Source organism: Streptomyces sp. NPDC048270, from assembly GCF_040652335.1.
Classification (GTDB): domain Bacteria; phylum Actinomycetota; class Actinomycetes; order Streptomycetales; family Streptomycetaceae; genus Streptomyces.
The window spans coordinates 284,305-389,742 of sequence record NZ_JBEZLV010000003.1; the positions used below are offsets into that span (position 1 = coordinate 284,305).

92 protein-coding genes, 1 pseudogene and 2 riboswitches (1 of these 95 only partly in view) are annotated in these 105,438 nt (G+C 72.3%); of the genes and pseudogenes, 60 read left to right on the forward strand and 33 right to left on the reverse strand.

Annotation, left to right across the window (positions count from 1 at the left end; translation table 11 throughout):
• From gmd to AB0D66_RS04570, 4 genes are all read left to right on the forward strand, one after another.
• Positions 1-348: the end of a GDP-mannose 4,6-dehydratase gene (gmd, locus tag AB0D66_RS04555; protein WP_362296474.1), read on the forward strand. 666 nt of this gene lie to the left of the window's left edge; the window shows 348 of its 1,014 coding nt (coding positions 667-1,014); its start codon lies beyond the left edge, outside the window; its stop codon occupies positions 346-348.
• A 244-nt stretch (positions 349-592) separates the two neighbouring features.
• Positions 593-3,367, forward strand: a complete 2,775-nt coding sequence (locus AB0D66_RS04560) for a LamG-like jellyroll fold domain-containing protein (RefSeq protein WP_362296477.1) — start codon at positions 593-595, stop codon at positions 3,365-3,367.
• 86 nt (positions 3,368-3,453) lie between these two features.
• Entirely contained in the window at positions 3,454-4,134 is a 681-nt protein-coding gene (locus tag AB0D66_RS04565) for a hypothetical protein (RefSeq protein WP_362296480.1), read from the forward strand.
• A gap of 154 nt (positions 4,135-4,288) precedes the next feature.
• On the forward strand, positions 4,289-4,501 hold the full coding sequence (locus AB0D66_RS04570; protein ID WP_069922018.1) for a hypothetical protein: 213 nt from the start codon (positions 4,289-4,291) through the stop codon (positions 4,499-4,501).
• Positions 4,502-4,519: 18 nt separating this feature from the next.
• Here the strand turns inward: AB0D66_RS04570 and AB0D66_RS04575 are convergent, their stop codons facing one another.
• On the reverse strand, positions 4,520-5,641 hold the full coding sequence (locus AB0D66_RS04575) for a glycosyltransferase (RefSeq protein ID WP_362296484.1): 1,122 nt from the start codon (positions 5,639-5,641) through the stop codon (positions 4,520-4,522).
• Positions 5,638-6,177, reverse strand: coding sequence for a WcaF family extracellular polysaccharide biosynthesis acetyltransferase (locus AB0D66_RS04580; protein ID WP_362296486.1), 540 nt, complete (start codon positions 6,175-6,177; stop codon positions 5,638-5,640). The genes AB0D66_RS04575 and AB0D66_RS04580 overlap by 4 nt, the downstream gene beginning before the upstream one ends.
• A gap of 171 nt (positions 6,178-6,348) precedes the next feature.
• On the opposite strand from AB0D66_RS04580, the gene AB0D66_RS04585 reads away from it, so the two are divergent.
• On the forward strand, positions 6,349-7,797 hold the full coding sequence (locus tag AB0D66_RS04585) for a hypothetical protein (RefSeq protein WP_362296756.1): 1,449 nt from the start codon (positions 6,349-6,351) through the stop codon (positions 7,795-7,797).
• 567 nt (positions 7,798-8,364) lie between these two features.
• Here the strand turns inward: AB0D66_RS04585 and AB0D66_RS04590 are convergent.
• From AB0D66_RS04590 to AB0D66_RS04600, 3 genes are read right to left on the reverse strand one after another with little or no spacing between them, the layout of a single operon-like run.
• A complete protein-coding gene (locus tag AB0D66_RS04590; RefSeq protein ID WP_362296489.1) occupies positions 8,365-9,585 on the reverse strand; it encodes a hypothetical protein in 1,221 nt (406 codons plus the stop codon).
• Positions 9,582-11,315 carry a lipopolysaccharide biosynthesis protein gene (locus AB0D66_RS04595; protein WP_362296492.1) on the reverse strand — a complete coding sequence of 578 codons (1,734 nt, stop codon included), beginning with the start codon at positions 11,313-11,315 and terminating at the stop codon, positions 9,582-9,584. Before AB0D66_RS04595 ends, AB0D66_RS04590 begins: the two co-directional genes overlap by 4 nt.
• Entirely contained in the window at positions 11,312-12,520 is a 1,209-nt protein-coding gene (locus AB0D66_RS04600; RefSeq protein WP_362296759.1) for a glycosyltransferase family 4 protein, read from the reverse strand. The genes AB0D66_RS04595 and AB0D66_RS04600 overlap by 4 nt, the downstream gene beginning before the upstream one ends.
• A 172-nt stretch (positions 12,521-12,692) precedes the next feature.
• On the opposite strand from AB0D66_RS04600, the gene AB0D66_RS04605 reads away from it, so the two are divergent.
• Positions 12,693-13,181, forward strand: a complete 489-nt coding sequence (locus tag AB0D66_RS04605; protein ID WP_362296495.1) for an adenylyltransferase/cytidyltransferase family protein — start codon at positions 12,693-12,695, stop codon at positions 13,179-13,181.
• On the opposite strand, the gene AB0D66_RS04610 is transcribed toward AB0D66_RS04605, so the two are convergent.
• The 3 genes from AB0D66_RS04610 to glgX form a co-directional block, all read right to left on the reverse strand.
• Positions 13,162-13,887, reverse strand: coding sequence for a CDP-alcohol phosphatidyltransferase family protein (locus AB0D66_RS04610; protein ID WP_362296498.1), 726 nt, complete (start codon positions 13,885-13,887; stop codon positions 13,162-13,164). The genes AB0D66_RS04605 and AB0D66_RS04610 overlap by 20 nt on opposite strands.
• 33 nt (positions 13,888-13,920) lie before the next feature.
• Positions 13,921-15,120, reverse strand: coding sequence for an MFS transporter (locus AB0D66_RS04615; protein ID WP_362296501.1), 1,200 nt, complete (start codon positions 15,118-15,120; stop codon positions 13,921-13,923).
• Between the two features lie 243 nt (positions 15,121-15,363).
• Positions 15,364-17,544, reverse strand: a complete 2,181-nt coding sequence (gene glgX / locus AB0D66_RS04620) for a glycogen debranching protein GlgX (RefSeq protein ID WP_362296762.1) — start codon at positions 17,542-17,544, stop codon at positions 15,364-15,366.
• Between the two features lie 321 nt (positions 17,545-17,865).
• Between glgX and AB0D66_RS04625 the strand changes: the two genes are divergently transcribed.
• The 9 genes from AB0D66_RS04625 (at position 17,866) to AB0D66_RS04665 (ending at position 28,045) form a co-directional block, all read left to right on the forward strand.
• Positions 17,866-19,086, forward strand: a complete 1,221-nt coding sequence (locus tag AB0D66_RS04625) for an Ig-like domain-containing protein (protein WP_362296765.1) — start codon at positions 17,866-17,868, stop codon at positions 19,084-19,086.
• Positions 19,087-19,213: 127 nt separating this feature from the next.
• The gene (locus tag AB0D66_RS04630; protein ID WP_362296504.1) at positions 19,214-21,442 is read left to right on the forward strand and encodes a choice-of-anchor A family protein; all 2,229 of its coding nucleotides are present in this window, start codon (positions 19,214-19,216) and stop codon (positions 21,440-21,442) included.
• A gap of 141 nt (positions 21,443-21,583) precedes the next feature.
• Entirely contained in the window at positions 21,584-22,333 is a 750-nt protein-coding gene (locus AB0D66_RS04635; protein WP_362296507.1) for a L,D-transpeptidase, read from the forward strand.
• Between the two features lie 136 nt (positions 22,334-22,469).
• Entirely contained in the window at positions 22,470-23,693 is a 1,224-nt protein-coding gene (locus AB0D66_RS04640) for an Ig-like domain-containing protein (RefSeq protein ID WP_362296768.1), read from the forward strand.
• A gap of 86 nt (positions 23,694-23,779) precedes the next feature.
• A complete protein-coding gene (locus AB0D66_RS04645; RefSeq protein ID WP_362296509.1) occupies positions 23,780-24,547 on the forward strand; it encodes an enoyl-CoA hydratase-related protein in 768 nt (255 codons plus the stop codon).
• Between the two features lie 226 nt (positions 24,548-24,773).
• The gene (locus AB0D66_RS04650) at positions 24,774-25,286 is read left to right on the forward strand and encodes an ATP-binding protein (RefSeq protein WP_362296512.1); all 513 of its coding nucleotides are present in this window, start codon (positions 24,774-24,776) and stop codon (positions 25,284-25,286) included.
• A 363-nt stretch (positions 25,287-25,649) separates the two neighbouring features.
• Complete coding sequence (locus AB0D66_RS04655) at positions 25,650-26,459, forward strand: polysaccharide deacetylase family protein (protein WP_362296514.1); 810 nt, start codon at positions 25,650-25,652, stop codon at positions 26,457-26,459.
• Positions 26,456-27,643 carry a YncE family protein gene (locus AB0D66_RS04660; protein WP_362296517.1) on the forward strand — a complete coding sequence of 396 codons (1,188 nt, stop codon included), beginning with the start codon at positions 26,456-26,458 and terminating at the stop codon, positions 27,641-27,643. Before AB0D66_RS04655 ends, AB0D66_RS04660 begins: the two co-directional genes overlap by 4 nt.
• Positions 27,644-27,832: 189 nt before the next feature.
• Complete coding sequence (locus AB0D66_RS04665; protein WP_069922031.1) at positions 27,833-28,045, forward strand: EF-hand domain-containing protein; 213 nt, start codon at positions 27,833-27,835, stop codon at positions 28,043-28,045.
• Positions 28,046-28,088: 43 nt separating this feature from the next.
• Here the strand turns inward: AB0D66_RS04665 and AB0D66_RS04670 are convergent, their stop codons facing one another.
• From AB0D66_RS04670 to AB0D66_RS04690, 5 genes are read right to left on the reverse strand one after another with little or no spacing between them, the layout of a single operon-like run.
• Positions 28,089-28,649, reverse strand: a complete 561-nt coding sequence (locus AB0D66_RS04670; protein ID WP_362296521.1) for a PadR family transcriptional regulator — start codon at positions 28,647-28,649, stop codon at positions 28,089-28,091.
• Between the two features lie 35 nt (positions 28,650-28,684).
• Positions 28,685-29,506, reverse strand: coding sequence for an ATP-binding cassette domain-containing protein (locus AB0D66_RS04675; RefSeq protein ID WP_362296524.1), 822 nt, complete (start codon positions 29,504-29,506; stop codon positions 28,685-28,687).
• On the reverse strand, positions 29,503-30,252 hold the full coding sequence (gene cbiQ / locus AB0D66_RS04680) for a cobalt ECF transporter T component CbiQ (RefSeq protein ID WP_362296527.1): 750 nt from the start codon (positions 30,250-30,252) through the stop codon (positions 29,503-29,505). The genes AB0D66_RS04675 and cbiQ overlap by 4 nt, the downstream gene beginning before the upstream one ends.
• A 3-nt stretch (positions 30,253-30,255) precedes the next feature.
• Complete coding sequence (locus tag AB0D66_RS04685) at positions 30,256-30,600, reverse strand: energy-coupling factor ABC transporter substrate-binding protein (protein WP_362296530.1); 345 nt, start codon at positions 30,598-30,600, stop codon at positions 30,256-30,258.
• Positions 30,600-31,295, reverse strand: coding sequence for an energy-coupling factor ABC transporter permease (locus tag AB0D66_RS04690; RefSeq protein ID WP_362296533.1), 696 nt, complete (start codon positions 31,293-31,295; stop codon positions 30,600-30,602). Before AB0D66_RS04690 ends, AB0D66_RS04685 begins: the two co-directional genes overlap by 1 nt.
• A 28-nt stretch (positions 31,296-31,323) precedes the next feature.
• Positions 31,324-31,549, reverse strand: a riboswitch (cobalamin riboswitch).
• A 293-nt stretch (positions 31,550-31,842) separates the two neighbouring features.
• On the opposite strand from AB0D66_RS04690, the gene AB0D66_RS04695 reads away from it, so the two are divergent.
• Positions 31,843-32,556 carry a flavodoxin family protein gene (locus AB0D66_RS04695; protein ID WP_362296535.1) on the forward strand — a complete coding sequence of 238 codons (714 nt, stop codon included), beginning with the start codon at positions 31,843-31,845 and terminating at the stop codon, positions 32,554-32,556.
• A gap of 28 nt (positions 32,557-32,584) precedes the next feature.
• Here the strand turns inward: AB0D66_RS04695 and AB0D66_RS04700 are convergent, their stop codons facing one another.
• Positions 32,585-33,115: a hypothetical protein gene (locus AB0D66_RS04700; RefSeq protein ID WP_362296538.1), complete on the reverse strand. Its 531-nt coding sequence runs from the start codon at positions 33,113-33,115 to the stop codon at positions 32,585-32,587.
• A gap of 162 nt (positions 33,116-33,277) precedes the next feature.
• Here AB0D66_RS04700 and AB0D66_RS04705 point away from each other — a divergent pair, with 162 nt between their 5' ends.
• On the forward strand, positions 33,278-33,901 hold the full coding sequence (locus tag AB0D66_RS04705) for a hypothetical protein (protein ID WP_362296541.1): 624 nt from the start codon (positions 33,278-33,280) through the stop codon (positions 33,899-33,901).
• Between the two features lie 116 nt (positions 33,902-34,017).
• Here the strand turns inward: AB0D66_RS04705 and AB0D66_RS04710 are convergent, their stop codons facing one another.
• The 5 genes from AB0D66_RS04710 to gcvT all read right to left on the reverse strand — a co-directional run bounded on the left by AB0D66_RS04710 (position 34,018) and on the right by gcvT (position 40,238).
• Positions 34,018-35,400 (reverse strand): L-serine ammonia-lyase, encoded by a 1,383-nt coding sequence (locus AB0D66_RS04710; RefSeq protein ID WP_362296544.1) that lies wholly within the window; start codon positions 35,398-35,400, stop codon positions 34,018-34,020.
• Positions 35,401-35,560: 160 nt separating this feature from the next.
• On the reverse strand, positions 35,561-37,213 hold the full coding sequence (locus AB0D66_RS04715; RefSeq protein WP_362296547.1) for an APC family permease: 1,653 nt from the start codon (positions 37,211-37,213) through the stop codon (positions 35,561-35,563).
• A gap of 166 nt (positions 37,214-37,379) precedes the next feature.
• A complete protein-coding gene (gene glyA, locus AB0D66_RS04720; protein WP_362296550.1) occupies positions 37,380-38,636 on the reverse strand; it encodes a serine hydroxymethyltransferase in 1,257 nt (418 codons plus the stop codon).
• Positions 38,637-38,650: 14 nt separating this feature from the next.
• The gene (gene gcvH / locus AB0D66_RS04725) at positions 38,651-39,034 is read right to left on the reverse strand and encodes a glycine cleavage system protein GcvH (RefSeq protein ID WP_362296553.1); all 384 of its coding nucleotides are present in this window, start codon (positions 39,032-39,034) and stop codon (positions 38,651-38,653) included.
• Positions 39,035-39,122: 88 nt separating this feature from the next.
• The gene (gene gcvT / locus AB0D66_RS04730) at positions 39,123-40,238 is read right to left on the reverse strand and encodes a glycine cleavage system aminomethyltransferase GcvT (protein ID WP_362296556.1); all 1,116 of its coding nucleotides are present in this window, start codon (positions 40,236-40,238) and stop codon (positions 39,123-39,125) included.
• 161 nt (positions 40,239-40,399) lie between these two features.
• Positions 40,400-40,503, reverse strand: a riboswitch (glycine riboswitch).
• A gap of 224 nt (positions 40,504-40,727) precedes the next feature.
• Between gcvT and AB0D66_RS04735 the strand changes: the two genes are divergently transcribed.
• The 11 genes from AB0D66_RS04735 to AB0D66_RS04785 all read left to right on the forward strand — a co-directional run bounded on the left by AB0D66_RS04735 (position 40,728) and on the right by AB0D66_RS04785 (position 52,667).
• On the forward strand, positions 40,728-41,363 hold the full coding sequence (locus tag AB0D66_RS04735; RefSeq protein ID WP_362296770.1) for an AAA family ATPase: 636 nt from the start codon (positions 40,728-40,730) through the stop codon (positions 41,361-41,363).
• Between the two features lie 215 nt (positions 41,364-41,578).
• Complete coding sequence (locus AB0D66_RS04740) at positions 41,579-42,331, forward strand: enhanced serine sensitivity protein SseB (RefSeq protein ID WP_362296558.1); 753 nt, start codon at positions 41,579-41,581, stop codon at positions 42,329-42,331.
• Between the two features lie 54 nt (positions 42,332-42,385).
• Positions 42,386-43,126 carry an enhanced serine sensitivity protein SseB C-terminal domain-containing protein gene (locus tag AB0D66_RS04745; RefSeq protein WP_362296561.1) on the forward strand — a complete coding sequence of 247 codons (741 nt, stop codon included), beginning with the start codon at positions 42,386-42,388 and terminating at the stop codon, positions 43,124-43,126.
• A gap of 451 nt (positions 43,127-43,577) precedes the next feature.
• Positions 43,578-44,573 carry an ABC transporter permease gene (locus AB0D66_RS04750; protein ID WP_362296564.1) on the forward strand — a complete coding sequence of 332 codons (996 nt, stop codon included), beginning with the start codon at positions 43,578-43,580 and terminating at the stop codon, positions 44,571-44,573.
• 75 nt (positions 44,574-44,648) lie between these two features.
• Positions 44,649-46,424 carry an ABC transporter substrate-binding protein gene (locus tag AB0D66_RS04755; RefSeq protein WP_362296567.1) on the forward strand — a complete coding sequence of 592 codons (1,776 nt, stop codon included), beginning with the start codon at positions 44,649-44,651 and terminating at the stop codon, positions 46,422-46,424.
• 152 nt (positions 46,425-46,576) lie between these two features.
• A complete protein-coding gene (locus AB0D66_RS04760; RefSeq protein ID WP_362296570.1) occupies positions 46,577-47,575 on the forward strand; it encodes an ABC transporter permease in 999 nt (332 codons plus the stop codon).
• Complete coding sequence (locus tag AB0D66_RS04765; protein ID WP_362296573.1) at positions 47,572-48,669, forward strand: ABC transporter ATP-binding protein; 1,098 nt, start codon at positions 47,572-47,574, stop codon at positions 48,667-48,669. Before AB0D66_RS04760 ends, AB0D66_RS04765 begins: the two co-directional genes overlap by 4 nt.
• 29 nt (positions 48,670-48,698) lie before the next feature.
• Positions 48,699-49,784 carry a dipeptide ABC transporter ATP-binding protein gene (locus AB0D66_RS04770; protein WP_362296773.1) on the forward strand — a complete coding sequence of 362 codons (1,086 nt, stop codon included), beginning with the start codon at positions 48,699-48,701 and terminating at the stop codon, positions 49,782-49,784.
• A gap of 113 nt (positions 49,785-49,897) precedes the next feature.
• Positions 49,898-50,554: a trimeric intracellular cation channel family protein gene (locus AB0D66_RS04775; protein ID WP_362296577.1), complete on the forward strand. Its 657-nt coding sequence runs from the start codon at positions 49,898-49,900 to the stop codon at positions 50,552-50,554.
• A gap of 47 nt (positions 50,555-50,601) precedes the next feature.
• Positions 50,602-51,456, forward strand: coding sequence for a thioesterase family protein (locus AB0D66_RS04780; RefSeq protein WP_362296580.1), 855 nt, complete (start codon positions 50,602-50,604; stop codon positions 51,454-51,456).
• 47 nt (positions 51,457-51,503) lie between these two features.
• Positions 51,504-52,667 (forward strand): cysteine desulfurase family protein, encoded by a 1,164-nt coding sequence (locus AB0D66_RS04785; RefSeq protein ID WP_362296582.1) that lies wholly within the window; start codon positions 51,504-51,506, stop codon positions 52,665-52,667.
• A 43-nt stretch (positions 52,668-52,710) separates the two neighbouring features.
• Here the strand turns inward: AB0D66_RS04785 and AB0D66_RS04790 are convergent, their stop codons facing one another.
• The gene (locus AB0D66_RS04790) at positions 52,711-53,382 is read right to left on the reverse strand and encodes an N-acetylmuramoyl-L-alanine amidase (RefSeq protein WP_362296585.1); all 672 of its coding nucleotides are present in this window, start codon (positions 53,380-53,382) and stop codon (positions 52,711-52,713) included.
• A gap of 68 nt (positions 53,383-53,450) precedes the next feature.
• Here AB0D66_RS04790 and mnmA point away from each other — a divergent pair, with 68 nt between their 5' ends.
• Positions 53,451-54,590: a tRNA 2-thiouridine(34) synthase MnmA gene (gene mnmA / locus AB0D66_RS04795; RefSeq protein WP_362296588.1), complete on the forward strand. Its 1,140-nt coding sequence runs from the start codon at positions 53,451-53,453 to the stop codon at positions 54,588-54,590.
• 2 nt (positions 54,591-54,592) lie between these two features.
• On the opposite strand, the gene AB0D66_RS04800 is transcribed toward mnmA, so the two are convergent.
• Entirely contained in the window at positions 54,593-55,522 is a 930-nt protein-coding gene (locus tag AB0D66_RS04800; protein ID WP_362296591.1) for an NADP-dependent oxidoreductase, read from the reverse strand.
• A 127-nt stretch (positions 55,523-55,649) separates the two neighbouring features.
• On the opposite strand from AB0D66_RS04800, the gene AB0D66_RS04805 reads away from it, so the two are divergent.
• From AB0D66_RS04805 to gatB, 10 genes are all read left to right on the forward strand, one after another.
• Positions 55,650-56,675 carry a helix-turn-helix domain-containing protein gene (locus AB0D66_RS04805; protein ID WP_362296594.1) on the forward strand — a complete coding sequence of 342 codons (1,026 nt, stop codon included), beginning with the start codon at positions 55,650-55,652 and terminating at the stop codon, positions 56,673-56,675.
• A gap of 88 nt (positions 56,676-56,763) precedes the next feature.
• A complete protein-coding gene (locus tag AB0D66_RS04810; RefSeq protein ID WP_362296596.1) occupies positions 56,764-57,108 on the forward strand; it encodes a DUF1330 domain-containing protein in 345 nt (114 codons plus the stop codon).
• A 37-nt stretch (positions 57,109-57,145) separates the two neighbouring features.
• On the forward strand, positions 57,146-57,835 hold the full coding sequence (locus AB0D66_RS04815; RefSeq protein WP_362296599.1) for an SDR family oxidoreductase: 690 nt from the start codon (positions 57,146-57,148) through the stop codon (positions 57,833-57,835).
• Positions 57,832-58,827 carry a methionine synthase gene (locus AB0D66_RS04820; RefSeq protein ID WP_362296602.1) on the forward strand — a complete coding sequence of 332 codons (996 nt, stop codon included), beginning with the start codon at positions 57,832-57,834 and terminating at the stop codon, positions 58,825-58,827. Before AB0D66_RS04815 ends, AB0D66_RS04820 begins: the two co-directional genes overlap by 4 nt.
• 30 nt (positions 58,828-58,857) lie before the next feature.
• Positions 58,858-61,080: an NAD-dependent DNA ligase LigA gene (ligA, locus tag AB0D66_RS04825; RefSeq protein ID WP_362296605.1), complete on the forward strand. Its 2,223-nt coding sequence runs from the start codon at positions 58,858-58,860 to the stop codon at positions 61,078-61,080.
• Between the two features lie 398 nt (positions 61,081-61,478).
• Entirely contained in the window at positions 61,479-63,662 is a 2,184-nt protein-coding gene (locus AB0D66_RS04830; protein ID WP_362296608.1) for a bifunctional diguanylate cyclase/phosphodiesterase, read from the forward strand.
• Between the two features lie 393 nt (positions 63,663-64,055).
• A complete protein-coding gene (gatC, locus tag AB0D66_RS04835; protein ID WP_030010586.1) occupies positions 64,056-64,352 on the forward strand; it encodes an Asp-tRNA(Asn)/Glu-tRNA(Gln) amidotransferase subunit GatC in 297 nt (98 codons plus the stop codon).
• Between the two features lie 5 nt (positions 64,353-64,357).
• The gene (gatA, locus tag AB0D66_RS04840) at positions 64,358-65,851 is read left to right on the forward strand and encodes an Asp-tRNA(Asn)/Glu-tRNA(Gln) amidotransferase subunit GatA (RefSeq protein ID WP_362296611.1); all 1,494 of its coding nucleotides are present in this window, start codon (positions 64,358-64,360) and stop codon (positions 65,849-65,851) included.
• Positions 65,848-66,093 (forward strand): hypothetical protein, encoded by a 246-nt coding sequence (locus AB0D66_RS04845; protein ID WP_362296614.1) that lies wholly within the window; start codon positions 65,848-65,850, stop codon positions 66,091-66,093. Before gatA ends, AB0D66_RS04845 begins: the two co-directional genes overlap by 4 nt.
• 37 nt (positions 66,094-66,130) lie before the next feature.
• Complete coding sequence (gatB, locus tag AB0D66_RS04850; protein WP_362296775.1) at positions 66,131-67,624, forward strand: Asp-tRNA(Asn)/Glu-tRNA(Gln) amidotransferase subunit GatB; 1,494 nt, start codon at positions 66,131-66,133, stop codon at positions 67,622-67,624.
• Positions 67,625-67,774: 150 nt separating this feature from the next.
• Here the strand turns inward: gatB and AB0D66_RS04855 are convergent, their stop codons facing one another.
• Together AB0D66_RS04855 and AB0D66_RS04860 are read right to left on the reverse strand one after the other, a co-directional pair.
• Positions 67,775-68,371, reverse strand: coding sequence for a GNAT family N-acetyltransferase (locus AB0D66_RS04855; RefSeq protein ID WP_362296617.1), 597 nt, complete (start codon positions 68,369-68,371; stop codon positions 67,775-67,777).
• The gene (locus tag AB0D66_RS04860; RefSeq protein ID WP_362296778.1) at positions 68,368-70,389 is read right to left on the reverse strand and encodes a penicillin acylase family protein; all 2,022 of its coding nucleotides are present in this window, start codon (positions 70,387-70,389) and stop codon (positions 68,368-68,370) included. Before AB0D66_RS04860 ends, AB0D66_RS04855 begins: the two co-directional genes overlap by 4 nt.
• 171 nt (positions 70,390-70,560) lie before the next feature.
• Between AB0D66_RS04860 and AB0D66_RS04865 the strand changes: the two genes are divergently transcribed.
• On the forward strand, positions 70,561-71,295 hold the full coding sequence (locus AB0D66_RS04865) for a siderophore-interacting protein (protein WP_362296620.1): 735 nt from the start codon (positions 70,561-70,563) through the stop codon (positions 71,293-71,295).
• A 128-nt stretch (positions 71,296-71,423) separates the two neighbouring features.
• Here the strand turns inward: AB0D66_RS04865 and AB0D66_RS04870 are convergent, their stop codons facing one another.
• Together AB0D66_RS04870 and AB0D66_RS04875 are read right to left on the reverse strand one after the other, a co-directional pair.
• Positions 71,424-71,933, reverse strand: a complete 510-nt coding sequence (locus tag AB0D66_RS04870) for a DinB family protein (RefSeq protein ID WP_362296623.1) — start codon at positions 71,931-71,933, stop codon at positions 71,424-71,426.
• 83 nt (positions 71,934-72,016) lie between these two features.
• Positions 72,017-72,811, reverse strand: coding sequence for a GNAT family N-acetyltransferase (locus tag AB0D66_RS04875; protein WP_362296781.1), 795 nt, complete (start codon positions 72,809-72,811; stop codon positions 72,017-72,019).
• A 61-nt stretch (positions 72,812-72,872) separates the two neighbouring features.
• On the opposite strand from AB0D66_RS04875, the gene AB0D66_RS04880 reads away from it, so the two are divergent.
• From AB0D66_RS04880 to AB0D66_RS04905, 6 genes are all read left to right on the forward strand, one after another.
• Positions 72,873-73,307, forward strand: a complete 435-nt coding sequence (locus AB0D66_RS04880) for a signal peptidase I (protein WP_362296626.1) — start codon at positions 72,873-72,875, stop codon at positions 73,305-73,307.
• Between the two features lie 206 nt (positions 73,308-73,513).
• Positions 73,514-75,754: an MMPL family transporter gene (locus tag AB0D66_RS04885; protein ID WP_362296630.1), complete on the forward strand. Its 2,241-nt coding sequence runs from the start codon at positions 73,514-73,516 to the stop codon at positions 75,752-75,754.
• Between the two features lie 21 nt (positions 75,755-75,775).
• The gene (locus tag AB0D66_RS04890) at positions 75,776-76,330 is read left to right on the forward strand and encodes a GNAT family protein (RefSeq protein ID WP_362296633.1); all 555 of its coding nucleotides are present in this window, start codon (positions 75,776-75,778) and stop codon (positions 76,328-76,330) included.
• Between the two features lie 79 nt (positions 76,331-76,409).
• Entirely contained in the window at positions 76,410-76,967 is a 558-nt protein-coding gene (locus AB0D66_RS04895; protein WP_362296636.1) for a hypothetical protein, read from the forward strand.
• Between the two features lie 167 nt (positions 76,968-77,134).
• Positions 77,135-77,302, forward strand: coding sequence for a hypothetical protein (locus AB0D66_RS04900; RefSeq protein ID WP_362296639.1), 168 nt, complete (start codon positions 77,135-77,137; stop codon positions 77,300-77,302).
• An 80-nt stretch (positions 77,303-77,382) separates the two neighbouring features.
• Entirely contained in the window at positions 77,383-80,445 is a 3,063-nt protein-coding gene (locus tag AB0D66_RS04905) for a BREX system ATP-binding domain-containing protein (protein ID WP_362296642.1), read from the forward strand.
• Here the strand turns inward: AB0D66_RS04905 and AB0D66_RS04910 are convergent.
• From AB0D66_RS04910 to AB0D66_RS04920, 3 genes are all read right to left on the reverse strand, one after another.
• Entirely contained in the window at positions 80,408-80,596 is a 189-nt protein-coding gene (locus tag AB0D66_RS04910) for a DUF6191 domain-containing protein (protein WP_362296645.1), read from the reverse strand. The two genes, AB0D66_RS04905 and AB0D66_RS04910, sit on opposite strands and share 38 nt — an antisense overlap.
• Before the next feature lie 36 nt (positions 80,597-80,632).
• Positions 80,633-81,868, reverse strand: a complete 1,236-nt coding sequence (locus AB0D66_RS04915) for a PQQ-dependent sugar dehydrogenase (protein ID WP_362296648.1) — start codon at positions 81,866-81,868, stop codon at positions 80,633-80,635.
• 117 nt (positions 81,869-81,985) lie between these two features.
• A complete protein-coding gene (locus tag AB0D66_RS04920; protein ID WP_362296651.1) occupies positions 81,986-82,993 on the reverse strand; it encodes an aldo/keto reductase in 1,008 nt (335 codons plus the stop codon).
• 75 nt (positions 82,994-83,068) lie between these two features.
• Here AB0D66_RS04920 and AB0D66_RS04925 point away from each other — a divergent pair, with 75 nt between their 5' ends.
• The 7 genes from AB0D66_RS04925 to AB0D66_RS04955 all read left to right on the forward strand — a co-directional run bounded on the left by AB0D66_RS04925 (position 83,069) and on the right by AB0D66_RS04955 (position 93,587).
• Entirely contained in the window at positions 83,069-84,016 is a 948-nt protein-coding gene (locus tag AB0D66_RS04925; protein WP_362296654.1) for a 2-hydroxyacid dehydrogenase, read from the forward strand.
• Positions 84,017-84,366: 350 nt separating this feature from the next.
• On the forward strand, positions 84,367-87,201 hold the full coding sequence (locus tag AB0D66_RS04930; RefSeq protein ID WP_362296784.1) for an EAL domain-containing protein: 2,835 nt from the start codon (positions 84,367-84,369) through the stop codon (positions 87,199-87,201).
• A gap of 204 nt (positions 87,202-87,405) precedes the next feature.
• Entirely contained in the window at positions 87,406-89,292 is a 1,887-nt protein-coding gene (locus tag AB0D66_RS04935) for an acetolactate synthase large subunit (RefSeq protein WP_362296657.1), read from the forward strand.
• A 31-nt stretch (positions 89,293-89,323) separates the two neighbouring features.
• A complete protein-coding gene (gene ilvN / locus AB0D66_RS04940) occupies positions 89,324-89,848 on the forward strand; it encodes an acetolactate synthase small subunit (RefSeq protein ID WP_069922074.1) in 525 nt (174 codons plus the stop codon).
• Positions 89,849-89,933: 85 nt separating this feature from the next.
• Complete coding sequence (gene ilvC, locus AB0D66_RS04945) at positions 89,934-90,935, forward strand: ketol-acid reductoisomerase (protein ID WP_362296661.1); 1,002 nt, start codon at positions 89,934-89,936, stop codon at positions 90,933-90,935.
• Positions 90,936-91,198: 263 nt separating this feature from the next.
• Positions 91,199-92,788, forward strand: coding sequence for a phosphoglycerate dehydrogenase (serA, locus tag AB0D66_RS04950; RefSeq protein WP_362296663.1), 1,590 nt, complete (start codon positions 91,199-91,201; stop codon positions 92,786-92,788).
• A gap of 202 nt (positions 92,789-92,990) precedes the next feature.
• The gene (locus AB0D66_RS04955; protein ID WP_362296665.1) at positions 92,991-93,587 is read left to right on the forward strand and encodes a TetR/AcrR family transcriptional regulator; all 597 of its coding nucleotides are present in this window, start codon (positions 92,991-92,993) and stop codon (positions 93,585-93,587) included.
• 103 nt (positions 93,588-93,690) lie between these two features.
• On the opposite strand, the gene AB0D66_RS04960 is transcribed toward AB0D66_RS04955, so the two are convergent.
• Together AB0D66_RS04960 and AB0D66_RS04965 are read right to left on the reverse strand one after the other, a co-directional pair.
• The gene (locus AB0D66_RS04960; RefSeq protein WP_362296668.1) at positions 93,691-94,668 is read right to left on the reverse strand and encodes an NAD(P)-dependent alcohol dehydrogenase; all 978 of its coding nucleotides are present in this window, start codon (positions 94,666-94,668) and stop codon (positions 93,691-93,693) included.
• Positions 94,669-94,761: 93 nt separating this feature from the next.
• Positions 94,762-95,967, reverse strand: coding sequence for a helix-turn-helix domain-containing protein (locus AB0D66_RS04965; protein ID WP_362296671.1), 1,206 nt, complete (start codon positions 95,965-95,967; stop codon positions 94,762-94,764).
• A 160-nt stretch (positions 95,968-96,127) separates the two neighbouring features.
• On the opposite strand from AB0D66_RS04965, the gene AB0D66_RS04970 reads away from it, so the two are divergent.
• Both AB0D66_RS04970 and pruA read left to right on the forward strand, forming a co-directional pair.
• Positions 96,128-97,054 carry a proline dehydrogenase family protein gene (locus AB0D66_RS04970; protein WP_362296675.1) on the forward strand — a complete coding sequence of 309 codons (927 nt, stop codon included), beginning with the start codon at positions 96,128-96,130 and terminating at the stop codon, positions 97,052-97,054.
• A 31-nt stretch (positions 97,055-97,085) separates the two neighbouring features.
• Positions 97,086-98,717, forward strand: a complete 1,632-nt coding sequence (gene pruA / locus AB0D66_RS04975) for an L-glutamate gamma-semialdehyde dehydrogenase (protein WP_362296678.1) — start codon at positions 97,086-97,088, stop codon at positions 98,715-98,717.
• 72 nt (positions 98,718-98,789) lie between these two features.
• Here pruA and AB0D66_RS04980 read toward each other — a convergent pair whose 3' ends face one another.
• Positions 98,790-99,491, reverse strand: a complete 702-nt coding sequence (locus AB0D66_RS04980; RefSeq protein WP_362296681.1) for a nitroreductase family protein — start codon at positions 99,489-99,491, stop codon at positions 98,790-98,792.
• Positions 99,492-99,601: 110 nt separating this feature from the next.
• Here AB0D66_RS04980 and AB0D66_RS04985 point away from each other — a divergent pair, with 110 nt between their 5' ends.
• Entirely contained in the window at positions 99,602-100,120 is a 519-nt protein-coding gene (locus tag AB0D66_RS04985; protein WP_362296684.1) for an SMI1/KNR4 family protein, read from the forward strand.
• Positions 100,120-100,656 (forward strand): GNAT family N-acetyltransferase, encoded by a 537-nt coding sequence (locus AB0D66_RS04990; protein WP_362296687.1) that lies wholly within the window; start codon positions 100,120-100,122, stop codon positions 100,654-100,656. The genes AB0D66_RS04985 and AB0D66_RS04990 overlap by 1 nt, the downstream gene beginning before the upstream one ends.
• Before the next feature lie 10 nt (positions 100,657-100,666).
• On the opposite strand, the gene AB0D66_RS04995 is transcribed toward AB0D66_RS04990, so the two are convergent.
• Both AB0D66_RS04995 and AB0D66_RS05000 read right to left on the reverse strand, forming a co-directional pair.
• Positions 100,667-102,697 (reverse strand): phosphocholine-specific phospholipase C, encoded by a 2,031-nt coding sequence (locus tag AB0D66_RS04995; protein WP_362296690.1) that lies wholly within the window; start codon positions 102,695-102,697, stop codon positions 100,667-100,669.
• A 119-nt stretch (positions 102,698-102,816) separates the two neighbouring features.
• A complete protein-coding gene (locus AB0D66_RS05000; protein ID WP_362296693.1) occupies positions 102,817-103,830 on the reverse strand; it encodes an NADP-dependent oxidoreductase in 1,014 nt (337 codons plus the stop codon).
• Between the two features lie 99 nt (positions 103,831-103,929).
• On the opposite strand from AB0D66_RS05000, the gene AB0D66_RS05005 reads away from it, so the two are divergent.
• The 3 genes and pseudogenes from AB0D66_RS05005 to AB0D66_RS05015 form a co-directional block, all read left to right on the forward strand.
• Positions 103,930-104,814, forward strand: a complete 885-nt coding sequence (locus AB0D66_RS05005; RefSeq protein ID WP_362296696.1) for a LysR family transcriptional regulator — start codon at positions 103,930-103,932, stop codon at positions 104,812-104,814.
• Between the two features lie 260 nt (positions 104,815-105,074).
• Positions 105,075-105,206 carry a hypothetical protein gene (locus AB0D66_RS05010; protein ID WP_279628693.1) on the forward strand — a complete coding sequence of 44 codons (132 nt, stop codon included), beginning with the start codon at positions 105,075-105,077 and terminating at the stop codon, positions 105,204-105,206.
• Between the two features lie 113 nt (positions 105,207-105,319).
• A pseudogene (locus AB0D66_RS05015) lies at positions 105,320-105,438 on the forward strand (3-isopropylmalate dehydrogenase); the annotation flags it as partial.

Below are 105,438 nucleotides of genomic sequence, written 5' to 3' on the forward strand. Positions count from 1 at the left end.
GACTGGGGCTACGCCCCGGAGTACGTGGACGCCATGTGGCGGATGCTCCAGCAGGACGAGCCCACCGACTACGTCGTCGCCACCGGCGTGGCCGCGACCGTCCGCGAGTTCGTCGAGGCCTCCTTCGGGCACGCGGGTCTCGACTGGAACGAGCACGTTCGCTACGACCCCAAGTACGAGCGCCCCAGCGAGGTCGACGCGCTCATCGGCGACGCCTCCAAGGCCCATGACCTGCTCGGCTGGAAGCCGACGGTCCTGGTGTCCGATCTGGCCAAGATCATGGTCGATGCCGACATCCGCCAGGTCGAGGACCAACTGGCGGGCGTAACGGTCCGCATCGACCGCTGAGGCCTTATATTTCCCCTACGATTTGCCGTGTCACGGTCATACCCACAGGTCTGTGCGGGTGTGGCCGGGGCAAACCTGCCATATGTCCGTAGTGCACCCTCCATGCTGAACCTGTTGATTCCAACTTGGTATGCAATGGGTCAAGGAGGGTGACCGGGCCCTCGCGTGAGCCCTAGTCTGCGCCCGTACATATGGCTGTTCGGATAGTTCCAGCCATCAAACCGGGCGATGCCCTGGGGGGCTCATGCGTAGATCCAGAGGGCTGACTGCTGCCCTCGTCCTGTCACTGGCCGGTGCCGGCACCGGTATAGGCCTGGTGCTGATGCCGCAGGCGTCCGCCATCACGGCGCCAGTGGCCTTCACCGCCGACAGCCTGCCGACCTGGCAGCCTGACGGCATCGTGTTCGCGATGGCCCAGGCGAACGGCACCGTCTTCGCCGGCGGCACCTTCTCGGCCGTCCGCCCGCCCGACGGCGCCGCCGGCACCGAGCAGGAAGCCGTCAACTTCGCCGCCCTCGACGCCGCGACGGGCAACCCCACCTCGTGCAAGCTGGCCTTCACGGTCTCCGACGGCACCGCGACCGTCCGCGCGCTGGAGGTCTCGAAGGACAACAAGACCCTCTACGCGGGCGGCTACTTCGGCGCCGTCAACGGGACCCCGGTCTCCAGCCTCGCCGCGATCGACATCGCGACCTGCACCCCCAAGGCAGCGTTCCACCCGAGCGTCCCCGCCACCGTGCGCGCCCTCGCCGTCACCGGCGACACCGTGTACGTGGGCGGCGACTTCAACGCCGTCGACGGCCAGACCCGCGAGCGGTTCGCCGCGGTCGACGCGGCCACCGGTGCGCTCAAGCCCTTCGTGGCCAACGCCGACGAGCCCGGCCGCGCCATCGAGGTGAGCAACGACGGCAAGAACGTCCTGCTGGGCGGCGACTTCTTCTCGGTCAACAACTCCAACACGCACGCGCTGGCCGTCGTGAACGCCACCACCGGCGCCGTCACCAAGACGTACAGCAACATCCCGTCGAACTCCGTGGTCAAGGACATCTCGGCCGACGCGACGGGCTACTACACCGGCAGCGAGGGCTCCGGCGGCGGCGTCTTCGACGGCCGCATCGGCCTGAACACCGACTTCAGCGAGAAGTGGCGCGACCGCTGCCTCGGCGCCACCCAGTACGTGCTGCCCTACGACGGAGTGCTCTACAGCTCCTCGCACGCGCACGACTGCTCCACCGAGCTGGAGTTCCCCGACGGCAAGCGCCACTTCCTGCTGGCCCAGCCCACCGACCACACCGGCGCCGCCCCCGCGCCCGTGGGCGGCTTCGTGCGCGGCCCCGGCAAGCTCGGCTGGCACCCCACCGCCAACGACGGCCTCGGTGAGGGCATCGGCCCGCGCGTCATGGCCGTCGCCGAGAAGAGCGACACCAAGTACATGTGGGTCGGCGGTGAGTTCACCCTCATCAACGGCAAGCCGCAGCAGGCCCTGACCCGCTTCGCCTCCACCGGCGACGTCGGCGCCCCGACCACCCCGGTGGCCAGCGCGGACAGCGTCAAGCCCGGCGAGGCGCAGGTCCGCTGGCGCACCAGCTACGACGCGGACGACAGCAAGCTGACCTACCGCATCTACCGCAACGGCTCGGCCACGCCCGCCGCCACGGTGAACGCGGACTCCCTGGAGTGGGAGCGCCGGCAGGCCTCCTGGACCGACACCACGGTCAAGGCCGGCCAGTCCTACAGCTACCGCGTGACCGCGACCGACGCGGCCGGCAACACCAGCGCCCTGTCGGCCAGCGTCTCCGTGACGGTCCCGACCGCGGCCCAGTCGTACCCGAACCAGGTCCGCGCCGACGGCGCCCAGCTGTACTGGCGCTTCGACGACACCGTCAGCCCGTACGTCGCCGACTCCTCGGCCGGCGGCAACACCAGCGGTGTCCAGCTGAACGCCCCCGCCCTGCGCCAGACCCCCGGCGCGGTCACCGGCGCCAGCACCGCGATGGGCTTCAACGGCACCAGCCAGCAGGTCTACAGCGACCACCGGCAGACCGTGGGCAGCACGTTCACCATCGAGACCTGGTTCAAGACGGGCACCACGCGCGGCGGCAAGCTGGTCGGCTTCGGCAGCAACACCGAACGCTCCAGCGGCTCGTACGACAAGCACCTGTACATGACCAACACCGGCCGGCTGGTCTTCGGAGTCTCCAACGGCTCCGCCCAGACCGTCTCCACCGGCCTGTTCGACACGTACAACGACAACAAGTGGCACCACGTGGTCGGCACCCAGGGCCCCGGCGGTATCACCCTGTACGTGGACGGCCAGAAGAAGGACTCGTCGAACCGGACCGGCACGCAGACCTACGCGGGCTACTGGCACGTCGGCGGCGACAACCTCACCGGCTGGCCGACCCGCCCGACGAGCAACCTCTTCGCCGGGCAGATCGACGAGACGGCCGTCTACCCGACGGCGCTCACCGAGGCCCAGGTCAAGAACCACTTCACCCTGGCCAAGGCGCCCACCGACTCGGTCTCCAAGGTCAACGCGACCGAGGACACCTACGTCAACCAGGGCGCCCCGGGCACCGCCTACGGCACGTCCACCTCGCTCGCGGTGCGCGGCACCTCGGCGTACGAGACGTACCTGCGCTTCAACGTCCCGGCCGCCCCGGCCGGGCAGGTCCTGAAGTCCGCCGCCCTCCAGTTCAAGACCAACACGCAGGCGGGCGCCGGCACCCCCGACACCGTGTCCGTGGTCCCGGTCACCGGCACCTGGACCGGCGCGGGCACGACCTTCACCAGCAAGCCCGCCCTCGGCACCACCCCGCTCGGCACCATCGCGGGCGTGCCGGACGGCTCGGCGGTCCACTCCGTGCCGCTGGACACCGCCGCGGTCTCCGCGGTGCTGGGCAACAGCTACAGCCTGGGCCTGACGAGCACGGGCACCGACCCGCTGTGGATCTGGTCCTCGGAGGCCACGGCCGCCGACGGCATCCCGCAGCTGGTCCTCACCTTCGGCGCGAAGTAGCGGCGAGCACCTGGCGGGGCCCGGCCGGCAGCACGTGGCCGGGCCCCGCACCCCTGTCCCACCCCAGTAAGCACGGGAGCCATCCGATGTACCGACGCTCCGCAGCGGCCGCTGTCCTGCTGACCGCCGCCCTGACGCTGACCGCCTGCAGTTCCGGCGGGGGCAAGGCCGACTCCGGCGCGGAGGCGAAGGCGAAGCCCCCGGCCTCCTCGTCGGCCCCCGACCCCGCGGACAGCCCGGCGCCCTCGGCGCCGGCGCCCGACGCGAAGCCGACGGGTCCCGTCCTGCCCGACGCGAAGCTCACCCCGAAGACGGGCACCTTCACGGCGCAGGAGAAGAAGTACCTGAGCGGCCGGGTCCCGGAGAAGACGGACCCGGCGGCCGTCCTGCAGTCCGGCCAGGAAGCCTGCCAGCGCGTGCAGTACACCGCCAAGCGCGACAAGGACGCGGCGACCGGGGCCGTCATCACCGGCGAGATCCCGGGCGCCAAGGACGCGATCACCCACCTGTGCCCGGACCAGAAGCCGATCCTCGTGGCGGCGGAGAAGGGCTTCCCCGAAGGCCCCCGCACCTCGCCCGCGGCCGGCTCCTACCGCGCCCTGACGCAGGCCTCCACCTGCACGTGGGAGGCGAAGTCCAAGGACGGCTCGATCCTCGCCTCGGGGCCGGAGACCCCGCCCAACGCGGGCGACAAGATCACGGCCGCGATCCCGTCGGGCACGGCCGAGTTCAACTCCTCCGGCTGCTACGCCTGGATCCCGGCGTAACGGTCCCGCGCCCGCGCACGTAACGGTCCCGCGCACGCGCACGAGAACGCCCCCAGTCGCCAACAGCCCGGCGACTGGGGGCGTTTCCGTCTGCCGGACGGGGGTATTCGCGGGGCCTGAGCACGACGACACCGAGCCTTCGGAGGCGAATCCTATGACCGGCCTTGGTGGCTGCATCGGCCTGATAGTGGTGGGGGCCATCCTGACGTTCGCCACCGACTGGGAGATGGAGAGCGTCAACCTCGACGTGGTCGGGCTGATCATGATGGGCGTGGGCCTCATCGGCCTCGCCGTCTACTCCAGCGTCCTCAAGCGCCGCCGCGCCATGGGCGCCCTCCCGGTCGTGGAACAGCGCCGCGACATCTGAGCCGCGGCGCGCCCGCGCTCAGCCCCGCAGGGCCGCCTCGTACACCGGGACCAGGGTGTCCAGGACCGCGTCCATCGAGAAGGACGCCCCGGCCAGTTCGCGGGCCGCCGACGAGGCGGCGGCGTTGGCCGCGGGGTCCAGCAGGGACAGGACCGCCGAGGCCACGCCCGCCGGCCCCGGGTCGACCGCGCGGCCCGCGCCCGCGGCGGCGATGTCGCGGGCCAGCCCGTTGGAATGGGTCACCACCGGGGGGACGCCCACCGCGAGGGCCTCGAGCACCGACATCGGGAACGGCTCGTCCACCGAGGGCAACACGTAGACGTGGGCCCGGCGCAGCTCCGCCAGCACCTCCGCACTCGACAGGGCCCCCGGGACGGTGAAGCGGTCGGTGAGGCCGAGGGCCGTGACACGGGCCCGTACGGCGGCCAGCTCGCCCTCGTCCGGCCCCGCCACGACGAACCGGGCGTCCGGGTGCGCGGCCAGCACCGCCGGGGCCGCGTCCACGAAGTCCACCGGCCGCTTGCGGGCCTGCAGGCGCGCCGAGTACAGGATGCGCGGGGGACCGCCCGGGGCGGGCCGCTCCTCCTGCGCCGGGGTGCCGTTGACCAGCCGGACCGCGTTCGCCAGCGGTGCGCCGCCGACCACCGCGTCCAGGCCCGCCCGCTCGTGCGGGGTCAGGTACAGCACCGCGTCCGCGCCGCGCAGCAGCCGGCGTACCGCCACCGCGTCCAGCACCTTGGCCAGCAGCTTCCCGCTCGGGTCCACCATCCCGTGGGTCTGGAGCACCAGCGGCTTGCCGGCCCGCAGCGCGGCCAGGGCCACCGGCAGCGTCACCAGGTCCCGGGCCAGGTGGACGTGGACCACGTCCGCGTCCCCGACCAGCCGCCCGGCCGAGGCCAGCAGCGCCGGCGAGGTCATCCCGCTGAAGCCCAGGGGGAGGATCCGGCGCGCCGGGAACAGCTTCGCCGGAACCCCCTCGACGTCCGTCGGCCACGGCTCGGGGAACCCCTCGCCCAGGGCGAGCAGCCGCGCCTCGTGCCCGCGGGCCCGCAGCCCCTTCGCCAGGTTCAGCGCGACCCGCACCGGCCCGCCGAACGCGTGCGAGGGGGAGTGCAGGGTGACGGCGTGCAGGACTCTCACTTGGGCTCCTCCACCGGGCGACGGCGCCCGTCCTGGGTCTGCAGGGTCAGCTCCGGCAGGTCCTTGTGCACGACCGCGCCCGCGCCCGCGACCGCGCAGCGGCCGACGGTCACCCCGGCCAGCACGGTCGCCCGTACCGCCACCCACGCGCCGTCCTCCACGGTGACCGCGGCGTTGCGGTAGCGGAAGTCGGCGGCCCGGTGGTCGTGCGAGCCGGTGCACAGCATGGCCTCCTGCGAGAGGCACACGTGCGAACCGATGGTCACCGGCTCCAGGTTCAGCAGCCAGACGCCCTCGCCGATCCAGGTGTGGTCCCCGACCGTGAGCTTCCACGGCCACAGCACCCGCACCCGGTGCCGGATCAGCACACCCTCGCCGATCTTCGCCCCGAAGGCGCGCAGCAGCGCCACCCGCAGCCGCGCCGGACAGAACCAGCTCATGAAGAGCGTGTTCATCACGGCGAACCAGAGCGCCTGCGTCAGCAGCCCGCGCCCCTTGTCGTACCCGGCCAGCGTGAAGGCAGGAAGGTCACGCAACTGAAGCCCCGATCGTTCCACGCGAACGCGCCTCCCCTGGCGCGGCCCGCTCAGACTAGACTGCGGCCGGACCAGGCACATGGGGTGGGGGCGGCAGTGGCAACGGACATACGCAAGCCCCCCGTCACCCCCGCGGCCTCGCCCTCTCCCTCGCCCTTCGAGGACGAGTCGCTGTGGGGGCGGGTCACCACCCCGCGCACCCTGCTCTCCCGCGCGCTGTCCGTCCCGCTCGCCCTCGGCTTCAGCGTCTTCCTGCCGCTGTTCGTCGCCGTACAGACCGGCGCGGGTGCGCGCGACGCGGCGTTCTGGCTCCAGCTGCTGCTCACCATGTACGCGGGCGCCCGGCTCTCCGCGATGGTGCTCACCAGCCGCCGCAAGCTCCTCCAGGGCTCCTTCTGGCTCTTCGTCTACATGGCCATGGGCGTGGCCCCGCTCGCCCAGGCGGTCCTCGGCCAGGTTCCGACGCCCGTCGTCGGGCCCCGCTCCGACCTCACCGCCGCCATCGGGCTGGTGCTGCTCGGCTGCACCGCCTTCGACGTGGGCGTCCTGCTCGCCCGGCACCGGCCCGCCGGCCGCGCGGGCGGCTCCCAGAAGCAGGCGCGGCCGGTCATGACGCACCGGCGCCGGCTCCAGCTGCTGACCGTCCTGTCCTTCCTGTGCAGCGCCGCCTTCGTGATGAAGCTGGGCGGCCCGGCGGTGTTCTTCTCCAGCCGCCAGGAGATCATCGCGGGCATCGAGGAGGCGGGCGTCTCCAACGGCGACGGGCAGGCGGGCCAGGCCCTGCTGCGCGGCTTCGGCACCGTGCCGGCGCTGCTGTCGCTGCTGCTGTACACGCGCTGGCTGATCACCTCGAAGTACGCGCGGCGCAAGGTCTCCATCATCGTCACCTGGGCGGCGCTCGCCCTGCTGAACCTGGTGGTCAACAACCCGATCTCGAACCCGCGCTACTGGTTCCTGACGGTCATGTTCGCGCTGCTCTTCACGGCCTTCCCGGTCAGCGCGGCGATGTACCGGGTGGCCCTGTCGATGGCCGTGGTCGTCGCCCTCCTCGTCTTCCCGTTCGCGGACCGCTTCCGGTACGACGAGAAGAACTACAAGCCGGTGGAGACCACGTCCTTCCTGGAGCCGATGGCCCTGAAGGACTACGACCAGATCGGCATGTTCGCGAACACCATCACCTTCTCGGAGTCGGGCCCCGGGCACTTCTACGGCCGGCAGCTGGCCGGGTCGGTCTTCTTCGCCGTGCCCCGCTCGGTCTGGGAGGGCAAGCCGCGGGACACGGGCGTGATGGTCGGCCAGTGGATGGGCACGGTCAACACCAACCTCTCCTCGCCGATCTGGGCGGAGCTGTGGCTGGACTTCGGCCCGCTGGGGATGGGGGCCGGGCTGCTGGGCATGGGCTACGCCTCGGCCCGCGTGGACCGGCGCTATGCGAAGCGGGCCACGCGGAGGGCTCCGCCGGGGAGCCTGATCTCGGTGGTGGTCCCGCTGGTCGCGGGCTACTCCTTCATCCTGCTGCGGGGGCCGCTGCTGCAGGCGTCGGGGCGGGTGGCGATCGCGGCCCTGTGCCTGGCGCTGGTCGCCACGTACCGCCAGGACCGCACCACGACGCTCCGCTAGGCCGGCCGGGGCCCCGGCCCGGGGCTCCGCCCCCGGCCCCGCGCCTCAAGCGCCGGCGGGGCTGGAGTGGGCTGAGGTGCGCCGGCATCTGCGGGCACAGGATCGGGGCTCCGCCCCGGACCCCGCGCCTCAAACGCCGGCGGGGCTGGATACTGGCCGCCTCCGTTCACCTCTCCGAGCCCGCGCCTCAATCGCCGGCGGGGCTGGAGGTTGGGCTGGCGGGCGTCGGCATCTGCGGGCACAGGATCGGGGCTCCGCCCCGGGCCCCGCGCCTCAAACGCCGGCGGGGCTGGATATTGGCCCGCCTCCGTTACCTCCCAGGGCCCCGCGCCTCGAGCGCCGGCGGGGCTGGATATTGGCCGCCTCCGTTCACCTCCCTGGGCCCCGCGCCTCGAGCGCCGGCGGACTTGGACCAACCCAGCCCCGCCGGCGTTTGAGGCGCGGGGCGGAGCCCCGTTGTTGTGACCGTGCCTGCGGACTTGGGTGGGGCCCATCCAGCCTCGCCGGCGTTTGAGGCGCGGGGTGCGGGGCGGAGCCCCGGTTTTGATGCCGCGGCGGCGGGGTGGGTCAGGGGGTCGGGACCGGGACCGGGACCGGGGCCGGGGTCCTGGATACGCGGTGCCAGGCGGCCGTGGCCTTGAGGGCCGAGCCGGCCGCCAGGCCCCAGGCCGCGCCGAGCGGGCCCCACACCGCGTACCCGCCGAGCAGCAGCACCACGGACAGCAGCGAGAAGACCACCTGCACCGACAGCGTGGCCTTCGGCGCCAGCACGCGCAGCGTCAGCAGGCCGGCCGTGCCCAGGCCCATCACCGCGTACTGGGCCCCCGTCGCCGGCAGCAGCGCGGCCGCCGACGTCCAGGTGTCGCCCAGCAGCTCCCGGCCCAGCCGGTCCGGCAGCAGGTACAGGACCGTCGCCCAGCCCGCGCCGACCCCGGCCAGCAGCAGGCCCAGCGCCGCCGTCGCCCGCACCACCGCCGGCCGCCCGCCGCCGAGCCGCGACAGCACCGGCGGCGCGAACGAGTTCGCCGAGTTGAACAGCACGTTCAGCGGCCCGAAGAGGGTCGACGCACCCCGCAGCGCGCCCACGGCCAGCGGCGTCGCGAAGACGCCGAGGCCCAGCACCGCGAGCTGGCTGGACCCGTTGCCCACCGCGAACTCGACCACGAACCGCTGCCCCAGGTGCCCCCGCCGCAGGTACGGCCGCAGATCCGCCCGCGCGCCCCGTACGTACGGCCTCAGCAGCCACAGCCCCAGCCCCAGCGCGGGCAGCGCGGACAGCCCCCACACGAGCACCAGCCGCCCCGCCGAAGCCCCGGACGGCTGCACCGCCAGCGCCGCGACCACGCACACCAGCCGCAGCGCGTCGGCGGCCAGCGCCCGCTCGGGGGCGCGCAGCGCCGAGAAGCAGTACCGCAGCCCGTCCTGCACGAGGACCAGCGGCAGGACGAGGCCCAGCGCGAGGAAGGCCCGCCCGCCGGCCCCGCCGAGCAGCAGGCCCACCGCCGCGAGCACCGCGCCCACCGCGCCCGACGCGGCGGCGGTGAAGCCCACGGCCGACCGGCAGGCCGGGCCCAGCCGTTCGCCGGCCTTCTCCAGGACGAGGTGCTGGCCGACGTAGGCCATGCTCAGCCCCAGCAGCACGGTGAACGTCACGTACACCATCGAGAAGGCGGCGAACCCGGCCGCCGACGACAGCCGGGCGGCCAGCACCAGCACCAGGATGTTGGTGGCGCTGGAGGCGGCCTGGTCCAGGACCGAGGAGACGGCGGCGAGTCTGCCCCGGCTCATCTCCGGCCCATGCGGACGGTACGCAGCGCGACCGTGTCGGTGCCGTCGCCCGGGATGTGCTGCTCCGGCTCGGCCATCTCGCGCGTCAGCGGCTGCGGCGCGGCCGGTGCGGGAGCGGGCGCCGGCGCCGGAGCGGCGGCACCCTTGTCCTTGCCGCGCTTCTCGCCGGGCAGCGGGGCGTGCAGCACCGCGCCGAGCACCGTTCCCCCGGCCCCGCTGATCAGTTCGCGGATCCGGGACAGGTCGGAGCGGTGCACGGCCCGCGGGTCGCAGACGACCAGGACGCCGTCGACGCGGTCGACGAGCGCGAGGGCGTCGGCGTACGAGAGCACCGGCGGCGCGAGCACGACGACGGTGGAGTTGGGGGAGTCGGCCTCGGAGATCAGCCGGGTGGCGCGGGCGGAGGTCAGCGCGCGCGGCACGTTGCGCGCGCGCTCGCCCGGGATCAGGTCGAAGGAGCCGGACTCGCCGGCGTCCACGACGAGCTGGCGCCCGTCGGGCCACTCGGAGTCCGCGTGGCGCCCGCCGCCCGCGCCGCTGCCGGGGGTCTGGCTCCAGCGCGGCCGGCCGCCCGCGTCGGTCGGCAGCTGGCTGGCCAGCACGGGGGTGCGCAGGTCGGCCTCGATGAGCAGGACGTCCTTGCCTGTCTCGGCGAAGGAGGCGCCGAGGTTCACGGCAACCGCGGCGGCGGTCTCGCTGCTGCCGCGCGGGGCGACGACCAGCAGCCGGCGCCGGTCGGCGAAGCGGGAGTCGTAGGCGAGCCGGAAGGCCACCGACCGGTACTCCTCGGCGAGTCTCGGATCGGCCTCGCCGGCGGCGAGCAGCGGCCCGCCGCCCGTCCGGTCGCGGGGCAGGTAGCCGAGGACGGGGGCGCGCAGGGCGCGGGCCACGTCGCCCTCGGAGCGCGGCGCGGGGTCGAACACGAGCCGGACCCAGGCGGCCAGCAGGCCGAGCGCGAGGCCCACGGCGGCGCCGAGCGCGAGCGACATCACGATGCCGGGGCCGTCGGCTCCGGGCGGGGCGGTCGCGGCGCTGGTGACGCGGCCCGGGGACATGTCCAGGGCCTGGAGCTTGGCGATGTTGCTGTTGAGCGTGTTGACCTTGCTCTGCAGGTCGGTCTTGGAGGAGTAGGCCGCGTCGCGTCCGGTGCCCGCCGGCATCGAGTTGATCTGCTTGACGAGCTCGTCGAGCTGCTTGGCCACGGGGTCGCGCTGGTCCTGGTAGCCCTTGACCATCTTGTCGCGGGTGACGTCGAGGGCTTCCTGCCGCTTGAGCAGGTAGGCCTCGGTCATCGCGTTGGCGCGCTTGGCGGCCTCCTTGGGGGAGGACGCGGTGTAGGTGAAGCGGAGCACCATCGTCTGCGGCGGGTTGGTCACCTGGAGGCCGCTGCGCAGGGCCGCGAAGCCGGAGGCGGAGACGCCGAGCTTCTTCGCGGCCTCGTTGGCTATGGAGGAGCTGAGCGCGACCTGGCGCTCCGAGCCGATGTTGATCGCCTTGTCGGGCGCGAGGCTCGGGTTGAAGGGGTCGTCGGTGGGTGCGCGCAGCACCACGTCGGCCGTCGCGACGTAGGTGTCGGCGGTGGAGACGCCGAGGTAGACGCCGCCCAGCAGGCCTATCCCGATGCCCGCACCGAGCAGCCGGCGGTAGCGCAGGAGCTGCCGGAACTGGTCCCGGAGCAGATCGGGTTCGTCCTCGGCCGGTGCCGCTGCCGGGCGGTTCGTCTCGATCACGGCCGGGGACCCCCAAGTGCTTCGTCCATCAGTGCGTCGATGCGGGCCAGGCCCGCTTCGCGGCTCAGGTGCGCCGCCACGTGGCGGGGCCCGGCCGCTCCCAGTGCGTCCGCGCCCTCGGGGTCCTCGGCCAGGACCCGTACGGCCTTCAGCAGGGCTTCGGGGTCCTCCGGCTGTACGAGCACCCCTGCTCCCGAGCGCTCCACCTCCTGGGCAGTCCCGCCTTCCGCCGCCACGGAGGCGACGACGGGCCGGCCGGCCTGGAAATAGGAGGTGAGCTTCGACGGAACGCTCATGTCCAGCACGGCGGCGTGCTGTGTGACCGCGAGTACGTCCGCCGCCGCGAGGATATCCGGGAACTCGCCGTCAGCGGCAGGGGGGATGATGTCCAGATTGGGTACATCGGCCGACAGTTCGGCGAGGGCCGCGCGCTGGCTGCCGTCACCCATCAGGACGAAACGGACGCCCGGGTCCAGCCGGGCGGCGGCCACGAGCACCTCGAGGCCCTGCTTGAGGCCCATGTTCCCGGAGTGCAGGACGACCGTCTGGTCGGGGGCCCAGCCGAGGTGGCGGCGGGTCTCGCCGCGCGGCTTGGTGGGCACGGCCACGTGGGACCAGTTCGGGACGAGGCGGATCCGGTCCGGGTCCACGCCCATGCCGACGACCCGGTCCACGAAGGTCTCGTGGATGACGCCGACCAGGGTGGCCCGCTTCAGCGCGTACGCCTCGGCGCGGCCGGCGATCGCGGCCGCCTTGTCGCCGCCGCTGATCCCGCTCTGCGCGGCGGCGGCGCCCATCAGGTCCTGGACGACCGGGACGTACGGGACCTTCCAGCGGGCCGCGAGCCGGGCGGCGAGCACCCCGCCGGCCAGGCTGGGCATCTGGGCCATGACCGCGTCCGGCTTGGGCATCCGGGGCGGGGCCGCGGCGCCGTGCAGCAGAATCGATCCTTCGAACAGGGCCCGCTTCACGGCGGTCTGGCGCTGAGGCACGGTGTGCGCACGCCGGTGCACGATGACGCCCGCGCGCCGTTCCGTGCGCCGGAGCGCCCCCTTGTACTCCGGCTCGAGCGACCACGCCGGGTAGTGCGGCATGCCCGCGAGAACGTGGGTCTCGTGGCCGAGATCTTCCGCCCAGTGTTCCGCGATCTGGGTGGCGTACGGCCCGATTCCCGCGTGTTCGGGTGCGTAGTTGGTGGAGACCAGCAGCAGGCGCCGGTGACCGGATCTGGACACTGAGCGTCCCCTTCTCCCCTGGATGATGCGCACGTCACCCTATTCGTTCACCCGCGTGCTGCGGAACGTGCACGCTATTGTCTGCTAATCCGCCACACCGGGGGGTGTGGCCTCTGGGGGGTAACAGATGACGGAGCGGGATATGTCCGAACTTGGCGCGCCCGCGCGCAGACCGTATCGAGTCGGCTATGCGCCGGGTGCATACGATCTGTTCCATATCGGACATCTCAATATCCTTCGGCACGCCCGGAGTCAGTGCGACTACCTGGTGGCCGGAGTGGTCTCCGACGAGATGGCCGAACTCGCGAAGGGGCGTCGCCCGATGATCCCGCTCGTCGAGCGGCTGGAGATCGTCCGCAGCGTGAAGTACGTGGACGCCGCGTTCGTCGAGACGGTGCCGGACAAGGTCGAGACCTGGCGGCAGGTCCGCTTCGACGTGATCTTCAAGGGCGACGACTGGCGCGGCACCCCCAAGGGCGACAAGCTCGAGAAGGACTTCGCCGTCCACGGCGTCGACGTCGTGTACTTCCCGTACACCGTCCACACCTCCAGCACCCAGCTGCGCCGGGCGCTGGACGCGCTCGCCGAACCCCTCGCGGCGGCGGAGCCCTTCACCGCCGAACGGCGCTGAGCTCCCGGAACCACTTCGCGAGGAACGCCACCAGGAACAGCCCGGCGACCACCCCGAAGGCCGCGTACGCGCGGACGAACAGCTCCCCGCCGCCGAGCAGCAGGAACACCAGGCAGAACACCCCGTAGTCCACGGGCAGCAACGCCACCGCGCGCAGGGTCGACGGCGCGGCGGCGGGGCTCCCCGGCGCCGGCCGGGGCTTGAGCTTCTCGGTCAGCAGCCCGCCGAAGAAGGTCACGATCGCGGCGAACTGGAAGCCCAGCGGCACCAGCAGCCAGCCGTCCGCGCCCGTTCCGTAGGCCTCCGGGAAGCGGTAGAAGGCGATCAGCACGCACGAGTGCAGCGCGGTGAGCTTGGCGCAGTCCACGACGTGGTCGAGCCACTCGCCCGCGGCGCTGCCGTTCCCGCGCAGCCGGGCCAGCTGGCCGTCGGCGGAGTCGAAGGCGAACCCCACGGCGAGCGCGGCCCAGACGGCGATCCCCAGCCCCCAGGAGGGCGCGCACAGCGCGACCGCGGCCGCCGCCGCGAAGCTGAAGGCGGCGCTCACCAGCGTCACCTGGTTCGGGGTGAGTCCGAGCGCGTACGACCCGGCGGCCAGGTACCGCCCGGTCGGCCGGTTCACGAACCGTGAGTAGAGCGACACCCCCTTCGCCGACTTCTGCGCCCCGCGCAGCTCATGCAGCGCGAATCCGACTCTGCTGCCCATGCACGGACCCCCTCAGTGACGATGTCGAACACATCATCGCAGGGCGAAAGCGGACTCCCGCTCGGGGCGTTCGCGCACGTCCGGGAGCAGCAGGACGGACAGGTTCGCGGCGGCGGTCAGCACGGCGGCGGCCAGCAGCGGGGCCGTGGTCCCGGTGGCGGCGGCGAGCGGGGCGGCCGCCGCCAGGCCCAGCGGGCGGGCGGCGAAGGAGATCAGGGTGTCGAAGGACCCGACCCGGCCCAGGGCCTCCAGCGGGATGCGGCGCTGCATCTCCGTCTCCCACAGCGGACTCAGCACCCCCAGCCCGAACATCGCGCAGCAGAACGCGGCCGCGGTCACCGGGAGCGGCAGCCGCAGGGCGAACGCGGTGAGCGGCAGCGCCTGGGCGGCGGCTCCGAAGGCCACCGCGAACAGGGGCCGGCGGACGGGCAGCCGCCCGGCCGCCCAGACGCCCGCCAGCATCCCGACCGTGCCGAGCTGGGCGATGACCACCCAGGAGGTCTCCCCGCCGAGGCTCTCCACGGCGATCAGCGGACCCAGGGTGAGCAGCAGCCCGGCCGCCAGGTGCCACGCCCCGTGGGCCAGGACGTTGGCGAGGAACCACGGATGGCGCCGGGTCTCGGTCCAGCCCCCGCGCAGTTCGGCGAGGAAGGAGGAGCGCGGCGCGGCGCGCGGGACCGGGGCCACGGGCAGGCGGCCGAGGGTCAGCGCGGAGAGCAGGAAGAGCGCGCCGGTGAGCATCGAGGACCAGCCCGCGCCGATGACCAGCATCAGCACGCCGGCGACGGCCGGAGCCGCGATCTGCGCGAGTCCGGTGGCCACCCCGAGCCGGGTGTTGACGCGCAGCCGTCCGTCCTCGGGGACCGCGGCGGCGACGAGCGTGCGCGCGGAGGGGGTGCCGAAGGCCACCGCGGCCCCGGTCACGGCCGCGAGCGCGGCCAGGCCGGGGACGTCGGCCGGACCGGCCATCAGCACGCACCCGGTCGCCACCTGGGCGGCCGCCCGGACGAGGTCGGCCACCAGGACCACCCGGCGGGCGGGGAACCGGTCGGCGGCCACCCCCGCGACCGGCAGCAGGAGCAGCATCGGCAGCAGCTCGCAGGCCAGCACGAGGCCGAGGTCCCCGGCGGACCCGGTCCGGACGAGCGCCAGCGTCAGGGTGGTGGGGATGAGGGCGGTGGCGAAGGCCGCGAAGGTGCGGCCCGCCAGCAGCCGCCAGATGATCGGGGTCATGACAGGCGACTCTATTTCCGGCCGGACCCACCGCGTACGGCCGGACCCACCGCGTACGGCCGGGGCGGCCGCGGACGGTCGGGCCCACCGCGAACGGCCGGGGCGGCCGCGGACGGTCGGGCCCACCGCGAACGGCCGGGGCGGCCGCGGACGGTCGGGGCGGCCGCGAACGCCCGGCGCCGTCGCGGACGGCCGGGCCCGCAGCGAGCGTTCGGGGGCGGCCGGGGGGCGCCCGGCCCGCCGCTACCCCGCCACCCGCAGCAGCAGCACCGAGCGGGCCGGGACCATCAGGGTCTCGCCGCCGCGGTGGCGGGTCAGCGGGGCCTGGGCCTGCGCCTCGCGCGAGGTGTCCAGGACCAGCTCGTACACCTCCGCCCACGGCGCCCCCGGCAGCACCCACCCCACCGGCCGGTCCCCGGTGTGCAGCAGGGCCAGGAAACTGTCGTCCGTCACCTGGCGGCCCCGCTCGTCACGGCCCGGGATGTCCCGCCCCGACAGGTACATCCCCAGCGCGGCGGCCGGTGCGTACCAGTCCCGCTCCGTCATCTCCGACCCCGCCGGCGTGAACCAGGCCAAGTCCCGCAGCCCGTCCACCCCTTGCGGCCGCCCCGAGAAGAACGCCCGCCTCCGCAGCACCGGATGGGCCTGGCGCAGCGAGATCAGCCGCGCGGTCAGCGCGAACAGCTCCCGCCACGCGGGATCCTCCAGCAGGGACCAGTCCACCCAGCCCGTCTCGTTGTCCTGGCAGTAGGCGTTGTTGTTGCCGCCCTGGGTGCGCCCGAACTCGTCCCCCGCGACGAGCATCGGCACCCCCGTCGACAGCAGCAGGGTGGTGAGGAGGTTGCGCAGCTGCCGCCGCCGCAGCGCGGCGATCCGGGCGTCCGTGCCCTCCGGCGGATCGCCCTCCACCCCGCAGTTCCACGACCGGTTGTCGTTCGTCCCGTCCCGGCCCGCCTCCCCGTTCGCCTCGTTGTGCTTGCGCTCGTAGGACACCAGGTCCCGCAGGGTGAAACCGTCGTGCGCGGTCACGAAGTTCACCGAGGCGTACGGCCGCCGCCCGCCCCACGCGTAGAGGTCGCTCGACCCCGACAGCCGGTACCCGAGGTCCCGTACGTCGGGCAGCGCGCCCCGCCAGAAGTCCCGTACGGCGTCCCGGTAGCGGTCGTTCCACTCCGTCCACAGCGGGGGGAAGGCCCCCACCTGGTAGCCCCCGGCCCCCACGTCCCAGGGCTCCGCGATCAGCTTGACCCGCCGCAGCACCGGATCCTGGGCGATCACCGCCAGGAACGGCGACAGCATGTCCACGTCGTGCATCGAGCGGGCCAGCGCCGCCGCCAGGTCGAAGCGGAAGCCGTCCACCCCCATCTCCGTCACCCAGTACCGCAGGGAGTCCGTGATCAGGCGCAGCACGTGCGGGCGCCCCGCGTGCAGGGTGTTCCCGCAGCCCGTGTAGTCGGCGTACCGACGCTGGTCGGACTGGAGCCGGTAGTAGCCGCGGTTGTCGATCCCGCGCAGCGACAGGGTCGGACCGAGCTCGCCCGCCTCGGCCGTGTGGTTGTAGACCACGTCGAGGATGACCTCGATCCCCGCCGCGTGCAGGGCCCGCACCATCCGCTTGAACTCCCCGACCTGCTGGCCCGCCGTACCGCTCGACGAGTAGCCCGCGTGCGGGGCGAAGTAGCCGACCGAGTTGTAGCCCCAGTAGTTGCGCAGCCCCCGGCGCAACAGGTGGTCCTCGTGCGCGAACTGGTGCACCGGCAGCAGCTCGACCGCCGTCACGCCCAGCTTCACCAGGTGTTCGACGGCCGCCGGGTGGGCGAGGCCCGCGTACGTGCCGCGCAGTTCCGGGGGGATCCCCGGATGGCGCATCGTGAAGCCGCGCACGTGCAGCTCGTAGATCACCGAATCGGCCCAGGGGGTCTTCGGCCGGACGTCGTCCGCCCAGTCGTCGTCATCGTGGACCACCACCCCCTTGGGGACGAACGGCGCCGAGTCGCGGTCGTCGCGCACCGTGTCGGCGATGTACTGCTGCGGCCAGTCCCGGACGTGCCCGTACACCTCCGGCGGCAGGCCGAACTCGCCGTCCACGGCCCGGGCGTACGGGTCCAGGAGCAGCTTCGACGGGTTGTACCGGGCGCCCGTCCACGGGTCCCAGCGCCCGTGCACCCTGAACCCGTAGCGCTGCCCGGGGCGCACGCCGGGCACGAAGCCGTGCCAGATCTCGTGCGTGAGCTCGGTCAGGGCGCAGCGGGTCTCGGCCCCGCCCGCGTCGAACAGGCACACCTCCACCGCCTCCGCGCCCTGCGCCCACAGTGCGAAGTTGGTGCCCGCCGTCCCGTCCGGGCCGTGGTGGAACCGGGCCCCCAGCGGATGCGAGGACCCTGGCCAGACCTGGGGTCCGGGGCGCCCGGACGTCCTCGACACCTGGCTCCTGACCTGGCCGTTCGGCACGGGCGCGGTCAAACCGCCGCCCCGGACCGCGCTCTCGGTGCCCACCGCGTTCGCGGTGTCCACCGCGTTCCCGACGGCTTCCACCGCCTCTTCCTGCTCGGCTGCGCTCGACACTGCCCGCCTCCACGGCTCCTGGGTACCTGCGGGGGAGGGGAGTGCGGCCCCGGCGTCCCGGCCCGGGCCCGTCCCCGTCTGGTCCTTCACACTGTTCTGCCCGGACTGTTGTGCCCGGAACGTCCGCGCCGCTCACGTTTCCCCCGGAGCCCCCCGGTCGTTGGAGGGGGCGTGACACTTCTGACGAGGCGGGCAGGGGCGGGCTTGGCCGCCGTGGCGGCATGGGCGGGCCTGCTCGGCGGCCTGGCCGGATGCACCCAGGACGGCCGCTCCCCGGTCGAGATCGGGCTGCCCGGGAAACCCCGCTCGCCGGACGAGGCCATCCGGATCACCCCCGACGACAACGCCAAGGGGGTGCCCGCCGACGGACGCCTCGGCGTGACCGTTCCCGAGGGCAGGCTGGAACGGGTCGTGGTCACCAAGGTCGAGGACGCGCAGGAGGAGCGGGTGCCGGGCACGATCGCCGCCGACGGGCTCAGCTGGAGCCCCGAACCGGAGTCCGCCCGGCTCTCGCTCGCGGCCAAGTACACCGTGGACGTCGTCGCGCTCGACGGGCACGACCGCCGCCAGGCCCGGCACACCACCTTCACCACCTACGTTCCCGAGGAGCGGTTCATCGGCTACTTCAAGCCGGAGAACCGCTCCACCGTCGGCACCGGCATGATCGTCTCGTTCAACTTCAGCCGGGCCATCACACGACGCGCCGAGGTGGAGCGCGCCATCACCGTCACCTCGAACCCGCCCGTGGAGGTCGTCGGCCACTGGTTCGGCAAGGAGCGGCTCGACTTCCGGCCCAAGTCGTACTGGAAGGCCGGCACCGAGGTCACCGTGAAGATGGGCCTGCGCGACATCGAGGGCGCCCCCGGCTCCTACGGCATCCAGGACAAGACGATCACCTTCACCGTGGGCCGCTCCCAGATCTCCACCGTGGACGCGGCCGCGCACACCATGGAGGTCCGCCGCGACGGGAGCCTGCTGCAGACCCTGCCGATCACCGCCGGAGCACCCAAGACCACCACCTACAACGGGAAGATGGTGGTGATGGAGCTCTTCGACGTCACCCGCATGAACGGCCAGACCGTCGGCTTCGGCGGAGAGTACGACATCCCCGACGTCCCGCACGCGATGCGGCTGACCTCCTCCGGGACCTTCCTGCACGGCAACTACTGGGTCAGCCCGGACACCTTCGGGACGGCCAACCTGAGCCACGGGTGCGTGGGCCTGCGCGACGACAAGGGCGGCGGCTCGGACACCCCGGCCGGCTGGTTCTTCGACCGGACCCTCGTCGGGGACGTGGTGGAGGTCGTCAACTCACAGGACAAGACGGTGGCCCCGAACAACGGCCTGGGCGGCTGGAACATGTCCTGGGCCGACTGGGTCGCCGGCTCCGCCATCGCCTGACCCCTGCCCGGAAGAGTGATTCGTGTGACCGGGATGCCGTAGCGGGGAGTGTCCCCGCGGCGCCCCCCCGGCGCCTGCCCCCAGCCTGTCAGGGCACATCGGGGCAGCGCGCAACGGACGGAGCGTCATGTCAGCTAGGAATTGGACCCTCGGGCTCGCGATCGGGGCCGTACTGGCCTCGGCCGCGCCCACGGCCCTCGCGGCGGGTCCCGCCGGCGATCGGCCGGCGGCCGCGGCGGCCGTCAGAGCGCCGCTGCCCGACGGTCTGGGTCCCTGCGTCCCGGGGCGCTGCCCCGACCCCTACCCGCCCATCGGCAGCGACGGGGTCCCGGTGGGCCGGGACAACGGCATCAACATCTTCGTGGGCGGCGACTTCAGGGTCCGGCAGCGGGCCTCCGAGGCCGAGGGCCGCCTCGTCGTCCTCGGCGACTTCGACCAGGACAAGCGGGCCGACGGGGACAGCCGGTACAACGTCGGGATCGTCGGCGCCGGCTCCCTCGTGCCGCCGCCCGACGGCGCCGACTTCCTGACCACCGGCGGCGGGATCACCGTCGCGGAGGGGGAGCGGCTGCTCGCCGACCGGGGCGTGGTCCGGCACGCCGGCCCCGTCAGGGGGTCCGTGTCCGGCCGGCTGGTCCCCGACGCGGCCGCCGTCACCCCGTACGCGGGTCTGCGCGACCGGCTCAGCGCCGCCAGCCAGTGCTACGCCAGGGTCGACGGGCAGCCGCGGCAGGCCACCGGCACCGTCGTCAACAGCGGCTTCGAGACGCTGTTCACCGGCGACGGCTCCGCCGCGCTCCAGGTCTTCAACGTCGACGCGAACCTGGCCCACGCCACCACGGGCGGCCAGCAGGGCATCCGGTTCGCCCGGATCCCCGCCGGGGCCACCATCCTGGTGAACGTGCTGGGCGCCGACCGCACGATCAACACCTGGAGCGGCGGCATCCAGGACACCGACCCGCTCAACGCCCACCGCGACCGGCTGCTGTGGAACTTCCCGGACGCCACCACGGTGAACCTGATCGGCACGGGCCAGTTCCAGGGCAGCTTCCTGATCGGGCAGCAGGCCTCGGAGACCACCGTCACGCTGCCCGGCATCAACGGCCGCTTCTTCACCACCGGCTCGGTCACCCACACCAGCTCGGCGAGCGGGGGCGGCGGCCAGGAGTTCCACGCCTATCCCTTCAACGGCGACCTGCCCGACTGCGGCGGCCCGGCCCCGGTCACCGGCTCGGTCTCCGTGCTCAAGCGGGACGCGCAGACGGGCGCGGCGCTCGCCGGCGCGCAGTTCGAACTGTGGCGGGAGAGCAACGGCACGCCGGGGCTGCAGCCGACCGCTCCGAACGCCGACACCCTCGTCGCCGAGTGCACCACCCCGGCGAGCGGCGTCTGCGAGCGGACCGCGGAGCTCGGCACGTACTACTGGCGCGAGACGCAGCCGCCCCTCGGCTACGACCTGCCGGCCGAGACCGTCCACGAGCTGATCCTGACGGCGGAGAACGCCGGGGCCGGGGTCCGGGTCCAGGCGGACAACCGGCGCACCCCCGAGCCGCCGGACGGCGCCCGGGTGGAACTGCGCAAGACCGACGCGGCCACCGGCCTCCCGCTGGCCGGAGCCGAGTTCGAGCTGTGGCGGGAGAGCAACGGCACCGACGGGCTGCAGACCGCCGCACCCGGCGGGGACACCCGGCTCGACGGGGTCTGCGTGACCGGCCCGGCCGGCACCTGCACGGTGGAGCTGGCGACCGGGCAGACCTACTACTGGCGCGAGACCGCGAGCCCGGCGGGGTACGAGCCGCCGGCGAACCCGGTCACCCGCTTCGACCTCGACGGGGGCGACGTGGCGGACGGCATCGTCGTCACCGTCCCCAACGCCCGCGAGCGCGAGGAGTACGAGGGCTCGATCCGGATCGTGAAGCAGGACGCCAAGACCGGGCGCCCGCTGCGCGGCGCGGTCTTCGAGGTCTGGCAGGAGGTCAACGGCACCGAGGGGCTCCAGACGATCGGCATCAACCCGGACCGGCGGGCCGCGTCCGGCTGCGCCACCGACCGGGTCGGCGTCTGCGACTTCGGCCCGCTCCCCGAGGGCCGGTACTACCTGCTGGAGACGGCGGTCCCCGAGGGCTACGTGCTGCCCGCCGACCGGGTGACCGGACCGCTGCTGCTGGACGCCACGGCCCCGGACCGGCGCCTGGTGGTCACGCTCCGGAACGAGCGCGACGGCCACGGCAAGGGCGACCACGGCAAGGGTGACCACGGCAAGGGCGACCACGGCAAGGGCGGGCACGGGAAGGACAAGCCCAAGCACCCGAAGCACCCGCAGTACGCCAAGGACGCCAAGAGCCCCCGCGCCTGACCCCGCCACAGGCCGCCGGGGCCGCCCCGGTGCGCCGGCGGAGTGACCTCCTCACTCCGCCGGCGCACCCGCCGGGCCGAGCCCGCGCGGGCCGGGTTGGCTGGCCCCAGCGGCCCGGCCGGCGGGCGCGAGGAGGTCGCCATGACGGCAGGGAACGCGGCGGGTGCGAGGGCGAAGGGGGCCGGCGCCGCAGCAGCCGCACTGGCCGCGGCGGCGCTGCTCACCCTGGCGGGCCCGGTCCCGCCGCACGCGGCGGCGGCGCAGCCGCGCAGCACCGCGGCCGACGGCCCGGGGGCGCCCTGCGCGGCCGGCACCGGCCCCTACCAGCGGGAGCTGGAAGAGCACCTCGGCCGGCCCGTCGACGGGGTCCAGTCCCCGGCCGACTGCGAGGCGATCGGCGCCTTCCAGCGGGGCCGCGGCATCCGGCCCGCCGACGGCTACGCGGGCCTCGCCACCTACCGCACCATGGTCGCGGTGGCGGCCGCACCGAACCCCAACGCGGCGGGCGGCTGTCCCGTCCGCACGTACCGGGTGACCTGTGTGGACCTCGACCGGCAACTGCTCTGGGTGCAGCGCGACCGGCGCGTGGTGTTCGCGCCCGTGCCCATCCGCACCGGCCGCGACGACCAGGAGACCCGCCCCGGCTGGCACGAGGTGTACTGGCGCAGCAAGGACCACGTCTCGACGCTGTACGACGACGCCCCCATGCCCTACGCCCAGTTCTTCGACGGGGGCCAGGCCCTGCACGGCCGCCCGGGGGACCTCTACGCCCACGGCGGCTCGGCCGGTTGCGTCAACCTCTCCGTGCCCGATGCCGCACGGCTGTGGGATCTGCTCACCGAAGGGGACGCCGTCTACGTCTGGGGCACCAAGCCCGGCACCGACGACTAGGAGGCCGCTGCCCGCCCCCGCACTTGGGACGGAACGGTGACAAGACCGATGCTTTTCGTGTTCTCCCCATGTGATTACCTGTCGACAAGCGCGCGACTGCCCGCGCGCGGGGGACATGGGGAGAACACGAGTGAACCTGCAGCCGATACGCGGCCGAGTCCGCACCGGCCTGCCGGCCCTTCTGCTGGGGGCCGCCCTGCTGCTGACCACCGCGTGCAGCGGCGGCGGCGGAGGCAACAACGGCAGCGGCAGCGGTAGTGACAACGCCGGGGGCGGTGGCAAGACCGGTACCGAGGCGTCCAAGGCCGTCGTCAGCGTGAAGCCCGACGACGGGTCCAAGGAGGTCGCCACCAGTGGCGTCCTGAAGATAACGAGCACCGGCGGCAAGCTCACCACGGTGAACGTCGCCGACACCAAGGGCAACGCGGTCGAGGGCAAGCTGGCCGACGACGGCTCGAGCTGGGAGCCCTCCCGCCACCTGGCCTCGGCCACCGAGTACAAGGTGCACGCGGTCGCCAAGGACGAGGCCGGCCGGGAGTCCGCCAAGGACACCACCTTCACCACCCTGACCCCGACGAACACCTTCATCGGGCACTACACGCCCGAGGACGGCGCCACCGTCGGCGTGGGCATGCCGGTGTCGATCAACTTCACCCGGGGGATCACCAACCCGGAGGCCGTCGAGAAGGCCATCACCGTGACGGCGGAGCCGGCCGTGCCGGTCGAGGGCCACTGGTTCGGCAACGACCGCCTCGACTTCCGCCCCGAGAAGTACTGGGCCGCGGGCACCAAGGTCACCGTGAAGCTCGCCCTCGACGGCGTCGAGGGCCGCCCGGGCGTCTACGGCAAGCAGACCCGTACGGTCACCTTCACCATCGGCCGCTCGCAGGTCTCCACGGTCGACGCGAGCAGCAAGCAGATGCAGGTGGTCCGCGACGGCCAGGTGCTCAAGAACATCCCGATCACCGCGGGCGCCCCCTCGACGACCACGTACAACGGGCAGATGGTCATCAGCGAGAAGTACAAGGTCACGCGGATGAACGGCGCGACGGTGGGCTTCGGCGGCGAGTACGACATCCCCGACGTCCCGCACGCGATGCGCCTGTCGAACTCGGGCACCTTCGTGCACGGCAACTACTGGGCCTCCTCGGGCACGTTCGGCTCGGAGAACGTCAGCCACGGCTGCGTCGGCCTGCGCGACGTGCGCGGCGGGGGCAACGGCGACGTACCGGCGGCCTGGTTCTACAACGAGTCGCTGATCGGCGACGTGGTCATCGTGAAGAACTCCAAGGACAAGCAGATCGCCCCGGACAACGGCCTCAACGGCTGGAACATGGACTGGGCGGAGTGGATCAAGTAAACGCCCCTGCGTAGTACTCCGGTGGCCCGGTGCTGTGACACACAGCACCGGGCCACCCCTCGTTAACCACCGCTAACCTTCCCCGTATGACCATCTCTCTCGAAGTCTCCGAAGGCGTCGGCACCATCCGCCTGGACCGGCCGCCCATGAACGCCCTGGACATCGCCACCCAGGACCGGCTGCGCGAGCTCGCGGTGGAGGCGACCGACCGGGCCGACGTCCGCGCGGTGATCATCTACGGTGGCGAGAAGGTGTTCGCGGCGGGCGCGGACATCAAGGAGATGCAGGCGATGGACCACGCGGCGATGGTCGCCCGGTCCCGCGCGCTGCAGGACTCCTTCACCGCGGTGGCCCGCATCCCCAAGCCCGTGGTGGCGGCCGTCACCGGCTACGCGCTGGGTGGCGGTTGCGAGCTCGCGCTCTGCGCCGACTACCGGATCGCCGCCGACAACGCGAAGCTCGGCCAGCCCGAGATCCTGCTCGGCCTGATCCCGGGCGCCGGCGGCACCCAGCGGCTGTCCCGGCTCATCGGCCCCTCCAGGGCCAAGGACCTCATCTTCACCGGACGCATGGTCAAGGCCGACGAGGCGCTCACGCTGGGCCTCGTCGACCGGGTGGTCCCCGCGGCCGAGGTGTACGAGCAGGCGCACGCCTGGGCCGCCAAGCTGGCCCAGGGGCCGGCGATCGCGCTGCGCGCCGCCAAGGAGTGCGTGGACGCGGGCCTCGAGGCCGACATCGACACGGGGCTCACCATCGAACGCAACTGGTTCGCGGGCCTGTTCGCCACCGAGGACCGCGAGCGGGGCATGCGCAGCTTCGTCGAAGAGGGGCCGGGCAAGGCGAAGTTCGCATGACCCCTGCGGGTGGATTAGCCAGGCCTTAAGGGAACCTTAAGCAGATCTGGTGATCCACTCACGGTGATCACTTCCAAGCGCAGCGTCACCGCTGGTCAACAGTGGTGCGCGGGCCCTCCGCTTGCCTCTCGCATATGACAGGAAGCCCCTGCGGAATAGTTGATTCCGCAGGGGCTTTTCCCGCGGAACGGCCCGGAGGGGCAGGTCGGCACTCCATGATGGGTGCATGGCGGGCCTGGAGGGTGTGGAACAGCCGCGGCAGCGCAGCAGCGCTTCGGCCGTGCGGCTCACGGCGGCACTTGAGGACGAACAGGGCCTCAAGGCACTGGAGTTGTACGGTAATCCGGCTGAGGCGGAAGTGACCCTGCCGTCCATGCCGGAATCGGCCGGCACCGCCCGCAGGCTCACCCAGTGCGTGGTGATACGGCTCTGGGGGCTCTCGCCGCAGATCTCCGAGCACGCCGTCCTGCTGGTCTCGGAACTCGTCGGCAATGCCGTCCGGCACACCGGGGCCCGCTCCTTCGGCTTACGCATGCTCCGGCGGCGCGGCTGGATCCGGGTGGAGGTGCGCGACCCCTCGCGCGGGCTGCCCTGCCTGATGCCGGTCCACGATCTGGACACGACCGGGCGGGGGCTCTTCCTCGTCGACAAGCTGTCCGACCGCTGGGGCGCCGACCTGCTGCCGCGCGGGAAGACCACCTGGTTCGAGATGCGCGTGGCCGACCGCCAGAACGCCTGAAGCCCCCTGGTCGCCGTGGTGGGCGGGGCGGGGGCTTCATGGGTGCGCCGAGGATCGATTGGGGTGTGATCCTCGGCGTAGAGGCTTCGCTCGGGTCAATGGGAAGCCGTGGTTCCGACTATGGCAGACGCGGCCTCAAACGCCAAAAGTCCCTACTCGGACATAAGTGTGCAAATAGTGAGAGTTTCGCACTAAATCCTAGGTGAGGTGGGCCACTCACCTCGTATTCGATGAATAACTATCGACCGCTCTGTGTGAATCGTTGATCACATAGCGGACAGACCCCCGGTTGGGCGACTTCGACGAAAGTCCCGAATTGGGTCAATCATTACCTTCCAGGCCATCCGCCCCTTAAATGGGCAGGTGCTCTCACATCCAGGCCGCCGCGCGGTCCTGCGCGCGGGCGGTCTCGCCACGGCCGGCGCCGCCGTGGCCGGCCTCACCGCCGCCTGCGGACCGGGCTCCCCCGCCGCCGCACCCACCGCCGCACCCACCGCCCCGCCCCCCGGCCCGGCCAGACCGGCCCGGCCGGCCGCGCCGGTTCCCGCCCTCCCCCGCCGGTACCCCGGCCGGCCCGTCGAGATCGCCCACGGCCCGCGCGACCGCCCCCGGGTCGCCCTGACCTTCCACGGCAACGGGGATCCCGCCACGGCCCGGGCGGTGCTGGCCGCGGCCGAGAAGGGGGGCGCCCGGGTGACCGTACTGGCGATCGGCAGCTGGCTCGACGCCCATCCCGACCTGGCCCGCAGGATCCTCGACGGCGGCCACGAACTCGGCAACCACACCCAGCGCCACCTCGCGATCAACGACCTGCCCGAGGCGGAGGCCTACGCCGAGATCACCGGCTGCGCCCAGCGGCTCAAGCGGCTCACCGGCTCCATCGGCACCTGGTTCCGGCCCTCCCAGACCCAGTACGCCACCCCGCTGGTCCAAAAGCTGGCCCAGCGGGCCGGCTATCCGCACGTCCTGTCGTACGACGTGGACTCCCTCGACTTCACCTCGCCCGGCGCCGCGGCCGTCATCCGCACCGTCACCGGGACGATCCGGCCCGGATCGGTGGTGAGCCTGCACTTCGGCTACGCGGACACGGTCGACGCGATGCCGCCCCTCCTCGAAGAACTCGCGCGCCGCAAGCTGCGCGCGGTGACCACCACGGAGCTGCTGACGCCATGAAGACCACCTGCCTTCCCCGGAAGGCCGCCGTGCTGCTGGCCGGTCTGGTCCTCGCCGCCCTGGCCGGCTGCGGATCGGCCGACAAGGGACCCGCCGAGGCGCTCGGCACCAAGGGTGCCGCCCGGCCCCCCAAGGCCGTCCCGGCCGCCCCGCCGGGCCTGCCCGGAATGCCCCCGCTGCTCGATCCGAACGACGTGTACGCGGCGGACCGGCCGAACAAACTCTCCCCGGTGGTCAAGGACTTCCCGTCCCGCGTCTACGTGCCGAACACCAACTCCAACACGGTGTCCGTCATCGACCCGGCCACCTACCAGGTCATCGACACCATCCCCGTCGGCGTGCAGCCCCAGCACGTGGTGCCCTCCTGGGACATGAAGACCCTGTGGGTCAACAACAACCGCGGCCACACGCTCACCCCGATCAACCCGGCCACCGGGGAGGCCGGGAAGCCGGTCGAGGTGCACGACCCGTACAACCTGTACTTCACGCCGAACGGCAAGTACGCGATCGTCATGGCCTCGATGGACAAGGAGCTGGTCTTCCGCGACCCGCACACCATGGACCGGGTCAAGACCGTCCCGGTGACCTGCTACGGCGTCAACCACGCGGACTTCTCCGCCGACGGCCGCTACTTCATCGTGAGCTGCGAGTTCTCCGGCGAACTCCTCAAGGTCGACACCGAGAAGATGGAGGTCGTCGGCCAGCAGAAGCTGCCGTTCGAGGGCGCCATGCCCCAGGACGTCAAGGTCTCCCCGGACGGGAAGACCTTCTACGTCGCGGACATGATGGCTCACGGCATGTGGGTGCTCAGCGGTGACAAGTTCGAGGTGCCGAAGCTGCTGCCGACCGGCAAGGGCTGCCACGGGCTGTACGTGAGCCGCGACTCCAAGGAGATGTACGTCTCCAACCGCGGGGAGGGGACGATCTCGGTCTTCGACTTCCCGCAGAACAAGCTCACCAAGAAGTGGACGCTGCCCGACGGCGGCAGCCCGGACATGGGCGGCGTCTCCGCCGACGGCAAGGTGCTGTGGCTCTCGGGACGCTACAACTCCGAGGTCTACGCCATCGACACGGTCAGCGGCAAGCAGATCGCCCGGATCCCGGTCGGCGGCGGCCCGCACGGCCTCGCCGTGTACCCGCAGCCCGGCCGCTACTCGCTCGGCCACACCGGCATCTTCCGGTAGCGCACGCGGAGGTGCCCCGGGAGCTCGCACAGCTCCCGGGACACCGCCCCTACCCGGTGCGCCCAGCAGGCGACGGGAGCCGTTGCGGCAGCCGCTCCTCCTGCCGCCCGAACCGGACCCGCAGCGGGGGCCGGGGCGGGGGGCGGCTACCCTGAGCCGGTCAACAAGCACCAAGAAGGGGTGGACCCAGTGGCGAGCATCGAGAGCGCGCGGGCGACGTTCGACAAGTTCGACGTGAACGGTGACGGCTTCATCACGGCCGACGAGTACAGCGCGGCCATGAAGGCCATGGGTGACGCCTACGTCACCGGCGCGGTCGCGGACGCGGTGCTCGCGGCCAAGGACGCCAACGGCGACGGCCTGCTGAGCTTCGACGAGTTCTGGGCCGCCCTCAACAAGTAGGCCCCGCGCCGCCCCCGTTCCGCACGCCGGGACGGGGGCGCGGTCATGTCCCGGAGCCGGGCCCGTCGGCGGCCATGTCCTCGACCTCGCCCAGCGCCTCCTCCAGCCAGTGCAGCCAGAACGTCTCCAGGGCGATCCCCCCGTGCAGGACCAGGCGCCGCAGCCGGTCCTCCACCGCGTCGCGCCGCGGCGGGAAGTCCCGCTCCTCGATCGCCTCGTACTGCGCCAGCTGCCGCCGGTGCAGATCCAGATGGCGCCGCAGCTCGGGTCCGAGCCCCTGCGGCCCCACCACGCCCGCCGCCCGGATGCGCAGCAGCAGCGGATCGCGCATCGGCTTGGGGTCCTGGCTCTCGCCGACCCAGCGCGCCAGTTCCGCGCTGCCAGCCGCCAGGACCTCGTACTCCTTCCTCTGCCCCCGCACCGGCACCTCGCTCGGCAGCTCCCGGATCAGGCCGGACTCCTCCAGCCTGCCGAGCTCGCGGTAGATCTGCTGGTGCGTCGCCGACCAGAAGTACCCGATCGACTTGTCGAACCGCCGGGTCAGCTCCAGCCCGGACGAGGGCTTCTCGAGCAGGGCGGTGAGGATGGCGTGCGGGAGCGACATGACGCCATCCTAGGGAGGCCGGCCGCCGGGGCCGGCTACCGCCAGTCGGACAGCGCCTCCGGGGTGCGCGGGCCCGGCAGGCCGGCGGCCAGCAGGCCGTGGGCGCGCAGCAGGGCCGTCACCGCCGGGGACCAGGCCTGGCGCAGGCCCGCCTCGGCCAGCAGCGCCGGATCGGACAGCAGCTCCTGGGCCGGTCCCACCCGGATTCCCGCCGGGGTCAGCACCGCGGCGTCGTCGGCCCACCGCACCGCCAGGTCCACGTCGTGCGTGGCCATCACCACCGTGGTCCCCGAGGCGCGCAGCCCCGCCAGGACCTCCAGCAGCCGCTCCTGGCCGTCCGGGTCCAGGCCCGCCGTCGGCTCGTCCAGGATCAGCACCCGCGGAGCCATGGCCACCGCGCCCGCGATGGCCGCGCGCTTGCGCTGCCCGTACGACAGCAGGTGCGTCGGGCGGTCCCGCAGCGCCGTGATGTCCAGCGCGGCGAGCGCGGAATCGACCCGCTCGCGGACCTCCGCGACCGGCAGGCCCAGGTTCATCGGCCCGAACGAGACGTCCTGTTCCACCGAGGCCGCGAACAGCTGGTCGTCCGGGTCCTGCACGACCAGCTGGACCGCCGTGCGCAGCCGGGTCAGCCCGGCCCGGTCGTGTGCCACCGCCGTGCCGTCGAGGTGCAGCGCGCCCCGGTCCGGCTTCAGGCCGCCGCTCAGCAGCCGCATCAGCGTGGTCTTGCCGCTGCCGTTGCGGCCGAGCAGGACCAGGGCCCGGCCCTCGGCGATCCCGAAGTCCACCCCGCAGAGCACGGCCGGCCCGTCCTCGTACGCGTAGCCCGCGCCCACCAGTTCCACCAACGGCCTCACAGGTACAGCTCCTTCAGCGCGAGAGTTACGGCGACCAGCGCGGCCAGCAGCGCGCCGGACCAGGCCAGGAACCGCCAGGACAGCGAGGACTCGGGGACCAGCACCCGCAGCGCGCCGTCGTAGCCCCGCCCGGCGAGGCCCGCCTGGAGCCGCGCCGCGCGGTCGAAGGCCCGGACGAACGAGGTCGCGGCGAGCCCGGCCACCGAACGCCACGCCGCCGCCCGGCCGGTGGTGCCCAGGCGGGCGGCCTGGGCCTGGCGGATCCGGGCCAGGGAGTCGAGCAGCAGGAACCCGATCCGGTACATGACCAGGGCCACGTCCACCACCGGGGCCGGCACCCCGGCCCGCACCAGCCGCGGCAGCACGTCCGAGACCGGGGTGGTGAAGGCGAACAGCAGCACCCCGAGCGAGGCCGCCGAGGTGCGCAGCAGCAGATCGGCGGCCTGCCGGGGGCCGTCGGGGGCCATCGAGACCAGCCCGTCCGGCCCGCCCACCGCCACCAGCAGCGGCAGCGCACCGGTGAAGCAGAAGCCGAGCGGGATCCGGAAGGCCCGCCACAGCTGCCGTCCGGCCACCCCGGCGGGGCCGAGCAGCACGCACAGGGTGGCCGCCCCGACGAGCGGCCCGCCCGGCCAGGGGGGAAGGCACACCGCGGTGACCGTCAGCCCGATCCCCAGCAGCGCCTTCTCCAGGGGGTGGCGATGGCGCCAGCGGCTGCTGTGCGCCGCCGCGTCGATCGGCAGCACCGCCTACGACTCCGTGGCGGGGGCCTCGGAGGGCGTCGTGGCCGCCGCGGCCGCAGCGCCCTGGCGGCGGCCCTTGCGGACCCCGAAGTAGTACGCGAGCACGCCCGCGCCCAGCGCCGCCTGGAGGGCGAACAGCGCCGACTCGATCTCCCCGGAGGGGGGTTCGTACAGCGGCGAGAACCACGGCTCGTAGTCGGGCCTCAGCTCGGTGATGGCCGCCTCCGCCTGCGCGTCGGCGCCCGCGAACGGCTCCTCCTTGCCGTCCCCCAGCCCGAGGGCGAGGGGCAGCACGGCCAGCGCCGCCACCAGGAGCAGCAGCAGGGTGTTGATCTTCGCGTTCCTGGTCATCAGACCGCCGCCTCCCGCTGCTTCTTCGAACCGGTGAGCTTGGCGACGCCGAGCCGGATCAGGTCCGACTTGCTGGACTGCATCAGCAGGCGCATCACGAGCACGGTCAGCAGGCCCTCGCTCACCGCGAGCGGGATCTGGGTGAGCGCGAAGATCTCCGCGAACTTCACCAGCGCGCCGGTGAAGCCGGTCGCCGCGTCGGGGAAGGCCAGCGCCAGCTGGACGGAGGTCACGCAGTAGGTGACCAGGTCGGCGAAGAACGCGCCGAAGAACACCGCCACCATCAGCGGCAGGTCGAACTTCCGCAGCAGGCGGTAGACGGCGTAGCCCGCCCAGGGCCCGGCTACCGCCATCGAGAAGACGTTGGCGCCGAGCGTGGTGAGCCCGCCGTGCGCGAGCAGCAGCGCCTGGAAGAGCAGGGTGATCGTGCCGAGCACCGCCATGATCGGCGGCCTGAACAGGATGGCCCCGAGCCCGGTGCCGGTGGGGTGGGAGCAACTTCCCGTCACCGAGGGGATCTTCAGGGCAGACAGGACGAAAGTGAACGCTCCGGACGCACCGAGCAGGAGCGTGCTCTCGGGATTGGCCTTCACCTCGCGGGTGAGGGCCCGGACGCCGTGGACGACGAACGGAGCGGACGCGGCGCCCCAGGCGACCGCGTGCAACGGGGGTAGGAACCCCTCGGCAATATGCATGAGTGGGGAGACCTCTCCAGCACCTCGTGGATGGACAACGCGCCCCGGCCGGTCTCCTGGCTCACGGGTGCTGATGCCCGGGCTCCGCCTTCCCGGGGCCGTGCGGAATCCCGCACGGTGTCCCAGTGGCTTCCCGCTGGGGGTCCCCCCGACGGAGGCAGGGGGAGAGTGGAGCCGGACTTCCCCGATCACAGTGGCGAGGGCCGCACCGGTTTCCCACCGGTTTCCCGAACACCAAGGCCCGCTGACCCTAGTCGGCCGCGCGGGCCGGTAACAACCCGTCTCGAACGGGCCACGAGGTCTCCGGATTCCGCTTGTCGGTGACCCTGGGCGACCGAGTCGGCACAGTCCCGCCAACAGCCGCGCCTGACAGGGGAGTTCCCGGTTCCGGTCCGGCTCGGCGCGGTCCGCCCGGGCCGCCGCGCCGTTCCGGACCGCCGCGGGCCGGCCGGGGCCGCTCCCGAACCGTTCCGCACCCGTGATCCGGGCGGCCCCGTACGGGCGCGGCCCGGTGGCGGCCCCGGCCGGTCCCGCACAGGCTGGGACCGTGGCTGCCGACTACGACTACTCAGACCTGACCGCCGTCTACGTGAACTGCACGCTCAAGCGCTCGCCCGAGGCCAGCAACACCGAAGGGCTGATCGACAAGAGCCGCGCGGTCATGGCGGCGGCGGGCGTCCGGACCTCGCTGATCCGCGCCGTCGACCACGACATCGCGACCGGCGTCTGGCCGGACATGACCGAGCACGGCTGGGAGAGCGACCAGTGGCCGGTCCTCTACAGCCAGATCATGGACGCCGACATCCTCGTCCTGTGCGGCCCGATCTGGCTCGGCGACAACAGCTCCGTGATGAAGCAGGTCATCGAACGGCTCTACGCCTGCTCCTCCCTGCTGAACGAGCGGGGCCAGTACGCCTACTACGGACGCGTCGGCGGCGCGCTGGTCACCGGCAACGAGGACGGCGTCAAACACTGCGCCATGAACATCCTCTACAGCCTCCAGCACCTCGGCTACACGATCCCGCCGCAGGCCGACGCCGGCTGGATCGGCGAGGCGGGCCCCGGGCCCTCCTACCTCGACCCGGGCTCGGGCGGCCCCGAGAACGACTTCACCAACCGGAACACTGCCTTCATGTCGTGGAACCTGATGCACCTGGCCGCCCTGCTCAAGCGCACGGGCGGCATCCCGGCCCACGGCAACCAGCGCTCGCTGTGGGACGCGGGCTGCCGCTTCGACTTCCCGAACCCCGAGCACCGCTAGGCCGGCGCCCGGGACCCGGCCCGTCATCTCACCGCGTCGTGTGGGAGATGTCCACGACGAGCCGTTCGGGTGAGTGCAGGGTGTAGGCGCGGTAGTAGGGCACGGTGTCGAAGGCGGCTCCGAAGGTGACGTACCCCTCGTAGTCGCCGGTCATGGCGATGCCCTTGAGCTTGGTGAGCCCGATCTTCTGCAGCTTGGGGCCGCGGTAGACGCTCTCCCCGGCGTCGTTGTGCGCGGCGGCGGGGTTGAGGCGGATCTCCAGGAAGTGCTTCCCGGCGAGCGGCACGGGCTTGCCGGACCCGTCGTAGATCAGCTGCGCGACGGGGGTGACGGTGACCCCGGGGACGTACCCCTGCAGGTCGATGACGATCCGGTCGTACGTGGCGTGCCCGCCCCAGCGGGCGTTGACGACGAGCGGGGTCTGGGTCTGGGGCTGGGTGGCGGATGCGGTGGCGGCGGATGCGGTGGCGGCCGAGGCAGGGGCGGCGAAGGAGAGGCAGGCGGCGAGCAGAGCGCCGGATACCAGGGCCACGAACTGCCGGAGACGTGGGTGGATCATGACGTCCCCTCGATTCTCGAGTGACGGGGACTGCTGGCACAGCCTAAGACGCCGCGATGGATCCCGCAGTTCCGGTTCCGGTCCGGTTTTCCACCGGTACACAACTGCCTTTGATGGCAGGCTGGTTGGGTGCACCAGCCCCGCCCGACAGGAGAGAACCGGATGCGCCTCGCCCGCTTTCCCCGCCACGCGGTGCTCGCCGTGGCCCTCGTCCTGGCCGCCACCGCCACCGCCTGCGGAGGCGACCCGGAGCGCGAGATCGCGCAGGACGGGAAGGGCGGCTACCGGTGGAAGGCGACGGACGAGATCTGCAACGTCCTCCCGTACGGCGAGCTCGCCGACCCGCTGGGCGCGCGGGAGGAGGCCGCGGACCGGAACAAGCGGGCCGGCCAGGGCGCTCCGGGCGTCGAGTGCGTCCAGCCGCTCGTCGAGAGGGGCCCGGCCACGTACGGGAGCGTGAAGGTCGAGCTGGACATCGCCTACACCGAGAGCGTCGACTTCGCCGAGGACGTCTTCGCCAGGGGCCTGGCCAACACGCGGAAGGACCTGCCGGACAGCGGCCTCACCGAGGTCGAGGGCCTCGGCAGGGAGGCCTACCGGTTCGGCTTCAACAAGCCGGACGACCGCCGCCAGGTGCGCGAGCTGCGGCTGCGGGACAGCAACCTGATGATCGACATCACCGTCACGGCCGAGGCGCGCTCGCAGCCCACCCCCGAGAGCCTCAAGGCGTTCGACGCGTCGGTGCAGGACTTCGCCGAGGCCTCCCTCAAGGCCCTGCGGGGATAGCGCGAAGGGCCCGGCGCGCAGGTGGTGCGCGCCGGGCCCGGTGCCGGGCGCCGCCGCGGCGGCTCAGCCGCCGTGGTGCCGGCCGTGTCCCGCGGCCGCGGCCCGGCCGCCGCGGGTCAGCACTCGATGACGTTGACCGCGAGGCCGCCGCGGGCGGTCTCCTTGTACTTGACCTTCATGTCCGCGCCGGTCTCCTTCATGGTCTTGATGACCTTGTCGAGGGAGACCTTGTGGCTGCCGTCGCCGCGCATCGCCATCTTCGCCGCGGTCACGGCCTTGACCGCCGCCATGCCGTTGCGCTCGATGCACGGGATCTGGACCAGGCCGCCGACCGGGTCGCAGGTCAGGCCCAGGTTGTGCTCCATGCCGATCTCGGCCGCGTTCTCGACCTGCTCCGGGGTGCCGCCCAGCACCTCCGCGAGGGCGCCGGCCGCCATCGAGCAGGCCGAGCCGACCTCGCCCTGGCAGCCGACCTCGGCGCCGGAGATCGAGGCGTTCTCCTTGAACAGCATGCCGATCGCGCCCGCCGCGAGGAGGAAGCGGACCACGCCGTCCTCGTCCGCGCCCGGCACGAAGTTCGTGTAGTAGTGCAGGACCGCGGGCAGCACGCCCGCCGCGCCGTTGGTCGGGGCGGTCACGACCCGGCCGCCCGCCGCGTTCTCCTCGTTGACCGCCATCGCGTAGATCGTCGTCCACTCGCTGCGGTGCATCATCGGGTCGCCCTCGGTGCGCAGCTGGCGCGCCGTGGAGGCGGCCCGGCGCTTGACCCGCAGGCCGCCGGGGAGGATGCCCTCGCGGGACATGCCGCGGGCCACGCAGGACTGCATGACGCGCCAGATCTCCAGGAGCCCTTCGCGGATCTCGTCCTCGGTGCGCCAGGCCTTCTCGTTCTCCAGCATCAGCGAGGAGATCGACAGGCCCGTCTCGTTGGCCAGGCGCAGCATCTCGTCGCCGGAGCGGAAGGGGTACTTCAGCACCGTGTCGTCGAGCTTGATCCGGTCCTCGCCGACGGCGTCCTCGTCCACGACGAAGCCGCCGCCGACCGAGTAGTACGTCTTCTCCAGCAGCGGGGCGCCGGCCGCGTCGTACGCGAAGAGCGTCATGCCGTTCGCGTGGTACGGCAGCGAGCGCCGGCGGTGCAGGATCAGCTGGTTCGGCTCGTCGAAGGCGATCTCGTGGCCATCGCCTATCTCCGCGCCGAGCAGCCGCAGCCGGCCGCTCTTGCGGATGCGCTCCACCTCGTCGTCCGCCGTCTCCACGTTCACCGTGCGCGGCGAGTGGCCCTCCAGCCCCAGCAGTACCGCCTTGGGGGTGCCGTGGCCGTGGCCGGTCGCACCGAGGGAGCCGAACAGCTCGGCGCGCACGGACGCCGTCTGGGCGAGCACACCGTCCTTCTTCAGACGCGTCACGAACATGCGCGCGGCGCGCATCGGACCGACCGTGTGCGAGCTGGACGGACCGATGCCGATCGAGAAGAGATCGAAAACGGAGATGGCCACTGGCGGACTCCCGGAACATCCCCGCTGTTGCGGGGAGACAACGACCCGTCCAGCTGCCTCGGAGGGTATCGAGGCGACCGACGGTTGGGCGGACTTTGCGGGGTTTCGGGCAAAGGGCGCCGGTGGGCGCCCTTGCCCTGCTAAAGCAGCGTACGTCAGTTCATGCGGGGGTCAGCTCCCGCTCCGGGGCGTTGCCCGGCGTGATGTCGGCCTCGGCGTCGAGGACCGGCTCGGGGCCGGGGAGCCCCGCGTGGTGGGCCTCGACCCCCGACCGTACGGCCCAGAAGTACGTACCGAGCGCCATGGCCGCCACCAGGGCGATGTCCAGGCCGCCCGGGATGGTGCCGCGGCCGCCGAAGTCGGCGGAGCCGAGCCAGGACAGCAGGGACAGGGCTCCGAGGAAGAAGACGATCCACCAGGCGGGGGCGAACTGCCGCAGGAGGTTCTTCTCACCCTTGCGGGAGAGCACCAGCGCCGCGATCGGAGCGGCCAGCAGGGTCAGCGCGGTGACGATACCGGTGTTCGGCCACTTCGACCAGTACAGGGCGCAGGCGGCGAAGACGAAGGTCAGCGGGCACAGGACGGAGGCCGCGGGGAGGCGGAAGGGGCGGGCGAGGTCCGGCTTGGTGCGGCGGAAGACGCCCACCGCGATCGGTCCGATGAGGTACGAGATGACCATGGCGGCCGAGATGATCGGGGCGAGCGTCTTCCAGCTGTGGCCGACGGTGACCAGCAGCAGGACGGAGAAGCCCAGGTTCATCCACATCGCCGGGCGCGCGGTCCCGTAGACGGGGTGGGTCCGGGCCAGCCGCTTCGGGAAGAAGCCGGTCTCGGAGAGGTTCTGGACCATGTACGCGGCCGAGGCCACGTTGGCGATGTTGGAGCCCGCCGGGGAGATGAAGGCGCCGAACTGGAGCATCACCACGACCCAGTGGATCATCAGGAGCTTGGCGAGCTCGGCGAAGGGCGAGTTGAAGTTCACGCCCGACCAGCCGCCGGCCTGCGCCAGGTGCTCCGGCGGTACGGAGCCCAGGAAGGCCGCCTGGAGGGCGAGGTAGATGACCAGGCCCAGCGAGAGCGCGCCGACCAGGGCGATCGGAATGGCCCGGCCCGGGTTCTTGGCGGCGCCGCCGAGGTTCACCACGGCCTGGAAGCCGTTGAAGGCGAAGACCACGCCGGAGGTGGTGACGGCGGTCAGGACGGCCGTCCATCCGTTGGGCGCGAAACCGCCGTGGGCGGTGAAGTTCTCGGTGTGGAAGCCGGAGGCGATCAGCGCGACGACCGCCAGCACCGGGATGGCGAACTTCACCAGGGTCAGCAGGGAGTTGATCTTCGCGAGGAGCTGGACCGACCAGTAGCAGGACAGCCACAGCAGGACGGTGAGCAGCAGGGCCACGGCCATGCCGAAGCCGGTCAGCTGGTGGGACCGGGCGTCCACCAGGTCCTTGGCCCAGCCGAAGCTCCAGGAGGACATGTACTGGGTCGCCGCGATCGATTCGATCGGGATCAGCGAGGCCACCGCGATCCACACCGCCCAGCCGCTGATGAAGCCGAGGACCGGACCGTGCGAGAGGGAGCCGTAGCGGGCCATGCCGCCGGGGATCGGGTAGGCCGCGCCCACCTCGGCGTAGGACATGGCGATCATGCCGATGAAGACCGCGCCGATGACCCAGGCGACGAGCGCCGCGGGACCGGCGACCTGGGCAGCCGTGCCGGCGCCGAAGAGCCAGCCCGATCCGAAGATCGAGCCTATGCCGATCATGACCAGCGCGAAGAGACTGAGTCCCTTCCTGTCGGCTGCGCTCATGTCCATGGGTGGGTGTCCGTCCTGCCAGGGGATGCGGTGATTCCTTTATTCGGAGCCTATTTGCCGCTTCTTGAAGAATTCAGTGGCAATGGGCCGCATTCGCCTGGGGCTTTGGTCATGAAAAGGGCCCGACCCTGTGCAGAACAAGGCCGGGCCCTTTCCGAGCCCGTGACTAGAGCGACGGGTACAGCGGGAACTTCGCGGCGAGCGCGGAGACGCGGGCCCCCAGCGACTCGCTGTCGTAGGCGGGCTTCAGCGCGGCCGCGATGATCTCCGCGACCTCGGTGAAGTCCTCGGCGCCGAAACCGCGGGTGGCCAGCGCCGGCGTGCCGATCCGCAGACCCGAGGTGACCATCGGAGGCCGCGGGTCGTTCGGGATGGCGTTCCGGTTGACCGTGATGCCGATCTCGTGGAGCCGGTCCTCGGCCTGCTGGCCGTCGAGCTCGGAGTTGCGCAGGTCGACCAGGACCAGGTGGACGTCCGTACCGCCGGAGAGGACGGACACGCCGACCTCGGTGACGTCGGGCTGCACCAGGCGCTCGGCGATGATCTTCGCGCCCTCCAGGGTGCGCACCTGGCGCTCCTTGAATTCCTCCGAGGCCGCGATCTTGAAGGAGACCGCCTTGGCGGCGATCACGTGCTCGAGCGGACCGCCCTGCTGGCCCGGGAAGACCGCGGAGTTGATCTTCTTGGCCAGCTCCTGCGTCGACAGGATGACACCGCCGCGCGGACCGCCGAGGGTCTTGTGCGTGGTGGTGGTGACGACGTGGGCGTGCGGCACCGGGTTCGGGTGCAGGCCCGCGGCGACCAGGCCGGCGAAGTGCGCCATGTCGACCATCAGGTACGCGCCGACCTCGTCCGCGATGCGGCGGAAGGCGGCGAAGTCCAGCTGGCGCGGGTAGGCGGACCAGCCCGCGACGATCAGCTGCGGCTTGGACTCCTTGGCGAGGCGCTCGACCTCGGCCATGTCGACCTGGCCCGACTCGTCGACGTGGTACGGGACCACGTTGTAGAGCTTGCCGGAGAAGTTGATCTTCATGCCGTGGGTCAGGTGACCGCCGTGGGCCAGGTTCAGGCCCATGATCGTGTCGCCCGGCTTCAGCAGGGCGAACATCGCGGCGGCGTTCGCCTGCGCACCGGAGTGCGGCTGGACGTTCGCGGCCTCGGCGCCGAACAGCGCCTTGATGCGGTCGATCGCGATCTGCTCGACCACGTCGACGTGCTCGCAGCCGCCGTAGTAGCGGCGGCCGGGGTAGCCCTCGGCGTACTTGTTGGTCAGGACCGAGCCCTGGGCCTCCATGACGGCGACCGGGGCGAAGTTCTCCGACGCGATCATTTCCAGGGTCGACTGCTGGCGTACGAGCTCGGCGTCGACGGCGGCGGCGACGTCGGGGTCGAGTTCGTGGAGAGGGGTGTTCAGTACGGACATCAGGATCCCCTGGGTCAGTTGCCGGCGGCGGTGAGCTTGGCGTACTCGTCGGCGGAGAGCAGGTCGCCCGGCTCCTCCGCGACGCGCACCTTGAACAGCCAGCCGCCCTCGAACGGGTCCGTGTTCACGAGCGCCGGGTTGTCGACGACGTCCTGGTTGGACTCGACGACCTCGCCGGAGACGGGGGAGTACAGGTCGCTGACCGACTTGGTCGACTCGAGTTCGCCGCAGGTCTCGCCCGCGGTCACCGTGTCGCCGACCGCGGGAAGCTGGGCGAAGACGACGTCACCGAGCGCGCTGGCCGCGAACTCCGTGATGCCGACCGTCGCGACGCCGCCCTCGGCGTCCGACAGCCACTCGTGCTCCTTGCTGTAACGCAGCTGCTGGGGGTTGCTCATGACCTGATTCTCCTGGATGCGGGGGAGTGGATGTGAACAGCGGGTCTTGGGTACTGAGACGGCCGGTACTGCGCAGTGCCGTACGGGGCTACTTCTGCCGCTTGTAGAACGGCAGGGCCACGACCTCGTACGGCTCATGCGTACCGCGAATGTCCACGCCGACGCCGGAGGTGCCGGGCGCGGCGTGCGCCGCGTCGACGTACGCCATCGCGATCGGCTTGCCCAGCGTGGGCGACGGGGCGCCGGAGGTGACCTCGCCGACGACCTGGCCGCCGGCCACCACGGAGAAGCCGGCGCGCGGGACGCGGCGGCCCTCGGCGACCAGGCCGACCAGCTTGCGCGGCGGGTTCGTCGCGGCGCGCTCGGCGGCGGCCTCCAGCGCGGCGCGGCCGACGAAGTCCCCCTCCTTCTCGAACTTCACGACCCGGCCCAGCCCCGCGTCGAACGGGGTCAGCGAGGTGGTCAGCTCGTGCCCGTACAGCGGCATGCCCGCCTCCAGGCGCAGGGTGTCGCGGCAGGACAGGCCGGCCGGGACCAGGCCGACGGCCTCGCCCGCCTTGGTCAGCGCCTGCCACAGCTCCACGGCGTGCTCGGGGGCGACGAACAGCTCGAAGCCGTCCTCGCCGGTGTAGCCGGTGCGGGCGATGAGCGCGGGAACCCCGGCCACGGTGCCCGGCAGGCCGGCGTAGTACTTGAGCCCGTCCAGGTCGGCGTCGGTGAGCGAGGCGAGGATGCCGGGGGACTGCGGACCCTGCACGGCGATCAGCGCGTACGCGTCGCGGTCGTCGCGGACCTCGGCGTCGAAGCCGGCGGCGCGCTCGGTCAGCGCGTCCAGCACCACCTGGGCGTTGGAGGCGTTGGCGACGACCATGAACTCGGTCTCGCCGAGGCGGTAGACGATCAGGTCGTCGAGGATCCCGCCGTCCTCCTGGCAGATGTGCGTGTAGCGGGCGCGGCCGACGCCGACGGTGGAGATGTTGCCGACCAGCGCGTAGTCCAGGACCTTGACGGCCTCCGGGCCGGTCAGGGTGATCTCGCCCATGTGGGACAGATCGAAGAGGCCGGCCTTGGTGCGCACGGCGTTGTGCTCGTCGCGCTCGCTGCCGTACCGCAGGGGCATGTCCCAGCCCGCGAAGTCGGTCATGGTCGCACCGAGCGAGCGGTGCAGCGCATCGAGTGCGGTCAGACGGGGGGCGTTGCTCATGGGTGTGGCTCCCGAGTCCCAGGGCATGACATGACGAGGAAGGTCCTCCCCATCTGTCATCGGAACCTGAGAGGTTCGCCGATAGCGCCCCCGCTGCCGGGGACCGTCGGCTTGCACCTTGGGTGGAGCCGTCCGTCGGACGGCTCGCTTTTCAGATCTGCCTCATCCACGCGGTACGGGGCCTGAGAGATTCAAGGGAGGTTCTTGCTCCTTCGGCGCCCGTGCACGGCCTCGCGGCGTGCCGGGACTCTCCCGCGCGGATTCAAGCGGCCGGTATGCAGTTGGTCCAGATGGCGCACATCATTGCACGCCCTCGTGGTGATCGGGCGTGGGGCCCCGAAAGTTCGTACGGGGGCCCGGAAGGCCGGAACGGAACCGGTGCTGCCGGATTACCGTCTCTTTACACTCAGTGGGAAAGGGTCCTGGCGACCCGATTCGGGGGAGGCGAACACTGTGCGGCGATTCGGAGTGGTGGCGGCTGTGGCAACCGTGGACGCGGTGCCGGCGCAGCGCGGCGGCGGCGGTGCGGCATGTGCGGGCGCGGGCGCCGGCCGGGTACGGGACCTGCGCGGGGCCGGGGCGCGGGGGGCGCGCCGGCTCGGCTTCGCCGCGGGCGACATCGTCGTGGTGTCCGGCCTGCCGGGCGGGGGCAAGAGCACGCTGATCAAGAGGGCGGCCGCCGAGGGCGGTGCGATCGACTCCCAGGACACCCGCGAGCGCTGGGAGCGGCGGATGCCCCCGGGGCTTCCGTACGGGGCGTACCGGCCGCTGGTGCGGGCCGCGCACTACTGGGGGCTGTGGCGGACCCTGCGCTCCGGAGCCTCGGTGGTCGTGCACGACTGCGGCACCCAGGCATGGGTACGGGGCCTGCTCGCGGCCGTCGCGCGCCGCCGGGGCCGGGAGCTGCACCTGGTGCTCCTGGACAGCAGCCCGCAGGAGGCGCTGTCCGGGCAGGCGGCGCGGGGGCGCGGGGTCTCGGCGTACGCCTTCGCCCGCCACCGGGCCGCGGTGGCGCGGCTGCTGCGCGAAGCCGAGGCCGGGCGGCCGCCGGCGGGCTGTGCCTCGGTCACCCTCCTGGACCGGCCGTCGGCTGCCGCCGTGTCCCACATCACCTTCCACGCCTAGCCCCGGCCGGGCTGGACGGGGCAGGCCGCCGAGGTCGGCGCATCCAGCACCTCCGGCGTGTGAGGAGCGGGGTGCGGGGCGGAGCCCCGGGAGCGGGGCCGCAGGCGCTGCTCCGGCATCCGGGGAGCGGGCTCCCCCGGCGGAGCCCGGGGCCGGGGCGCAGCGGATAATCTCGCCTCGACACGCGGCGGACCACAGACGGAGGCAACGGGCACATGCAAGGCAGCGTCAGCGGCAACGGCACCGGCTGGCCCGCGAACGAGCTGGAGCAGGTGCTCGGCGCGGCGCTCGGGCAGCCGGACGCGGGGGGCCGGATCCTGGAGGTGCTCGGGCGCAGCCCGATCTGGGTGCCCCTGCCCGGCGGCGGCTCCCCCGACGCCGCGAGCCTCGACCTGCCCACCATGGACATCGGCGGAGCGGCGTACGTCCCCGTCTACAGTTCCGAGGCCCAGTTCCGCTCCTGCGTCGGCCCCGGCATGGACTTCGCCGTGGCCCCCGCCGTGGAGTTCGCCCGCGGCCTGCCCCCGCAGCTCGGCATCGCCCTCAATCCCGAGGGCGCCGTCGGCGTCCCCCTGCCCCCGCCCGCCGTCGCGGAGCTGTGCCGCACCGGGCGGAGCCCGCTCGACGGGCCGTCCACCGGCGGTCGGGTCCGGCTCTACGAGCCCGACTGGCAGGAGGACCCGGTGGACTTCCTGGCCGCCGCCGCCGAGGAGTTCCGGACCACCGGCGTGGTCGCGGCCGCGCACCGCTGCCTCGCCAGCGTCGAGGGCGGGGAGCCGGAGCTGTTCATCGGTGTCCGCCTGGTGGGATGGGAGCCCGAGGTGCGCGGAGCCCCGATGGAGGCCCTCGGCCGGGCCCTGACCCGTGTCCCGGCGCCCTGGCCGGTGCAGTTGATCCTCCTCGACGCGGTGCAGGACCCGGTCACGGACTGGATTCGTGAGCGCGTACGCCCCTTCTACCTTCCGTAGGGCCGCTTAAGCTGGGGTACGCGTGGACGACGGGCGGACGAAGAGGGGTACCGGGTGAGTGCGTCAGGCACGGCCGCGGCCGGGCAGGTCGAGCACATGCTGCGCCAGGTGACTCCCGGGCGCTATGAGAGCTACGAGTCGCTTCTGCACGCCCTCGCGGAGGGCCGCGTGTGGATGCTGCTGTGGCAGGGGCAGCCGGGTTCCCCCGACGCCCAGTACGGCGGCATGGAGGTCGAGAGCCTCGGCTACGCCCCGTGCGTGACCTCGCCGCAGGAGCTGGCCGCCAGCGGCTGGAACCGGGGCTACGAGGTGGTCACCGGGCGGGACATCGCCCGCGCGCTCTACCCGGACCGCTGGGGCCTGTGGCTCAACCCGCACGCCCAGGGCGGCGGCCTCGGCGTCCCGTGGGCCGACCTGCGCCGGATCGCGACCGGCCTGGACCGGATGCCGGCCGGGCCGCTGCGGCTGTCCGAGCCCTCCCTGGAGCTCCCGCAGTTCTACGGGCTGCTGACCCAGCACGCGCACCGCACCCCGGCCGTCCGGTCGCTGCGCCGCGCCTGGGTGCAGCCCGCGCTCGGGTCCCCGTACCTGGCGGTCGGGCTCGACCTGTACGACGCCTCCGCGCCCGCGCTGGAATCCGTACGGGAGATGATGCGCCAGTCGGTCGGCGTGGTCCCCGAGGGCGTCCCCGTGTGCACGGTCGCGCTGGCGGACGAGCACGACCCCGTCGCGATGTGGCTGCGCGCGCAGACCCGTCCCTTCTACGACCGCGAGGGCCCGGCACCCGCGTACTGACAGGGAATTGGGGCCGTACACGCCTGATTTCCAGACATCCGCATACCGAGACATCCATCTCGAAGGCCGCACCGGTCCCCTCGGTGCGGCCTTCGGCATATCCACCGAATGCGCCCAAGATCTGCTCCCGAAACGGTAGTTGGGCCGGATGTCCGTTCCGCCACGAACAGGCGGTGTTTCACCGCTCAACAGAGCGCGCGGTTCGGATAACGGAAGGTGGCGGTGCAGATCACGGTTGCGCATCACATCCCCGGCAGGTCTGGCGGCCGATTGAGAGGGCGTTGAAGACTCCCCCCACCGAAGGCCGGTCAATCTGACAATCACCAGCCCTTCACGTGCACTTCAGGCGCATTTCGCGCCCATCGCACCATCACGCGACGCCGAAAGAAACAAGCCGCCACAGCGGCGGGCATGGGCCGGCCACCGTCGGCCGAGAGGGGTCCCCACCACGATGACGGCACCACTGCACGACACCACCGCGGCCGAGCCCGCAGCCGTGGCCGCCCCCGGAATTCCCCTGAAGGCGATCGAGGGACGTTCGCCGTGGAAGATCGCCTGGCTGCGCCTCAAGCGCGACAAGGTCGCCCTGGCCGGCGGTGTCGTCGTACTCCTGCTGATCCTCGTCGCGATCTTCGCGCCGCTGATCGTCAAGGCCTTCGGCCACCCGCCGGAGGAGCTGCACGAGGACATGCTGGACCCGCTGCTCGGCCTGCCGGCCGGCGACTGGGGCGGTATCAGCGGCGACTTCCTGCTGGGCGTCGAGCCGGTCAACGGACGCGACGTGTTCAGCCGGATCGTCTACGGCGCCCGGATCTCGCTCCTGGTCGCCTTCCTGTCCGCCTTCGTGGCGGTCACGCTGGGCACCTTCTTCGGCATCATCGCGGGCTACTTCGGCGGCTGGGTCGACGCGGCGATCAGCCGCGTGATGGACCTGCTGCTGGCCTTCCCGCAGCTGCTCTTCATCATCGCGCTGATCTCCGTCATCCCGGGCAAGCTGTGGGGCTTCGAGGGATCGGGCCTGCGGATCGCCGTACTGGTGCTGGTCATCGGGTTCTTCGGCTGGCCCTACATCGGCCGCATCGTGCGCGGACAGACCCTGTCGCTGCGCGAGCGCGAGTACGTCGAGGCCGCGCGCAGCCTCGGCGCGGGCCGCATGTACATCCTCTTCCGCGAACTGCTCCCGAACCTGGTGGCGCCCATCACCGTCTACTCGACGCTGATGATCCCCACCAACGTGCTGACCGAGGCCGCCCTCAGCTTCCTCGGAGTCGGCGTCAAGCCGCCCACGCCGTCATGGGGGGAAACACTCTCCACGGCCGTGCGGACCTACGAGGACGATCCGCTCTTCATGATCTTCCCCGGCGTAGCGATCTTCATCACCGTGCTGGCCTTCAACCTCTTCGGCGACGGCGTCCGTGACGCCCTCGACCCGAAGGGCTCCCGCTAGCCATCGCAGGGCTCATCAGGAACCGGCTTCGAGCCGTACGCACACCGTAACTACAACCGGAGGGTTGCGAGCATCGTGACTACCCATCGCACGTCGAAGCGCAGGCTTGCCGCTGGCACGGCCGTCGTGCTCGCGGTCATGCTGACCGCGACCGCCTGTGGCGGAAACGAGAAGAAGGACGACAAGGCGGCCTCCGGCGGGGGCTTCAACGCCGGCATCGGCAAGATCGCCAACGCGTCGGACAAGAAGGGCGGCGAGCTCAAGTTCGTCGGCACCCAGGAAGCCGACTCGTGGGACCCGCAGCGCGGCTACTACGGCTTCATGTGGGACTTCTCCCGCTACTACACCCGCCAGCTGGTCAGCTACAAGGCCGCCCCGGGTGAGCAGAGCACCGAGCTCGTCCCCGACCTCGCCACCGCCAAGGCCGACATCAGCGACGGCGGCAAGACGTACAAGTACACCCTCAAGGACAACGTGACCTGGGAGGATGGCACGCCCATCACCGCCCAGGACATCAAGTACGGCATCGAGCGCACCTGGGCCCAGGACGTCATCTCCGGCGGCCCGGTCTACCTGATGCAGGTCCTCGACCCGAAGACCGAGTACCCGGGCCCGTACAAGGACACCGCCCCGGACAAGCTCGGCCTGAAGGCGATCGAGACCCCGGACGCGAAGACCATCGTCTTCAAGCTCCCGCAGCCCAACGGCGACTTCGAGCAGATGCTGGCCATGCCGGCGGCGAGCCCGGTCAAGCAGGAGAAGGACACGGCGGCCAAGTACGGCCTGAAGCCCTTCTCGAGCGGCCCGTACAAGATCGACTCGTACGAGCCCAACAAGAGCATGAAGCTCTCGCGCAACGAGAACTGGAAGCCCGAGTCGGACACCATCCGCAAGGCGCTCCCGGACTCCATCTCGGTCACCTTCATGTCGAACGCGGACGACATGGACAAGCGCCTGATGAACGGCGAGTTCGACCTGGACCTCAACGCGACCGGCATCGGCCAGGCGGCCCGCGCCACCGCGCTGAAGGACCACAAGGGCAACCTGGACAACGGCCAGACCGGCTTCATCCGGTACGCCGTCTTCCCGCAGACCGTCGCGCCGTTCGACAACATCGAGTGCCGCAAGGCCGTCATCTACGCGGCCGACAAGAAGTCCCTGCAGACCGCCCGCGGCGGCCCGCAGGCCGGTGGCGACATCGCCCCCAACATGCTCCCGCTGGGCATCAAGGGCTCCGACGGCAAGTACGACCCGTACGAGGTCCTGAAGAACGACGGCAAGCCGAACGTCGAGAAGGCCAAGGAGGCCCTCAAGGCCTGCGGCAAGGAGTCCGGCTTCAAGACCACCATCGCGGTCCGCAACAACAAGCCGGTCGAGGTCGCCACGGCCGTCTCCCTGCAGAACGCCCTGAAGCAGGTCGGCATCGAGGCCGACGTCGACCAGTTCGACGGCGCCCAGACCTCCGGCATCATCGGTTCGCCGAAGGTCGTCAAGGAGAAGGGCTACGGCATCATCATCATGGGCTGGGGCGCCGACTTCCCGTCCGGCCAGGGCTTCTCCCAGCCGCTGGTCGACGGCCGCTTCATCCTGCAGAGCGGCAACAACAACTTCTCCGAGCTGAACGACCCGGCGATCAACAAGCTGTTCGACGACGCCATCGCGGAGACCGACCCGACCAAGGCCGGCGACATCTACAAGCAGATGAACCAGAAGGTCTCCGAGGCCGCGGTCTACCTGCCCTTCGTCTACGACAAGACGATCACCTGGCGTTCGAGCCGTCTGACGAACGCCTACACCACCGACGCCTACAACGGCCGCTACGACTACGCGTCGCTCGGTGTCGTGAAGTAACGGTCCGTCCGTCAGGCAGTCAGCCAGGCAGTCCAGTTCCAGTGTTCCAGTGCCACACCCGCTAGGCACGAAGGGCAGGTGATGGCCGCGGTTTCGGCCTGGGGGCGCTCTCCAGAAGGGGGCGCCCCCGGGCCGCAGCCAGGCCGAGCGCAGTGCTTGCATATCTCATCCGACGGATCTTCGCCGTCATCGTCATGCTGTTGGTCATCTCGCTGGTGACCTTCGGAATCTTCTTCCTCTTCCCGAAGCTGATCGGGACGGATCCGGCGCTCTACTTCGTCGGTAAGCAGTCCGACCCCGCGGCCATCGAGGGCATCCGGCAGAAGATGGGTCTCGACGACCCGATCCTCGTCCAGTTCGGCAAGTTCGTCGTCGGGCTGGTGGCGGGTCGTACGTACGCCAACGGCTCCGACGTCACGCAATGCGCCGCGCCCTGCTTCGGCTACTCCTTCAAGACCGAGCAGGAGGTGTGGCCGCTGCTGCTGGACTGGCTGCCGGTCACCCTGTCGCTCGCCGTCGGCGCCGTCGTCATCTGGGTCATCGGCGGTGTCGCCACCGGCGTCATCTCCGCCCTCAAGCGCGGAACGGTCCTCGACCGTTCGGTGATGGGCATCGCCCTCGCGGGCGTCTCCCTCCCCATCTACTTCACGGGCATGCTCTTCATCGCCTTCTTCTCCGACCAGCTCGGCTGGTTCGGGCGTCCCGAGGCGACGTTCGCCGACGATCCGGCCAAGTGGTTCAACGGCATGGTCCTGCCGTGGGTCTCGCTCGCCTTCCTCTACGCGGCGATGTACGCGCGGCTCACCCGCGCGACCATGCTCGAAGTCCTCAACGAGGACTACATCCGCACGGCCCGGGCCAAGGGCCTGACCGAGCCCGTCGTCATCGGCAAGCACGCCATGCGCTCCACGATGACGCCGATCCTGACCGTCCTCGGCCTGGACCTCGGCGCCCTGATGGGCGGCGCGGTGCTGACCGAGTCCACCTTCTCGCTGCACGGCCTCGGCTACAACGCGGTCCGCGCCATCAGCGACCACGACCTGCCGGTCATCCTGGGCATCACCCTGATCTCCGCGTTCTTCGTCGTCGCCGCGAACCTCATCGTCGACCTCATGTACGCGGTGATCGACCCCCGAGTGAGGCTGTCATGACCGATCTCACCAAGACCGGTGCGCTGAACGAGCCCGTCGCCGGCACCCGGCCCCCCTCCGCCTTCCTCGAGGTCCGCGACCTCAAGGTGCACTTCCCGACCGAGGACGGACTGGTCAAGTCGGTCGACGGCCTCTCCTTCACGCTGGAGAAGGGCAAGACCCTCGGCATCGTGGGCGAGTCCGGCTCCGGCAAGTCGGTCACCTCGCTCGGCATCATGGGCCTGCACCGCGTCGGCCAGTACGGCCGCCAGCGGGCCCGGATCTCCGGCGAGATCTGGCTGGACGGCAAGGAGCTGCTCTCCGCGGACGAGGACGAGGTGCGCAGGCTGCGCGGCCGGGAGATCGCGATGATCTTCCAGGACCCGCTGTCGGCCATGCACCCGTACTTCACCATCGGCAAGCAGATCGCCGAGGCCTACCGGGTCCACAACAAGGTCGACAAGAAGGCCGCGCGCACCCGCGCCGTCGAGCTCCTGGACCGCGTGGGCATCCCCGAGCCGCACAAGCGGGTCGACAGCTACCCGCACGAGTTCTCCGGCGGCATGCGCCAGCGCGCCATGATCGCGATGGCGCTGGTCAACAACCCCGAGCTGCTCATCGCGGACGAGCCGACGACCGCCCTGGACGTCACCGTCCAGGCGCAGATCCTCGACCTCATCCGCGACCTCCAGCAGGAGTTCGGCTCCGCGGTCATCATGATCACGCACGACCTCGGCGTGGTCGCCGAGATGGCCGACGAACTCCTCGTGATGTACGGCGGCCGGTGCGTCGAGCGCGGCACGGCCGAGAAGGTCTTCTACGAGCCCCGGCACCCCTACACCTGGGGCCTGCTGGGCTCGATGCCGCGCATCGACCGCGAACAGACCGAGCGCCTCATCCCGGTCAAGGGTTCGCCGCCCAGCCTGATCAACATCCCGAGCGGCTGTGCCTTCAACCCGCGCTGCCCGTACGCCGACGTACCCAAGGGCAACGTGACCCGCACGGTGCGGCCGGAGCTGGTCGAGGAGGAAGGCACCCGCCACTGGTCCGCCTGCCACATGTCGCAGGAGGAGCGGACCCGGATCTGGACCGAAGAGATTGCGCCGAAGCTGTGACCGACATCAAGAAGACGGATCCGGCCGTCATCCCCGAGCAGGCCACGGACTCTCCCGACGCTCCCGCTCCCGAGGTGCTGCTCAAGGTCTCCGGCCTGACCAAGCACTTCCCCCTCACCAAGGGGCTGCTGCGCCGGCAGGCGGGCGCGGTCAAGGCCGTCGACGGCATCGACTTCGACGTCCGGCGCGGTGAGACCCTGGGCGTCGTCGGCGAGTCCGGCTGCGGCAAGTCGACGATGGGCCGGCTGATCACGCGGCTGCTCGAACCGACCGGCGGCACCGTCGAGTTCGAGGGCAAGGACATCACGCACCTCGGCGTCGCCGGGATGCGGCCGATGCGCCGCGACATCCAGATGATCTTCCAGGACCCGTACGGCTCGCTGAACCCCCGGCACACGGTGGGCACGATCGTCAGCGCGCCGTTCAAGCTCCAGGGCGTGGAGCCGGAGGGCGGCCTCAAGGCGGAGGTGCAGCGGCTGCTGTCCCTCGTCGGCCTCAACCCCGAGCACTACAACCGCTACCCGCACGAGTTCTCCGGCGGTCAGCGCCAGCGCATCGGCATCGCGCGGGCCCTGGCGCTGAAGCCGAAGCTGGTCGTGGCGGACGAGCCCGTCTCGGCGCTCGACGTCTCCATCCAGGCCCAGGTGGTCAACCTGCTGGACGACCTCCAGCAGGAGCTCGGCCTCACGTACGTGATCATCGCGCACGACCTCTCGGTCATCCGGCACGTCTCGGACCGGATCGCGGTGATGTACCTCGGCAAGATCGTCGAGCTGGCGGACAACAAGTCGCTGTACGAGGCGCCCATGCACCCGTACACCACGGCGCTGATGTCGGCGGTGCCGGTGCCGGACCCGCGGCGGCGCGGGGTCAAGAGCGGCCGCATCCTGCTCAAGGGCGACGTGCCGTCGCCGATCTCCCCGCCGAGCGGCTGCCGCTTCCACACGCGGTGCTGGAAGGCGACGCAGGTGTGCACGACGCAGGAGCCGCCGCTGCTGGCCCTGAAGACCGGCCACCAGGTGGCCTGCCACCACCCCGAGAACGCCCCCGACCAGGCGCCGGGCGACAAGCCCCTGCCGGGCGCGGCGGACGCGGTGGTCACGGTTTCGGAGTAGCGGCCGAAAACGCGGGCGGGGCTGGACCCCCATCCAGCCCCGCCGGCGCATCGGCTCCCGCCGGCGTTCGAGGCGGGGGCGGGGGCGGGGCCGCCACAGGCGACAATGAGCCGGTGCTCCACGATCTCTTCCCGCCCGGGGTTCAGCATGCGCTGGACCTCGCCGGCATCTTCGTCTTCGCCACCGCGGGCGCCCTGCTCGCCGTCCGCAAGAACTTCGACGTCTTCGGCATCGCCGTCCTCGCCCTGGTCACCGCCCTCGGCGGCGGCCTGTTCCGCGACCTCGTGATCGGCGCGGTCCCCCCGGCCGCCTTCGGGGAGCTCAGCTTCTTCGTGACCCCGCTGATCGCCGCCGCGCTCGTCTTCTTCCTGCACCCCGAGGTCCAGCGGATCAACCGCGCCATCAACGTCTTCGACGCGGCCGGCCTCGCCCTCTTCTGCGTGACCGGCACGACCAAGGCCTACGAGTACGGCCTCGGCCTCACCGCGTCCGCCGCCCTGGGACTGGCCACGGCCGTCGGCGGCGGCGTACTGCGCGACGTACTGGCCAACGACGTCCCCTCGCTGCTGCGCGACCGCGAGATGTACGCCGTGCCCGCCGTCGTCGGCGCCTCGATGGTCGCCGTCGCGATCGCCTTCGACTCCCTCAACGCCGTGACCACCGGCCTGGCGATCGTCACCACCTTCGTCCTGCGGCTGCTGGCCATGCGCTACCACTGGCGTGCGCCGCTGGCCTGGAACCGCCGCTCGTCGGTGGCCGAAGAGCCGTAACAAAAGAAAGCTACCGCTTAGTAGGAAGCCGGTGTACCGTCGGTTTCATGTCACACGCAGCTGCCCAGGCAACCATCGGCGACAGCGAGTTCGACCGCGACACCACCGTCACCGCGCGCGCGGACGAGCCCGGGGTGTACGACGCGGAGCTCTCCGCCGGCTGGACGATCATCACCGCCGTCAACGGCGGATACCTGCTGGCCCTCGTCGGCCGCGCCCTGGCGGCCGCCCTGCCGCACCCGGACCCCTTCACCGTGTCCGCGCACTACCTGACCTCCTCCGTGCCCGGCCCCGCCGTGATCCGCACGCAGGTCGTACGGGTCGGCCGCACCCTCTCCACCGGTCAGGCCTCGCTGTTCCAGTACGACGAGAGCGGCGCCGAGGTCGAGCGCATCCGCGTCCTCGCCTCCTACGGCGACCTGTCCGCCCTGTCCGACGAGGTGCGGACCACGGCGCTGCCTCCCGCCATGCCCGCGTACGAGGACTGCATCGGCCCCGAGGCCGGCCCGGCGCCGATCCCCGGGAGCTCCGCGATCGTCGACCGGCTGCGGCTGCGGCTGGATCCCGCCACCGCGGGCTGGGCGCTGGGCGCCCCCTCGGGCAAGGGCGAGATGCGGGCCTGGTTCGAGCTGGCCGACGGCCGCGACGCCGACCCGCTGTCCATGCTCCTGGCGGTGGACGCGCTGCCGCCGACCGCCTTCGACCTCGGCCTGATGGGCTGGACCCCGACCGTGGAGCTCACCACCCACGTCCGGCGCCGCCCGGCCCCCGGGCCGCTGCGGATCTCCATCACCACCCGCAACCTGGCCGGCGGCTTCCTCGAGGAGGACGCCGAGGTCTGGGACTCGGCCGGCCACCTGGTCGCCCAGTCCCGCCAGCTCGCCCGGGCCCCCCGCACCTGACGGGCGGGGCGAGGGGCGGCCCCGGGGGCTCGTAGAATCGGGGGATCATGGCCTACCTCGACCACGCCGCCACCACCCCGATGCTGCCGGAGGCCGCCGCGGCGATGTCCGCGCAGTTCGCCGCCACGGGGAACGCGTCCTCCCTGCACGCCGCCGGCCGCCGGGCGCGCCGCACCGTCGAGGAGGCCCGCGAGGCCTTCGCCGACGCGATCGGCGCCCGCCCCAGCGAGGTGGTCTTCACCGCCGGCGGCACGGAGGCCGACAACCTCGCCGTCAAGGGCCTCTACTGGGCCCGCCGGGACGCCGACCCGGCCAGAACCCGGGTCCTGGCCAGCCCCGTCGAGCACCACGCGGTGCTCGACGCCGTCCACTGGCTCGCCGAGCACGAGGGCGCCCAGGTCGAGTACCTGCCCGTGGACCGCTACGGGCGGGTCCACGCGGACGCCTTCCGCGAAGCGGTCGAGCGCAACCCCGACGACGTGGCCCTGGCCACCGTCATGTGGGCGAACAACGAGATCGGCACCGTCATGCCGGTGCGCGAACTGGCCGCCGCCGCCCGGGAGCACGGCATCCCGCTGCACTCCGACGCCGTCCAGGCCTTCGGGCAGCTCGACGTCTCCTTCGCGGACAGCGGCCTCGCCGCCATGACCGTCAGCGGCCACAAGGTCGGCGGCCCCTACGGCATCGGCGCCCTGCTGCTGGGCCGCGACCAGAGCCCCGTCCCCGTCCTGCACGGCGGCGGCCAGGAGCGGCACGTCCGCTCCGGCACCCTCGACGTGCCGGCCATCGCCGCCTTCGCGGTGGCCGCCGTCCTCGCCGCCGAGCGGCGCGAGCGCTTCGCCACCGAGATCGGCGCCCTGCGCGACGAGCTGATCGCCGCCGTCCGCGCGGCCGTTCCCGACGCCGTGCTCGGCGGAGACCCCGAGGAGCGGCTCCCGGCCAACGCCCACTTCAGCTTCCCCGGCTGCGAGGGCGACTCCCTGCTGCTGCTGCTCGACGCCCAGGGCATCGAGTGCTCCACGGGCTCGGCCTGCACCGCCGGCGTGGCCCAGCCGAGCCACGTCCTGCTCGCCGCCGGCACCGATCCCCAGCTGGCCCGCGGCACCCTGCGCTTCTCCCTGGGCCACACCTCCACCAAGGACGACGTCGCCGCCTTGGCCGCGGCCATCGGCCCGGCCGTCGAACGCGCCCGCACGGCAGGCCTCAGCTAGGGCGTCTCCTTCGGATCCGGTCGGCCGAGCCCGCCGGCCGGACCTACCCGGCCGCCAGGGCCTCGCCGACCATGCGGATGTACCGGTCCCAGTCCCAGTGGCGGCCCGGATCCGTGTGGTCGGCGCCCGGGACCTCCGAGTGGCCGACGATGTGCCCCCGGTCCGCCGGTATGCCGTACCTGCGGCAGACGTCGGCCGCCAGCCTGGCCGACGCCGCGTACATCGCGTCCGTGAAGTCCTTCGGCCGGTCGACGAAGCCCACGTGCTCGATGCCGACACTGCGCTCGTTCATGGAGCGGTTCCCCGCGTGGAACGCCACGTCCAGCTCGCGCACCATCTGCTCTATGTGCCCGTCCCCGCGCACGATGTAGTGCGCGGACGCCTTGTGCCAGGGGTTCTTGAACGCGTCCACGGAGGAGTCGAAGCCCCCCTGGGTGACATGGACGACGATCCGGTCCACCCGGTAGTCGTCGGGCCGGTCCGCCAGCCGCCAGTTCGCCGGCGAGGCCGCCGTCCAGCTCGCGCCGGCGTGGTCCAGCTCGCCCTCCTTGCGCGGCTTGCTCACCCCCGGCATCAGCCACCAGGCCCGGCCGATCTCCTCCCGCCCGGCGATCGCCGCGACCGTGAAGATCCCGAGCCCGCCGAAGAGCACCGCCCTGCGCGTCCTGCTCGGCGCCTTGGACGCCTTCGGCGCCTTCTTCCCCTGCTTCACCATGTGATCCACCCCCCACCGCCGATAACGCGCTGTGACCCCTCACGGTTCCCCGTACCCTGGAGGGTGCTATGACTGAGAACCTGCCGCGCACCTCCCGCCCCCTTCGCGTCCTGGCCGCCATGTCCGGCGGCGTGGACTCCGCCGTCGCCGCCGCCCGCGCGGTCGAAGCCGGGCACGACGTGACCGGCGTCCACCTCGCGCTCTCCGCCAACCCGCAGTCCTTCCGGACCGGCGCCCGCGGCTGCTGCACCATCGAGGACTCCCGCGACGCCCGCCGAGCCGCGGACGTCATCGGCATCCCCTTCTACGTCTGGGACCTCGCCGAGCGCTTCCGCGAGGACGTGGTCGAGGACTTCATCTCCGAGTACGAGGCCGGGCGCACTCCCAACCCCTGCCTGCGCTGCAACGAGAAGATCAAGTTCGCGGCGCTCCTCGACAAGGCCCTCGCCCTCGGCTTCGACGCCGTCTGTACCGGCCACTACGCCACCGTCGTCGAGAACGAGGACGGCTCCCGCGAGCTGCACCGCGCCTCCGACATGGCCAAGGACCAGTCGTACGTCCTCGGCGTCCTCGACGAGAAGCAGCTCGCCCACGCGCTCTTCCCGCTCGGCGACACCCTCACCACCAAGGACGAGATCCGCGCCGAGGCCGAGGAGCGCGGCCTGGCCGTGGCCAAGAAGCCGGACAGCCACGACATCTGCTTCATCGCCGACGGGGACACCCAGGGCTTCCTCGCGAACCGCCTCGGCAAGGCCGAGGGCGACATCGTCGACGAGTCCGGACGGACGGTCGGCACCCACGAGGGCGCCTTCGGCTTCACCATCGGCCAGCGCAAGGGCCTGCGCATCGGCCACCCCGCGGCCGACGGCAAGCCGCGCTACGTCCTCGACATCTCCCCGGTGAACAACACCGTCACCGTCGGCCCCGTCGAGGCCCTCGACGTCACCGCGCTCACCGCGATCCGCCCCCGCTGGTGCGGCTCCACGCCCGCCGCCCCGGGCACCTACACCGCGCAGCTGCGCGCCCACGGCGGCGAGACCGAGGTCTTCGCCGAACTCGTGGACGGCGAACTGCGCGTCTCCTTCACCGAGCCGGTCCGCGGTGTGGCCCCCGGCCAGGCGATCGTGCTCTACGACGGCACCCGCGTGGTCGGCTCCGCCACCATCGCCACGACCCGCCGGGCCGCCGCCGCTCCCGTCCAGGCGTAAGCCTAGGCCTGGGCCACCGTCAGGACGATCTTGCCGGTGGTGCGGCCCAGCTCGCCGATCTCGTGGGCCCGTGCGGCCTGCTCCAGCGGCAGCACGGTGTCGACCAGCGGCTTCAGCAGGCCCTGCTCGACCAGGGCCGCGATCTCCTCCAGGCCCTTCAGGTCCGGCTCCACGAGGACCCAGGCGGCCCGGACGCCCCGGGTGTCGGCCGGGATGCCGTCGGGGCCGGGCAGGGTCACCAGGTGGCCGCCCGGCTTCAGCACGCTCAGCGAGCGCTGTCCGTAGTCCCCGCCGAAGGCGTCGATCACGACGTCCACGTCCGCGACGGCGTCCTCGAAGTCCGTGGTGCGGTAGTCGATCACCTCGTCCGCGCCCAGCTCGCGCAGCAGCGCGTGCTTGCCCGCGCTCGCGGTGCCGATGACGTACGCGCCGCGGGCCTTGGCGATCTGCACGGCCAGGTGGCCGACGCCGCCCGCCGCGGCGTGCACCAGCACCCGCTGCCCGGCCGAGACCCCGGCGGTGTCCACCAGCGCCTGCCAGGCGGTCAGCGCCGCCAGCGGCAGCGCGGCCGCCTGGACGTGGTCCAGCGAGGCGGGCTTGCGGGCGAAGTGCCGGGCCGGGGCCGCCACGTACTGCGCGTAGCCGCCCGCCTGCCGCGGGAAGTGCGGCATGCCGTACACCTCGTCGCCGGGGGCGTGCAGGGTCACGCCGGGGCCGACCGCCTCGACCGTGCCGGAGACGTCCCAGCCCACGATCGGGGTCTCGCCCCAGGTGATCAGGGCTCCGCTGGCCCGCGTCTTCCAGTCGACCGGGTTGACGCCCGCCGCGTGGACCCGCACGAGGACCTCGCCCAGACCCGGCTCGGGCCGCTCGATCTCCCGCTCGACCAGGTTCTCCGGGCCGCCCCACTCGTTCACGACGATCGCGCGCATCTCAGTCCGCCTCATTCCATCCGCTTGCGTCCGATACCGGGCCGTTCCCCGGTGACGTGTCCCAGATTGGGCCACCGCACACGTGCGTGGTGTTGGCCGTTTGGCCACTATGTGACAGGATCTGGCCATGAGCGAGACACGGGAGCACACGGAGCCCGCCCCCCGCCGCGGGAGCGGCCCGGACGGCCGTCACCTGGTCGCGGTGCTGGCCCTGCCGGGCTTCCCGCCGTTCGAGCTGGGCATCCCCTCCCGGGTCTTCGGCAGCGCCGTGGGGGACGACGGCGAGGCCCTGTACGAGGTCGTCGTCTGCACCGCCGACGGCGCCCCCGTGTCCAGCGACGCCGGCTTCAACCTCCAGCCCGCCGCCGGCCCCGAGGCCCTCGCCGCCGCCGACACGGTGATCGTCCCGCCCACCCATGCCATGCCGGAACTGGCCGACGGCCGGCCGCTGCCGCCCGCGGTCGCCCGGGCCATCGCGGGGATCCGGCCCGGCACCCGCCTGGTGTCGATCTGCTCCGGCTCCTACGTGCTCGCCGCCGCCGGGCTCCTCGACGACCGGCCCGCCACCACGCACTGGAACCTCGCCGAGGAGTTCCGCCGCGCCTTCCCCCGCGTCCGCATCGACGAGGACGTCCTCTTCGTCGACGACGGCGACGTCCTGACCTCGGCCGGTGTCTCCGCCGGCGTCGACCTGTGCCTGCACCTGATCCGCCGCGACCACGGGGCCGCCGTCACCAACCGGGCCGCCCGCATGTGCGTCGTACCGCCCTGGCGCGACGGCGGCCAGGCCCAGTACATCGACCGCCCCGTCCCCGAGCCCACCGTCGCCACGACCACCGCCACCCGCGCCTGGGCCCTGGAACGACTCGGCGAGCCGATCGCCCTGGCCGAGCTCGCCGCCCACGCCCGGATGAGCCTGCGCACCTTCACCCGGCGGTTCCGCGACGAGGTCGGCATGACCCCCGTCCAGTGGCTGACCACCCAACGCCTGGAGATCGCGCGCCACTTGCTGGAATCCAGCGACCTGCCCGTCGACCTGGTCGCCCACCGGGCCGGCTTCGGCTCGGCCAACTCCCTGCGCCAGCACATGCGCAGTGCCCTCGGCGTCTCCCCGATCGCCTACCGGCGCACCTTCCAGCCCGCGCCGGCATGACCCCCCGGGTCATCGCCGCCGCGTCCGCGCCCTGCCAGGATCGGAGCAACGGCCCGCACCGGCGGGCCGGTTGACAGGGGAGCCGACCATGACCGCCTACGCCATCGCCCACATCCGCCCCGCGACCGTCAACGAGGACGTCCTCGAGTACATCGAGCGGATCCAGTCGACCATGGAGCCCTTCGAAGGGCGCTTCCTCGTGCACGGCGCCGAGGTCGAGGTCGTGGAAGGCCCCTTCCCCGGCACGGTCGTCGTGGTCGGCTTCCCGGACATGGCCCGCGCCCGCGCCTGGTACGCCTCACCCGCCTACCAGGCGCTCATCCCCCTGCGCACCCGCCACATCGCGGGCGAGGTCATCCTGGTCGAGGGCGTCCCCGCGGACTACGACGCACGCAAGACGGCCGCCGCCCTGCGCGCGGCCGCGGGCCTCTGACCACGGGCCCCAGGCCGGGGGTGCGAGCATGGGCGGTATGGCTACTCACCTGATCACCGGTGCCGGGTCCGGCATCGGCGCTGCCGTCGCGGCCCGGCTGCACGCCCGCGGCGACGACCTCGTCCTCCTCGCCCGCGACGCCGCACGCGGCAAGCAGCTCATCGAGCGGTACCCCGGGGCGGGCGTGCTCGTCGGCGACCTCGCCGACCCCGACCGGCTCTCCTGGGCCTTCTCCAAGCAGGCCGTGCCCGAGCGGATCGACTCGCTGCTGCACATCGCCGGGATCGTGGACCTCGGACCCGTCGGCGAGCTGCGGCCCAAGACCTGGCACCAGCAGCTCAACGTGAACCTGATCGCCCCTGCCGAGATCACCCGGCTGCTGCTGCCCACCCTGCGCGCCTCGAAGGCCACCGTCGTCTTCGTGAACTCCGGCGCCGGGCTGCACGCCCACGCCGACTGGAGCGCCTACGCCGCCTCCAAGCACGGCCTCAAGGCCCTCGCCGACTCGCTGCGGGAGGAGGAGAAGGCGAACGGGATCCGGGTGACCTCCGTGTACCCGGGCCGCACCGCCAGCCCCATGCAGGCCAAGGTGCACTCCCAGGAGGGCAAGGAGTACGACCCCGCCGCCTGGATCGACCCCGAGTCGGTGGCGACCACCGTCGTCATGGCCGTCGACCTGCCGCGCGACGCCGAGGTCAACGACCTGTCCGTGAGGCCCGGCCGATGACCGCGAGCGCCACCGGCATCGGCTCGCTGCCCGGCGGGGACGCCCGCGAGGCCGCCAAGACCGTGACGGGGTCCTTCGAGGAGTTCCCCTACCTCGCCGAGCTGCCCGCCCGGGGCCCCGGCGCGGACATGATCGGCCGGTCCCTCGGGCTGCTGGTGGACATGTACGCGCACGTCGAGCCCAGTGGCTGGCGGGTGAGCGACCGCCCGGGGCGGGACAGCAAGCGGGCCCGGTCCTGGCTCGGCGAGGACCTCGACGCGCTGGAGGAGTTCACCCAGGGGTACACCGGCCGGCTCAAGGTCCAGGCCGTCGGGCCCTGGACGCTGGCCGCGGCCCTGGAGCTGCACGGCGGCGAGGCGATGCTCCAGGACGCCGGCGCCTGCCGGGACCTGGCCGGATCCCTCGCCGAGGGCCTGCGCGCGCACCTGGCCGACGTGCGCAAGCGGATCCCCGGCGCGGACGTCGTGCTGCAGTTCGACGAGCCCTCGCTGACCGCCGTCCTGCTCGGACGGGTGCGCTCCGCGAGCGGGTACCGCACCTACCGCGCCGTCGACCGTCAGGTCGTCGAGGGCACCCTGCGGGACCTGTTCGCCGTGACGGAGGCCGTCGGGGGCGGAGAGGTGATCGTGCACTCCTGCGCCCCCGAGGTCCCCTTCGGGCTGCTGCGCCGCGCCGGGGCCACGGGCGTGTCGTTCGATTTCTCTTTGCTCACCGAGCGCGAGGACGACGCGATCGGGGAGGCCGTCGAAGGCGGGACGAAACTCTTCGCCGGAGTGGTGCCGGGCACCGACGGCCCGTTGTCGGACCCTGCCGGTAGCGTCATGGGTGTCAGGAAGCTCTGGCGCAGGCTGGGGCTGGCCCCGGGGACTCTCGCGGAGTCCGTCGTGGTCACCCCGTCGTGCGGTCTGGCGGGCGCTTCACCCGCCTACGCCCGCGCGGTGCAGGCGCATTGCGTCAGGGCGGCGAGGTCGCTCGCCGACAACCCTGAGTGACGGTCGAGACGGGCCACGGGAGGACACGGCATGGCAGCCGAACAGCAGGACACGGCAGTACCGGCGGCGGTGCGCGAGCAGCACGCGCTGCTCGCCGAGCAGATCGAGGAGCACCGCTTCCGGTACTACGTGAACGACCAGCCGGTCGTGAGCGACGCCGAGTTCGACACGCTGCTGCGCTCGCTCGAGGCGCTGGAGGAGGAGTACCCGGAGCTGCGCACGCCCGACTCGCCCACCCAGAAGGTGGCGGGGGCGTACGAGACGGACTTCGCCTCCGTGGAGCACCGGGAGCGGATGCTCTCCCTCGACAACGCCTTCGACGAGGAGGAACTGGCCGCCTGGGCCGAGCGCGTGGCGCGGGACGTGAACACCCAGGACTACCACTACCTGTGCGAGCTGAAGGTGGACGGCCTCGCCGTCAACCTCACCTACGAGAACGGCCGGCTGACCCGCGCCGCCACCCGCGGCGACGGCCGCACCGGTGAGGACATCACGCCCAACGTCCGCACCATCGCCGAGATCCCGGACCGGCTCAAGGGCGAACGGATCCCGGCGCTCGTCGAGATCCGCGGCGAGGTCTACTTCCCGATGGAGAAGTTCGAGGAGCTCAACGCCCGGCTCGTGGAGGCGGAGGGCAAGCCCTTCGCCAACCCGCGCAACGCGGCGGCCGGCTCCCTGCGCCAGAAGGACCCCAAGGTCACCGCGAGCCGCCCGCTCCACATGGTGGTGCACGGGATCGGCGCCCGCGAGGGCTTCGAGATCGAGTACCAGTCGCAGGCCTACGAGCTGCTGCGCGAGTGGGGCCTGCCGACCGCCCGGCACAACAAGGTGGTCACCTCCCTCGACGAGGTCCGCGCGTTCATCTCGTACTTCGGAGAGAACCGGCACTCCGTGGAGCACGAGATCGACGGGGTCGTCGTCAAGCTCGACGAGATCGCGCTCCAGGGGCGGCTCGGGTCCACGGCGCGCGCCCCGCGCTGGGCGATCGCCTGGAAGTACGCCCCCGAGGAGGTCAACACCAAGCTCCTCGACATCAAGGTCGGCGTGGGCCGCACCGGCCGGGTGACCCCGTTCGCGCAGGTGGAGCCGGTGACGGTGGCCGGCTCGGAGGTCGAGTTCGCGACCCTGCACAACCAGGAGGTCGTGAAGGCCAAGGGCGTGCTGATCGGGGACACCGTCGTGCTGCGCAAGGCGGGCGACGTCATCCCCGAGATCCTCGGCCCGGTGGTGGACCTGCGCGACGGCAGCGAGCGGGAGTTCGTGATGCCCGCCGAGTGCCCCGCGTGCGGGACGGAGCTGCGGCCGATGAAGGAGGGGGACATCGACGTCCGGTGCCCCAACGGGCAGACCTGCCCCGCCCAGCTGCGCGAGCGCCTCTTCTACCTGGGCGGCCGGCAGTCCCTGGACATCGAGAACTTCGGCATGGTGGCCGCGGCCGCGCTCACCGCTCCCCTCGAGCCCGCCCGGCCGCCGCTGCTGGACGAGGGCGACCTCTTCGGCCTGACCATCGAGGACCTGCTGCCCATCAAGGCCTACGTGCTGGATCAGGACAGCGGCCTGCCCAAGCGGGACCCCAAGACCGGCGAGGAGAAGATCGTCACGGTCTTCGCCAACCAGAAGGGCGAGCCGAAGAAGAACGCCCTGGCGATGCTGGAGAACATCGCGGCCGCCAGGAGCCGCCCGCTGGCCCGCGTCATCAACGGCCTGTCGATCCGCCATGTCGGCCCGGTCGCCGCCGAGGCCCTCGCCCGCGAGTTCCGGTCGATCGAGCGCATCGAGCAGGCCACCGAGGAGGAGCTGACGGCCACCGACGGGGTCGGCGCGATCATCGCGGCCTCCCTCAAGGAGTGGTTCGCCGTCGACTGGCACCAGGAGATCCTGCGCAAGTGGCGGGAGGCCGGGGTCCGGATGGAGGAGGAAGGTTCCGCCGAGGAGGAGGGGCCGCGCCCGCTGGAGGGGCTGACCGTCGTCGTCACCGGCACCCTGCAGAGCCACACCCGGGACGGTGCGAAGGAGGCCCTGCAGAGCCGCGGGGCCAAGGTCACCGGATCGGTCTCGAAGAAGACCTCCTTCGTCGTCGTCGGCGACAACCCGGGCTCGAAGTACGACAAGGCCGTGCAGCTGAAGCTCGCCATCCTCGACGACGCGGGGTTCGAGGTCCTGCTGGAGCAGGGGCCGGACGCGGCGCGCGAGGCGGCGCTCCCGGTGGACGGCGGCGCGCTCCCGGTGGACGGCGCCGGCGGAGCGGAGTAACGGCCGGAAGGCAATCGCCCGGACAGATCCCCGGGGGTGTGGTGAAGGTGAACGGATGCGCGGCGTGCGGCCGTACGGGCGGGCGCACGCCAGGCGCGGGCGACGGTGGTAAACGGCTGGTACAAGGCTGGTCGTAGGGCGGTGAGCTGTCGGATCATCGGATGGGTGACTGGGGGGTCCTGGTCCAAACTCACCCGTTCGGCGGATACCGTACTGATGAGGATGGCTGGGTCGCATTCGGGCAACCACCGCCGACCGCTGCCCCTGGGACCCTCCCGCGTCCTACTGTTGAGGGGTGCGCCTGTCGTGCACGGCTGCCGGACGTGATTCCAGCCGTGATGGCATGACATCGGGGCCATCGCGTGACATCGGCATCGCCGGCTGTGAGAGGGACGGGCATGAAACCCACCGAAAGCGCCGACCCGTCACCTGAATTCGGCGGGGACATCCCGTCCATGCGGGCGGGCCGGCCGGGAGTCCTGGGGTCCAGGACAGCGGAGACCCGGCCGCCGCTCGGTACCGGTGCGCAGGAGACGGCGCGGCGCGGCGTGCTGTCCCTCGCCGTCGTGGGCCTGGCCGTCGTGGCGCTCGGAGCAGGGGTCGCCTCCGCGCTGAGCGGCCGTCACGCCCTGTTCCCCGGCGGCGCGGTGGGCTGGGCGCTCGCCCTGCTCACCGGCGTCATCGTCGGCCACCTGGTCGCGCTCGGCCGCGACCGCTGGTGGGGCGGCACCGGCTCGGGCGCGGCGCTGACCCTCGGCGTGCTCCTCCTCTACGGCTGGGTACCCGCCGGACTCGTCTCGCTCGCGGTGGTCTCCCTGGTCGGTGCCGCACGCCGGCACCGCTGGCGGCAGGGCCTGCTGCACGGCTCCGCGGACATCCTCGGCATCGGCGCGGGAGCCCTCGTGCTCGCCGCCTTCGGCGAGACGCCGTCCGTGGAGAACCCGTGGCGGCCCACCACCTGGGAGATCGACGCCGTACCCGAGATCGTCCTCGTCGCCGTCACGTACCTGCTCGCCACCCGGGTCCTGCTGTGGATCGCGCTGGCCCCGCGCGGCGGCGGCCTGCCCACCGTCGCCCGCACGGCCCTGCTCCGGCAGGCCTTAGTGGCGGTCGCGCTGCTCGGGATCGCCCCGCTGATCTGCGTCGTCGCGGTCACGCAGCCCGTCCTGCTGCCGCTGTTCGCCGTACCGCTGATCGCGCTGGACTCCACCCTGTGGATCGCCCGGGCGCGCGCCGAGGAACAGCTGCGGGACCCGCTGACCGGCCTGCCGAACCGGCAGTGGCTGCTGGAGCGGGCCTGGTCCGCCCTGGACGAGGCTGAACGTTTGGGCACCCGGGCAGCCCTGGTGCTGATCGACCTGGACCGCTTCCGCGCGGTCAACGACACCCTCGGCCACCTGGCGGGGGACCGGCTGCTCCTGCAGATCGCCGACCGGCTGCGCCAGGCCCTGCCCGAGGACGCGGAGGCCGCCCGGCTCGGCGGGGACGAGTTCGCCGTCCTGCTCCCCGTCGCGGACTCCACCACCAGCGCCCAGCGGATCGCCCGCCACCTGGTCGCGGAGCTCAGCTCCCCGCTGGACCTGGACGGCCTCACGCTCGTCCTGGAGGCCAGCGCCGGCCTCGCCGTCTTCCCCGACCACGCCCTGGACGCCGAGGGGCTGCTGCGCCGCGCCGACGTGGCGATGTACCAGGCGAAGCGCGACCGCACGGGCGTGGAGGTGTACGAGTCCAAGCGGGACAGCAACACCCCCGACCGGCTCGGCCTCCTCGGCGATCTGCGCCGGGCCCTCGACGCCGGTGAAGTGGAACTCCACTACCAGCCCAAGGTCCGCTTCGACGGGCAGGTGGCCGGGCTCGAGGCCCTGGTGCGCTGGGTGCATCCGGAGCGCGGCCGGGTGTCCCCGGACGAGTTCATCGCGATCGCCGAGACCTCCGGTCTGATGCCGCACCTGACGGAGTACGTCCTGGAGACGGCCCTCGCGCAGGTCGCACGGTGGCGGGCCCAGGGCCTGAAGGTGCCGGTGGCCGTCAACGTCTCGCCGCGCGACGTCCACACCCCCGGTTTCGCGGGAGCGGTGGCCGCGCGGCTGGCCCGGCACGGGGTCCCGGCGAGCGGCCTCCAGCTGGAGATAACGGAGCACGTGCTCCTCGAAGACCCCCAGCGCGCCGCGGACACCATGGCCGGGCTCACGGGCCACGGCGTGAAGATGTCCCTGGACGACTTCGGTACCGGCTACTCCTCGCTGGTCCACCTGCGGCGCCTGCCGGTGAGCGAGCTCAAGATCGACCGCTCGTTCGTGGGCCGGCTGGCCGTCGACGCGCAGGACGCGGAGATCGTCCGCTGCACGGTGGACCTGGCCCACTCGCTGGGCCTGCTGGTGGTCGCCGAGGGCGTGGAGGACGACGAGACGTGGGAGCGGCTGCGGGACCTGGGCTGCGACGCGGTGCAGGGCTGGCTGGTCGCCGCCGCCATGCCGCCGCAGGAGGCCACCGCCTGGCTGCTGGCCCGCGGCGAACGCGGCTGGCGCCGCCCGGCCGACATCTCCGCGGAACTGGCGGCGGCCGAGGCCGACGCCGTCTGACTCCGTCTGACTCCGTCTCGGATGCGCGAGGCCCCACCGCCGGGCTCTGCCCGGGCACGCGGCGCGGTCTCCGCTGCTGGGTGGGGCTCCGCCCCGGACCCCCGCGCCTCAAACGCCGGCGGGGCTGGTTTTGGCTGGCACCGGCGACACATTCAGCGCCGCAAGGGTTTGAGGCGCGGGGCTCCGGGGGCAGAGCCCCTGGCAGCGGAGCCGCACCGGCCAACCCGCCGGCGCTTGAAGCGCGGGGCCGGGCGGAGCCCGGGGAGCGCCCCGGTGCGGGCCCGGACGGGGCCCCGTACCGGCACGGCCGCGAACCGTTTCGCAGGCCGGGGCCCGGGCCCCATAGGATTGGGCCCGAACCTACACATCCACCCACCCCCAGAGGATCGCTGCATGCCTGGCATTACGCGCGAGGAGGTCGTCCACCTCGCTCGGCTGGCGCGCCTTGAGCTGTCCAGCAACGAGCTGGATCACTTCGCCGGACAGCTCGGCGACATCATCGGCGCGGTCGCCCGCGTCTCCGAGGTCGCCGACCAAGACGTCCCGCCGACCTCCCACCCGCTTCCCCTGACGAACGTCATGCGCGCGGACGAGGTCCGTCCCTCGCTCACCCCCGAGCAGGCGCTCTCCGGCGCTCCCGCCCAGGAGCAGCAGCGATTCAAGGTGCCGCAGATCCTGGGGGAGGACTAACAGCCATGGTCGACATCATCAAGCTCACGGCAGCCCAGACCGCCGAGAAGATCGCCTCCGGCGAGCTCACGGCCGTCGAGGTCACCGAGGCCCACCTGGCCCGCATCGAGGCGACCGACGAGAAGGTCCACGCCTTCCTGCACGTCGACCGCGAGGGCGCCCTCGCCCAGGCCCGCGCCGTCGACGCCAAGCGCGCCGCCGGCGAGAAGCTCGGCCCGCTGGCCGGCGTACCGCTCGCCCTCAAGGACATCTTCACCACCGTCGGGGTCCCGACCACCGTCGGCTCGAAGATCCTCGAAGGCTGGATCCCGCCCTACGACGCCACCCTGACGCGCAGGCTGAAGGAAGCCGACGTCGTCATCCTCGGCAAGACCAACATGGACGAGTTCGCCATGGGGTCCTCGACCGAGAACAGCGCCTACGGCCCGACCGGCAACCCGTGGGACCTCACCCGGATCCCCGGCGGCTCCGGCGGCGGATCCGCGGCCGCGCTCGCCGCCTACCAGGCGCCCCTCGCCATCGGCACGGACACCGGCGGCTCCATCCGCCAGCCCGCCGCCGTCACCGGCACGGTCGGCGTGAAGCCCACCTACGGCGGCGTCTCCCGCTACGGCATGGTGGCCTTCTCCTCCTCCCTCGACCAGGGCGGCCCCTGCGCCCGCACGGTCCTGGACGCCGCGCTGCTCCACGAGGTCATCGCCGGCCACGACCCGCTCGACTCCACCTCCATCGACGCCCCGGTCCCGCCGGTCGTCGAGGCCGCGCGCAACGGCTCCGTCGCCGGCCTGCGCGTCGGCGTGGTCAAGCAGTTCGCCGGTGAGGGCTACCAGGCCGGTGTCGTCCAGCGCTTCAACGAGTCGGTGGAGCTCCTCAAGGAGCTCGGCGCCGAGATCGTCGAGCTGGACTGCCCCTCCTTCGACCTCGCGATGGCCGCGTACTACCTGATCGCGCCGTCCGAGTGCTCCTCGAACCTGGCCCGCTTCGACGCCATGCGCTACGGCCTGCGCGTCGGCGACGACGGCACCAAGTCCGCCGAGGACGTCACCGCCCTGACCCGCGAGGCCGGCTTCGGCGACGAGGTCAAGCGCCGCGTCATCCTCGGTACGTACGCGCTGAGCTCCGGCTACTACGACGCGTACTACGGCTCCGCCCAGAAGGTCCGCACGCTCATCACCAAGGACTTCGAGAAGTCCTTCGAGCAGGTCGACGTGATCGTCTCCCCGACGACCCCGACCACCGCCTTCCCGATCGGTGAGCGCACCGACGACCCGCTGGCGATGTACCTCGCGGACCTGTGCACCATCCCGACCAACCTCGCCGGCAACGCCGCCATGTCGCTGCCCTGCGGCCTGGCGCCCGAGGACGGCCTCCCGGTCGGGCTGCAGATCATCGCCCCGGCGATGAAGGACGACCGGCTCTACAAGGTCGGCGCGGCCGTCGAGGCCGCCTTCGTCGCACGCTGGGGTCACCCGCTGCTTGAGGAGGCACCGTCCCTGTGAGCACCAGTGCACTGTCCAAGGCCAAGGGCTTCAAGAAGTCCAGGTCCGGCACCTACCTGTCGATCGGCACCACCGCCTTCGGCGCGATCAGCGTGATCAAGCAGGCCAGGAAGGCCCGCACGGAGAACGACACGCTGAAGCTCGTCGACGCCGTCGTGTCCGCCGCCGCCATCGTCACCGGCCTCGCGATCCTGTACCGCGAGCTGAAGCGCCTGGGCGACGACGACGTCCTGCTGGGCTGAGAGGGAAAGTTTCACCGTGACCACCTTCACCGAACTGATGTCGTACGAAGACGCCCTCGCGTCGTACGACCCCGTCATGGGCCTCGAGGTCCATGTCGAGCTCGGCACCAGGACCAAGATGTTCTGCGGCTGTTCCACCGAGCTGGGCGCCGAGCCCAACTCGCAGACCTGCCCGACCTGCCTCGGTCTGCCCGGCTCCCTGCCGGTCGTCAACGCGATCGGCGTCGAGTCCGCCATCAAGATCGGCCTCGCGCTCAACTGCGAGATCGCCGAGTGGTGCCGCTTCGCCCGGAAGAACTACTTCTATCCGGACATGCCGAAGAACTTCCAGACCTCCCAGTACGACGAGCCCATCGCCTTCAACGGCTTCCTGGACGTCCAGCTGGAGGACGGCGAGATCTTCCGCGTGGAGATCGAGCGCGCCCACATGGAGGAGGACACCGGCAAGTCGCTGCACGTCGGCGGCGCCACCGGCCGTATCCACGGCGCGTCCCACTCGCTGCTGGACTACAACCGCGCCGGCATCCCGCTCATCGAGATCGTCACCAAGCCGATCGAGGGCGCGGGCGCACGGGCCCCCGAGGTCGCCAAGGCGTACGTCGCCGAGCTGCGCGAGGTCATCAAGGCGCTCGGCGTCTCCGAGGCCCGCATGGACAAGGGGCAGATGCGCTGCGACGTGAACCTGTCGCTGCGCCCGACCCCCGAGTCCGAGTTCGGCACCCGCAGCGAGACGAAGAACGTCAACTCGCTGCGCTCCGTCGAGCGCGCCGCCCGCTTCGAGATCCAGCGCCACGCGGCCGTGCTGAGCGGCGGCGGCTCGATCGTGCAGGAGACCCGGCACTTCCACGAGGAGGACGGCTCGACCACGGCCGGCCGCATCAAGGACAACGCCGAGGACTACCGGTACTTCCCGGAGCCCGACCTGGTCCCCGTCGCGCCGGCCCGTGACTGGGTCGAGGAGCTGCGCGCCGGCCTGCCCGAGATGCCGCGCGTGCGCCGCAACCGGCTCCGCGAGGAGTGGGGCGTCACCGAGCACGACATGCAGTCGATCCTCAACGCGGGCGCGGTGGACTCCATCGTCGCCACGATCGAGGCGGGTGCCGACTCGGCCGCCGCGCGCAAGTGGTGGATGGGCGAGCTGGCCCGCAACGCCAACGAGCAGGGCGTCGTCGTCGACGAGCTGCCGATCACCCCGGCGCAGGTCGCCCGGGTGGCGGAGCTGGTCGCCGCGGGCGAGCTGAACGACAAGCTGGCCCGCCAGGTCCTCGAAGGCGTCCTCGCCGGCGAGGGCACCCCGGACGAGGTCGTCGAGAAGCGCGGCCTGAAGGTCGTCTCGGACGAGGGCGCGCTCGGCGCGGCCGTGGACGAGGCCATCGCGGGCAACGCGGCCATCGCCGACAAGATCCGCGGCGGCAAGATCGCGGCCGTCGGCGCCCTGGTCGGCGCGGTCATGAAGACCACCCGCGGCCAGGCCGACGCGGCGCGCGTCAAGGAGCTCATCCTGGAGCGCCTGGGCGTCTCCGAGGGCTGATCCCTCCGGACCGTTCGTACGAAGGGGCCGTGCCCGGGGCAACCCGGGCACGGCCCCTTCGCACGTGCGGCTCCTGCTCCGCCGAGGCGAGGACGAGACCGCCGCCCGGCCGGCCCGGACCTCGCGAGCCGCGGCCGGCCGTGCCCGCGGTCAGACCGCGGCCGGCGTGGCCCGCGGGTCGTAGACGGTCAGGCGGGCCTTCTTCGCCGGCAGGTAGACCTCGGGCAGGTCGATCTCCGGGAGTTCGATCTCGGGGCCGAGCACGAAGCCGCTCCGCACGAGGCGGGTGATGGCCTTCTCGTTGAGGGCGTCCGGCTCGGCGACGACGCGCCTGGTGGTGCCGTCGGAGAAGACGAAGGCGAGGAAGGCGGTCATCAGGGCCGCGCTGAAACCGCGTTCGGGGGCGGCGTCGCCGGGGGCGATCAGCAGGTGCATGCCGGTGTCCCCGGGCTGGACCTCGTAGCACTCGCAGACGCGGTCCTCGGCGCAGTCGTACGTCTGGAACAGGCCGGCCGGCACCCCCTCGCGGGCCAGGATGAACGCGTGGTGCGTGGTCCGGCGGTCGACGTCCTCGTAGATCTCCTGGACGAGTTCGCGGCTGGCCCCGCCCATGCCCCAGAAGCGGGCCCGCTCCTGCGTGACCCAGCTGTGGATCAGGGCGGAGTCGGCGGCCGGGTCGACGGGGGTGACGGTGACCGTGCCGAAGCCCTCGACGAGGTGGCTGTACACGGGCTCGGTGGAGGTCATGCGGATTCCTTGGTGAGATGGGTCCAGTCGGTGACGACGGGGACGAGTTCGCAGCGTGCCCAGAGGGGCAGCTGGTCGCGGTGGTGGGGTGCGCCGGGGACGCCGTCGGCGCCCAGCGGGACCGCCCAGAGGCTGTCCTCGCGGCGGGCCAGGTCCCAGACGTAGCGGGCCGCCGACGCGCGGGCGGTGAGGTCGGTGAAGCCGGGGACGGAGGAGGTGGCGTTCACGCAGTCGTGGTCGCCGCCGAGGCCGGGCCACTCGGCCTCCGGGTCGGGCAGCGCCGACCAGGGGGCGAGGCGGTGGACCTGTGACCAGGGGGCCTCGGGGGCGCCGGCCGCGGCCGTCTGCTCCAGGGCGGCCCGCACGTGCGCGGCGCGGTCGAGCCCGGGCAGGAGGGAGGTGGTGAGCAGGCCTTCGAGCGCGTAGCCGATCCGGGGGACCAGGTACAGCCAGGGGTGGAACACCTCCGGGCCGGTGGGGGCGCCGGCCAGGTCCGCGAAGACGGGGTCGCCGGCGAGGGCGCGTACGGTCGCGGTGCGGAAGGCCGAGAAGACGGTGGCGTCGGTGCTGTCGGCCGCCATCCGCCGGTCCCACGCCAGCAGCCGGGCGCGCAGGTCCGCCGCGGCGGGGGACAGCCCGTCGAGCGCCGGCAGCAGGGCGAGCAGCGGTTCGGCGGAGGCCAGGTGGGTGTCCGCGTGTACGTCGGCCATCGCCTTCGGCGACCAGTCGGCGGAGCCGCTGAGCAGTTCCCGGATGCGGTTGGCGCGGTGCGGGGGCGCGAACTCCACGCCCAGCGGGGAGGCGATGCCGCGGGCGTTCGCCATGACGGCGAAGCCCTGCACGGGCTCGGCGGGGGTCTCGGCCCAGCCCTGCCAGTCGTGGCCCCGGTCCCACGCGGGCACCGGGCGCAGCCGGTTGGCGCTGTCGCGCAGCGGCACGGCGCCCGCGACGCGGTGCAGCAGGCCGCCCTCGGAGTCGGCGGCGTGCACGACGTTGACGGGCTCCGCCCAGCCGTCGAAGGCGCGGTCGATGTCGGCGACGGTGCGGGCGCGCAGCAGGGCGGGCAGGGCGGCGAAGCCGAGGTCCTCGCGGACGCGGGGCGGGTAGCGCAGCGAGAGCGTCCGGCCGCCCTCGTTGACGATGACCGGGCCGCGGGCGGTCTCCAGGACCTCGACCTCGACGGTGCTCCCGGGCGCGCCCTCGCCGCCCGCCACGGTGATGGTCTCGGTGTGCCGGGCGACCGCCTCCCAGACGCCGTCCGGGCCGAGCGCCTCGAGACCGGGCCCCTCGCCGCGCAACTCCTCCGTGTACAGGTCCTGGTAGTCGGCCATGGCGTTGGTGATGGCCCAGGCGGCGGAGCCGGTGTGGCCGAAGTGGGCGAGGCCGGGGACGCCGGGGACGGCCAGGCCGAGGACGTCGTACTCCGGGCAGGAGAGACGTATCTGCTGGTAGACGCCCGGGTCCTCGATGAAGCGGTGCGGGTCGCCCGCGATGATCGCCGCACCGGTGGCGGTGCGGTCGCCCGGAACCAGCCAGCCGTTGCTGCCGGCCGTGCCGGGGCCGTCGGTGGCGAAGAGGGTGACCGCGTCCTCGCCCAGGGCGCGGGCCACCCGGTCGCGCCACAGCTTGGTGGCGAAGCCGGCGAACAGGATGTGCGTGGCGGTCCAGACCGCCAGCGGGACCCAGGGCTCCCAGGGCGCGGGGGTCAGGCCGGTGCGCGCGAAGCGCTCGTCGCGGGCGGCTCCGGCGCCGAGCCCGGCGTTGACGCCGTCGACGTACGCGCGCACCCAGGCGGCGGTCGCGGGGTCCAGGGCCTCGTAGCAGCGGCGGGCGGTGTCGTCGATCCGGCTCTGGCGGGCGAACCGGTCCCAGGCCACGCACTCCGCGCCGAGGAAGGAGGCGCTGGAGCCCTGGGCGCGGTGGCGTTCGACCTCCAGCTGCCAGGCGCGGTCGAGGGCGGTGACGCGGCCTTGGGCGTGGGCGAGGGCGAGGGCGTCCGCGGCGCGAAGGTGGGGGATGCCCCAGGGGTCGCGGAAGACCTCGTGGCTCCCGTACGCCCCGCGGGCCTCGTGGGCGCCGCCGGCTGCCCGGTCGTTGCTGCTCTCGCTGCTCACACTGCTCACACTCTTCCCCATAGTGCATTAGGTTAGGCTGGCCTAACTATAAGGGTGTCGGGGGAGGGGCTGGACATGGCGGTCGGCAAAGGCTGGGAGGGCGTGGTCCTCAAGCTGTTCCGGGGCAAGGACTTCACCTTCACGGTGACGGGGGCGCAGGACGTCACGGAGCACTACCGCCGGGTGTCCTTCACGGACGGCGGGCTGCTGGCCGCCGCCGGTGAGTCGCTGCACCCGACGATGTGGGTGCGCGTGTGGTTCGAGGGCGGGGGCAAGCCGCACCAGCGCGCCTACACGCTGGTGGACCCGGATCCGGAAGCGGGCACCTTCTGCTTCGAGTTCGCCCTGCACGACGGCGTCGCCAGCGACTGGGCGCGCACGGCCAAGCCCGGGGACACCGTCGAAGCCACCGTGCAGGGGACCGGGTTCACCGCTCCGGACCCGGCCCCGGAGCGGCTGCTCGTCATCGGGGACGCGGCCTCCCTCCCCGCGATCAACTCCCTGCTGGACGCCTACCCGCGGACCCCGGCGACGGTCTGGTTCGAGACGCAGCACGACTCGGACGCCGATCTGCCGCTGCGGGAGCACGCGGACCGGCACGACGTGCGCCGGGTGGTGCGGGCCGGGACGGCGCTGGCCGACCGGGTCCGGGCCGAGCTGCCGGAGCTGGTCGGCTCCGACCCGGCGGCGGCGTACGTCTGGCTGGCCTGCGACACCGCCACGACCCGCTCGCTGACGGCGTACCTGCGCAAGGAACTCGCCCTGCTCAGGCAGCGGGTGAACGCGCTGGGCTACTGGCGCGCGGCCTGAGCCCGGGCTCCGCCTCCCGGTCGGCGTTCCGGTCGGCGGCGTTCCGGGGGCGGGGGCGGTGCGGCGGCGTTCGGGGGGCGGTGTTCCGGCGGGGCCCGCGCTGGACGCCCCGGCGGGCGGCTCCCGGCTCAGGCGCCCGTGACCCCGTCGATGCCCTCGCGGAGGAAGTCGGCGTGGCCGTTGTGCCGGGCGTACTCGTGGATGAGGTGGAGCATCAGCATGCGCAGCGAGGCCTCCTTCTCCCAGCGCGGCACGAAGGCCGTCACGTCGAGCGTGGCGGCGGCGGCCTCGATGCGGCGGGAATGGGCCACCTCCGCCTCCCAGGCGCCGAACGCCTCGGCGCGATCGGAGCCGGAGGTGTCGTAGGCGGCCTGGAAGTCGTGGCTGTCCGACCACAGGTGCGGCAGCTCCTCGCCGTTCAGCACGCGGCGGAACCAGTGCCGCTCGACCTCGGCCATGTGCCGGACCAGCCCCAGCAGCGACAGGGTGGACGGCGGCATCGAGGTGCGGCGCAGCTGTTCGTCGGTGAGGTCCTGGCACTTCCAGGCGAGGGTGGCCCGGTGGTAGTCGAGGTAGGCACGGAGGGTCTCGCGCTCGTCGCCGGTCAGGGGCGGGATGATCCGTTCGATGCGTTCCATACGGTCGATCCTGCCCGCGGCCCCCGAGTCCGGGGAAGCCGTTTCCGGCCAGAACGCCACCCCGTGCACCCGCAGGCCGGCCCCTAGCCCCTGGACCAGACGTAAGGGGTGGTCACCCCCAGCACGGCGAAGCCGAGCCGCTCCAGGATCGGGCGGCTGTCCGCCGACGCGTCCACCTGGAGGTAGGGGATGCCGAGCTCCGCCGCCACCCGGGCCCGGTGGGCCACCAGCAGGCGGTAGATGCCGCGGCCGCGCCACCGCGGGTCGGTACCGCCGCCCCAGAGCCCGGCGAAGGGCGTACCCGGCCGCATCTCCATCCGGGCCGCGCTGACCGGGGTCCCGCCCGCCATCGCCACGACGGCCGCGAGGGAGTCCGGCTGCTCGCGCAGCAGGCTCAGCATCTGCTCCCGGATCTGCGGCCGCTCGGTGCCGAAGGCCCGCGCGTGGACGTCCATCATCAGGTCCACCCCCGCCTCGTCGGTCACCACCCGAAGGGTGACGCCCTCGGGCGGATCCACCGGCAGCCCGGCGAGGTCGGCCGTCCTGCCCACCATCAGCGTCTCGGGGGGCTCCGGGACGAACCCCGCCGCCCGCAGCCGGGCGCCCAGGTCCGCGGGCCGGTCGTGGTCGTACAGCTTCCACTCGAACTCGGACGTCCCCAGCCGCGCGAAGTGCGCGACCTGCGCCGCGATCTCCGCGTCCGCCGTCTCCTCGTCGAGGTCCGACCACAGCACACCGTTCCAGCCCGGGCCGGGCACCGTCTGGCGGACGACCGTGCCGGTGCGCTCCACCCGGGCCTGCGCCATGTCCGGCTCGGCGCCGCGGCGCATCCGGGCGTCGTACGCGGCCCGCACCGTCCTGAGTTCCTCGTGATCCATGCTCATCGCCCCAGCTGACCAGTGTCCGGACGGGCCGCACAACTGCATTAGCCTCACCCCCGTGAACGACGACTCCACCATCTACACCGGCAAGGCCACCCCCGACGCGGCCGCCGACCGGGGCTGGCTCCTCGGCCACTTCAAGGACCCCTCCGATCCCCGCCACAGCGAGGACGTGGAGATCAAGTGGGGAGTCCACCCGAAGGGCGACGCGCGGGAACGCTGGGCCACCGCGGAGAAGCGCACCGCCCTGCTGGTGCTGATCAGCGGCCGCTTCCGGCTGGAGTTCCCCGGGCGCACCGTCGTCCTCTCCGAGCAGGGTGACTACGTGCTCTGGGGACGGGGCGTCGACCACTCCTGGTATGCGGAGGAGGACGCCGTGGTCCTCACCGTCAGATGGCCCTCGATCCCCGGCTACCGGGTCGACGAGCCCGACGACCGGACCGACGGCCAGGGCCACGACCGGCGCGAGTCCTTTGGCCAGACCTCGCGGTGACCAAGGTCCCGCACCTCCCGGCCCCCCTGTGACGATGCACACGAAAGGGGCCAACGATCACGAAACGCTGAGATCGTTGAGGTGTAGACCATCATGGCCGGGACCCCGGGGCGACCCCTCGGATCCCGGCCGCCTTCACGAGTTCACGCGTTCTTTGCGACGGGCTGTCTCCCGGTAAAGATCCGACCCCTCAGGGAGCACGTCCGTTGGCAGCGCTCGCACGGTGGTGCATGCGGCACCGACTCCTCGCCGTCATGATCTGGCTGCTCGCCCTCGGGGGGACCGCGGCGGCCGCGGTCACCGCCGGATCGGCGTTCTCCAACGACTACGAGGTCCCCGGCACCGAGTCCGGCAAGGCGCACGACCTGCTCCGCGCGGGCTTCCACGGCCAGGGCGGAGACACCGACACCATCGTGTGGCGGGCCCCCGAGCAGCAGAACGTCCGAACCCCCGGCGTCGAGCAGCGCATGACCCGCGCGCTCGACGCCGTCGCCGTGCTCCCCGGCGTCGGATCGGTCGCCGGCCCCTACGGCCCGGGCCCCGACAGTGCCGCCCGGATCAGCGCCGACGGCCGCACCGCCTATGCCGTGGTGACCTTCGACCGCCCGGCCGACGCCGTGCCCAAGGCCCAGGCCAAGGCCGTCGTGGACGCGGCGAAGAACCCGGGCACCGAGGCCGACGGCCTCCAGGTCGAACTCGGCGGCCGCGCCATCGCGCTGACCGAGGCCCCCACCGCCCACCTCGCCGAGGCCATCGGCGTCGCCGTCGCGGCCCTCGTCCTCTTCCTCGCCTTCGGCTCGCTCGCCGCCAGCCTGCTGCCCATCGCGACCGCCCTGGTCAGTGTGGGCACCGCCTATTTCGGCATCACCCTGCTCGGCCACGCGATGCCCGTCGCCGACTTCGCCCCCATGCTCGGCACCCTCGTCGGCCTCGGCGTCGGCATCGACTACGCGCTGTTCATCGTCACCCGCCACCGCAAGGGCCTGGCCCGCGGGCTGCCCGTCGAGGAGGCCGCGGAGAACGCCGTCGCCACCACCGGCCGGGCCGTCGTCTTCGCCGGAGCCACCGTCTGCATCGCGCTGCTCGGCATGCTGGTGCTGCGGCTGAACTTCCTGGACGGCGTCGCGATAGCGGCCTCCGTGACGGTGGTCCTCACGGTCGCCGCCTCGGTCACGCTGCTGCCCGCCCTCCTCTCCTGCATCGGCACCCGCGCCCTGTCGCGGCGCGAGCGCCGCAGGCTCGCAGCCGAGGGCCCGCGCCCCGAGCACACCACCGGCTTCGCCGCCCGCTGGTCCGCCTTCGTGGAACGCCGCCCCAAGCTGCTCGGCGTCATCGCCACCGCGGTCATGGCGGTGCTGGCCCTGCCCACGCTCTCCCTCCACCTCGGCACCTCCGACCAGGGCAACAACCCGGCCGCCTCCACCACCCGGCAGGCCTACGACCTGCTGGCGCAAGGATTCGGGCCCGGCACGAACGGCCCGCTCACCGTCGTCGCCCGCCTCGACGGCGCGGGCGACCGGCTTGCCGTGGACCGGCTGGCCGAAGCACTCCGCACCACCGAGGGCGTCGCCGCCACCGGCCCGGCGGTCCTCAACCGGAGCGGGGACACCGCCGTCCTCACCGTCGTACCCGACTCCGCCCCCCAGTCCCGGGCCACGAGCGACCTCGTCGACCGGCTGCGCGAGGACGTCATCCCGCGCGCCGCGCACGACAACTCCATGGAGGTCCACGTCGGCGGCGTGACGGCCGGCTACGACGACTTCGCCGAGGTCATCGTCGGCAAGCTGCCGCTCTTCGTCGCCGTGGTCGTCGCCCTCGGCTGCGTCCTCCTGCTGCTCGCCTTCCGGTCCATCGGCATCCCGCTCAAGGCGGCCGCCATGAACATCGCCGCCGTCGCCTCCTCCTTCGGCGTCGTCGTGGCGATCTTCCAGTGGGGCTGGGGCAGCGAACTGCTGGGCCTCGGCAGTGCCGGGCCCATCGAACCCTTCCTGCCCGTGATCATGGTCTCCGTCCTGTTCGGACTGTCGATGGACTACCAGGTCTTCCTCGTCAGCCGGATGTACGAGGAGTGGCTGGAGACCGGCGACAACCGGCGGGCCGTCCGCGTGGGGCTCGCCGAGACCAGCCGGGTCATCAACTCGGCCGCCGTCATCATGATCGCGGTCTTCCTGGCCTTCGTCCTCAGCGGCGACCGGATCATCGCGATGTTCGGGATCGCGCTCGCCGCCGCCGTGGCCCTCGACGCCTTCGTACTGCGCACCCTGCTCGTCCCGGCCCTGATGCACATGCTCGGCGGCGCCAACTGGTGGCTGCCCGCCTGGCTCGACCGCAGGCTGCCCCGGATCAGCATCGAGCCCCCGGACCGCGGCCCGCATGCGAAACTTCCGGCACAGCGGCCGAGCGGAGACAGCGCGGAGCCGGCTGACCCCGTATCCGTGTCCCGCTGACCAGCCGTAAGGACTCCACGCATGTTCGCGATAGACCTGGCCGAAGACGCCCAGCTGAAGCCGCTGGAGGTGTGGCACGCCGAGGAGTTCCTCGCCCACATGGACCGCGGCCGCGAGTTCATCGGCCAGTTCGTCGGCTTCCCCGACCGCGCCACCGACCTGGACTCGGCGCGCGAGCTGCTCCGTACCAACGCCGAGAAGGCCGCGAACGACGGCACCCGCTTCTTCGGCATCTGGGTCGAGGGCACGCTCGTCGGCGGAGTGCTCTACCCGGCCTTCGACGCCGCCTCCGGCAATTGCGAGGTCGGCTGCTGGCTGGAGCCCGCCGCCGCCGGGCGCGGCCTGGTCACCGCCGCCTGCCGGGTGCTCATCGACTGGGCCTTCGAGGGGCGCGGCATGCACCGCGTGGAGTGGCACGTCGCCACCGGGAACAAGAAGAGCATCGCGGTCGCCGAGCGCCTCGGCCTGACCCGCGAGGGCGTCATGCGCGAGAACCACCTGCACCGGGGCGTGCGCCAGAGCACCGAGATCTGGGCCGTCCTCGCCCACGAGTGGGCCGCCGCCCGCCCCGCCTGAGACCTGACCGGGCCCCGCCCCGGCGGGGCCCGCCGCATTTCTCATGAGACTCTCAGACAGGCCGCCTACGGTGCCCCGCATGGACACCACGAAGACCCCCGCCCCGAACGCCCCCGAGGCGGACGCCACCCCCGTCGACCTCGAGAAGGCCGAGACCCCCCAGCCCGCCGAGGCCGACGACGCGCTCACCGACGGGGACCTGGACGACGACACGTTCGACGAGGACCAGGACGCGCAGCCGAGCCACGTCGGAGCCGCCGCCTCCGCGATCGTCGCCGCGGGTCTGTCCGTCGTCGCCCTCAGCGGCAGCTGGGTCGCCGGCATCGTGTCCGAGCGCAGGAGCATCACCGGCCGCCTCGAGCTGTCCCAGGCCGCCGACGCCAACGCGCAGATCGCGGCCCAGTTCGTCGGCCCGTGGCACGCCACCGCCCTGGTGAACGGCATCTTCTCCACCGTCGCCCTGATCATCGCCGTCTTCGTGCTGGCCCTGCCCGCCTTCGCCTCCCCCGAGCGCACCCTCCCCACCTGGGTGCGGTCCGTCTCCTGGGCGGGCATCGCCCTGGGCGCCCTCGGCATCCTGCTCTTCGTCCTCATGTACTTCGACCTCCTCCTCGCCATCCCGAAGGCCGCCGGCTAGGCACTGCCTTAGGTCTCCTGAGCCCGTCCGCGGGACCCGCGGCCCCGGCCTAAGGCCCCCTGCCCCCGGCAGATGCGGCATGCGACCGATGTGCCGGTACCCCCTGGGACGCGAAGCTCGGATCACACCGAACGAGGTGCCCGAGCAACGCAACCAGGGAGTACGAGATGTTCGAGTACGAGATCGCAGCCGCCCGCACCGCCGACCTCATCCGCGAGGCCGACGCGTACCGCCTGGCGCGGGAGGCCAAGAAGGCACGCCGCGCCTCCTCGCGGAGCCAGGAGCCCGAAGGGGCGGTGAGAGGACACCGCGGCCGCTTCGCCCGCGCCGCGTGACCCGCGCCGCGACCCGCGTGAACTGACGCGTGATGAGAAGCGCACCGATAACGAGTGCCGCCGGGCCGGACGTCTGTGCGATGCTCGGCGACGTGGAGACCAGATCTGTCAGCCCGGTGTTCGTCGGCCGAGCCGACGAACTGGCCCTGCTCACCGACGCACTGACCCGCGCCGCCGGCGGGGAGCCCCAGGCGATGCTCATCGGGGGAGAGGCCGGGGTCGGCAAGACCCGCCTGACCGAGGAGTTCCTCGGTGAGGCCGCCCGCCGCGGCGCCGTGGTCGCCGTCGGAGGCTGTGTGGAGATCGGGGCGGAGGGACTTCCCTTCGCCCCGTTTTCGACGGCCCTGCGCACCCTGCACCGCGAACTCCCCGAGGAGCTCGCCGCCGCTGCCGCGGGCCAGGAAGGCGAACTCGCCCGGATCCTGCCCGAACTCGGCGAAACCCCCCGCGGCCCCCACGACGAGGAGAGCACCGCCCGGCTGTTCGAACTGACGGCCCGGATGCTGGAACGCCTCGCCGCCGAACGCCTCCTCGTCCTCGTCCTGGAGGACCTGCACTGGGCCGACACCTCCACCCGGCACCTGCTCTCCTACCTCTTCCGCACCCTCGGCAGCGGCCGGCTCGTCGTCGTCGCCACCTACCGCGCCGACGACGTCCACCGCCGCCACCCGCTGCGCCCGCTCCTCGCCGAACTGGACCGGCTGCGCACCGTCCAGCGCATCGAGCTCCCCCGCTTCAACCGGGCCGAAGTACGCCGCCAGCTCGCCGGAATCCTCGCCTCGCAGCCCGAGGAGGACTTCGTCGACTCCGTCTTCGAACGCTCCGACGGCAACGCCTTCTTCGTCGAGGAACTCGTCGCCTCCAGGGCCAGCGGCTGCCGCGCCGGACTCACCGAATCCCTGCGCGACCTGCTCCTCGTCCGCGTCGAGGTCCTGCCGGACGAGGCCCAGCGCGTGGTCCGCATCGTCGCCGAGGGCGGCTCCACCGTCGAGTACCCGCTGCTGCGCGCCGTCGCCGGGCTCACCGAGGACGAGCTGATCGAGGCGCTGCGCGCCGCCGTGGGCGCCAACATCCTGCTCGCCACCACCGACGGCGACGGCTACCGCTTCCGCCACTCGCTCGTCCGCGAGGCCGTGAGCGACGACCTGCTGCCCGGCGAGCGCTCCCGCCTCAACCGCCACTACGCCGAAGCGCTGGAGGCCGACGAGTCCCTGATCCGCGCCGAGGAGCGGGTCATCCGGCTGGCCAACTACTGGTACCAGGCCAACGACCCCGCCAAATCGCTGCCCGCCGTACTCGCCGCCTCCGTGGCCGCCCGCCGCCGGCACGCCTACTCCGAGCAGCTGCGCCTGCTGGAGCGGGCCATGGACCTGTGGGACAGCGCCCCGGAGGACGTCCGAGAGGCACTGCGCCCGGCGGACGACACCGACGTGTACCCGCCGTGCGGCTGCGACCCGGCCAGCACCCCGCTGCAACGGCTCGACCTGCTGGCCGAGGCGACCGTCGCCGCCCGCTACGGCGGCGAGCGGGAACGTGCCCTGAAGATCACCAAGACGGCTCTGAGGACGCTGGAGGACGGCCACGACCCGCTGCGGGCCGCCTGGTTCTGGACCGAGCGCTCCCGGCTGGTGGCCGGCCTCGGCCGCAGCGACGGCTGGGAGGAGATCGCCAAGGCGCAGGAGCTCGTACGGGGTCTGCCCCCGTCCCAGGTGCACGCCGAGGTCCTCGTCCGGGCCGCGGGCTGGGGCATGCTCCACAACCCGGGCCCCGGCAACCTCGAAGCGGCCCAGCGCGCCGTGGCCTACGCGCGGATGGTCGGCGCCGAGGAAGTGGAGCTCAACGCCCGGATCACGGTCGGCTGCCTCCTCACCGACGCCGGTACCGGCGAAGCCGGTTTCACCGAGCTGCGCACGGTCAAGGACCGGGCCACCGAACTCGGCCTGACGATGCTCGCGGGACGTGCGCATATCAACCTCACCTCTCAGCTGGAAAGCATGGGACGGTCGCAGGAAGCGGTGGCGCTGGCCGAGGAGGGAGCGGAACTCGTCGGCCGGTCACGCCTGTTCGACACCGAGGCATGGGTGCGGGGCAACATGGCGGAGAGCCTCTACAGCCTCGGCCGCTGGGACGAGGCCACCGCCGCGGCCCGCCGCACCCTGCTCGTCGGCCAGAGCGCCGCCCCGCGCGGCTCCGCCTCCGCACGGCTGGCCTACCTGGCCCTGGCCCGGGGCGAGCTGACCGAAGCGGCCCACCAGCTCGCCGCCGCCCACAGCCACTTCGGCACCCACGACACCCAGCCCCAGCACCGGATACCGCTCTACCGCCTCGCAATCGGGATCGCCGCGGGGGAGGGCCGGATCGCCGACGTGCGCGCCGAGACGGCCGCCGCGATCGCGTACGGCTTCCCGCTCGGGCAGCACCGTTACGCCTGGCCGCTCCTCCTCGCGGCCGCGACCGCCGAGGCGGACTCCCGGGGCCTGCCCGCCGCCGACGCCGGCCGCGCCGCGGCCCTGGACGTGCTGCGCGCCGCCGCCCGACCGCTCGCCACCCCGGTCCCGGTGTGGACCGCCCACGCCGAGTACCTGCGCGTCGAGCTGCTGCGGGCGGAGGACCGGGACACCGTCGCCGACTGGACCGCCGTGGAGGCGGCCGCCCGCCCGCTGGAGCGCCCGTACCTGCTGGCCCGCGCCCGCCACCGGCTCGCCGAGGCCATGCTGGCCGCCGGCGGCTGCCGTGACGCGGCGGCCGCACTGCTGCGCGACGCCCACGCCACCGCCGGCCGGCTCGGCTCACGCCGGCTGCGTGAGGACCTGGCCCTGCTCGCCCAGCGCGCCCGGCTCCCGCTGACCGCCGACACGCCCCCGGCCCCGCCCGAACCGGAGACCGACCCGGTGGAGGCACTCGGCCTGACCAGCCGCGAGCGGGACGTCCTGCGCCTGGTGGCCGCCGGCAGCACCAACCGCAAGATCGCCGAGGAGCTGTTCATCTCCCCGAAGACGGCGAGCGTCCACGTCTCGAACATCCTGGCCAAGCTGGGCGTCGCCGGCCGCGGCGAGGCGGCCGCCCTCGCCCACAGGCTGAGGCTCTTCGCTCCGCTCGGGCCGCTCAGCCCCCGGCCGGAGGCTGCTCACCGAGGCGTATGAGCACCTGGCCGGAGTCCAGGTCTATCGGCCCCCGTCCCGGGTCCCCGTCATTGACGTCGACCCGGGACAGCTCCAGCCGCTTCTTCTCCTCGTCCGTGTGCTTGCGTCCCGGGTTGAAGAGCTCCTCGATCATGTTGAACACCGCGTCCACCACACCTTCCGCCCCAGCGGGGATTGCCCGTGCCGGTCACCGCACCGTCAGTGTCAGGATCCTGTCGTCGCCCGCTTCCGGCGACCCGCGACCGTCCGTCTCGCTCGTGACCAGCAGCAAGCGGTCCCCTCCGAGCGGCACCACGGTGCGCAGCCGCCCGTACTGCCCCTCCAGGAAGGCCTCGGGCTCGGCCACCGGCTCCGCCCCGGCCAGCGGGATCCTCCACAACCGGTTGCCCTTGAGACCCGCCATCCACACGGACCCCTCGGCCCACGCGATCCCGCTCGGCGAGGCCTCGTCGGTCTTCCACACGGCCACCGGGTCCCGCAGGCCCGGTCTGCCCGCCTTCCCCTCGGCCTGCGGCCAGCCGTAGTTCGCGCCGGGCTCGATCAGGTTCAGCTCGTCCCAGGCCTTCTGGCCGAACTCGGCCGCCCACAGCCGTTTGTCCGCGTCCCACGCGAGCCCCTGCACATTGCGGTGCCCGTAGGAGTAGACGACCGAATCCGGCTCCGGATTGCCGTGCACCGGGTCCCCGTCCGGAGTCATGCGCAGGATCTTGCCGCCCAGCGACTTCTTGTCCTGCGCGAGCCCTGTCTCACCGGTCTCGCCCGTCCCCGCGTAGAGCATCTTGTCCGGGCCGAAGGCGATCCGGCCGCCGTTGTGGACGAGACCCTTGGGGATCCCCCGGAGCACCGTGTCGGGAGCGCCCAGCTGCTGCCCCGCGGGCCGCTGCTCGTCATAGCGCATGCGGGCGATGCGGTTGTCGGACTCCGTCGTGAAGTAGACGTACACCAGCCGGTCCGAGGCGAAGGAAGGGGACAGTGCGAGACCCAGCAGCCCGCCCTCCCCGCCCGGGGCCACCCCGGGCACCTCGCCGATCCGCGTCACCGCGCCCGAGCCCGTCGCGACCCTGCTGATCGTCCCCTTGTCCCGCGAGGCCACCAGCAGGTCCCCGCCGGGCAGCGGGGCCACGCCCCACGGGGACTCCAGGCCCTTGGCGACCTCGCCGGTCACCGTCACCATGCCCTTCGCCGGCGGCGCCGGGGCCTGGGGCGAGGCGGACGCACCGCCCGAGGGGCCGGGTGACCCGGAACCCGCCGCCGTGCCCGGTGGAGAGCCCCCCGGCCCGGCCTTCGGCCCGCCCGCCGGCGAACACCCCGCCGCGAGCAGGGCGCCGCACCCGGCCAGCGCCACCGCCGCCACCACGCCCCTGCGCGGCCCGCCCGCAGCCCCGTACCCCGCCTGCCGTCCGCGCGCACTTCCGTATCGCATGGCCCCGCTCCCTTCCGGTCGTCCGATCCTGCCCTTTCATCAGACTCAACAGCCCCGGCGGTTCCCGAAGTTCCACCACTCGTACACCCGATCGAGTGGTTGTGGCCGCAGGCCCGGTCAGTCCCAGGCTCCCACCGCGACCGGCAGGGCCGCGATCTCGGCCAGATCCCCGGCCGTCAGCCGCACCTCCGCCGCCCGCGCGTTCTCCGCCGCCCACCGCGCCCGGTCGGCCCCCGGCACCGGAACCACCTGCGGACCCTGCGCCAGCACCCAGGCCAGCGCCACCTGCGCGGCCGTGACCCCGGGCCCGTGCCGCCCGGCCACCCGCCGCAGCCCCGCCACCAGCTCCTGGTTCGAGGCCATCGCGTGCGCCGTGAACCGGGGGTGCCGGGCCCGTACGTCCTGCGACTCGAAGCCCTCGCCCGGCGTGAGCGTCCCGGTCAGGAACCCGCTGCCCAGCGGCATCGCCGCCAGGAACCCCACCCCGCGCGCCGCACACCACGGCAGCAGCTGCCACGCCGCCTCCGGCGACCACACCGACAGCTCCGCCTGCACCGCGCTCACCGGGAACACCTGCTGCGCCCGCTCCAGGTGCCGCACGGTCGTCCCGTACGCCCGGTCCCCGCGCCGCCCGGCCCCCGGCCCGGCTCCGGCCCCCAGCGCGCAGAACCCGAGCGCCCGCACCTTCCCCGCGCCCACCAGCTCCGCCATCGCGCCCCAGGTCTCCTCCACCGGCACGTCCGGATCCACCCGGTGCAACTGGTAGAGGTCTATGACATCGGTCCGCAGCCGCCGCAGGGTCGCGTCGCAGGCCCGCCGCAGATAGCCCGGCCGCCCGTCGGCCACCACGTGCTGGTCACCCGCCCGCAGCCCGACCTTGGCCGAGACGAAGGCCTCCGACCGCCGCTCCGCCAGCACCCGCCCCAGCAGCAGCTCATTGGTGAACGGCCCGTACAGATCGGCCGTGTCCAGCAGGTTCGACCCCAGGTCCAGCGCCGTGTGCACCGCCGCCAGCGACTCCTGCCCCCGCCGCCGCGAAGGCGCGTACGCCCAGCTCATCGGCATACAGCCGAGCCCGACGGCGCCCACCGCCAGCGCCCCCGCCCCGATCGACCTGCGCTCCACCCCTGAGTCCCCCTCCCGGTCCGGCACCAACCTAGCCAACGGCCTGATCCGAACGCCTGGCATAGCCTGCTGATCATGACTGTAAAGACCCGTGACGTCTGGCTCCCGTTCCCCGCCGAGGAGATCCACGGCCTGCCCGAGTCCTTCACGTACCGCCACTGGGACGGTGAGGACGCCTTCCCGGCCGATCCGGCCGACTGCGTCTTCTACGCCACCCCCTACATGAAGTCCCCCGCGGTCACCGTGCGCCCGCTGGCCGCCATGCCCGCCCTCCAGGTCGTCCAGACCCTCACCGCGGGCACGGACCACATCCTCGGCGGCCTCGGCAGCCTGCGGCCCGGGGTGCGCCTGTGCAACGCGGCCGGGGTGCACACCGCGAGCACCGCCGAGCTCGCCCTCGCCCTGACCCTCGCCTCCCTGCGCGGCATCCCCGGCATGGTCCGCGGCCAGGACCGCGAGGAATGGCGGTTCGGGGTCTACGACGCCCTCGCCGACAAGTCCGTACTGATCGTCGGCTACGGGTCGATCGGCTCGGCCGTCGAGGACCGGCTCGCGCCCTTCGAGTGCGAGCGGATCACACGCGTCGCCCGCTCCGCGCGCACCGCACCGCGCGGACCCGTCCACGCCCTGGCAGACCTGCCCGAACTCCTGCCCGGCGCCGACGTGGTGATCCTGACGACCCCGCTCGACGACACCACCCGCGGGCTGGCCGGAGCCGGGTTCCTCGGTCGCATGAAGGACGGCGCCCTGCTGGTGAACGTCGCCCGCGGGCCCGTCGTCGACACCAAGTCCCTGCTCGCCGAGGTCGAGTCGGGCCGGCTGCGCGCCGCGCTCGACGTGACCGACCCGGAACCGCTGCCCGCCGGCCACCCCCTCTGGCACGCGCCGAACGTCCTGCTCACGCCTCATGTCGGCGGCAGCAGCACGGCTTTCGAGCCACGGGCCAAGCGCATGCTGGCGCGCCAGCTCACCCGGTTCGCCGCCGGAGAGCCCGTGGAGCACACGGTGCTGATCACCACCTGACCCCCTCCGTGCGCACGCTCCGCTGTCGTCCGGGTGCGCTCGGTGGACACAACTCCCCGCTTGGTAACGGAGCGTAGAGAAGCTATGTCGCTGAGTGACGAAAGTGGTGTATCGTCCGGAAGAAGGGGCTGCGCCAGGAACGTCTGGCGCTGGGGAGTGATCGGACACTTTGGGGGGCGACGGGCGATGCACGGCCGATGGACGAAGGATCCGACGTGGCAGAGCCGCCGGAGGCGACGTTGCCGAAACTGGGCTGCACCGGAACCAGCGGGCGAGGGGGACCGGTGAGCGCCCAGGGGGCGGCGCTCCTGAACCGGCCGTCCCTCTCGGGCGGAGGCAGGGGCCTGGCCATGCAGCTGCTCCTCGCCCTGGTCAGCGGGGGATACGCCGTCGGCGCCGCCCTCAACTGGGGATCGGAGGAAGTCGCCGAGATCATGGGTGACTTCGGGCTCAGTGCGGCCGGCTTACTCGCCGCGGTCTCCTGCTACTCCTACGCGCGGGCGATCGACAGCCGTGAGCGCCCCGCCTGGCTGCTCTTCGCCTTCTCCTCCCTCATGGGAGCCTCCGGCAACGCGGTCTGGGGCTGGTACGAGGTGATCCTCGGCCAGGACGTGCCGAAGCCCTCGCTGGCCGACTTCGCCTTCCTGTGCTTCGCGCCGCCCGCCATCGTGGGCCTGCTCGTCCTCGCCAAGCGCCCGGTCACCCGGGCCGGCTGGGTCTGCCTCGGGCTCGACTCCTGGCTCATCGGCGGCTCCCTGCTCACCCTCTCCTGGAGCCTGGCGCTGGCCCACGCGGCGCGGACCGCCCAGTCCGGCGCCCCCGGCAGCGTCCCGCGCGCCGCCCTCTCCCTCGCCTATCCGCTCCTGGACATCGCGCTGGTCTCGATGGTCCTGGTCCTGCACTTCCGGCGCTCCGAGACCAACCGCTCCGCCGTCAACACCGCCATCGCCGCGCTCGCCCTGACCGTGCTCAGCGACGCCCTGTTCACCTCGCCGCTACTCAGCGCCGAGTACCAGTCCGGCCAGCTGCTCGACGCCGGCTGGTTCGCCGGCTCGCTGCTGCTCGCGTACGCGCCCTGGGGCGCCCGGCGGCTCCATCCCGGGCCGGAGCCCGCCGGCGCCCGGCGCGTCGAGCGGCCGCACAGCCGCCCCATCACCGGATCGCTGCCCGCCCTCACCCCGTACCTCGCGGCCGCGGTCTGCACCCTGGGCATCCTCTACAACGTCGTGGACGGCCGGAAGGTCGACCGCATGGTCGTCTTCACCGGCTGCACGGTCGTGCTCGCCCTCGTCATCCGCCAGGGCATCATGCTCCTCGACAACATCGCGCTGACGCAGGAACTGGCCCAGAAGGAGAACCACTTCCGCTCCCTGGTCCAGGGCTCCAGCGACGTCATCATGATCGCCGCGCCCACCGGCACCCTGCGGTACGTGAGCCCGGCCGCGGCCGGGGTCTACGGCCGCGAGGCCGAGGAACTGGTCGGCACCGAGCTCGCGACCCTGATCCATCCCGACGACCTCGGCAGGGTGGTCCACGAGGTGCGCCGCTTCCTGGCCGCTCCGCCGACCGAGGAGCCCACCACCCGCATCGAGTGCCGCTTCAAATCGGGCGGCGGCGAGTGGCTCAACGTGGAGTCGACCGTCAACCGGCACCAGGGCGGGCTCATCCTCAACAGCCGGGACGTGACCGAACGGGTCCGCCTCCAGGCGCAGCTCCAGCACAGCGCCGAACACGATCCGCTGACCGACCTGCCCAACCGGGCCCTGTTCACCCGCCGCGTCCGCCAGGCCCTGACCGGCCGGCGCGCGGGCGACCACAGCTCGGCCGTGTTGTTCATCGACCTCGACGGCTTCAAGGCGGTCAACGACACCATCGGCCACCAGGCCGGCGACGAGCTGCTCATCGAGGCCGCCCGCAGGCTCCAGGACTCGGTCCGCGCCGGGGACACCGCGGCCCGCCTCGGCGGGGACGAGTTCGCCGCCCTGATCCTGGGCGACGGCAGCCGCGACCGCAGCGCCCGGGAGTACCAGGTGCACGAGATCGCCGACCGGCTGCGCACCACGCTCTCCCAGCCCTACCGGATCGCGGGCAGCGAGGTCCGGGTCGCCGCGAGCATCGGCGTGGCCTTCGCCGACCCCGGCATCACCCCTTCGGACCTGATGCGCAACGCGGATCTCGCGATGTACCGCGCCAAGGCGGGCGGCAAGGACCGGGTCGAGCTGTACGCCCCGCAGATGCAGGCGGAGGTCGTCCGGAAGGCCGAGCTGGCGGGGCGGCTGCGGACCGCGCTGCACGAGGGGGAGTTCGCCCTGCTGCACCAGCCCGTGGTCTCACTGGCCACCGGCGAGGTCTCCGCCGTGGCCGCGCAGGCCCGCTGGCGCTCGGCCCAGGGCATCCTCTTCACCCCGGCGGAGTTCCTCCGGGTGGCCGAGTACAGCGAGGGCTCCGCCGCGGCCGCGGACACCCCTGCCGGCTTCCCCGCCGGGACCAGTGCCCGCAGCGCGGAGCTCGGGCGCTGGCTGCTGGAGCAGGCCGTGGAGCAGGCCGCCGACCGGCACCGGGCCGGACACGACGTACCCGTGGCCGTCCGGATGACCGCCCAGCGGCTACTCGACCGTGCCGTGCCCCTCGGCTCCGTGGAGGCGCTGCTGACCCGGCACGGGCTGCCCTCCGGAGCCCTGGTCCTGGAGCTCGCCGTATCCGACCCCCGCGTGCCCTTCGACGATCTGGAACGCCGCCTGACCGCCCTGCACCGGCTCGGAGTGGGGATCGCGCTGGACGGCTTCGGCAGTGGCTACGCGGCCATCAGCGCGCTGCGGCGCCTTCCGGTGGACGTCCTGAAACTGGACCGGGGCCTGGTGGAGGGCGTCGTCGAGTCCGCCCGGCTCCACAAGATCACCGCCGGTTTGTTGCGGATCGCAAACGACCTGGGCATGCAATCGGTGGCCGACGGGGTGGACCTGCCCGAGCAGGTCATGGCCCTGCGCGCCATGGGGTGCACGCACGGCCAGGGAATGGCCTTCTCCGGCCCGCTCGACGAATACAGGCTGCGGCGTGCGCTCGTGCGCGGTACGTTCCCAGTACCGGGTGGTGCGGTCCAGCCCGCCCTGGCCGGTGGTTCGTCCGGGGGATCGATGGCCATCCGCAGAGGCTCACATAATGAGACGCCCGTCCCACCTACTTGACATCACCCTCCCGCCGGAGGGAGGGTCAGTGCCATGCGCACCCGAATTCTCGTACTTGGAAAGCGCGTCGGCTGAGGCTGGGACCAGCATGTCCCCGCTCAACGCACCCGACGCGCTCCCCTCGCTTGCCTCCCGGCACGAGGGGTTTTTTGTTGCACTGGCACAGAGTCGAATCCTCGTAAAACCCTCAGCTTCGAGAAGAGAATGCCGATGACCGAGCAGGCCACCGGGGCCCACCATCCGCAGCCGCGGCCCCGTTCCGGCGGACAGCAGTCCGCCGCAGTTGAGCACGTCACGGGTGCGCAGTCCCTCATCCGCTCTCTCGAAGAGGTGGGGTGCGACACCGTCTTCGGCATTCCGGGCGGCGCCATCCTCCCCGCGTACGACCCGATGATGGACTCGAAGAAGGTCCGTCACATCCTGGTCCGCCACGAGCAGGGGGCCGGCCACGCCGCCACCGGCTACGCGCAGGCCACCGGCAAGGTCGGCGTGTGCATGGCCACCTCCGGCCCGGGTGCCACGAACCTGGTCACCCCGATCGCCGACGCGCACATGGACTCCGTCCCGCTCGTCGCCATCACCGGCCAGGTCTCCTCCAAGGCGATCGGCACCGACGCCTTCCAGGAGGCGGACATCGTCGGCATCACCATGCCGATCACCAAGCACAACTTCCTGGTCACCAAGGCCGAGGACATCCCGCGGACGATCGCGGAGGCCTTCCACATCGCCTCCACCGGCCGCCCCGGCCCGGTCCTGGTCGACATCGCCAAGGACGCCCTGCAGGCGAAGACCACCTTCGCGTGGCCGCCCGCCCAGGACCTGCCCGGCTACCGGCCGGTCACCAAGCCGCACGCCAAGCAGATCCGCGAGGCCGCGAAGCTCATCTGCCAGGCCAAGCGCCCGGTCCTGTACGTCGGCGGCGGCGTCATGAAGTCCGGCGCCACCGCCGAGCTGAAGGTCCTCGCCGAGCTGACCGGGGTCCCGGTCTGTACCACCCTGATGGCCCTCGGCTCCTTCCCCGACAGCCACCCGCTGCACGTCGGCATGCCCGGCATGCACGGCAGCGTCACCGGCGTCACCGCGCTGCAGAAGTCGGACCTGCTGATCGCGCTCGGCACCCGCTTCGACGACCGCGTCACCGGCAAGCTCGACAGCTTCGCCCCCTTCGCCAAGATCATCCACGCGGACATCGACCCGGCCGAGATCGGCAAGAACCGCGCGGTCGACGTCCCGATCGTCGGCGACGCCCGCGAGGTCATCGCCGACCTGATCCAGGCCGTCCAGGCCGAGCACACCGAGGGCCACGCCGGCGACTACACCGCCTGGTGGAGCGACCTCAACCGCTGGCGCGAGACGTACCCCCTGGGCTACGACCTGCCCGCGGACGGCAGCCTCTCGCCGCAGCAGGTCATCGAGCGGATCGGCGCGCTCGCGCCGAAGGGCACGGTCTTCGCGGCCGGTGTCGGCCAGCACCAGATGTGGGCCTCGCACTTCGTGAAGTACGAGGAGCCCCGCACCTGGCTGAACTCCGGCGGCGCCGGAACCATGGGCTACGCGGTCCCGGCCGCGATGGGCGCCAAGGTCGGCATGCCCGAGCGCACGGTCTGGGCGATCGACGGAGACGGCTGCTTCCAGATGACCAATCAGGAACTGGTCACCTGCGCGCTGAACAACATCCCGATCAAGGTCGCGATCATCAACAACGGCGCGCTGGGCATGGTCCGCCAGTGGCAGACGCTGTTCTACAACCAGCGCTACTCGAACACCGTGCTCCACGCGGACGAGACCGGCCACGACACCGTCGGCTCCCAGCTCGGCGAGTCCGTCGCCCCCCGCAAGGGCACCCGCGTCCCGGACTTCGTCAAGCTGTCCGAGGCCATGGGCTGCGTCGCCCTGCGCTGCGAGGACCCGGCCGACCTCGACAAGGTCATCGCCGAGGCCAACGCGATCAACGACCGTACGGTCGTCATCGACTTCATCGTCCACGAGGACGCCATGGTGTGGCCGATGGTCGCCGCCGGCACCTCCAACGACGAGGTCCTGGCAGCCCGGGGCGTCCGTCCCGACTTCGGCGACAACGAAGACGACTGAGCCGAGAGAGCCGAGAGAGAGAACGCCTCACATGTCCAAGCACACGCTCTCCGTCCTGGTCGAGAACACGCCCGGCATCCTCGCCCGGATCGCCGCCCTGTTCTCCCGCCGCGGGTTCAACATCGACTCCCTCGCGGTCGGTGTCACCGAGCACCCCGACATCTCCCGCATCACCATCGTCGTGAACGTCGAGGACCTCCCGCTGGAGCAGGTGACCAAGCAGCTCAACAAGCTGGTCAACGTGCTCAAGATCGTCGAGCTGGAGCCGCACAACGCGATCGAGCGCGAACTCGTCCTGGTGAAGGTCCGCGCCGACAACGAGACCCGCTCGCAGATCGTCGAGATCGTCCAGCTGTTCCGCGCCAAGACGGTCGACGTCTCCCCGGAGGCCGTCACCATCGAGGCCACCGGCGGTACCGACAAGCTCGGCGCGATGCTCAAGATGCTGGAACCCTTCGGCATCAAGGAGCTCGTGCAGTCCGGCACCATCGCCATAGGGCGTGGCGGACGGTCCATCACGGACCGCAGCCTGCGCGCGCTCGACCGCAGCGCCTGACGTTCGCATCGCGAGACCGAGAAACTCAGATTCCGTTCCCCGCCGTACGGTGGGAGCAACACCAGCGCACCAAGGAGATATCCCAGTGGCCGAGCTGTTCTACGAGAACGACGCCGACCTGTCCATCATCCAGGGCCGCAAGGTCGCGGTCATCGGTTACGGCAGCCAGGGCCACGCCCACGCGCTGTCGCTCCGTGACTCCGGCGTCGACGTCGTCGTCGGCCTGAAGGAGGGCTCGAAGTCCAAGGCCAAGGCCGAGGAGCAGGGCCTGAAGGTCCTCCCGGTGGCCGAGGCCGCCGAATGGGCGAACGTCATCATGATCCTGACCCCGGACCCGCTCCAGGCCGAGATCTACGAGGAGTCCATCAAGGACCACCTCAAGGAGGGTGACGCGCTCTTCTTCGGCCACGGCTTCAACGTCCGCTACGGCTTCATCAAGCCCCCGGCCAACGTGGACGTCGCCCTGGTCGCGCCGAAGGGCCCGGGCCACCTGGTCCGCCGCCAGTACGAGGAGGGCCGCGGCGTTCCGTGTATCGCGGCCGTCGAGCAGGACCACTCGGGCAACGCCTTCGCCCTCGCGCTCTCGTACGCGGCCGGCATCGGCGGCACCCGCGCCGGCGTCATCAAGACCACCTTCACCGAGGAGACCGAGACCGACCTGTTCGGTGAGCAGGCCGTCCTCTGCGGTGGTGCCTCCGCGCTGGTCAAGGCCGGTTTCGAGACCCTGACCGAGGCCGGTTACCAGCCGGAGATCGCCTACTTCGAGTGCCTGCACGAGCTGAAGCTCATCGTGGACCTCATGTACGAGGGCGGCCTGGAGAAGATGCGCTGGTCGGTCTCCGAGACCGCCGAGTGGGGCGACTACATCACCGGTCCCCGCATCATCACCGACGCCACCAAGGCCGAGATGAAGCAGGTCCTCGCGGAGATCCAGAGCGGCGAGTTCGCCAACACCTGGATGGCCGAGTACAAGGCCGGTCTGCCGAAGTACAACGAGTACAAGAAGGCCGACGAGGCACACCTGCTCGAGACCACCGGCAAGAAGCTGCGCAAGCTGATGAGCTGGGTCGACAGCAGCGAGAGCTGATCGGGTGGGCGGCGGGGCCGGGACGGTGCGTTCCGGCCCCGCCGCACATGACCGGACGGCCGCGCGACAGCCCGGCTTGTCCAAGGCGGCCAACCACGGACGGGTGATCCTTCCGTACAGGCGGAAATCCGGTCCGCCGCCGCCACTACACTGCTCAACACAACGCGTCAGGCCCACAGTGTCGTGCGTCTTCCACGCGGCTACCCCCTCCACCGCCTGCGGCCGTCGGGACGGCCGTCCGCACTGGACCTGTGAGGACCCACGTGAGCTCGAAACCTGTCGTACTCATCGCCGAAGAGCTGTCGCCCGCCACCGTGGAGGCGCTCGGCCCCGACTTCGAGATCCGGCACTGCAACGGCGCCGACCGCGCCGAGCTGCTGCCCGCGATCGTCGACGTCGACGCGATCCTCGTCCGCTCCGCGACCAAGGTCGATGCCGAGGCCATCGCCGCCGCCAAGAAGCTGCGGGTCGTCGCCCGCGCCGGCGTCGGCCTGGACAACGTCGACGTCTCCGCCGCCACCAAGGCCGGCGTGATGGTCGTGAACGCGCCGACCTCCAACATCGTGACCGCCGCCGAGCTCGCCTGCGGGCTGCTCGTCGCCTCCGCCCGCAACATCCCGCAGGCCAACACCGCCCTGAAGAACGGCGAGTGGAAGCGGAACAAGTACACGGGCGTCGAGCTCAGCGAGAAGACCCTCGGCGTCGTCGGCCTCGGCCGCATCGGCGTGCTGGTCGCGCAGCGCATGTCGGCCTTCGGTATGAAGATCGTTGCGTACGACCCCTACGTACAGCCCGCGCGCGCCGCTCAGATGGGCGTCAAGATGCTGACGCTCGACGAGCTGCTGGAGGTCGCCGACTTCATCACCGTGCACCTGCCCAAGACCCCCGAGACCCTCGGTCTCATCGGGAACGAGGCCCTGCACAAGGTGAAGCCGTCCGTCCGCATCGTCAACGCCGCACGTGGCGGGATCGTGGACGAGGCCGCGCTGTACTCGGCCATCAAGGAGGGCCGGGTCGCCGGCGCCGGCCTCGACGTGTACGCGAAGGAGCCCTGCACGGACTCCCCGCTGTTCGAGCTCGACCAGGTCGTCTGCACCCCGCACCTCGGCGCGTCCACGGACGAGGCCCAGGAGAAGGCCGGCATCGCCGTCGCCAAGTCGGTGCGCCTCGCCCTCGCCGGCGAGCTCGTGCCGGACGCGGTCAACGTCCAGGGCGGCGTGATCGCCGAGGACGTCCGGCCCGGCCTGCCGCTCGCCGAGAAGCTCGGCCGCATCTTCACCGCCCTCGCGGGCGAGGTCGCGGTCCGCCTCGACGTCGAGGTCTGCGGCGAGATCACCCAGCACGATGTGAAGGTGCTCGAACTCTCCGCGCTCAAGGGCGTCTTCGAGGACGTCGTCGACGAGACGGTCTCCTACGTCAACGCCCCGCTGTTCGCGCAGGAGCGCGGTGTCGAGGTGCGCCTGACCACGAGCTCGGAGTCCCCGGACCACCGCAACGTGGTCACCGTCCGCGGCACCCTCTCCGACGGCCAGGAGGTCTCGGTCTCCGGCACGCTCGCGGGCCCGAAGCACCTGCAGAAGATCGTCGGCATCGGCGAGTACGACGTGGACCTGGCGCTCGCCGACTACATGGTCGTGCTGCGCTACACCGACCGCCCGGGCGTGGTCGGCAAGGTCGGCCAGCTCCTCGGCGAGGCCGGTCTGAACATCGCGGGCATGCAGGTCGCCCGCGCGGAGGAGCACGGAGAGGCGCTCGCCGTGCTGACGGTCGACGCCGAGGTCCCGGCGAACGTCCTCGCGGACATCGCCGCCGAGATCGGCGCCGTCTCGGCGCGCACGGTCAGCCTCGGCTGATCCGCGGGAACCGCAGGAAGGGCCCGGGGGAGTTCCCCCGGGCCCTTCCGCGTCGTACGTACGGCCCGGGCGGCGCGCCCCCGTCGGCGCGATCGTGAATGCTCGGCTGTGACGGTTGTATGGAACGGCTGTCTGGGACTGCTGTCTGGGACTGCTGTCTGGGGCGCCCGTCTGAGACGCCCGTCTTGTTACGGTGGGCGGCATGGGACATCGTGAGGACCTGCTCGAAGGTGCCAAGAAGTGCCTGGTCGAGAAGGGGTTCGTGCACACCACGGCGCGGGACCTCGTGAAGGCCTCGGGCGCGAACCTGGCCTCCATCGGCTACCACTACGGCTCGAAGGACGCGCTGCTCGCCCAGGCCTTCACCGCCCTGATGCAGGAGCTGGGAGAGGTCTTCCAGGACGGCGTGGAGGGCGGGGGCGGCTCGCTGGAGCGGTTCCACGCGGTCTGGGAGGGGCTCCTCGCCCACCGGGAGGCGGCCGGTCCGGTCTGGTCGGCGGGCCTGGAGGTCGCCCTGGCCGGCGACCGGATGCCGCAGCTGCGGGAACTGCTCGCGGCCTCGCAGGTTGAGGGCCGCCGCGGCCTGGTCGCGATGCTCACCGGGACCCCGCTGGAGGAGGTCACCGAGCGGCAGGAGCGGACGCTGGGCTCCTTCTACCAGGCGCTGCTCAACGGCCTGATGGTCCAGTGGCTGCTGGACCCGAAGTCGGCGGCGAGCGCGGAGGAGTTCACCGAGGGCATGCGGGCGGCCGCGGCCGCGCTGGCGCGCCCGGAGCCCGCGGCGCAGCCCGAGCGGTAGGCCGAGGGCCGGCCGGGCCGCCGGCCCTCGCGCCAGCCCGGGCGGGAGCACGCCGCGCACCGGTGGCGGGGGCAGCCCGGCCGATCTGCCCGCGGGGCGGCCTTCACACCGTGACGACGACCTTCGCGCGGGCGTGGTCCACTTCCAGGTGGCGGACGGCCTCGGCCGCCTCGGCGAGCCGATAGGTGCGCTCGACGGCCGGGGAGACCTCCCCGCGCTCGACGAGCTCCGCCAGCGCCTCCAGGTTCTCCCGGTTCGGCTCCGCCGTCAGGACCAGCAGCCGCCGGCGGCCGGCGAACGGGGACAGCGCCCGCCCCTTGAGGAGGAGCCCCAACGGGCCGAACAGGCTGCCGCCCTCCGAAACGCCGCCTCCGGACAGGACCAGCGTGCCCGCGGGTACCAGTGCCCGTCTGAGCCCGGCCAGCGAACGGTTCCCCACCAGGTCGAACACCACGTCGTAGCGCGGTCCGCCGCGGGTGAAGTCCTCGCGGGCGTAGTCGACGACGTGGTCCGCCCCGAGCGATCGGACCAGGTCCGCGTTCCGCGCGCTGCACACCCCGGTCACCTCCGCCCCGAACGCCTTGGCGATCTGAACGGCGAACGTCCCGACGCCGCCTGACGCACCGTTGACCAGGACCCGCTGCCCCGCCCGCACCCGCCCCAGATCGCGCAGGCCCGTCAGGGCGGTGCTCCCCGCCAGCGGCAGCGCCGCGGCCTGCTCGAACGACAGGCCGGGCGGCTTCACGGCGACCACGTCCTGAGAGGCGCACACGTACTCGGCGAACGTCCCCTCGGCCTCGCCGAACACCTCGTCACCGGGGCTCAGCCGGGTCACGCCCCGGCCCACCGCCTCCACCCGGCCCGCGAAGTCCGTGCCGCGGATCCGCTGCTTCGGCCGGGTCAGCCCGAGGACCAGCCGGGCCGCGTACGGGTCGCCCCGCATCAGGTGCCAGTCGCGCGCGTTGACGGCGGCCGCGTGCACCCGGACCAGTACCTCGTGCTCGCCGGCGGCCGGTTTCTCGACCTCCCCGAACTCCAGCACATCGGGTGGGCCGTACCGGTCCTGGACGATCGCCTTCATCGGGCCTCCGTAGTCACCTGCCCGCGACGGTAGGCGAGAGACGGCGGGCCGGGCATCGGGGAAGCCCCCTAGGGCCCGCCCCGGGGGAGGACCTCAGGCCAGGCGCGCGGCCTTGAGCGCCATGTGCAGCAGCAGCCGGTCCTCGCCCTCGTCCAGGTCGAGGCCGGTCAGCTGCTCCACCCGGCCCAGCCGGTAGTACAGCGTCTGCCGGTGGATGCCCAGGGCCGCCGCGGCGCGGCCGGCCTGGCCGGCGCAGTCCAGGAACACCTCCGCGGTGCGGGCGAGTTCGCGGTGGGCCGGGCCCAGCAGGGCGCGCGTCGCCGGGTCGTCCACCGGCCCGGCGGCCACGGCCGCCAGCAGCCGGTAGGGGCCGATCTGCGCCCAGCGGGCGACGGGGCCCAGCCCGGGCTGCGCGACGGCCGCCCGGGCCGCCGCGACGGCCTGCTCCCAGGCGGCGGGCAGCTCGGACAGGGCCCGGACCGGGTCGGCGACCCCGGCCGTCGCCGCCCGCTGCCGCGGGTCCGCGGCCCCGGCCCGCGGCAGCAGCCGCTCCATCGCCGCCACGGCGGGAGCCAGCGCGTCGCCCGAGCGGAGCCTCAGCAGGACGGCCAGGGCCGGGGCGCGCCCGGACGGCGTACGGCCTGCGGCGCCGCCGGAGCCGTCCGCGTCGCCCGGGCCGGACCCGCCGGGGACCACGCACAGCGCCGCGGCGCCCGGCACCGACGCCGGGGCCTCCCCGGACCACGGCGCCACGCACACCGCCGCGTGCAGGCCCTCGGCGGCGGGGCCCAGGGCGACCCGCAGCGCGGCCACCGCCATGTCCTGCTGCCAGCCCCGGGCGGCCGTGAGCACCGCCAGGAACTCCCGCGAGAGGTCGGCCCCCGCCTTCGCCTCCTCGTCGAGCAGGATCCCGATGCGCTGGGCCACCTCCATGGCCGCGGCCAGCTCCGCCGGCCCCGGGCCGGGATCCTGGTCCAGCAGCCACACGTAGCCCTGCACGATCCCCCGCCGCCGCACCGGCAGGCAGAGCCGCCCCCGGAAGACCCCGGCCTCGGGCGCCGCCGGGATGTGCACCGGGCCGGTCGCCCGGGCGATGCCGAAGCCCTCGAACCAGGACCGGACCGCCGCCGTGGACTGCCTGGTCAGGATCGAGCGGGTCCGCACCGGGTCCATGGCCTGGTCGTCGTCGCTGTCGTGCGCACCGAAGGCGATCAGCCGGAAGTCCCGGTTCTCCAGCGTCGCCGGTGCGCCCAGCAGCGCCGAGATCTCGTCCACCAGGTCCTGGTAATCGCCCTTCACCCGGACATTCTCCCACCCCGGACCGCCCCCTTCAGACAGATGTATGAGATCCGGGACACGGATGCGTGACAGCTGTCGATGGCAGAGGATCAAACCGATCCTTAGGTTTCACGGTGGTTTTACTTGCGCTTTTCTTCTGCCACCCGCTGGAGGTGCACCCGTGCTGGGTCCCGTGATCCTCGCCGCTTCACGCAGCGACAAAATGCGCCGTATCGTCTCTGCCGCTCCGGTGACCAAGCCCGTGGTGAACCGGTTCATCCCGGGCGAGACCGTCGACCAGGTGATCCCGATCGTCGAGGAGCTCACGCGCAGCGGCCTCGAGGTCACCCTCGACGTCGTCGGCGAGGACATCACCGAGGTGGCGCAGTCGCACGCCGCCCGGGACGCCTACCTCCAGCTCATCGGGCGCCTCGAAAAGCTCGGCCTCGGCGAGACCGTCGAGATGTCCGTCAAGCTGTCGATGTTCGGCCAGGCGCTGGAGGGCGGCCACGAGCTCGCGCTCGCCAACGTCCGCCCGGTCGTCGAGGCCGCCGCCGCCATCGGCACCACCGTGACCCTCGACGCCGAGGACCACACCACCCTCGACTCGATGTTCGCCATCCACGAGGAGCTGCGCCGGGACTTCCCGCAGACCGGCTGCGTCATCCAGGCCTACCTCTTCCGCACGGAGGCCGACGCCCGCCGCCTGGCCGCCGCCGGCAGCCGCGTGCGGATCGTGAAGGGCGCCTACAAGGAGCCCGCCGAGGTCGCCTACCAGGACAAGGCCGAGATCGACAAGGCGTACGTCCGGATCATGAAGATCCTGATGGACGGCGAGGGCTACCCGATGATCGGGTCCCACGACCCGCGGCTCATCGCCATCGGCCAGGAGCTCGCCCGCCAGGCCGGGCGCAAACTGGACGAGTACGAGTTCCAGATGCTGTACGGCATCCGCAGCGAGGAGCACCTGCGGCTCGCCGCCGAGGGCCACCGGATGCGGGTGTACACCGCGTACGGGACGGACTGGTACGGCTACTTCATGCGCCGCCTCGCGGAGAAGCCGGCCAACCTCCTGTTCTTCCTCCGCTCGATGATCACCAAGAACTAGCCAAGAACTAGGTCAAGGAGTTACCAGCCCCATGGATGCTGTGACCCAGGTCCCCGCGCCGGTCAACGAGCCGGTCCACTCGTACGCCCCCGGCAGCCCGGAGCGCCAGCGGCTCGAGGTGCAGCTCAAGCAGCTGTCCGAGAACCCGATCGACCTCCCGATGACGATCAACGGCGTCAAGCGGATGGGCGGCGGCGAGCGTTTCGACGTGGTCCAGCCGCACGACCACAAGTCGGTGCTCGGCACCTACGCCAACGCCACCGGAGCCGACGCGCAGGAGGCCATCGACGCCGCCCTCGCCGCCGCCCCGGCCTGGCGCTCGATGTCCTTCGACGACCGCGCCGCGATCATCCTGCGCGCCGCCGAGCTGCTGTCCGGCCCGTGGCGCGAGAAGCTCGCCGCCTCGACCATGCTGGGCCAGTCGAAGACCGCCCAGCAGGCCGAGATCGACACCCCCTGCGAGCTCGTCGACTTCTGGCGCTTCAACGTCCACTTCGCCCGCCAGATCATGGCCGAGCAGCCGGTCGCGAACTCCGCCGGCGTGTGGAACCGCAGCGACCACCGCCCGCTCGAGGGCTTCGTCTACGCGATCACGCCGTTCAACTTCACGGCCATCGCGGGCAACCTGCCGACCGCCCCCGCCCTGATGGGCAACGTGGTCCTGTGGAAGCCGTCCCCGACGCAGACCCACTCCGCGGTCCTCCTCATGGAGCTCCTGGAGGAGGCCGGCCTGCCCAAGGGCGTCATCAACCTGGTCACCGGCGACGGCATCGCCGTCTCCGAGGTCGCCCTGAACCACCCCGAGCTGGCCGGCATCCACTTCACCGGCTCGACCAAGACCTTCCAGTACCTGTGGAAGACGGTCGGCAACAACATCGAGAAGTACAAGTCCTACCCGCGCCTGGTCGGCGAGACCGGCGGCAAGGACTTCGTCGTCGCGCACCCGTCCGCGGACCGCGCCGTCCTGAAGACCGCGCTGACCCGCGGCTCCTTCGAGTTCCAGGGCCAGAAGTGCTCGGCGTCCTCGCGCGCCTACGTCCCGGCCTCCATCTGGAACGACGGCTTCAAGGAGTCCTTCGCGGCCGAGGTCGACGGCATCGCCATGGGTGACGTCCGCGACCTGGCCAACTTCATCGGCGCCGTGATCGACGAGCGCTCCTTCGCGAAGAACAAGGCCGCGATCGACCGCGCCAAGGCCGACCCGACCTGCGAGATCATCGCGGGCGGCACGTACGACGACTCGGAGGGCTACTTCGTCCGCCCGACCGTCATCGCGTGCACCGACCCGGAGAACGAGGTCTTCACGACCGAGTACTTCGGCCCGATCCTCGCCGTGCATGTCTACGAGGACGCCGAGTTCGACGCGATGCTGGCCCAGATGGAGTCCGTCTCGGCGTACGCGCTGACCGGCTCGATCATCGCGGCGGACCGCTACGCGGCGGCGGACGCGATGGAGAAGCTCCGCTTCGCGGCGGGCAACTTCTACATCAACGACAAGTCCACCGGCGCCGTCGTCGGCCAGCAGCCCTTCGGCGGCGGCCGCGCCTCGGGCACCAACGACAAGGCGGGCGCCGCGACCAACCTGCAGCGCTGGACCTCGACCCGCTCCATCAAGGAGACCCTGGTCGCGCCGACCGAGTACGGCTACCCGCACATGGGCTGATCCGGCCCCGCTGAACCCCGCCCCCGCTCCGGTACCCCCAAGTCCGGAGCGGGGGCGGTCCCAGTTGCCCGGCTACACCTCGACGATGACCTGGTCCAGCGACTTGCGCACCAGGTCCGGGACCTCGCAGTCGGGCGCCGGGTAGCCGACCGGGATGACCGCGAAGGCCTTCTCGTTCTCCGGGCGGTCCAGGACGTGGGAGAGGAAGCGCATCGGGCTCGGCGTGTGGATCAGGGCCGCCAGGCCCGACAGGTGCAGGGCGGACAGCAGCATGCCGACCGCGATGCCGACCGACTCGTCGACGTAGTAGTGCTTGTGCTTGGCGCCGTCCGGGCCGAGCCAGTAGCGCTGCTGGAAGACGACGATCAGGGCCGGGGCGTCCGTGAGATGGGTCTTCACGGCGTCCGTGCCGAGGGGGCGCAGGGCCGCGAGCCACTCGTCGCCGAGCCGGCCGTCGTACGAGAGGGCCTCCTCCTGCTCGGCGGCCGCCCGGATCTCCCGGCGCACCGCCGGGTCCTTGACCAGGACGAAGGTCCAGGGCTGCTGGTGCGCCCCGGACGGCGCGGTCGCGGCGCACGCGATGGCGTCCCGGACGGCCTGTTCGGGAACCGGGTCGGGGGAGAAGTGGCGCACGGTCCGCCGCTGGTCCATGCGGGCCCGCAACGCGGCGGCGCGAGCGAGCGATTCGCCGCTCGCCATCCGCTCGGGCCGGTAGGGGGCGGGACGGTACGGCTGGCCGTGGATCGGGGTCCACTGCTGGGTATCGGGCGACATGCGGCGAGTCTGCCGAGGCAATGGTCCAGACCGCCAGAGCCGTGTCGGCCGATTCCGGCCGGTGGACGGCGCCCGGCGTCCGCAATGCGGTCCCTTGGTACGGTCCCGGAATGAGCGACTGGGACGCGGAAGCCGTACGGGCCCGTCTGCGGGCGAAGGTGATGCGGTACGAGCTGGCCGCGCCGCTCCCGGAGGCGGAGATCCGGGCCTTCGAGGCGGAGCACGGCATCCGGCTGCCCGAGGCGTACCGGTCGTTCGTCGCGACGGTCGGCGACGGCCCCGCGGGCCCGCACCACGGCCTGATGCCGCTGGTCACCCCGCGGCCGGAGGCCGATGACGACTGGGCGGTGGACGGGGAGTGGGAGGACGACCGGCGCCCGGGCCGGCTGGCCGCGCCCTGCCCGATCCGGGCACCCCGCCCGTTCGACGTGAACCGGAGGTTCGACGAGCGCGAGGGGCTGACCCTGGGCACGCTGGTGCTCGCCGAGCAGGGGTGCGGCATGTATTCGAGGCTGATCGTGAGCGGGCCGCTGGCCGGCCAGGTCTGGCACCTGGACCAGGACTTCGGGACCTGCCTGCCCGAGGGCCCGGACTTCCGCACCTGGTACACCGAGTGGCTGGAGCAGTGATGGACACGCGGACCGCGCACACGTCCGACCTGACGGGGCAGGAGCTCACGGAGGTCCGGGAGCTGCTGGACGCCGCCTTCGGCGGCGACTTCGGCGCCGACGACTTCGAGCACGCGCTCGGCGGGATGCACGTCCTGCTCCGCGAGGACGGGCAGCTCGTCGCGCACGGGAGCGTCGTGCAGCGCCGGGTCCTGTACGGGGGACGGGCACTGCGCGCCGGGTACGTCGAGGCGGTCGCGGTGGGGGCCGGCCACCGGCGGTGCGGGCTGGGCGGGCGGGTCATGGCCGAGTTGGAGCGGATCATCGCGCGGGCGTACGTCCTCGGGGCGCTGTCGGCGTCCGAGGACGGCGCCGGGCTGTACGAGGGCCGGGGATGGCAGGTCTGGGGCGGGCGGATCGGGGTCCTGGGGCCCGCCGGCCCCGAGCGGCTCCCCGAGGAGGAGGGCAGCACCTATCTGTGGGTGCCGCCCGGCGGGGCCCTGCCGGACCCCGCCGGGCGGCTCGACTTCGACTGGCGCGACGGGGACGTGCTGTAGGGGCCGGGGGTCAGGAGCCCGAGACGCTCGCGGTGCCCGACTCGATGTGGCCGGTGTAGCGGCGCGACCAGGTGCCGTCGGAGGAGGCCAGGACCGTGAAGTCGTACCAGCCGCTGCTGTACGCCACCGCGTTGAAGTGGTCCTCGCGCGAGGAGCCGGCCGGGACCGTGTAGGTCCACGGGCCGTCCGTGCGGTAGGCGTTGGAGCGGATCGTGAAGGTGACCGCGGCGGCCGAGGCGTTGGTCATCTTGAAGTAGAGCGCCGTCTTGCCCGTGCCCGGCTCGACCGCGAAGCGGGCCGCCACCTCCAGGTCCTTGCCCGGCTTCGCGGCGTCGCCGAGGAAGCGCCGCAGGAAGCGGTTCGGGCCGTACATCGAGATGTCGTACTTGCCCGAGCCGTGCCCGAGGCCGATGTTGAAGTAGTCCGTGGCCGCGGCGCCCGCGTCCACCGTGTACTGCCAGGCGGCCGTGTCCCGGTGCTGGTGCGGATGGATCGAGAAGTGCGCCGCCCGCTTCGCCTCCGCCCCCTGGTTGGTCATCGAGAACCAGGCCAGGATCTTGCCGGCCGCCCCGAACTCGAGCCGGTCGAGGTTGCCGTTGACCTGGTACGGCAGCGCCCGGGCCGGGCGCGTCCCCGGCTCCTGCGCCGGCAGGGCGTTGTCCTGCGGCACCGGATTGGGCAGCGGGGCGCAGGTGGACTGGCCGATCACCTTGGCGGTGGACGGCAGGCCCGCCGGGACCCCGTAGACCGGGTGCGCGAAGTCGAAGACGCCGGTCAGGTCGCCGGTCACCCTGCGGCGCCACGCGCTGATGTTCGGACAGGCGGCCGGGGTCCCGAGGGCGGCCGTCCACGTCTCCATGAACCGCAGCACCGAGGTGTGGTCGAAGACCTCCGAGCTCACCCAGCCGCCCCGCGTCCACGGGGACATGACGATCATCGGGACGCGGAAGCCGAGGCCGATCGGGGCGCCGTCCAGGTACTCGCCGGGGGTGCCGGGCGGGGCGGTGGGCGGCGGAACGTGGTCGAAGAAGCCGTCGTTCTCGTCGTAGTTGAGGAAGAGGACGGTCGAGTCGAAGACCTCGGCGTCGGCGGCGAGCGCCCGGTAGACGAGGTCGACGAAGTGCGCGCCGTCGCCCGGCGGGGCGTACGGGTGCTCGGAGAAGGCCTCGTTCGCCACGACCCAGGAGACCTGCGGGAGGGTGCCGGCGACGACGTCGGCGCGGATGGCGGCCGCGATGTCGTCGGGAGTGGAGCCGGTGACCCGCGGGACGGAGGACATACCGCGGTCGTGCAGCGGGCTGCCGGGGGCGGCGTCGGTGAACCTCTTGAAGTAGGCCAGCCCGTTGTCGCCGTAGTTGTCCTGGGCGTTCTGGTAGACCTTCCAGGTCATCCCGGCGCGCTGGAGGGCCTCCGCGTACGTCTCCCAGGTCAGCCCGGACTCGTCGCCGCCGTCCTTGCTGGAGGCGTCGATCCTGCCGCTCCACAGGAAGGTGCGGTTCGGGCCGGTCGCGCTGAGCGCGGAGCAGAAGTAGGCGTCGCAGACGGTGTAGTGGTCGGCGAGCCCGTAGTGGAAGGGTATGTCGCCCCGGTCCAGGAAGCCGAGGGTCCGGGTGTTGCCGACGCCGGTGACCCAGTTGTCCATCCGGCCCTTGTTCCAGGCTGCGTGCTGCGAGGTCCAGCTGTGCGGCAGGTCGCCGTTGCACTGGGCCAGGGTCTCGCCGTCGACCCCGCCCGCGGGCGGGGTCGAGCTCAGCTTCCACGGGTACTGGCGGCCGCCCCAGTTCGGCTGGTTGAACATGCCCCAGCCGCCCGGGATGTTTCCGGCGGCGCGGTCGCCGAAGCCGCGGACGCCCTTCAGCTTTCCGAAGTAGTGGTCGAAACTGCGGTTCTCCTGCATCAGGATCACCACGTGCCTCACATCGGTGATCGTGCCGGTCGCGGCGGCCGCGGCCGCCGACGTCGGCGTGATCGCGGGCAGGGCGGCACCGGCCATCAGCCCGGCGCCGATGCCCACGAATCCTCTGCGGCTGATGGGTGTCACTGCCTGCCCGCCTCCAACTCCAGTGCCCCGCTGGCACATTGACGGTCAGAGTGACGGGCCCGGCGCCAAAGGTCTACTCCCGTGCGGTAAGAAATCGGTGAACATCCGGGTGGCTGGAATCAGCTGTCGAGACGGACGAGCATCTTGCCCAGATTGTCCCCGCGGAGCATGCCCAGGAAGGCGTCCACCGTGCGGTCGAACCCCTGCACAACGGTGGTATCGGTATCGATCCGCCCACTGCGCAGATGGGGGACCAGGAAATCCTCCAGCTCCTCCTGCAGATTGGTGTGATTCCGAACCAATACGCCTTCCAGGCGCAGCGATTTGTGGACGACCTCGAAGAGGTTGCGGGGCGCGGCGGGGGAGCGGTCGCCGTTGTACGTGGAGATGGCGCCGACCCAGGCGATCCGCCCGTACTCGCGCAGCGCCTCGATGGCGCCCTCCAGATGGCCGCCGCCGACGTTGTCCACGTAGACGTCGATGCCGTCCGGCGCCGCCTCGGCGAGCTGCTCGGCGACGGGGCCGTCGTGGTAGTCGAAGGCCGCGTCGAATCCGAGGTGCCCGGTCAGGTGGCGGACCTTGGCCGCCGAGCCCGCGCTGCCGATGATCCGGCGGGCGCCGAGCAGCCGGGCGATGCGGCCGGTGGCGGTGCCGACCCCGCCCGCCGCGGCGGAGACGAACAGGTCCTCGCCCTCCCGCAGGGCCGCGGTGCGGGTCAGGGCGGCGTACGCGGTGAGTCCGGTGCCGCCGAGGAGGGACAGGTACGCCTCCAGCGGGACCCCCTCGTGGCCCCGCAGCTTGCGGGTTCCCTCCACCCCGAGGGTGACGACGGCGTGCGTGCGCCAGCCCTCGCGGTGGAAGACCAGGTCGCCCTCGGCCAGGCCCGGGTCGCGCGAGGCGATCACGCGGCCGACCGAGCGGCCCTCCAGCGGGGCGTTGAGCTCGAAGCCGCCCTCGCCGCCGTCCATCAGTCCGCGGTGGTACGGGTCCACGGAGAGCAGGAGGTTCTCCACGAGGGCGGTGCCGGGGCCCGGTTCCGGGACGGGGAAGGAGGTGAAGGCGAAGTCGGCGGCGGTGGGGAAACCGGCGGGGCGGGCGATCTGGTGGACGGCGCGGGCGGTGTTCGTGGTCATGGCGCAGACGCTAGGAAGGAATCTCCCGGCCGGGCAGGGGGTTGCGCTCATGGAAGCCGCACATGCATGAATGACGCTCATGGAACGAGGTGGGGGACGGTGTCGGAGCTCCTCCCGCAGGAACTGCGGGTCCTGGTCGCCGTCGCCGAGCGCGGCGGGTTCTCCGCCGCGGCCGCCGCGCTCGGGCTCACCCAGTCGGCCGTATCGCACTCCGTGCGCGGCAGCGAGGCCAAACTCGGGGCCGTGCTCTTCGAACGGGGCCGCACCGGGGCCTCGCCCACCCCGGCGGGGGAGCGGGCCGTCGGCCACGCCCGCCGGATCCTGCGGCTGTACGAGGTCATGGGTGCGGAGGTGCGCGGCGCGGGGCGGTCCGCGCCGGGCGGCGAGGGCCTGGCGGGCGTGCTGCGGATCGCTGCGTTCCGCAGTGCGGCCCTGCATCTGCTGCCGCCCGCCCTGGAGCGGCTCACGGCCCGGCACCCGGGGCTGCGCCCCGAGGTCCGGGTGGTGCGAGAACTCGGCGCGGGCACGGCCGGGGAGGTGGCCGCCGGCCGCGCCGACCTGGGGATCGCCACCCTGGGCGGGCCGGACGAGGCGCCGCCGGGCCTGCTGGCCGGGGTGCTCGCGGAGGAGGCGTACGCGCTGGTGCACCCGGCCGGGCACCCGGACCCGAAGGCGCTGCCCCTGCTGGACTGGGACGAGAACTGCGGCTCCTACACCCGGGCCTGGTGGCGGGAGCAGGACTGGATCCCGCGGGCCACCGTCAAGGCCGAGGACGACGGGATGGTGCTGACGATGGTCGGCCGCGGGCTCGGCATGGCGATCCTGCCGGAGCTGTCGCTGCGCGAGGCCGGCGAGGCGGTGCAGATCACCGATCTGGGGCCGCGGAGGCCGGTGAGGCGGGTGGGATACGTCACCACGCCGGAAGCCGCCGCGTCTCTCGCCGTACGGGCGCTGATCAGGGAACTCCGCTCCGAGAAGGGCTGAACCGGAGCTCCGGGAGGAGGCCTTCCGAGGGGTTCGGCGTCTCAGATAGTAGGAAGTCCGAGTAATTGCGGAGACATACAGCCGGACCTGCCCTAGCTTTGTAGGAGCCGAACGTCTCGCCGATCAGGCGAATGGTGGTCGAGAGCGCGCGCCCCCGGCAGGCAACCCCTGCGGCGCACTGCTCCCCGCCTCTTCCGGCGCCTTGAAGGAACCCCTCATCCGTGGCCCCGCCACGCCGTGATCTCAAGGAGTCGATCCACATGACCCCCACCACCGCCGCTGTCCGCCGCGTCCGCCACTCCTCCACCGCCGACGCCGACCGCCGCAACGCCGCCGCCGCCCTCCAGAGGGCTCTCGACCGCCGTGACAACGGCGGCGCGACCGGCCACTGAGCACGGCCGGACATCCGTCCGGTCCGCACGGGCCCCGGACATGTTGCGTCCCCATTGGTCCAGATGCTGGACGCAATATGTCTGAGGGCTGATACACGGAGTACGGTTTCGCCATGTCGACCAGCATCAATCTCGCAGTGATCCCCGGTGATGGCATCGGCCAGGAAGTCGTGGCTCAGGGACTCAAGGTCCTTACCGCGGTCCTGCCCCAGGATGTGAAGCTGGAGACCAA

Coding starts and splice junctions, on each gene's coding strand:
- AB0D66_RS04925 (WP_362296654.1), top strand. CDS start 83,069: ATGACTGTAAAGACCCGTGACGTCTGGCTCCCGTTCCCCGCCGAGGAG.
- AB0D66_RS04790 (WP_362296585.1), bottom strand. CDS start 53,382: ATGGTGAAGCAGGGGAAGAAGGCGCCGAAGGCGTCCAAGGCGCCGAGC.
- AB0D66_RS04750 (WP_362296564.1), top strand. CDS start 43,578: ATGACGGCACCACTGCACGACACCACCGCGGCCGAGCCCGCAGCCGTG.
- AB0D66_RS04980 (WP_362296681.1), bottom strand. CDS start 99,491: ATGTCGCCCGATACCCAGCAGTGGACCCCGATCCACGGCCAGCCGTAC.
- AB0D66_RS04905 (WP_362296642.1), top strand. CDS start 77,383: ATGCTCGGCGACGTGGAGACCAGATCTGTCAGCCCGGTGTTCGTCGGC.
- AB0D66_RS05000 (WP_362296693.1), bottom strand. CDS start 103,830: ATGACCACGAACACCGCCCGCGCCGTCCACCAGATCGCCCGCCCCGCC.
- AB0D66_RS04560 (WP_362296477.1), top strand. CDS start 593: ATGCGTAGATCCAGAGGGCTGACTGCTGCCCTCGTCCTGTCACTGGCC.
- AB0D66_RS04785 (WP_362296582.1), top strand. CDS start 51,504: ATGGCCTACCTCGACCACGCCGCCACCACCCCGATGCTGCCGGAGGCC.
- ilvN (WP_069922074.1), top strand. CDS start 89,324: ATGTCCAAGCACACGCTCTCCGTCCTGGTCGAGAACACGCCCGGCATC.
- AB0D66_RS04955 (WP_362296665.1), top strand. CDS start 92,991: ATGGGACATCGTGAGGACCTGCTCGAAGGTGCCAAGAAGTGCCTGGTC.
- AB0D66_RS04605 (WP_362296495.1), top strand. CDS start 12,693: ATGTCCGAACTTGGCGCGCCCGCGCGCAGACCGTATCGAGTCGGCTAT.
- AB0D66_RS04590 (WP_362296489.1), bottom strand. CDS start 9,585: ATGAGCCGGGGCAGACTCGCCGCCGTCTCCTCGGTCCTGGACCAGGCC.
- AB0D66_RS04915 (WP_362296648.1), bottom strand. CDS start 81,868: ATGCGATACGGAAGTGCGCGCGGACGGCAGGCGGGGTACGGGGCTGCG.
- AB0D66_RS04765 (WP_362296573.1), top strand. CDS start 47,572: ATGACCGATCTCACCAAGACCGGTGCGCTGAACGAGCCCGTCGCCGGC.
- AB0D66_RS04875 (WP_362296781.1), bottom strand. CDS start 72,811: ATGGATCACGAGGAACTCAGGACGGTGCGGGCCGCGTACGACGCCCGG.
- AB0D66_RS04815 (WP_362296599.1), top strand. CDS start 57,146: ATGGCTACTCACCTGATCACCGGTGCCGGGTCCGGCATCGGCGCTGCC.
- AB0D66_RS04705 (WP_362296541.1), top strand. CDS start 33,278: ATGCGCCTCGCCCGCTTTCCCCGCCACGCGGTGCTCGCCGTGGCCCTC.
- AB0D66_RS04830 (WP_362296608.1), top strand. CDS start 61,479: ATGAAACCCACCGAAAGCGCCGACCCGTCACCTGAATTCGGCGGGGAC.
- gatB (WP_362296775.1), top strand. CDS start 66,131: ATGTCGTACGAAGACGCCCTCGCGTCGTACGACCCCGTCATGGGCCTC.
- gatC (WP_030010586.1), top strand. CDS start 64,056: ATGCCTGGCATTACGCGCGAGGAGGTCGTCCACCTCGCTCGGCTGGCG.
- AB0D66_RS04645 (WP_362296509.1), top strand. CDS start 23,780: ATGACCATCTCTCTCGAAGTCTCCGAAGGCGTCGGCACCATCCGCCTG.
- AB0D66_RS04715 (WP_362296547.1), bottom strand. CDS start 37,213: ATGGACATGAGCGCAGCCGACAGGAAGGGACTCAGTCTCTTCGCGCTG.
- gcvH (WP_362296553.1), bottom strand. CDS start 39,034: ATGAGCAACCCCCAGCAGCTGCGTTACAGCAAGGAGCACGAGTGGCTG.
- glyA (WP_362296550.1), bottom strand. CDS start 38,636: ATGTCCGTACTGAACACCCCTCTCCACGAACTCGACCCCGACGTCGCC.
- AB0D66_RS04685 (WP_362296530.1), bottom strand. CDS start 30,600: ATGACCAGGAACGCGAAGATCAACACCCTGCTGCTGCTCCTGGTGGCG.
- AB0D66_RS04810 (WP_362296596.1), top strand. CDS start 56,764: ATGACCGCCTACGCCATCGCCCACATCCGCCCCGCGACCGTCAACGAG.
- AB0D66_RS04855 (WP_362296617.1), bottom strand. CDS start 68,371: ATGACCTCCACCGAGCCCGTGTACAGCCACCTCGTCGAGGGCTTCGGC.
- AB0D66_RS04670 (WP_362296521.1), bottom strand. CDS start 28,649: ATGTCGCTCCCGCACGCCATCCTCACCGCCCTGCTCGAGAAGCCCTCG.
- gatA (WP_362296611.1), top strand. CDS start 64,358: ATGGTCGACATCATCAAGCTCACGGCAGCCCAGACCGCCGAGAAGATC.
- pruA (WP_362296678.1), top strand. CDS start 97,086: ATGGATGCTGTGACCCAGGTCCCCGCGCCGGTCAACGAGCCGGTCCAC.
- AB0D66_RS04900 (WP_362296639.1), top strand. CDS start 77,135: ATGTTCGAGTACGAGATCGCAGCCGCCCGCACCGCCGACCTCATCCGC.
- AB0D66_RS04700 (WP_362296538.1), bottom strand. CDS start 33,115: ATGATCCACCCACGTCTCCGGCAGTTCGTGGCCCTGGTATCCGGCGCT.
- AB0D66_RS04630 (WP_362296504.1), top strand. CDS start 19,214: ATGTCAGCTAGGAATTGGACCCTCGGGCTCGCGATCGGGGCCGTACTG.
- AB0D66_RS04930 (WP_362296784.1), top strand. CDS start 84,367: ATGCAGCTGCTCCTCGCCCTGGTCAGCGGGGGATACGCCGTCGGCGCC.
- AB0D66_RS04660 (WP_362296517.1), top strand. CDS start 26,456: ATGAAGACCACCTGCCTTCCCCGGAAGGCCGCCGTGCTGCTGGCCGGT.
- gcvT (WP_362296556.1), bottom strand. CDS start 40,238: ATGAGCAACGCCCCCCGTCTGACCGCACTCGATGCGCTGCACCGCTCG.
- AB0D66_RS04690 (WP_362296533.1), bottom strand. CDS start 31,295: ATGCATATTGCCGAGGGGTTCCTACCCCCGTTGCACGCGGTCGCCTGG.
- AB0D66_RS04650 (WP_362296512.1), top strand. CDS start 24,774: ATGGCGGGCCTGGAGGGTGTGGAACAGCCGCGGCAGCGCAGCAGCGCT.
- AB0D66_RS04740 (WP_362296558.1), top strand. CDS start 41,579: ATGCAAGGCAGCGTCAGCGGCAACGGCACCGGCTGGCCCGCGAACGAG.
- AB0D66_RS04935 (WP_362296657.1), top strand. CDS start 87,406: ATGCCGATGACCGAGCAGGCCACCGGGGCCCACCATCCGCAGCCGCGG.
- AB0D66_RS04615 (WP_362296501.1), bottom strand. CDS start 15,120: ATGACCCCGATCATCTGGCGGCTGCTGGCGGGCCGCACCTTCGCGGCC.
- AB0D66_RS04565 (WP_362296480.1), top strand. CDS start 3,454: ATGTACCGACGCTCCGCAGCGGCCGCTGTCCTGCTGACCGCCGCCCTG.
- AB0D66_RS04610 (WP_362296498.1), bottom strand. CDS start 13,887: ATGGGCAGCAGAGTCGGATTCGCGCTGCATGAGCTGCGCGGGGCGCAG.
- ligA (WP_362296605.1), top strand. CDS start 58,858: ATGGCAGCCGAACAGCAGGACACGGCAGTACCGGCGGCGGTGCGCGAG.
- AB0D66_RS04960 (WP_362296668.1), bottom strand. CDS start 94,668: ATGAAGGCGATCGTCCAGGACCGGTACGGCCCACCCGATGTGCTGGAG.
- AB0D66_RS04570 (WP_069922018.1), top strand. CDS start 4,289: ATGACCGGCCTTGGTGGCTGCATCGGCCTGATAGTGGTGGGGGCCATC.
- AB0D66_RS04805 (WP_362296594.1), top strand. CDS start 55,650: ATGAGCGAGACACGGGAGCACACGGAGCCCGCCCCCCGCCGCGGGAGC.
- mnmA (WP_362296588.1), top strand. CDS start 53,451: ATGACTGAGAACCTGCCGCGCACCTCCCGCCCCCTTCGCGTCCTGGCC.
- AB0D66_RS04780 (WP_362296580.1), top strand. CDS start 50,602: ATGTCACACGCAGCTGCCCAGGCAACCATCGGCGACAGCGAGTTCGAC.
- AB0D66_RS05010 (WP_279628693.1), top strand. CDS start 105,075: ATGACCCCCACCACCGCCGCTGTCCGCCGCGTCCGCCACTCCTCCACC.
- AB0D66_RS04890 (WP_362296633.1), top strand. CDS start 75,776: ATGTTCGCGATAGACCTGGCCGAAGACGCCCAGCTGAAGCCGCTGGAG.
- AB0D66_RS04865 (WP_362296620.1), top strand. CDS start 70,561: ATGGCGGTCGGCAAAGGCTGGGAGGGCGTGGTCCTCAAGCTGTTCCGG.
- AB0D66_RS04820 (WP_362296602.1), top strand. CDS start 57,832: ATGACCGCGAGCGCCACCGGCATCGGCTCGCTGCCCGGCGGGGACGCC.
- AB0D66_RS04990 (WP_362296687.1), top strand. CDS start 100,120: ATGGACACGCGGACCGCGCACACGTCCGACCTGACGGGGCAGGAGCTC.
- AB0D66_RS04635 (WP_362296507.1), top strand. CDS start 21,584: ATGACGGCAGGGAACGCGGCGGGTGCGAGGGCGAAGGGGGCCGGCGCC.
- AB0D66_RS04870 (WP_362296623.1), bottom strand. CDS start 71,933: ATGGAACGCATCGAACGGATCATCCCGCCCCTGACCGGCGACGAGCGC.
- AB0D66_RS04985 (WP_362296684.1), top strand. CDS start 99,602: ATGAGCGACTGGGACGCGGAAGCCGTACGGGCCCGTCTGCGGGCGAAG.
- AB0D66_RS04800 (WP_362296591.1), bottom strand. CDS start 55,522: ATGCGCGCGATCGTCGTGAACGAGTGGGGCGGCCCGGAGAACCTGGTC.
- AB0D66_RS04895 (WP_362296636.1), top strand. CDS start 76,410: ATGGACACCACGAAGACCCCCGCCCCGAACGCCCCCGAGGCGGACGCC.